At 38.8% G+C, this 115,343-nt stretch carries 99 protein-coding genes and 4 pseudogenes (1 of these 103 only partly in view); 82 read left to right on the plus strand and 21 right to left on the minus strand.

The genetic code is table 11. From position 1 onward, the window contains the following. Nucleotides 1-65 precede the first annotated feature (65 nt). The 3 genes and pseudogenes from NST02_RS04220 to NST02_RS23715 all read left to right on the plus strand — a co-directional run. Nucleotides 66-1,337 carry a murein hydrolase activator EnvC family protein gene (locus NST02_RS04220; RefSeq protein ID WP_340948143.1) on the plus strand — a complete coding sequence of 424 codons (1,272 nt, stop codon included), beginning with the start codon at nucleotides 66-68 and terminating at the stop codon, nucleotides 1,335-1,337. Nucleotides 1,338-1,656: 319 nt separating this feature from the next. After that, the gene (locus tag NST02_RS04225) at nucleotides 1,657-3,090 is read left to right on the plus strand and encodes a S41 family peptidase (protein ID WP_340948145.1); all 1,434 of its coding nucleotides are present in this window, start codon (nucleotides 1,657-1,659) and stop codon (nucleotides 3,088-3,090) included. Nucleotides 3,091-3,214: 124 nt separating this feature from the next. After that, a pseudogene (locus NST02_RS23715) lies at nucleotides 3,215-3,752 on the plus strand (transposase); the annotation flags it as partial. A 315-nt stretch (nucleotides 3,753-4,067) separates the two neighbouring features. Here the strand turns inward: NST02_RS23715 and NST02_RS04235 are convergent. Further along, nucleotides 4,068-4,659: pseudogene (locus NST02_RS04235) on the minus strand (IS5/IS1182 family transposase); the annotation flags it as partial. A gap of 313 nt (nucleotides 4,660-4,972) precedes the next feature. Between NST02_RS04235 and NST02_RS04240 the strand changes: the two are divergent. From NST02_RS04240 to NST02_RS04260, 6 genes are all read left to right on the plus strand, one after another. Then, entirely contained in the window at nucleotides 4,973-5,611 is a 639-nt protein-coding gene (locus tag NST02_RS04240) for a hypothetical protein (protein ID WP_095311804.1), read from the plus strand. 18 nt (nucleotides 5,612-5,629) lie between these two features. Continuing rightward, nucleotides 5,630-5,800 (plus strand): hypothetical protein, encoded by a 171-nt coding sequence (locus NST02_RS04245; RefSeq protein WP_170211276.1) that lies wholly within the window; start codon nucleotides 5,630-5,632, stop codon nucleotides 5,798-5,800. Between the two features lie 373 nt (nucleotides 5,801-6,173). Next, nucleotides 6,174-6,479, plus strand: a complete 306-nt coding sequence (locus NST02_RS23720) for a transposase zinc-binding domain-containing protein (protein ID WP_445678163.1) — start codon at nucleotides 6,174-6,176, stop codon at nucleotides 6,477-6,479. Next, nucleotides 6,445-6,714 (plus strand): hypothetical protein, encoded by a 270-nt coding sequence (locus NST02_RS04250; RefSeq protein ID WP_137743575.1) that lies wholly within the window; start codon nucleotides 6,445-6,447, stop codon nucleotides 6,712-6,714. Before NST02_RS23720 ends, NST02_RS04250 begins: the two co-directional genes overlap by 35 nt. A 221-nt stretch (nucleotides 6,715-6,935) precedes the next feature. Further along, complete coding sequence (locus NST02_RS04255) at nucleotides 6,936-7,154, plus strand: hypothetical protein (protein WP_095311799.1); 219 nt, start codon at nucleotides 6,936-6,938, stop codon at nucleotides 7,152-7,154. Nucleotides 7,155-7,158: 4 nt separating this feature from the next. Then, nucleotides 7,159-7,371: a hypothetical protein gene (locus NST02_RS04260; RefSeq protein ID WP_095311797.1), complete on the plus strand. Its 213-nt coding sequence runs from the start codon at nucleotides 7,159-7,161 to the stop codon at nucleotides 7,369-7,371. Between the two features lie 212 nt (nucleotides 7,372-7,583). Here NST02_RS04260 and NST02_RS04265 read toward each other — a convergent pair. Together NST02_RS04265 and NST02_RS04270 are read right to left on the minus strand one after the other, a co-directional pair. Further along, a protein-coding gene (locus tag NST02_RS04265; protein WP_340948149.1) for an IS3 family transposase occupies nucleotides 7,584-9,187 on the minus strand; the annotation gives its coding sequence in 2 pieces (ribosomal slippage) (nucleotides 7,584-8,500 and nucleotides 8,500-9,187; 1,605 coding nt in all). A gap of 74 nt (nucleotides 9,188-9,261) precedes the next feature. Next, complete coding sequence (locus tag NST02_RS04270; protein ID WP_340948150.1) at nucleotides 9,262-11,355, minus strand: transglycosylase domain-containing protein; 2,094 nt, start codon at nucleotides 11,353-11,355, stop codon at nucleotides 9,262-9,264. A gap of 483 nt (nucleotides 11,356-11,838) precedes the next feature. Here NST02_RS04270 and NST02_RS04275 point away from each other — a divergent pair, with 483 nt between their 5' ends. The 5 genes from NST02_RS04275 (at nucleotide 11,839) to NST02_RS04295 (ending at nucleotide 19,481) form a co-directional block, all read left to right on the plus strand. Then, nucleotides 11,839-13,524: a transglutaminase domain-containing protein gene (locus NST02_RS04275; protein WP_340948151.1), complete on the plus strand. Its 1,686-nt coding sequence runs from the start codon at nucleotides 11,839-11,841 to the stop codon at nucleotides 13,522-13,524. A gap of 748 nt (nucleotides 13,525-14,272) precedes the next feature. Continuing rightward, nucleotides 14,273-15,805 carry an NADH dehydrogenase subunit 5 gene (locus NST02_RS04280; protein ID WP_340948152.1) on the plus strand — a complete coding sequence of 511 codons (1,533 nt, stop codon included), beginning with the start codon at nucleotides 14,273-14,275 and terminating at the stop codon, nucleotides 15,803-15,805. After that, a complete protein-coding gene (locus NST02_RS04285) occupies nucleotides 15,805-18,477 on the plus strand; it encodes a DUF2309 domain-containing protein (RefSeq protein ID WP_340948153.1) in 2,673 nt (890 codons plus the stop codon). Before NST02_RS04280 ends, NST02_RS04285 begins: the two co-directional genes overlap by 1 nt. Nucleotide 18,478: 1 nt before the next feature. After that, on the plus strand, nucleotides 18,479-18,979 hold the full coding sequence (locus NST02_RS04290; RefSeq protein ID WP_095314680.1) for a carbonic anhydrase: 501 nt from the start codon (nucleotides 18,479-18,481) through the stop codon (nucleotides 18,977-18,979). A 133-nt stretch (nucleotides 18,980-19,112) separates the two neighbouring features. Then, nucleotides 19,113-19,481 (plus strand): DUF2294 domain-containing protein, encoded by a 369-nt coding sequence (locus NST02_RS04295; protein WP_095314681.1) that lies wholly within the window; start codon nucleotides 19,113-19,115, stop codon nucleotides 19,479-19,481. 236 nt (nucleotides 19,482-19,717) lie between these two features. On the opposite strand, the gene NST02_RS04300 is transcribed toward NST02_RS04295, so the two are convergent. After that, the gene (locus NST02_RS04300; protein ID WP_095314682.1) at nucleotides 19,718-19,942 is read right to left on the minus strand and encodes a hypothetical protein; all 225 of its coding nucleotides are present in this window, start codon (nucleotides 19,940-19,942) and stop codon (nucleotides 19,718-19,720) included. Between the two features lie 495 nt (nucleotides 19,943-20,437). On the opposite strand from NST02_RS04300, the gene cpaB reads away from it, so the two are divergent. From cpaB to NST02_RS04365, 13 genes are all read left to right on the plus strand, one after another. Continuing rightward, nucleotides 20,438-21,241, plus strand: a complete 804-nt coding sequence (gene cpaB, locus NST02_RS04305) for a Flp pilus assembly protein CpaB (RefSeq protein ID WP_137744509.1) — start codon at nucleotides 20,438-20,440, stop codon at nucleotides 21,239-21,241. Nucleotides 21,242-21,564: 323 nt separating this feature from the next. Continuing rightward, nucleotides 21,565-22,731 carry an AAA family ATPase gene (locus NST02_RS04310; RefSeq protein ID WP_095314683.1) on the plus strand — a complete coding sequence of 389 codons (1,167 nt, stop codon included), beginning with the start codon at nucleotides 21,565-21,567 and terminating at the stop codon, nucleotides 22,729-22,731. Between the two features lie 64 nt (nucleotides 22,732-22,795). Next, on the plus strand, nucleotides 22,796-24,172 hold the full coding sequence (locus NST02_RS04315) for a CpaF family protein (protein WP_095314684.1): 1,377 nt from the start codon (nucleotides 22,796-22,798) through the stop codon (nucleotides 24,170-24,172). After that, entirely contained in the window at nucleotides 24,150-25,076 is a 927-nt protein-coding gene (locus tag NST02_RS04320; RefSeq protein WP_137744508.1) for a type II secretion system F family protein, read from the plus strand. The genes NST02_RS04315 and NST02_RS04320 overlap by 23 nt, the downstream gene beginning before the upstream one ends. 4 nt (nucleotides 25,077-25,080) lie before the next feature. Next, complete coding sequence (locus tag NST02_RS04325) at nucleotides 25,081-26,016, plus strand: type II secretion system F family protein (protein ID WP_095314686.1); 936 nt, start codon at nucleotides 25,081-25,083, stop codon at nucleotides 26,014-26,016. Nucleotides 26,017-26,070: 54 nt separating this feature from the next. Beyond that, the gene (locus tag NST02_RS04330; protein WP_137744507.1) at nucleotides 26,071-26,274 is read left to right on the plus strand and encodes a hypothetical protein; all 204 of its coding nucleotides are present in this window, start codon (nucleotides 26,071-26,073) and stop codon (nucleotides 26,272-26,274) included. Between the two features lie 54 nt (nucleotides 26,275-26,328). Next, nucleotides 26,329-27,765 carry a vWA domain-containing protein gene (locus tag NST02_RS04335; RefSeq protein ID WP_137744506.1) on the plus strand — a complete coding sequence of 479 codons (1,437 nt, stop codon included), beginning with the start codon at nucleotides 26,329-26,331 and terminating at the stop codon, nucleotides 27,763-27,765. A gap of 51 nt (nucleotides 27,766-27,816) precedes the next feature. After that, entirely contained in the window at nucleotides 27,817-28,209 is a 393-nt protein-coding gene (locus tag NST02_RS04340) for a TadE/TadG family type IV pilus assembly protein (protein WP_095314689.1), read from the plus strand. Then, nucleotides 28,206-28,859, plus strand: coding sequence for a hypothetical protein (locus NST02_RS04345; protein WP_340948157.1), 654 nt, complete (start codon nucleotides 28,206-28,208; stop codon nucleotides 28,857-28,859). Before NST02_RS04340 ends, NST02_RS04345 begins: the two co-directional genes overlap by 4 nt. Nucleotides 28,860-28,901: 42 nt before the next feature. Further along, the gene (locus tag NST02_RS04350) at nucleotides 28,902-30,212 is read left to right on the plus strand and encodes a hypothetical protein (RefSeq protein ID WP_340948158.1); all 1,311 of its coding nucleotides are present in this window, start codon (nucleotides 28,902-28,904) and stop codon (nucleotides 30,210-30,212) included. A 138-nt stretch (nucleotides 30,213-30,350) separates the two neighbouring features. Then, nucleotides 30,351-31,136 carry a hypothetical protein gene (locus tag NST02_RS04355; protein WP_150914906.1) on the plus strand — a complete coding sequence of 262 codons (786 nt, stop codon included), beginning with the start codon at nucleotides 30,351-30,353 and terminating at the stop codon, nucleotides 31,134-31,136. Between the two features lie 11 nt (nucleotides 31,137-31,147). Next, the gene (locus tag NST02_RS04360) at nucleotides 31,148-31,873 is read left to right on the plus strand and encodes a hypothetical protein (protein WP_137744502.1); all 726 of its coding nucleotides are present in this window, start codon (nucleotides 31,148-31,150) and stop codon (nucleotides 31,871-31,873) included. Between the two features lie 206 nt (nucleotides 31,874-32,079). Continuing rightward, the gene (locus NST02_RS04365; protein ID WP_150914907.1) at nucleotides 32,080-33,273 is read left to right on the plus strand and encodes a PDZ domain-containing protein; all 1,194 of its coding nucleotides are present in this window, start codon (nucleotides 32,080-32,082) and stop codon (nucleotides 33,271-33,273) included. A 265-nt stretch (nucleotides 33,274-33,538) separates the two neighbouring features. Here NST02_RS04365 and NST02_RS04370 read toward each other — a convergent pair whose 3' ends face one another. Then, nucleotides 33,539-34,657, minus strand: a complete 1,119-nt coding sequence (locus NST02_RS04370; protein WP_340948160.1) for an acyltransferase — start codon at nucleotides 34,655-34,657, stop codon at nucleotides 33,539-33,541. Nucleotides 34,658-35,237: 580 nt separating this feature from the next. On the opposite strand from NST02_RS04370, the gene NST02_RS04375 reads away from it, so the two are divergent. The 5 genes from NST02_RS04375 (at nucleotide 35,238) to NST02_RS04395 (ending at nucleotide 41,339) form a co-directional block, all read left to right on the plus strand. Continuing rightward, entirely contained in the window at nucleotides 35,238-35,564 is a 327-nt protein-coding gene (locus NST02_RS04375; RefSeq protein WP_340948161.1) for a hypothetical protein, read from the plus strand. Between the two features lie 374 nt (nucleotides 35,565-35,938). After that, nucleotides 35,939-36,769, plus strand: a complete 831-nt coding sequence (locus NST02_RS04380) for a PRD domain-containing protein (protein WP_095314700.1) — start codon at nucleotides 35,939-35,941, stop codon at nucleotides 36,767-36,769. 103 nt (nucleotides 36,770-36,872) lie between these two features. Then, a complete protein-coding gene (locus NST02_RS04385) occupies nucleotides 36,873-38,288 on the plus strand; it encodes a PTS transporter subunit EIIC (RefSeq protein WP_340948162.1) in 1,416 nt (471 codons plus the stop codon). A gap of 11 nt (nucleotides 38,289-38,299) precedes the next feature. Further along, nucleotides 38,300-38,800, plus strand: coding sequence for a PTS sugar transporter subunit IIA (locus NST02_RS04390; protein WP_095314702.1), 501 nt, complete (start codon nucleotides 38,300-38,302; stop codon nucleotides 38,798-38,800). Nucleotides 38,801-40,586: 1,786 nt separating this feature from the next. Beyond that, a complete protein-coding gene (locus NST02_RS04395; protein WP_095310577.1) occupies nucleotides 40,587-41,339 on the plus strand; it encodes a ChbG/HpnK family deacetylase in 753 nt (250 codons plus the stop codon). Nucleotides 41,340-41,844: 505 nt separating this feature from the next. On the opposite strand, the gene NST02_RS04400 is transcribed toward NST02_RS04395, so the two are convergent. Continuing rightward, entirely contained in the window at nucleotides 41,845-42,555 is a 711-nt protein-coding gene (locus tag NST02_RS04400) for a DNA alkylation repair protein (protein WP_095310575.1), read from the minus strand. Between the two features lie 258 nt (nucleotides 42,556-42,813). On the opposite strand from NST02_RS04400, the gene NST02_RS04405 reads away from it, so the two are divergent. From NST02_RS04405 to NST02_RS04420, 4 genes are read left to right on the plus strand one after another with little or no spacing between them, the layout of a single operon-like run. Beyond that, on the plus strand, nucleotides 42,814-44,055 hold the full coding sequence (locus tag NST02_RS04405; protein ID WP_137744495.1) for a sigma-70 family RNA polymerase sigma factor: 1,242 nt from the start codon (nucleotides 42,814-42,816) through the stop codon (nucleotides 44,053-44,055). Between the two features lie 46 nt (nucleotides 44,056-44,101). Then, complete coding sequence (locus NST02_RS04410; RefSeq protein WP_340948168.1) at nucleotides 44,102-46,465, plus strand: molybdopterin-containing oxidoreductase family protein; 2,364 nt, start codon at nucleotides 44,102-44,104, stop codon at nucleotides 46,463-46,465. 4 nt (nucleotides 46,466-46,469) lie between these two features. Then, a complete protein-coding gene (locus tag NST02_RS04415) occupies nucleotides 46,470-47,012 on the plus strand; it encodes a 4Fe-4S dicluster domain-containing protein (protein ID WP_095310569.1) in 543 nt (180 codons plus the stop codon). A gap of 20 nt (nucleotides 47,013-47,032) precedes the next feature. Next, the gene (locus NST02_RS04420) at nucleotides 47,033-47,896 is read left to right on the plus strand and encodes a dimethyl sulfoxide reductase anchor subunit family protein (RefSeq protein ID WP_095310568.1); all 864 of its coding nucleotides are present in this window, start codon (nucleotides 47,033-47,035) and stop codon (nucleotides 47,894-47,896) included. Nucleotides 47,897-48,387: 491 nt separating this feature from the next. On the opposite strand, the gene NST02_RS04425 is transcribed toward NST02_RS04420, so the two are convergent. Both NST02_RS04425 and NST02_RS04430 read right to left on the minus strand, forming a co-directional pair. Further along, the gene (locus tag NST02_RS04425) at nucleotides 48,388-48,642 is read right to left on the minus strand and encodes a His/Gly/Thr/Pro-type tRNA ligase C-terminal domain-containing protein (protein WP_340948171.1); all 255 of its coding nucleotides are present in this window, start codon (nucleotides 48,640-48,642) and stop codon (nucleotides 48,388-48,390) included. Between the two features lie 199 nt (nucleotides 48,643-48,841). Continuing rightward, entirely contained in the window at nucleotides 48,842-49,237 is a 396-nt protein-coding gene (locus NST02_RS04430) for an aminoacyl--tRNA ligase-related protein (RefSeq protein ID WP_309145453.1), read from the minus strand. A 141-nt stretch (nucleotides 49,238-49,378) separates the two neighbouring features. On the opposite strand from NST02_RS04430, the gene NST02_RS04435 reads away from it, so the two are divergent. Together NST02_RS04435 and NST02_RS04440 are read left to right on the plus strand one after the other, a co-directional pair. After that, nucleotides 49,379-50,071: an aspartate/glutamate racemase family protein gene (locus tag NST02_RS04435; RefSeq protein ID WP_275791984.1), complete on the plus strand. Its 693-nt coding sequence runs from the start codon at nucleotides 49,379-49,381 to the stop codon at nucleotides 50,069-50,071. Nucleotides 50,072-50,161: 90 nt separating this feature from the next. Continuing rightward, a complete protein-coding gene (locus NST02_RS04440) occupies nucleotides 50,162-50,794 on the plus strand; it encodes an HAD-IA family hydrolase (RefSeq protein ID WP_275791985.1) in 633 nt (210 codons plus the stop codon). A gap of 365 nt (nucleotides 50,795-51,159) precedes the next feature. Here NST02_RS04440 and NST02_RS04445 read toward each other — a convergent pair whose 3' ends face one another. Both NST02_RS04445 and NST02_RS04450 read right to left on the minus strand, forming a co-directional pair. Beyond that, a complete protein-coding gene (locus NST02_RS04445) occupies nucleotides 51,160-52,464 on the minus strand; it encodes an MFS transporter (RefSeq protein WP_137744490.1) in 1,305 nt (434 codons plus the stop codon). Nucleotides 52,465-52,482: 18 nt separating this feature from the next. Then, nucleotides 52,483-52,908, minus strand: coding sequence for a MarR family winged helix-turn-helix transcriptional regulator (locus tag NST02_RS04450; protein ID WP_137744489.1), 426 nt, complete (start codon nucleotides 52,906-52,908; stop codon nucleotides 52,483-52,485). A gap of 457 nt (nucleotides 52,909-53,365) precedes the next feature. Between NST02_RS04450 and NST02_RS04455 the strand changes: the two genes are divergently transcribed. Continuing rightward, complete coding sequence (locus NST02_RS04455; RefSeq protein ID WP_235879550.1) at nucleotides 53,366-54,043, plus strand: N-acetylmuramoyl-L-alanine amidase family protein; 678 nt, start codon at nucleotides 53,366-53,368, stop codon at nucleotides 54,041-54,043. A 243-nt stretch (nucleotides 54,044-54,286) separates the two neighbouring features. Here the strand turns inward: NST02_RS04455 and NST02_RS04460 are convergent, their stop codons facing one another. After that, nucleotides 54,287-55,102 carry an immunoglobulin-like domain-containing protein gene (locus NST02_RS04460; RefSeq protein ID WP_137744487.1) on the minus strand — a complete coding sequence of 272 codons (816 nt, stop codon included), beginning with the start codon at nucleotides 55,100-55,102 and terminating at the stop codon, nucleotides 54,287-54,289. Nucleotides 55,103-55,135: 33 nt separating this feature from the next. Then, nucleotides 55,136-55,936 carry an immunoglobulin-like domain-containing protein gene (locus tag NST02_RS04465; RefSeq protein ID WP_340948175.1) on the minus strand — a complete coding sequence of 267 codons (801 nt, stop codon included), beginning with the start codon at nucleotides 55,934-55,936 and terminating at the stop codon, nucleotides 55,136-55,138. Nucleotides 55,937-56,868: 932 nt separating this feature from the next. On the opposite strand from NST02_RS04465, the gene NST02_RS04470 reads away from it, so the two are divergent. The 4 genes from NST02_RS04470 (at nucleotide 56,869) to NST02_RS04485 (ending at nucleotide 59,495) form a co-directional block, all read left to right on the plus strand. Next, the gene (locus tag NST02_RS04470; RefSeq protein WP_137744485.1) at nucleotides 56,869-57,186 is read left to right on the plus strand and encodes a PadR family transcriptional regulator; all 318 of its coding nucleotides are present in this window, start codon (nucleotides 56,869-56,871) and stop codon (nucleotides 57,184-57,186) included. Beyond that, entirely contained in the window at nucleotides 57,173-57,739 is a 567-nt protein-coding gene (locus tag NST02_RS04475) for a DUF2812 domain-containing protein (protein WP_095310541.1), read from the plus strand. Before NST02_RS04470 ends, NST02_RS04475 begins: the two co-directional genes overlap by 14 nt. 102 nt (nucleotides 57,740-57,841) lie before the next feature. Continuing rightward, the gene (locus NST02_RS04480; protein ID WP_095310539.1) at nucleotides 57,842-58,768 is read left to right on the plus strand and encodes a helix-turn-helix domain-containing protein; all 927 of its coding nucleotides are present in this window, start codon (nucleotides 57,842-57,844) and stop codon (nucleotides 58,766-58,768) included. Between the two features lie 505 nt (nucleotides 58,769-59,273). Beyond that, the gene (locus NST02_RS04485) at nucleotides 59,274-59,495 is read left to right on the plus strand and encodes a heavy-metal-associated domain-containing protein (RefSeq protein WP_095310537.1); all 222 of its coding nucleotides are present in this window, start codon (nucleotides 59,274-59,276) and stop codon (nucleotides 59,493-59,495) included. A 72-nt stretch (nucleotides 59,496-59,567) separates the two neighbouring features. On the opposite strand, the gene NST02_RS04490 is transcribed toward NST02_RS04485, so the two are convergent. After that, entirely contained in the window at nucleotides 59,568-59,972 is a 405-nt protein-coding gene (locus NST02_RS04490) for a MarR family winged helix-turn-helix transcriptional regulator (RefSeq protein WP_340948179.1), read from the minus strand. A gap of 356 nt (nucleotides 59,973-60,328) precedes the next feature. Between NST02_RS04490 and NST02_RS04495 the strand changes: the two genes are divergently transcribed. The 5 genes from NST02_RS04495 to NST02_RS04515 all read left to right on the plus strand — a co-directional run bounded on the left by NST02_RS04495 (nucleotide 60,329) and on the right by NST02_RS04515 (nucleotide 65,196). Next, nucleotides 60,329-60,790, plus strand: coding sequence for a flavodoxin (locus tag NST02_RS04495; protein ID WP_340948182.1), 462 nt, complete (start codon nucleotides 60,329-60,331; stop codon nucleotides 60,788-60,790). Then, nucleotides 60,787-62,697, plus strand: a complete 1,911-nt coding sequence (locus tag NST02_RS04500; RefSeq protein WP_340948184.1) for a heavy metal translocating P-type ATPase — start codon at nucleotides 60,787-60,789, stop codon at nucleotides 62,695-62,697. Before NST02_RS04495 ends, NST02_RS04500 begins: the two co-directional genes overlap by 4 nt. Before the next feature lie 62 nt (nucleotides 62,698-62,759). Further along, nucleotides 62,760-63,452 (plus strand): Crp/Fnr family transcriptional regulator, encoded by a 693-nt coding sequence (locus NST02_RS04505; protein ID WP_340948185.1) that lies wholly within the window; start codon nucleotides 62,760-62,762, stop codon nucleotides 63,450-63,452. An 832-nt stretch (nucleotides 63,453-64,284) separates the two neighbouring features. Next, complete coding sequence (locus NST02_RS04510; protein WP_137744482.1) at nucleotides 64,285-64,875, plus strand: YdhK family protein; 591 nt, start codon at nucleotides 64,285-64,287, stop codon at nucleotides 64,873-64,875. A 123-nt stretch (nucleotides 64,876-64,998) separates the two neighbouring features. Beyond that, the gene (locus tag NST02_RS04515; RefSeq protein WP_137744481.1) at nucleotides 64,999-65,196 is read left to right on the plus strand and encodes a hypothetical protein; all 198 of its coding nucleotides are present in this window, start codon (nucleotides 64,999-65,001) and stop codon (nucleotides 65,194-65,196) included. A gap of 282 nt (nucleotides 65,197-65,478) precedes the next feature. Here NST02_RS04515 and NST02_RS04520 read toward each other — a convergent pair whose 3' ends face one another. The 4 genes from NST02_RS04520 to NST02_RS04535 all read right to left on the minus strand — a co-directional run bounded on the left by NST02_RS04520 (nucleotide 65,479) and on the right by NST02_RS04535 (nucleotide 69,344). Next, a complete protein-coding gene (locus NST02_RS04520; protein WP_137744480.1) occupies nucleotides 65,479-66,156 on the minus strand; it encodes a response regulator transcription factor in 678 nt (225 codons plus the stop codon). Continuing rightward, nucleotides 66,153-67,535: an ATP-binding protein gene (locus tag NST02_RS04525; protein ID WP_445678150.1), complete on the minus strand. Its 1,383-nt coding sequence runs from the start codon at nucleotides 67,533-67,535 to the stop codon at nucleotides 66,153-66,155. Before NST02_RS04525 ends, NST02_RS04520 begins: the two co-directional genes overlap by 4 nt. Nucleotides 67,536-67,644: 109 nt before the next feature. After that, entirely contained in the window at nucleotides 67,645-68,085 is a 441-nt protein-coding gene (locus NST02_RS04530; RefSeq protein ID WP_095310519.1) for a GNAT family N-acetyltransferase, read from the minus strand. Nucleotides 68,086-68,609: 524 nt separating this feature from the next. Continuing rightward, on the minus strand, nucleotides 68,610-69,344 hold the full coding sequence (locus NST02_RS04535; protein ID WP_095310517.1) for an amino acid ABC transporter ATP-binding protein: 735 nt from the start codon (nucleotides 69,342-69,344) through the stop codon (nucleotides 68,610-68,612). Nucleotides 69,345-70,349: 1,005 nt separating this feature from the next. Here NST02_RS04535 and NST02_RS04540 point away from each other — a divergent pair. Beyond that, a pseudogene (locus NST02_RS04540) lies at nucleotides 70,350-70,778 on the plus strand (DDE-type integrase/transposase/recombinase); the annotation flags it as partial. Nucleotides 70,779-71,029: 251 nt separating this feature from the next. Here the strand turns inward: NST02_RS04540 and NST02_RS04545 are convergent. Together NST02_RS04545 and NST02_RS04550 are read right to left on the minus strand one after the other, a co-directional pair. After that, the gene (locus NST02_RS04545; protein ID WP_095310492.1) at nucleotides 71,030-71,731 is read right to left on the minus strand and encodes an amino acid ABC transporter permease; all 702 of its coding nucleotides are present in this window, start codon (nucleotides 71,729-71,731) and stop codon (nucleotides 71,030-71,032) included. Next, nucleotides 71,718-72,509, minus strand: coding sequence for an amino acid ABC transporter substrate-binding protein (locus tag NST02_RS04550; protein ID WP_340948192.1), 792 nt, complete (start codon nucleotides 72,507-72,509; stop codon nucleotides 71,718-71,720). Before NST02_RS04550 ends, NST02_RS04545 begins: the two co-directional genes overlap by 14 nt. A gap of 193 nt (nucleotides 72,510-72,702) precedes the next feature. Between NST02_RS04550 and NST02_RS04555 the strand changes: the two genes are divergently transcribed. Further along, the gene (locus tag NST02_RS04555; protein ID WP_170943592.1) at nucleotides 72,703-73,242 is read left to right on the plus strand and encodes an NADPH-dependent FMN reductase; all 540 of its coding nucleotides are present in this window, start codon (nucleotides 72,703-72,705) and stop codon (nucleotides 73,240-73,242) included. 96 nt (nucleotides 73,243-73,338) lie between these two features. Here NST02_RS04555 and NST02_RS04560 read toward each other — a convergent pair. Further along, nucleotides 73,339-73,512: pseudogene (locus NST02_RS04560) on the minus strand (transposase); the annotation flags it as partial. A gap of 424 nt (nucleotides 73,513-73,936) precedes the next feature. Next, the gene (locus tag NST02_RS04565; protein WP_340948193.1) at nucleotides 73,937-75,652 is read right to left on the minus strand and encodes a DUF2207 domain-containing protein; all 1,716 of its coding nucleotides are present in this window, start codon (nucleotides 75,650-75,652) and stop codon (nucleotides 73,937-73,939) included. A gap of 313 nt (nucleotides 75,653-75,965) precedes the next feature. Between NST02_RS04565 and NST02_RS04570 the strand changes: the two genes are divergently transcribed. The 32 genes from NST02_RS04570 to NST02_RS04725 all read left to right on the plus strand — a co-directional run. Further along, nucleotides 75,966-77,948, plus strand: a complete 1,983-nt coding sequence (locus tag NST02_RS04570) for a methyl-accepting chemotaxis protein (protein WP_340948194.1) — start codon at nucleotides 75,966-75,968, stop codon at nucleotides 77,946-77,948. Nucleotides 77,949-78,634: 686 nt separating this feature from the next. After that, a complete protein-coding gene (locus NST02_RS04575) occupies nucleotides 78,635-80,062 on the plus strand; it encodes an ATPase domain-containing protein (protein ID WP_095310481.1) in 1,428 nt (475 codons plus the stop codon). A 14-nt stretch (nucleotides 80,063-80,076) separates the two neighbouring features. Continuing rightward, complete coding sequence (locus tag NST02_RS04580; RefSeq protein WP_095310479.1) at nucleotides 80,077-80,319, plus strand: hypothetical protein; 243 nt, start codon at nucleotides 80,077-80,079, stop codon at nucleotides 80,317-80,319. Continuing rightward, a complete protein-coding gene (locus NST02_RS04585; RefSeq protein WP_340948196.1) occupies nucleotides 80,310-82,397 on the plus strand; it encodes a LuxR C-terminal-related transcriptional regulator in 2,088 nt (695 codons plus the stop codon). The genes NST02_RS04580 and NST02_RS04585 overlap by 10 nt, the downstream gene beginning before the upstream one ends. A 549-nt stretch (nucleotides 82,398-82,946) precedes the next feature. Continuing rightward, entirely contained in the window at nucleotides 82,947-83,147 is a 201-nt protein-coding gene (locus NST02_RS04590; RefSeq protein WP_150949303.1) for a hypothetical protein, read from the plus strand. Nucleotides 83,148-83,276: 129 nt separating this feature from the next. Next, nucleotides 83,277-83,465: a Spo0E family sporulation regulatory protein-aspartic acid phosphatase gene (locus NST02_RS04595; RefSeq protein ID WP_191963281.1), complete on the plus strand. Its 189-nt coding sequence runs from the start codon at nucleotides 83,277-83,279 to the stop codon at nucleotides 83,463-83,465. 135 nt (nucleotides 83,466-83,600) lie between these two features. Next, nucleotides 83,601-86,090 (plus strand): EAL domain-containing protein, encoded by a 2,490-nt coding sequence (locus NST02_RS04600; protein WP_340948199.1) that lies wholly within the window; start codon nucleotides 83,601-83,603, stop codon nucleotides 86,088-86,090. 175 nt (nucleotides 86,091-86,265) lie between these two features. Next, entirely contained in the window at nucleotides 86,266-86,487 is a 222-nt protein-coding gene (locus NST02_RS04605) for a CsbA family protein (RefSeq protein WP_306421298.1), read from the plus strand. A gap of 109 nt (nucleotides 86,488-86,596) precedes the next feature. Then, the gene (gene ahrC / locus NST02_RS04610) at nucleotides 86,597-87,073 is read left to right on the plus strand and encodes a transcriptional regulator AhrC/ArgR (RefSeq protein ID WP_340948200.1); all 477 of its coding nucleotides are present in this window, start codon (nucleotides 86,597-86,599) and stop codon (nucleotides 87,071-87,073) included. 405 nt (nucleotides 87,074-87,478) lie between these two features. Further along, entirely contained in the window at nucleotides 87,479-88,711 is a 1,233-nt protein-coding gene (arcA, locus tag NST02_RS04615) for an arginine deiminase (protein ID WP_095310467.1), read from the plus strand. Between the two features lie 78 nt (nucleotides 88,712-88,789). Continuing rightward, nucleotides 88,790-89,794 (plus strand): ornithine carbamoyltransferase, encoded by a 1,005-nt coding sequence (gene argF, locus NST02_RS04620; protein ID WP_306421296.1) that lies wholly within the window; start codon nucleotides 88,790-88,792, stop codon nucleotides 89,792-89,794. 63 nt (nucleotides 89,795-89,857) lie between these two features. Continuing rightward, nucleotides 89,858-91,207, plus strand: a complete 1,350-nt coding sequence (locus NST02_RS04625) for a M20 family metallopeptidase (protein ID WP_137744390.1) — start codon at nucleotides 89,858-89,860, stop codon at nucleotides 91,205-91,207. 62 nt (nucleotides 91,208-91,269) lie between these two features. Continuing rightward, the gene (locus NST02_RS04630) at nucleotides 91,270-92,748 is read left to right on the plus strand and encodes a YfcC family protein (protein WP_095310463.1); all 1,479 of its coding nucleotides are present in this window, start codon (nucleotides 91,270-91,272) and stop codon (nucleotides 92,746-92,748) included. 74 nt (nucleotides 92,749-92,822) lie between these two features. Next, nucleotides 92,823-93,788, plus strand: a complete 966-nt coding sequence (arcC, locus tag NST02_RS04635; protein ID WP_095310509.1) for a carbamate kinase — start codon at nucleotides 92,823-92,825, stop codon at nucleotides 93,786-93,788. A 273-nt stretch (nucleotides 93,789-94,061) separates the two neighbouring features. Next, complete coding sequence (locus NST02_RS04640) at nucleotides 94,062-94,751, plus strand: Crp/Fnr family transcriptional regulator (RefSeq protein WP_137744389.1); 690 nt, start codon at nucleotides 94,062-94,064, stop codon at nucleotides 94,749-94,751. Nucleotides 94,752-94,799: 48 nt separating this feature from the next. Beyond that, a complete protein-coding gene (locus NST02_RS04645; RefSeq protein ID WP_095310459.1) occupies nucleotides 94,800-96,548 on the plus strand; it encodes a methyl-accepting chemotaxis protein in 1,749 nt (582 codons plus the stop codon). Between the two features lie 500 nt (nucleotides 96,549-97,048). Next, nucleotides 97,049-99,028: an excinuclease ABC subunit UvrB gene (uvrB, locus tag NST02_RS04650; RefSeq protein ID WP_137744388.1), complete on the plus strand. Its 1,980-nt coding sequence runs from the start codon at nucleotides 97,049-97,051 to the stop codon at nucleotides 99,026-99,028. A 7-nt stretch (nucleotides 99,029-99,035) separates the two neighbouring features. After that, entirely contained in the window at nucleotides 99,036-101,912 is a 2,877-nt protein-coding gene (gene uvrA / locus NST02_RS04655) for an excinuclease ABC subunit UvrA (RefSeq protein ID WP_212933747.1), read from the plus strand. 106 nt (nucleotides 101,913-102,018) lie between these two features. Beyond that, nucleotides 102,019-102,195 (plus strand): hypothetical protein, encoded by a 177-nt coding sequence (locus NST02_RS04660; RefSeq protein WP_170211352.1) that lies wholly within the window; start codon nucleotides 102,019-102,021, stop codon nucleotides 102,193-102,195. Between the two features lie 333 nt (nucleotides 102,196-102,528). After that, nucleotides 102,529-102,978, plus strand: coding sequence for a PH domain-containing protein (locus NST02_RS04665; RefSeq protein ID WP_212933746.1), 450 nt, complete (start codon nucleotides 102,529-102,531; stop codon nucleotides 102,976-102,978). A gap of 314 nt (nucleotides 102,979-103,292) precedes the next feature. Beyond that, on the plus strand, nucleotides 103,293-104,177 hold the full coding sequence (locus tag NST02_RS04670) for a LysR family transcriptional regulator (protein ID WP_340948207.1): 885 nt from the start codon (nucleotides 103,293-103,295) through the stop codon (nucleotides 104,175-104,177). 284 nt (nucleotides 104,178-104,461) lie between these two features. Then, nucleotides 104,462-105,847, plus strand: a complete 1,386-nt coding sequence (locus NST02_RS04675; protein ID WP_235879540.1) for an anion permease — start codon at nucleotides 104,462-104,464, stop codon at nucleotides 105,845-105,847. A 25-nt stretch (nucleotides 105,848-105,872) separates the two neighbouring features. Continuing rightward, a complete protein-coding gene (locus NST02_RS04680) occupies nucleotides 105,873-106,049 on the plus strand; it encodes a hypothetical protein (RefSeq protein WP_170211351.1) in 177 nt (58 codons plus the stop codon). Between the two features lie 19 nt (nucleotides 106,050-106,068). Beyond that, nucleotides 106,069-106,914, plus strand: coding sequence for a fumarate hydratase (locus tag NST02_RS04685; RefSeq protein ID WP_095310446.1), 846 nt, complete (start codon nucleotides 106,069-106,071; stop codon nucleotides 106,912-106,914). A gap of 16 nt (nucleotides 106,915-106,930) precedes the next feature. Next, nucleotides 106,931-107,491, plus strand: a complete 561-nt coding sequence (locus tag NST02_RS04690) for a Fe-S-containing hydro-lyase (RefSeq protein WP_095310444.1) — start codon at nucleotides 106,931-106,933, stop codon at nucleotides 107,489-107,491. A gap of 29 nt (nucleotides 107,492-107,520) precedes the next feature. Beyond that, complete coding sequence (locus tag NST02_RS04695; protein ID WP_340948210.1) at nucleotides 107,521-109,230, plus strand: FAD-dependent oxidoreductase; 1,710 nt, start codon at nucleotides 107,521-107,523, stop codon at nucleotides 109,228-109,230. Further along, nucleotides 109,230-110,183 carry a succinate dehydrogenase/fumarate reductase iron-sulfur subunit gene (locus NST02_RS04700; protein WP_137744383.1) on the plus strand — a complete coding sequence of 318 codons (954 nt, stop codon included), beginning with the start codon at nucleotides 109,230-109,232 and terminating at the stop codon, nucleotides 110,181-110,183. The genes NST02_RS04695 and NST02_RS04700 overlap by 1 nt, the downstream gene beginning before the upstream one ends. Beyond that, entirely contained in the window at nucleotides 110,180-111,070 is an 891-nt protein-coding gene (locus NST02_RS04705; RefSeq protein ID WP_137744382.1) for a CoB--CoM heterodisulfide reductase iron-sulfur subunit B family protein, read from the plus strand. The genes NST02_RS04700 and NST02_RS04705 overlap by 4 nt, the downstream gene beginning before the upstream one ends. A gap of 62 nt (nucleotides 111,071-111,132) precedes the next feature. After that, complete coding sequence (locus NST02_RS04710) at nucleotides 111,133-111,480, plus strand: molecular chaperone GrpE (protein WP_095310436.1); 348 nt, start codon at nucleotides 111,133-111,135, stop codon at nucleotides 111,478-111,480. Nucleotides 111,481-111,656: 176 nt separating this feature from the next. Further along, a complete protein-coding gene (gene dcuS / locus NST02_RS04715; protein ID WP_137744381.1) occupies nucleotides 111,657-113,258 on the plus strand; it encodes a DcuS/MalK family sensor histidine kinase in 1,602 nt (533 codons plus the stop codon). Next, nucleotides 113,255-113,965: a response regulator gene (locus tag NST02_RS04720; RefSeq protein WP_095310434.1), complete on the plus strand. Its 711-nt coding sequence runs from the start codon at nucleotides 113,255-113,257 to the stop codon at nucleotides 113,963-113,965. Before dcuS ends, NST02_RS04720 begins: the two co-directional genes overlap by 4 nt. A gap of 443 nt (nucleotides 113,966-114,408) precedes the next feature. Next, on the plus strand, nucleotides 114,409-115,343 hold the 5' portion of the coding sequence (locus NST02_RS04725) for a DUF4097 family beta strand repeat-containing protein (RefSeq protein WP_137744380.1). It continues 172 nt past the right edge of the window; the window shows 935 of its 1,107 coding nt (coding positions 1-935); its start codon is at nucleotides 114,409-114,411; the stop codon falls past the right edge of the window.

Here is a 115,343-nt window from a genome sequence, read left to right on the forward strand (position 1 = left end):
AGGATCTCCAGGATCCGTTCTGGAGATCCTTATTATTTTACATAATGAGGGAGGAGAAATCTGAATTGAAGAAAAAGCTTTTAACCATTTCAGTTGCTTCCACCCTAGGGTTGGGTATTTTGGCAACAGGCAATCCGATAAACATAGCATCAGCAAATTCGAAAATTGACCAACTGAATGAGCAACGAAAAAACATTCACGAAAAACAATCAGAAATTAATTCAAAGCTCGATGAACAAGGCGAGAAGCTTAATGAAGTAAAAAATGAACAGGTTAATGTTGACAAAGAGATAAAGCGAATTGACCAAGCCGTTGGTGATACGGAAACAAAAATACGGGAAAAAGAGCTTCAAATTAAAGAAGCGGAAGCTAATATTGAAACGCTAGAACAAGAAATTAAAGTATTGGAAACACGCATTGCCAATCGAAATGAGTTGCTGAAGGATCGAGCTCGAACTATTCAGGAGAATGGTAGAGTCACTTATTTTGATGTTCTACTTGGAGCAAAGACGTTTAGCGATTTTATTGATCGCCTTGGGGCTGTAGCTGCCTTTGTTGAAGCGGATCAAAATATCCTCAAGGAACATAATGCGGATAAAGCTGAGCTCGAAAGCAAACAAAAAGAAGTACAGGACACCCTTTCCAAGCTGCAGAAGCTGAAGCAGGATTTGGAAGAGATGAAAAAGTCTCTTGCTGCTCAGAAGGCTGAGAAAGAGAAGGTAATGGCTTCTTTGAAACAAGAAGAAGAGCACATGCATGATGAAATGGTTGAATTAGAAGAAGAAAAAGCGATTCTTGCTGCCCAGAAAAAAGCGATGCAAAAAGCAATCGAACTTGAGAAAAAGCGAGTAGCTGAAGAAAAACGCAGAGCAGAGGAAGCGGCGAAGAAGGCTTCATCAGGTGGTGGAACAGCTGTTACAGCACCTCCGGTTTCAAGTGGGGTTTGGACAAGGCCGGCCGCTGCCGGATATTTATCATCAGGCTTTGGGAATCGTTCTCTAGGGGATCATAAAGGTGTGGATATTGCAGCGAGCGGCATTGTTCCTATTTATGCGGCTGCCGATGGAGTTGTCATCCGCTCCTATTATTCTACTAGTTATGGAAATGCTGTCTTCATCTCTCATTCTATTAATGGGCAAATTTATACTACAGTATATGCTCATATGAGAAATCGTGAAGTGAGTGAAGGCCAGGTGGTTTCAAAGGGCCAGCAAATTGGTCTAATGGGCAATACCGGTCGTTCGTATGGTCAGCATTTACATTTTGAACTGCATAGAGGCGAATGGAATCTATCAAAAACAAATGCTATCAATCCCGTTGGCATTGTTCCATTATAAAAAGTAGGAGAAACTTCATTTCTCCTGCTTTTCTTTTTGTAAAAGGCTTTGTTTTAGCCATAATTGGTTTATTACTTATAAAACCAAACTTTTCAATTATTAGGAAAGCTCCTCTGATTCGCTGAAACGATAGGTGAAAGTAAGGCAAAATCGCACCTACACATAATAAAGATCATGCAAAAAAAAAGAGGGGTGAATTCATAACTTGTCCGCTTCCGTCATATAGTGAAGAGACAAACTTATCAAAAGGCTAATCCTCGCAATGATTGATGCGAAAATGGCCTTCTATAGGGGCTTACCAATGGACAGGAGGTAGACAATGAAACATACTTGGACTGCTCTTATTATCGCTTGTTCCTTAGGAATAGGCGCTGCTGGTGCATATGCCGTTCTTGAGTGGACAAATGGGGAGGAAGCACAATCGCAAGATGAGAGCGAAAATCATATGGAAGTAGATTTAGAAAGCTTAGATAAAGTCGGAAAAGCCTACGAATTAATTTTGAACGGCTATGTGGAAGAAGTTGAAGAAGAAGAGCTGGTAGAAGGTGCTATTCAGGGGATGCTTAGCACGCTTGACGATCCTTATTCCGTCTATATGGATAAGGAGATGGTGAAGCAATTCAATGAAACGCTGGAATCGTCGTTTGAAGGAATCGGTGCTGAAGTAAGCATGGTTGACGGAAAAGTAATCATTGTCGCTCCATTCAAAGATTCACCAGCAGAGAAGGCAGGATTAAAGCCCAATGACCGCATTCTATCAGTTGATGGAGAAAGCATTGATGGTCTTGATCTGTATGAAGCTACTTTGAAGATCCGTGGGGAAAAAGGCTCCACTGTAAAGTTGGAAATCGAAAGGCAAGGGTTGCGAGAGTCTTTAGTAGTCGAGGTAAAGAGAGACGAGATTCCGCAGATTACTGTTTACGGAGACGTGAAAAAACAAGGAAATAAAAACGTCGGCTACATTGAAATTACTTCCTTCTCTGAGGAAACGGGCAATGAATTTAAACAGCAATTAACAGAAATGGAAAAGAAGGGGATCGTGGGGCTTGTTATCGACGTGCGCGGAAATCCTGGTGGTTTATTAACGAGTGTGGAGGAAATTCTTAAAGAGTTCGTAACAAAGGAGAAACCTTATGTTCAAATTCAGCAACGCTCAGGAGAAAGGCTTCGTTATTTTTCCAGTTTAGATAAAGAAAAGCCGTATCCGGTCGTGGTGTTGATTGATCAGGGAAGTGCCTCTGCTTCTGAAATATTGGCCGGTGCATTGCAGGAGGCTAACGGCTATAAGCTTATCGGGGAAAATACTTTTGGTAAAGGTACAGTCCAACAGCCTGTTCCGATGGGCGATGGCAGCAATATCAAACTGACCATATTTAAATGGCTGACACCAGAAGGAAACTGGATTCATAAAAAAGGGATTGAGCCTGATATGAAAGTGAGCCAGCCAGAGATTTATCATACCCACCCACTGCAAATTGATACAGCTTTAATGAAAGATATGAACAATGAACAAGTGCAAACTGCCCAGCAAATGTTAAACAGCCTCGGTTTTGCTCCAGGACGCGAAGATGGATACTTTGATGAAGCTACTGAAAAAGCCGTTATGGCGTTCCAAAATCAAAAGAAGCTCTCTGCCAGCGGAAGAATTGATAAACAAACAGCTTCAGCTTTAGAGGCTGCCATTGTGGAAGAGATGAAAAAAGAGCAAAATGACCTGCAATTGCAAACCGCATTGCGCTATATTGTGAGATAAGTATAAAATTTATGAACATTACAGAATTTGCCCCTATGGTATTTTTCCAATATGGAGACAAATATCTTAAGACGAATTTTCTTTGATGAAAATTAACGCTGGGAACGATTCAAAATTAAATATGGAATATGATGGGCAAAGCGTTACAATCAAATATGTGGATAAAACAGACGGCAAAGAAAAGAATGAAACGGTAAGTGTAAGTGTGGAAGAGTTTATTTCACGCTTCATTTGCCATATACCGGACGAGCAATTTAAAACCATACGATACTATGGAATGTACTCTAGAAGAACGAAGAGAGTATACAAAAAAATTCTTAGCATTTGGTAACAAAAAGTAAAACGGTGGATTGTAAAAGTGAGGAAGAAAATAGTTTTGTTAGACATGACGAGAGAAAATGATCGCGAGTGGCAGAAAGGATCCACTCGTTTGTCCGAATCGTGATTGTTACTATAAATACAAGGGAGAAGTCTGTCCTGAAGAGGGGGAAACTAAAAATAAAAGTTGCATTATGTAATACAACCAGATCCTATTTAGAGAGGGTGATCAATCATTTCGCCAGTATAACAAGAAGAAATAAAAAGAAGCCAACGTCTCCAACTCCCTCCAAATAACTGTTAAACAACCAAAGCATCAGCTTTGGTTGTTTAGTGTATCATGAGAAGGAGAATATCCCGTTAAGTGTGGTAAAGAATTTTGATTTAGTGGATGATGGAGATCCAACGACACCGCCAATGTTTTCTTGTGAGAAATGTGGTGGTCAAATGTATCCAGAGTATTATAAAGGGGTAATGGGATAGTGTACAAAATCTTGGATGTCCTTTAAAAAAAGGACCGGGCGGTATTTGGAGGGCACTAAAAATCTGACGGTTTTAGATTGATATGATTGTCTTTACAAGAAAAAAAGTTGATTTCATTATCAAAAAAAGGAATAAATCAACTTTTCCCTTATTTAATGTCTATTTCTTTTTCTATCTTACCCCAGTAATTTCAGTATTCTTTTGAGATTTACAGTAATATAGCCATGGCACCTTGTAATTTCATGCCAATTAGACTCGAGGATATAGCCACATCGTACCCGTGTCTGTGTTTTAACTCGCTATTCTTTGCTTTAATCTTGTCCTAGTTTGTGCCTACATTCTTTCTTCCTTGTCGTGCTTTTCTTATCGCCATATGCCCTGCTTTACAGACATCCATTCTTGCTTCTGCATTTTTTTCAATCAGTGTTTCCAGTTGCTTTCCATCTTTTTTTTCTCCAGTATGACAACTCTGCAGTTATGATCCGTTTTTCATTCATTGTCAAGTGCGTCTTGTATTCAAAAAAGGAGGTGTCGGCAGTCTTGTGGCCGAATTTTCCGTACTGGTCCTTTGAAAATTGGAGCTGTTTGATGTCATCTGCGACTGTTTCTTTCAATAGGTTCAGCTGTTCATTCAATTGTAGGAGAGCTTCTTCTTTCTCAATTACTTCAATGAATTTCTGGGAATAAGCAATTTCATCCTCCAGCACGTCTGTCTTTGTTTAGGCAGGAAACTTCTCTTTCATAGACTCCATCTACCTGGTAAATAGCTCCAGAAAAAATAGTTAGCTCTCGAAAGGTTTTTTGACTGCTTGAAAATATAACTATAGTTATATTATTTAATAAAATATGACTTAATAGGTAGCTTTTAGTATATATGGTTGGTGAAATAATCTTTTTTAGGAGAAACATGCTTTTTTCATAGAGGGTAATATAGAGGAGTACTGATTATGCAGGATTCCAATTTAGGAACTGTTACACCATCAATCGATCATAGTAACAGATAGATTCTTGGGATTCGATGGTTATAAAGGTATGAAGTTAGAAAACCCAAAATTTTATTAGAAAAGAGGAGAGAGAGGGAATGAAAAAATTTTTAGTAGCATTCATGGCAGTATTATTGATTTTACCAATTTTGTCGAATACCTCAGCCCAGGCAGCAAGCTATTTTAGTAAGGAGCAACAGACTAGCGAATTTACATTCGAAGATATTATGGAATTGGAACCTTACATTTCTGTTAAGGATGGTTTGTTTAAATTTGATTCAAACTCAGCTACAAAAGATGGCAATAATAAAGAATTGGTTAAACTGCAAAAAAATTATTTGGATGATTTAAATAAAGAGATAAAAAATGGTATACTAAAAGCAGAAAGTAATCTGGAAATTATTTCGTTAGAGCCTCCTGCAACTGAGGGTAGGTTTTCAATCTTGGCTTCCTGTCCAGGAAAGAATACTGCTCCGGCAATGCACTGGTGGGGGACATCCCGTTACTTTAATTATTGTAATGCAAATATTTTCGCAGCAGATATGTCGTCTGTTGCTGCCGGTTATGCAGGAGCAGGAGCAGTAGCTGGCATCTGGTTCCCTGGGGTAGCTTTTACTGGAGCTATCATTGCTGCCTATGCTGGGTTAATGTCAGCTCGTGTTACTGCTAATAATCATGGAAAAGGAGTCTATTTAGGAATAACTTATGCTGCAGTCTTTAATGTAGAGCCGCAATAATAGAAAGGAGGTGGGATTTTGGATTGGATGATGGTCTACTATATATTAAGTTTCTTACTCGTGATTATCCTTGTCCTCGCCTTCCGAAAAAGAAAACAAGAAAATGAAAAATTCCCAATAAAGCAATTTGTGGTATCTTTGATTGTTGGGATAGGAATATTTGTTATTATTTTGAGCAATCTCTTATAAAAAAAGATTGTGAGGTTGTCCCAAAAGCTAAGCTTCGGGCTCCTCTTTTTTTTATATTGTTTATGTGCCTTGTTGATTTCTACTCCAGATGAAGCTTTCAGTGGTTACAAATTATCAAATATTTTTTAAACAAAAAAGGACCGGGCGGTTTTTGCTCGGTTTTTCTCATCTAGGAAATTATAAATTCCCTCGACTTGTGGATAAGTGTTCGATAATATGTTCGTATAAACAGTAGGAGTATCGATATGAGTAAACAAGGAAGCGGAGTCATTAAGACCATTTTAAAAGACCATTTTGATGGATTTTGGAAATTGAATGAAAGGAGATTTCTGAGTCCTATCGAGAGGATATAAAAGAAACCGTTGAAAAGGTTATTCAGTGTGGGACTCGTGATTTAGGTTATGCTCGTTATGAATGTCTAGGTTGTGAAGGAAATCCGAAGCCTGTCTTTGTTTGCTTCACTTGTAAAAGCCGTTTCTGTCATAAGTGTGGTAAAAAATATACGGATGATTGGTCAGATAAACAACAGGAAATGATCTTTGACGTTCCGCATCGTCATATGGTGTTTACGATACCGAAAGAAATAAGAAACGTATTCTTTGAAGACAGAAAGAAATTGAACGAACTTAGTAAGCAAGCATACGTTGGTAACAGAGGGTGCCCTAGATCATCGAAATGAATGGGTTCCAAGTGGATATATTCCATATGAATTCTTGAGAAAGTCTTGGCAAAAGGTCGTACTAGAACTTTTAAAGAAATGGTTTCCTGAAAATCAAAGAGTCCGGAATCTCATGAATGAATGGTATCAGCGATATCCGAAAGGGTTCTATGTGGATGCAGAAAAAAGGATGAAAGATGCGAAAGTACATTGGGAGATACTTGGCAAGACCTGTGATAGCGGAGTATCGGATTGAGAGAATATGATGGAAAAGTCGTGAAGTTTTGTTTGGTATGAAGATCCAGACAGGCCAGCATGTAGATGAAACGCTGCCTGTTTACAAATTTCTTTATAAATGAATACAGCACATCCATCCCAAGCATTTTCGAATGGCTGGTCGTTTTGGGTTGTATAGTAGATGAATCTATAAAGGCAAAGAATGTCCTTCGTCTATATGCGTTTATGAGAATGAGGTAATTGTCGTTACTTTTAGAGAAGAAAAAGAAGACCTATCGCCTAAGAATGATCGAAGCATTCGATAAAGGTTCATTCATTTGTCCGCATTGCCATCGAGAAATGGATTTGGTAGAGGTTTGGCATGCAGATTACGGATTCATCTATCATTACATGGAGAACATGGAATCAATCAAAACGATGAGGAGGATAAACCTTGAGCAAAAACAAAGAGCAGGATGAATGATTGAAATGGTTAGAAGAAGAGGATCTATTTGGATTAGATGAAGAAATGGAATTCATTATTTTTAAATGTATGGATTGTGGGAAGGAAGATGAAGTTCCAGATTATGTGGTAGAGGAGTTTCATTTTGATTTAGAAGAGAATGAAGAAGTGGAAGTAGTATGTCCTTTTTGTAATGGAACGATGAGACAGGCGAGGAAAGACCCAAGTGAATAATCTACACTTGGGTCGTAATTAAGTCGCGTTAGCGATTTTGTTCTTCTGGATTTGCAAAAAGAGTGCAATTTTGGAATATAAGGAAAAAGTAATCATTTCGACTTTATAGTTATGGCCGATATGTCACCGAAGAGAAGAGTATATAAAAAAAATCGGCAAGTAGCAGCTGATCTGCACCCTGTCAAGTAGACAGTGGAAATAATAAAAATGATCTAAGCGGCTTTAGCTCTATATTCCATAGGGCTAAGGCCGTTTAATCGTTTTTGATATCTTTCATGATTATAGAATTGTATGTACTCATCTATAGCTAACGATAGTTCTTCAAATGTCGTGAACTTACGCCTATAATATTTCTCACATTTGAGTGTTCCCCAAAAAGATTCCATTGGTCCGTTATCAATACATCTACCCACTCGGGACATGCTTTGTTTCATTTTTGCTTTATCTATTTTTCGTTTAAATTTCTTGGAGGTGTATTGAAATCCACGGTCACTATGAATAAGAGGACGTTCTCCATTCAAAAGTGCTGTAGCTTTGTCAAGCGTCTTGAATACAAGGTTATTATTATTGGAATGCCCAAGGACATAGCTAACAATCGATCCATCGTATAGATCGCGAATGGCGCTTAAATAAGCTTTTTTAGTTCCATATTTAAGTTCTGTGACATCTGTAACCCATTTTTCATTAGGCTTTTCTGCTGTAAACTCGCGATTTAGGACATTTTCTGCCGCATGCTGAGGGGTAGAGGGTTTGTATGATTGTTTCTTCTTTACCCGAATAACCGAGCGTATGTTTGCGATCCCCATTAATCGATAGATTCTTTTGTGATTAATATCCTCTTCAAACTTTCGATTCATATGTAACGTCATTTGACGATAACCAAAGGTTCCATCTACTTTCTCTTGAAGAGTTTTCATTTCTTTCATAATTTCTTCATTCAGAAGTTCTCGATCTGTGGGTACGCGTTTTAACCATTTATAGTAAGCAGCCCGTGATATCCCAGCTATTTCACAAAGTAAGATAATGCTTAAATTCTCTTTTTCATGAAGCTCCTGAATAGCGATATACTTGTCCTCAAATCGGATTTGGCTTATCTTCGCCTCCTTTCGATCTCCTCTAACTTTTTTAAGAATAGGTTTTCTGCACGTAGCCGTTCATTTTCCCGTTCTAATCTTTTCATTTCCAGCTGGATCTTCTCTTCTGGGGATAGCTCGGATTCTATTTTATTTCTTCCACGTTTATCTTTTAGTGCTTCGTCTCCGCCATTTTCATACTTCTTAACCCACTGGTACACTTGTTGATAAGAGACCTGGTAGGTCTCAGCTGTTACTTGATAATCTTTTCCGTTCCCTAGACAATCGAGTACAATTTGAATCCTCTCATCCCAAGTAGTTTTTCTCCCTTTAGTCATAGATCTCGTCCTTCCTTTTGACGTATCCTTTAATTCTCTATGACTATTATTATACTGCTTAATCCACCTTTGGAGGACGGAATGACTGGATATTTCATACTTTTCGACAACTCCAATTAAAGAGTGAAGACCTGACATATAATCACTGACAGCTCCAATTAAAGAGTGAAGACCTGACATATAATCACTGACAGCTAATAGTTTTAATTCCTTCGTGTATCTTTTCCAGGTTGAACATTCCTTTAAACCTTCAACCCCATATGTATCAAATTTGTATTTCCACTTCCTAATTGTAGATTCACTCACCTTATACCTTTTACCAATCTCAACTAATGTAGCTGTGCCATCTTCCCACATTTTTAAGATTTCTAATTTTATTTCAGGTAGATAGGATCTTTTAGACATAAAAAACTCCCCATTAAATAGCCAGATTTTTATTTTTTAATCTGTCTACCTAATGGGGAGCATATCAAGCCGTGCTACTTGCCGATTTTCTCTTTTACATAGTCATAGAGCCAAATTGCGTCTTCTTTGAATTCCTCAACGGCACGTTTCCATTTAGGGCTTTCTTCTTTAATGACTTCCTTTAGCTCATCAGTCTTTTCTTTAAGTGCTTTGGTGATTTCCTTGCTCTCTTTGCTTCCGGTTTTGTCCTTTTTATTAACGCCTGCAAGTTTTGAGTTGACGGAGACAACATCGAACTCTCCCGGTTCAAAATAAGGCAATGATTGTTCCATAATCGCGCGAAAGATCGGGACAACATTTTCAGAGCTGCTATTTGATAAGTAATGCTCCCGATCAGTTTTGTCATAACCGAGCCAAACAGCTCCAACAATATTTGGGGTATAGCCAACAAACCATTGATCTTTTGAGCCATTGATGTCTTCGTACGGAAGCTGAGTAGAACCGGTCTTGCCGGCAATCTCAACGCCGGAGATTTTGGCAGCGGTACCTGTACCAGATTCTACAACATTCAATAACATTGAGTTCATTTCGCGAACGACAGATTTTGAAGTTACGCGTGTAGACTTGCCTTTATGCTCGGCGATTACGTTTCCAGTCGGGCCGACGATCTTTGTAATTAGATGTCCATCATGGCGCTTTCCTTCATTGGCAAAGGTTGAGTAAGCTTCCGCCAGCCTTAATGGAGAAATTCCTTTATGCATTCCTCCGAGAGCTATTCCTAAATATTTATCCTCATCAGTTAAAGGAATCCCAAATCGTTTTAAGGAGTCAAGCCCCTTTTCTAAGCCAATTTCATTTAATAGCCATACTGTTGATGCATTGAGCGAATTTTCAACAGCCTCATACATTGGGACGTCCCCTTTGTATACGCCATTTGGGTTAGTAGGAGTATATTTGCCGTATGTTTTCTGTTCGTCCTGCAAAATAGATGTCACGAGATAGCCTTCTTCAATGGCAGGTGTATAGACCGCTAATGGCTTCAGCGTTGAACCAGGCTGGGCTTGTAAATGCGTGGCTCGGTTAAACCCGCGGAACACATATTCTCCACGACCACCGACAAGTCCAAGTACACCACCGTTATGAGGGTCGAGCATGACAGCACCGCTTTGAACGATTTCACCGCCTCTTCCTTTTGGAAAAACAGAATCCTTCGCATATACCTTCTCAAGAGCAGTTTGTATATTTTGATCCATATTGGTATAGATTTGATAGCCTCTTGTTAAAATTTCCTCTTGCGTTAACCCGTATTTTCTGATTGCTTCATCCAAGACAGCATCGACATAAAATGGGTAATCCCGTTTAATAAAACTGCCACCACCATCTTCTAAATGAACCTCTTCTTTTTTAGCTGCTTCATATTCTCCTTCAGAAATCAACTTGTTTTCCAGCATGCGGGAAAGGACAACATTGCGTCTTTCTATTGCCCGATCTAAATGCTTGTACGGATCTCTTGCAGATGGCGATTGAAGGAGTCCCGCTAAAAGGGCCGCTTCACTAATCGATACATTTTGAATATCCTTATTAAAGTATTTTTTAGAGGCTTGACCAATTCCCCATGCACCGCTGCCAAAGTAACTTTGGTTTAAATACATTTGAAGGATTTCGTCTTTTTTATATGTTTTTTCAAGCTCAACAGCTAAAAATAACTCTTCTATTTTGCGTCGATACGTTTTTTCAGGTGATAGCAGCGCGTTTTTGGCAAGCTGCTGCGTAATTGTACTGCCACCACCAGTAATTCTCCCAGCTAAAAGGTTTTTGAAAAATACGCGCGTAATTCCTTTTATATCGAAGCCGTTATGCTCGTAAAAACGATGGTCCTCAATGGCGACAACTGCGTTGCGAACATGTTCAGGAATTTCGTCTACCTCGACTCCAGACGTTCTGTTGGTCGTGATTTCTGTTGCTATTTCTTCATTTTTATCGTAAATGACTGTTGATTGGCTTAAGCCAGCTTTTAATGATTCGACATTCGCTTGGCTTGCCAAGACGGCAAAATAAATGATTGTAAATAAAATAAAGGATAAACCTAGTAAAAGGATGATTTGCGTGATGTGCATTCTCTTCCAAAACCGTACTATATTCTCCCATAGGGGTCTTAATTTTTCCATTGAAATCTCCTCATTCTATAAAGATCTGCATTCTTATTCTTATGAAGTCATTTTAAAAATAGACGGGTATTTCTCTTCTCTTTTATTATAGCAGATGCGTGATTCTTATTTGCTGTGATGACAAGCCGCTTTGTTCGGTCATCGTCAAAATAAGCTTTAGGGAAAGCTTATAATGGTATAGACGAAAAATAAGCGCAATTGGATGCAAAAATTTTATTTTGTACGCATTTTCATATTGTCTGATTTTAAGAGAGTCTGACGAAAATGTGAATGCATGATAGTCATCGTTTATCATAAGGTAAATTTGTAGAAGAGGCGGAGCCTCCAAAGTCTGTTTTGGAGGTCATAGCACTCGTCGGTGAAATCGGGACCTTGTTCATAGGGAGAAAAGAGTTCATAAGTCTTAGAAACTATTGATTTGGAAATACGTAAAACTTATCGACTAGAAAAAGAATGCACAACGGATGTATGAAGGAGGAGAATATGAAACGGATGCGATTACGATTTGTTTTTTTCTGTTTGCTTAGTTTCGTTTTGATGACAGCATGTGCGAATACAGAAATAAGTGATTCTAAAGCAAAAGAAGAAAAGGATAAATACGAACAGCTGGTTGAACAAAGAAATGGTGAATTGGAACTGGTTCCTCTTGAATTGACTTCATATAGTGAGGAAATTGGTGCCTCGCTTAGCAATCCAAAATATCAAAAGTTTGCCGCCAATGGAAAAGTGAAGATCGAGGGGGAAATTGAACAATTCAATGAGTTAAAGTCAGACTATGCATGGATTAAAGTTCGTTCAAATGAAGAAGGTCCGGCTGGAATGGAACATGAATATTATGTTCCAATCAAGGAAGGAGCTTTTAAGGAAACGATTCACTTTTTTAATGGAGAGGGTGACTATCGTGTAACGGTTCAACTTCCAAGTACCGATCAAGAAAATTATTATTATGATACTGCAAGCTTTGAAGTGATAAACGTCAATCCAAAGATGATGAGAGATTTAACCTATACTCCTTTTGGGTATGGTGCGGAATTGACCGTTGACATGGACACAAGTTATGTGGAGGAAAGTGAGATTTTCTTATTAAAGGGTGAAGCAACGGCATTAGCAGATGGGGAAAAAATGATGCTAGTGATTAGGAAGGATTCTGAGCAATGGAAGCACGTTATCCCTGTGAAGGATGGAAAATTCGAATATGAAATGCCACTGTTTTTCGGAAAAGGACTCCATGAGTTAGAAGTGCTCGTTCCTGACAAAGAACGGGAAGATTATTATCAGGTTGGCACGAAAATCTTAGTCAATAATGAGTCCGAGCAAGTGATGAAGCCAATTGAATATTCCAATACTTATATTGAGCGAGGGGTTACGTTAGAGTACCCGACTTTTGGAGGAAAGGTGACGGAAGGACAATATCATATAAAAGGCTCAATAGATGAAAACGCCGAATTTGCTAAAGATACGACCCATATTTATGTTACAACGAAAAAGGGAGAGGATACAGCACTGGATGTCATTCCAGTTGAGAACTTCTCTTTTGACGACTCCTTTTATTTACGATTTGGATCTGGCACCTATGAGGTGACTGTAAGTGTTCCAGAGATTAAAGAGGAAAACAGCAATTATTTTCGCTATTTCGGCTTTGCGAAATTTGAGCTAGAGTCTACAGGCGAGGATAAACGCGATCTTCTTCCTTCGAGAGGTATAGAGTCGAACGACCCGCAAATCAAAAAACTGGCAGAGGAAATCATTAGTGGAAAAACGACCGAGCGTGAGAAAGCGAAAGCGGTATACGATTACGTTACAAAGACGATTTCTTATGATGTTGGCAAGATGAAAAATAAAGAATTCGAATGGGATGATAGCGCTCTTAAAACGCTTGCGGAAAAAACAGGTGTCTGTCAAGATTATTCTTATTTGGCAATTGCTTTACTTAGAGCGGTAAATATGGAAGCTAGATTTATTGAAGGGACAGCACTAGGCGGGTTTTGGCCACAAAATCATGCATGGGTAGAAGTGAAGGTTGACGGAAAATGGCTTACGATGGACCCGACATGGGGGTCTGGCTATATAGAGAAGGATCAGTTTGTGGCTGCCTATACAGATAAATATTTCGATCCGAACATGACGGAGTTTGAGAAAACCCATATCCGCAATGGGGTATCGTACTAAAAGGTTTATCGTGATCACGTGCAATCACCACGAGTCGAGAGTGTAGACAAAAAATGCAGTTATTCAGGCTGATTGAAAACATTGGTTGTATTGCCGCGCCAAGCTTTGAAAAGAGCGGCACTGGACAAGGAGAAGCATCTTGGCATGCTGACCGGGAGGACGTTAATCTATGAATTGAATATTTGCGTGGGTGTTAAAAGGATATTTAGCAACGTCTGCCTATAAAAAATTTTTATCGTAAAGTTTCGTGAGCTTGAATGATTGGCCTTCTTCCCTCCCTTTTTCAACATTTAAGTTCAATCTTATTGATGCTTTCCGGTTGACTATTTTGCAAATTTGCCCTATCTTTATATTTAACTTAATTATCGATAGATGTTTACTCGTGCTTTTTATCGTGTTGGGCGCTTTAGCATTCTTTTAATAGTTTATATTGATTTGAATGAAAAAGAACTCCAATATAAAAAAAGAGGGGTAACGTGAATCGAGAAGTAAAATAAAATGATACTGTTTGTTAACATGGAAGTTACGATAAAAGTTGATAACGAGGTAGCACTTCAAAAAACTTTATTAAAGTTAGTTAGAGTGAAGCCGACAATTTTCAGAATTCAATGGTCTAAAAAGATTATTGAATTCTGAAGTTGTCGGTTTTTTTTATTGTTTTTAGAATTTGTTTAGTGAGCCTCATTCTTTTTTGTTTTGCGCTATTATTCATAAATGTGAATTGTCAGTTGAAAAGGGAGAAATCAAAATGTTTGTTTCACTTACTATGTCTTCATTGATGATCATTTTTTTAATCATGTTGATTATTTCGGGGCTTAGTGGACTAGTGTTTTTACATCCACGGGTACCTATAAGCTTTGTTCGTGTTCACATTTGGATCGTGGCTTTGCCGCCTTTAATTTCCGTGTTGGCACTTACAAACACAAGTGCCAATGGTCAAATCGGGCCATGGTACACAGATTCCTTAGCATGGTTAATGGTTTTTTTCGTGCTTGCAATTGGTTTTATCATTCAACGTTTCTCTGTTCGTTATTTACTAGGGGATCGTGCTTATCGTAAATATTTTACCCTTTTTACCTTGACTACAGGTGCTGCTTCCATGGCCTGGTTGAGTGCTGATCTCCGTTTAATGGTTTTATTTTGGGGTGCAACTCTTACAGGTTTAACTCTCCTTATAAGATTAAACCATGAATGGAAAGTAGTGAGTGAAGCAGCAAAGGTTTCTGGGCGCTTATTTCTACTAAGCTGGCTTTCTTTAGTATTGGCAATGGTTTGGCTCTTTCAAGCTAGCGGGCAATGGCAGCTGTCATCGGCGCTTTCAATTGAAAATTTAGTTTTGCTCGGGAACTGGGAGAGAGCAGGGATTAATTTATTGATTGTGTTAGCCGTGATTATTCCAGCAGCGCAGTGGCCTTTCCACAGGTGGTTAATTGAGTCTGTTGTAGCACCGACACCTGTTTCGGCGATAATGCATGCTGGTTTAGTAAATGCAGGCGGAATTATGCTTACTAGATTTTCACCTCTTTTTAATGGAGACATTGCCTCGATTACATTACTTATACTTGCAGGTATTTCTGTTTTGATTGGCTCTGGAATTAGTTTAGTTCAGGTGGACTATAAGCGTCAGTTAGTAGGATCTACAATTGGACAAATGGGATTTATGCTCATCCAATGCGCTTTAGGGGCATATATAGCAGCCATTATCCACCTTATTTTACATGGTTTGTTTAAAGCAACGCTATTTTTACAATCCGGTTCAGCAGTGCGCCGTTTTGAGGTATCGAATCGAATTAATGAAAGAGCCTCCTATTTATGGATTCTCGCTGGCCGAGCATTAGGAATTGTTGCCGGGGTAGCTTTTTGGCTGATGGCTCCAGGAGAAGGATATCAATTGATTAGCGCTTTAATTATAGGATGGTCATTGTCTGTTTCTTGGACACAGCTTGTCGCTTTTGGGGAAGGAAGGATTGGCCGTAGTGCTGGTTTCTTATTTCTTGGAGGCGCTGCACTTGTGTATGTTATGATCCATCATCTTTTTTATGAGTTGCTGCAAACAACCGCGTTTCAGAGTGTCCAACCCCCAATGGCAGTTGTCATCATTGTCGCTTGCCTTTTACTGTTTGGTAGTGCTATAGGTGCATGGATTGCCCGTAATCAATCTTCTGTTTTCTTTGCCGTGCTCTATCTTTGGTTAGTTAAATTGGGTGAGGCAAACGCGAAATCTGTAGACAGTCATCCTAGCTACCTTGAACAATATTTACAAAAAGGAGGTAATCAGTGATGAGTGGGACATCTGTATTAATGAAGGAATCCTCGAAAACAAAGGATTCACAAAGCGATTTTCAAGAAATGAGTGCGATAATTGCTGCGGCAAGTCAGGTAATCGCTCCACTCTGGCCGATTTCAACCTTTGCAGCACGCAGTCCGTGGCTAGGTTTGGAAAAACAATCCTTTGCCGGGGTGGCGAGTTGGCTAAAAGAAACCCGTGACGTTGATATATATCCTAGTGCATTAATGATTCTTGCGGCAAAACGCAAAGGGGAAATTGATGAGAAATTTGTGCAAAGGGCTTTACAGCATTGGCTTGATTCAAATTCCTTTCCTATTCCACGGGATGAGGCAGAGCGATTTTGTCAGGCTGCGCTTAAATTGGAGCCACTGCCAACCGAGCTCTTGTCATCTTCTAAACTCAAGCAATCGGTCGCCCATCTGAGCGAATTAAATAGCGGTTCTGGTGGGAAATTTACCATGCGACCATTGAGCTCATCTATAGAGAATCAAAGTCGTGAAAGGTTAATTAACATTCTCGATCACCATATCATCAAGTGGTGCAAATTATATTTGGATGATTCTCAAGCTGGATGGACAATGCCAAATCGTGAAAAAGGGTTTTATCGTGCATGGCAGCGCCTGATCCAATACGATCCGGCACTTAGTAAAAACCAGCGTCAAAGTCTCAAGGGGTGGCCAGAAAAGCCACAAACTGCGCTAAAGGCAGCGCTGCTTGCATTAGAAATCTCAGAGTCAGAGATCCAACCTTATCTTGAGGGACATTTACTTTCCCTTCCTGGATGGGCAGGAATGATGCTTTGGCGCTCACAACAATCAAGTGCAGAACAGGAGTTGTTAACAGAGTATTTGGCAGTGCGAATTTCGATGGAATGGGCGCTTATCCATCCTTACATGCCTTTGACAAATGAACGAGTTGCATATAAGGCTTCCATTGCTTCACTGTTAGCATCATGGCTTCATTGGGGAGAGCTTCCAATGGAGGAATGGTTACAGATGTCTGATGCACAACAACAAGCATATTTATCGTTTGCATCCATTTTTGATGATCAACTTCGCAGGAAAATTTGGTTAGAAGCGTGGGAGCAAACACATGAAGAGAGATTAAGGCAGAAGATGATCTCTAGTCAATATAAGACCGGCCATAAAAAAACACCTTTGGCTCAATTGGCGTTTTGCATTGATGCCCGTTCGGAACCTTTTCGTCGCCAGCTCGAAAAAGAGGGTCCGTTTGAAACGATTGGAATTGCTGGTTTTTTCGGCTTACCGATTGCAACCAGTGGGCTTGGGCATACTCACAGTCATCCTTCCTTGCCGATTATGCTGAAGCCTCAGCATAAAATAAGGGAGCTGGCAGAAGAGCATGAGCTCCAATTATATCAACACCGAAAGCAGGCAGTTCATTCTTTAAGCTATACTTTTAAAACGATGAAGCAAAATGTCCTGGCGAGTCTGCTCTTACCCGAACTGAGTGGACCTTGGCTTAGCCTGCAAATGGCAGCGCGGAGCTTTGTCCCTAGGAGGGCAGGACGCTTCTTACGTAATCTGCGTGAGGGATGGCTCCGTAAGCCGAATACAGAGCTTTCGCTTCATCATGATGATAAGAGGGAAGTTGGGTTGCCTGTTGGATTTGCGGATCAGGAAAAAGTGAACTATGCACGCCAAACTTTAAAAATGATGGGTTTAACAAAAAATTTCGCACCATTAGTTGTCATATGTGGACATAGTAGTCAAAGTACCAATAATCCTTATGCGGCTGCCCTCGATTGTGGCGCTTGTGGTGGTGCTGCAGGTGGTTTTAATGCAAGGGTCTTTGCTGCTTTATGCAATCTTCCTGAAGTAAGAGAAAATCTTACTTATGAAGGAATAGAAATACCTGATGACACTGTTTTCGTTGCCGCTGAGCATAGGACGACGGTCGATGATTTAGAGTGGATTTATGTTCCCAAGCTTACCGAAGCTGCACAAGAAGCGTTTGCGCGCATTGAGGCTATTATGCCTGACGTCAGTCATAAGGCAAATGCAGCGCGACTTGCCCAATTGCCCCAACTCCAATCGCAGCTTAAAAAACCGAGCGCTGAGGCGAAACGATTTGCCGAAGATTGGAGTGAAATCCGGCCTGAGTGGGGCTTAGCGCGCAATGCCGCTTTTATCATTGGAAAGCGTGAACTGACTGAAGGTTGTGACTTGGAAGGGAGAGCATTCCTCCATAATTATGATTGGCAAGAGGATGCAGACGGTGCTCTACTAGCTAGCATTATTGCGGGGCCTGGAACAGTGGCTCAATGGATTAATCTGCAATACTACGCTTCGACGGTCGCACCTCATTATTATGGCAGTGGAAGCAAAGCCACCCAAACGGTGACAGCAGGCCTTGGTGTCATGCAGGGAAACGCGAGTGATTTGTTGACTGGCCTCCCTTGGCAATCAGTTATGGCGACAGATTTTGAGGCTTATCACTCTCCGCTTCGGCTATTGATTGTCATACAAGCACCGAGTGAACATATTGAACGGTTATTAAAAACCGATTCAACATTTCGACAAAAAGTAAGGAACGGATGGGTTCGGCTTGCCAGTGTTGAGCGAGAGGGGCATTGGCGAAACTGGCAGCCATACACAATTAACGAACTGTTAAATGAGCCATATAAGGAAAGGAGCGAATGATGTGAATTTAGAACAAGCTCAAAAAGCGTTATTTCTGACGGATATTGAATGTGACTGGCACTCTCTTTTACAGGAAATAACGAATATTTTGCCGGAAAACATGCTGACGATTCAATGCTATGGTCCGGTCATCTCAAATCCTTATGGAGATATAATGAGGTCGATTATCATCGCGATATATCAGGAAAAGGTTGAGGAGATTTATGTCGTAGGAACGAAAAATAGTGAAGCTTTGTCCGCCAATGTCCTTATCGAGCTTGATTCAATGAAAGAGAAAATACGAACTTTGGATTACCTTTTCCAACATAGCAGACCGGAATTTTTAAGGGGAACGGTCCATGAATGGTTAAACGAAAATAGTCACGATCGGATTGAAAAATGTGTGAATATCATTTATCATCATCCGTTAGTGCCGCAAAATGTTAAAGTTCGGGGTTTAATTATTGATCATGAGGATGGGAAACCCTCAATTGTGGAAGTCTCGCCTCAGGTAACAGTGTGAATTTGCAGTGAAAAGTGGAAATGCTAAAATGGGATGGTTCATGCAGAAGCTACTGACTGTGACAAGTTCATATACCGTTGCGAAGAGTGTTTAACTGAAATTATTTTTTCACTTTATAGGAGATGTTTTGAATATGAAGAAGACGAAAGGTTCTTATGAATCCGAGATAAGCAAGGCTATTACTCAATGGGAGAAGGACTTTCTTGGACGCGGCTCTCTATCTGTGAAAACAGATATATTACGCGATATGATTATTGTCAATTTGCAGGGTGTGTTAACACCAGCAGAATATACCGTTTGCGAAACAAAAGAAGGATTATTAACAATCAAGAAGACTCGTTCAGAACTAGTTGAATCTGGTGCTGAAGATCTTAAGAACATAATCTTAACGATAACTGGGGAAAAAGTGAAAAGCTTTCATACAGATATAAGCTCTCGTACCGGTGAAAGAGTAATGGTATTTAAATTATACAATGATCTTGAGAAAAGTTTATTTATGTGAATCGATTTTACAATGTAAAACTTGAGCAATTATGAAATTGACTAATGTAAAAGTTTTTAAATGTTACAGCACTATTATAACAATGAACAAAATTTGTTTAGACCATAGACATACTCGATTTCATCGAATTTGTTTATGGTCTTTTTCTTTTAGGCTTTGATGAATTTTTGGCTCATTTTCTTCTATCGTTTCATCAAAAAGCCTTGGTTTAAATTATTTATTTACTTTCAGCGTCATCAACTTAAGGTGATTGCCAATAGGACTTGGCGCTCTTTTTTGGATAATGCTCGGAACGGACTGATTGTAACCGTTGCGCAAGTAGCAGTCAGATGAATGGTCACAGATGCGAAAAGCACCGATTGCTTCTCGGAAAAAGCAGTGGAAATCATTAAATATACCTCATGGTTGTGAGAGTTTGTGCGGGACTTTTGACCATAATGACGAGATTTATAGAGACCCATCCCACCTCCCTCCAAGCACTTATGTGAATCTACTTCCATACCCTATTAATTTCTTCTCAGCAACTTTCCAAAAATTTTAAAAAATATAGCAAAATAACACCTAATCCCATCCATATATATCCATAGTTTTCAAGGATATGGAAAATATATATAGTATTACGGAATAATTTAGAAAAATCGTATAAAAGAACTAAAAATTTTAACATTTGTAATAAAACATAAAAAGAATTACCAAATGTCTAGTTGTAATTAAAAACAACCTATACTTTTTTCCTAAAAATCGATCCTCCTTTATGCCTTTTAGAAATTTTGAATTCGAAATTTCCGTAGGACTATTTTATCTGTAGACTTCTTTAGGATGCTGAAGAAAGTTTGACGGAAATGTGAACGGATGGTAGTAAATATATAGGCAATAAGGAAATATTTCGGAAAAAATTCAAGTGAAAAGTATCACTATACATCAGTTTATTCAAAAACTTAGGAGAGAGGTATTGGATGTTAGAGTCAAAAAGAAGAGCTATCATATTCATTTCGATTTCATTAATACTTGCAGCGATAGCTGGATTTATGTTTTTACAAAAAGTAAATGAATTGAATGCCAACTTAGGTGGAACCACAAAGGTGTTTGTTGCTAAAAGTGATATCAATTCAAGAACAATTATTACGCCTGAGATGGTGGAAACGATTGACCTTCCTAATAAGTTTGTTACAGATACCCATGTTACAGACCCGAGGGAGATAACGAATAAAGTAGCGATAGTGCCGCTATTTGAAGGAGATATGATTACAACCAATCTATTAAAGCCGTTTTCGGAGGTTGGGGATCCAAATCATCGGTTGGTCGCACTTTTTGCAAATGAAAGAGTCTCTTTTGATCAGGAACTAGAAGATCTTGATCGGGTTGATATTATTGTTTCTCAACAATTCGATGGTCAGCCAAAAACAGAAATTTATATGACCGATGTACATGTATTTCGAGTGGATAAAACAAAATCTGAGTTTAGAGGGGTAGCTTTAGAGGTTTCGAAGGAAGACGCTCCTAAATTAATACATATGCAAAATTACGCAGATAGTATAAGAGTTTTAAAGGCGAATGTGGGACAGGAAGATAAAGTTGAAGAAGTAAGTGGAGAGACTGCCGAAAAGCAGGCAGAAACGAATGAACAGCCTGCACAGGAGCAGGGAGAAACAAGTGAACAGACGAATGCAGGGAAGAAGCCTGCTGCGGAAAACAAGGTAGATAAAAAAGCAGGAAAAGAAGCCCCGCAGAAGAGTGAAAATGGAAAAACAGAAGAGTAAAGATTAATTGAGTGGATTTTAGCATGTCTTAGTTAAAGTATGAAATCGTCATGATTAAACCTTAAAAATATTTTGTCATGATCCTTTGCTTATGAAAATAAAATACAAATGTTCGTTTTTTTTACTTACTGGGCTTTGTTAAAAAATCGTGTTGAGAATTTGATGCTCCTGATGATTCTATCAAATGAGGAGTGGGCGCTCCTTATCCTAGGGTTTTATTGCTTTGTAGCGATGCATAACGAAAGGGTAAAAGTGAGATCAACAAGATGATAGAGCAAATGCCACTAGAAAAGAAAATAGATTAAATGTTGGAGGTACTGGATATGGGTACGGAAAGCAGTATTCTGCTTGTTAGCGATGATAAACAAATAAGTGAGCAGATTATTCAACAAGCATTACAAATGTATCCTAATTTAACTCAGGCTGCTCCTTCTGAGGTGAGGAAGGAAATCGATCGTTTATCTCCGGATGTCGTTTTATTAGTTAATCCAGACGATGAGTCAGGGATTGAACTAGTTCAATATATACATGGTGAGTATCCAAATATCATTATCGTTTTTATTGCAAAAGAGCAGGATTTTCTTTTGCTTCGAGATGCGTCGAGAGCGGGAGCAACAGATTTCTTTATTCTCCCCGATGAGATGGGCCAATTTAGTGACAGGATCGAAAGGATTCTTCTGATTGCAAAAGAGCAAAGTGCCACGATTGAAGGGAACTTAGTACCGCATCAAGGAGGTCTTCGGAGGGGAAGAGGCCAGATTTTTTCCTTTTACAGTGGAAAAGGTGGCAGTGGTTCAACGCTGATTTCCAGCACCTTTGCCCAAACGCTTAAATTAGAATCAACATCACAAGTTTTATATATTGATATGAACCTACAATTTGGCGGGGCTGAAATGTATCTCGGGCTTGAAAGCAATCGGTCTCTTGCCGATTTAAAACCAGTAATCAATGAGCTAAATGAAAACCATATTCGCAATGTCAGTGAAAAAGAGCCCCATTCGAAAATGGAAATATTACTAAGTCCAAGAGATGCTGAAGTGGCTGAAGGGTTAAACGATGATTTTTTTACAAAGTTGTTGAGAGCATGCAGAAGAAGCTATGACTTCGTTATCGTCGATCTCCCTTCGAATATGAACACAAATACATATGTAGCGTTAGAAGAGGCAGATAAAATTTTCTATGTTATGAACCTCGATACACCTTCCTTTAAAGTGTTTAAGCATGTGGAGGATCTATTCAATCGATTAGGAATGGATACGGATGGACGGCTGCAAATTGTCGTCAATGAGAAGGGGAGAGAAAACGAGCTTACTCCCAGTGATTTAAAAAATTTCATAGGAATTCCAGTTATTGCGGAAATAAGAAGGGATATTAAAGGGGTCCAGTCCTTTATCAACAAAGGAGAACCGTTAAGAAAGGTGCCAAAAGAGAAAAAGCTAATCCCGCTCGCAAAGGATATTCGCAAGTGGACACTGACGATTCTTAAATAAACAGGTTTTTCCGAGATGATTGCATGTAGGTTGCGATAAGAGCGAGAAAGGAGGAGGCCCTCTTATGTCATTATTTAACCGTTCAGAGAAAAAAATAGAGAATGCAAGTAAAGAAGGTCCAGTTCATTATTCTTCTTACGATAGTCATTATGTTGATGAACTGCTTGAACATTATAAAACAAGATTGCTCCGTGAAACGAATCTTGAACAGCTGACAAGTTTGACGCAAGGAGAAATGAGACTTGCGATCGAACGAATGATCAGCCAATTTATGTCAGAGGAAAAAGTGATTATTTCCAGGCGTGATAAGGAGATTCTCCTAACCCGACTAATTGATGAATCTGTTGGATTAGGCCCATTAGAACCGTTGCTTCAGGATGATGAAATTACCGAGATTCTCATTAATGGTCATAGCCAAGTATACATTGAGAAAAAAGGGCAGCTGCAGTTAACGGGAATTCAATTTCGCGATGAAGCTCATGTTAGACATATTATTGATCGGGTCGTAGCCCCGTTGGGGAGGCGCGTCGATGAAAGTTCGCCGATGGTGGATGCAAGACTTCCTGATGGGAGCCGTGTCAATGCGGTTATTCCACCTGTCAGTTTGAATGGAACGCTGATTTCAATACGGAAATTTAGAGCAGACCCTTATCAAATGAGTGATCTTCTTGACTTTGGTTCATTAAATGAAGCGATGGCACAATTTATTCAAGCAGCCGTTTTTGCCAAAATGAGCGTCCTTATTTCTGGGGGAACAGGAAGTGGGAAAACGACGTTATTAAATGCGTTAGCAAGGGCAATTCCAAGCGGAGAACGGGTTATTACAATCGAGGACTCAGCAGAGCTAAAGCTTGGTCGACCAAATGTGGTTGGCATGGAAGCAAGACCGCCGAATGTAGAGGGAACTGGTGAAATCACAATCAGACAATTGGTTCGAAACGCCCTCAGAATGCGGCCCGATCGAATTATTGTTGGAGAGGTGCGCGGTGCAGAGGCATTTGACATGCTGCAGGCGATGAATACTGGACATGAAGGCTCTCTTACGACGGTCCATGCCAATTCTCCACTCGATGCATTGAAACGTGTAGAAGGGATGGTTGTGATGGCAGGGATGGATTTGCCTTCAAAGGTTATTCGTGAATACATTGTAGGGGCGCTAGATTTAATTATACAAGGAACACGTTTGCCTGATGGACAGAGAAAGCTTATATCGATTTCAGAAGTTGTCAAGAGACCGAATGGAGAGGCGGAAATCCAAGAAATATTCCGCTTTAAACGTACGGGAATAGATTCAGATGGAAAAGTGCTAGGTTACTTTACGCCAACAGGAATCGTTCCTCACTGTTTAGAGCGATTACAAGTGTTTGGAGCGGCCATTGATGAATCCATTTTCCAAGCAGAGGAAGAGGTGAAGAATAGTGATTATATCTATTCTTTATAGTTTAGCTGTTTTATTTGCGTTATGGAGCGCCTACAATCTCTTAGGTTATCGTGCTTCTAAAAAAGAATGGGGAAACAGAGTAAGCAAGTGGTTTGGCAGTAGGAATACGAGAAAAAGTTTTATTTTGATTCTGGGTGATAAATTCGATGAAACCAAGTATGGGAAGAAAACAAATCTTCAGTTAAAACGGGCTAATATCCAATTGATGCCGTCAGAATTTTATGGAATTTTACTTTTAGGTGTCAGCGTAACAGCCTTATTGCTCAACAGTTTCTTCTCCATCAAATTTCCTATTAATCTTATTATTTCAATCGTTCTAATGGAAATGGTAAGACGGGGCTTATTTTTGATTCGAAAAAATAAATTCCAAGAGAGAATGAATGATCAATTGCCGGAAATTTGTCGAATTCTTGCCAATTCTACTCGATCCGGAATGACGTTAACACAAGGCATCGGGATTTGCGCCCAAGAATTAAATGAACCAGCAAAAGACGAATTCCGAAGATTATACGGAGAACTTCAACTCGGTGTTGATTTTAATCGGGCGTTAAAAAATTTGGAAAGGAGAATTCCATCCAGAGAGTTTAAATTATTTATTGCCTCGCTCTTGATTCAAAAGCATGCGGGTGGAAATATGCATGCGGTTCTAGATGAAATGGGGCAAACATTGGAAGAAAGAAAACTGCTTTTGCAAGAGATCAAAACGATGACTGCTGAGCAGCGATATATCGCTTATATCGTACCTGTGCTACCAATATTTTTATTGCTCATTATGAATAATTTAGTAGACGGATTTTTAGATCCGCTGTTTTCAGGAATTGGCATTATTCTTCTCGGCTTATTTGTGATAGGGACGTTATTATCTTTCTTCTTAGTAAAGAAAGTAACGGATATAAGGGTGTAATGATATGGATGGAATGATTTTAATAAGTGTGGTCATTAGTTTTTTTCTACTGGCAACCGGCCTCAAGTATTTCTATGATTACTTGACTGAAAAACAAGAATTAAAACAGCATGTTCATGAAAATGTGATGGTCAATCGCTTTGACATGAAGAGCGGGAAAACGAGAAAAGAAAAAATTTTAGAAAAGACCTTTTATTATGCCGATGATTTTTCTGCGCTAGGAAATAGAATCAACTTTTTCAGTGAATCTCATGAAGTAGAAAGATGGTTAATACAAGCAGGGTATCCATACGCTTTAACGGTTGAACGTTTTCAAGGATTAAAAATATTTATGATGCTTGTAGGCTTTGTAATGGGAGTATTGTTAATGATTATCGGCTTCCCATTCGCGCAATTTTTAATTCTTTTCTTGCCTTTGATTGGCTATTTTGCAACGATTTTTTGGCTGAAGGGAAAAGCGACAAAAAGGCAGGATGAGCTTGGTTTCTCTTTACCGGACTTCCTTGATACGGTCAGCGTCACGCTTCAAGCCGGACTTGGCTTGGATCAAGCATTAAGGGAAATTGTTCCATATTTTCAAGGACCAATAGGTGAAGAATTTTCAAGGTTTAATCAGGAAATCGATCTTGGAGTACCAAGGGAGCAAGCGTATAGGAGGATGCTGGAGCGAAATGATAATCTCGCTTTTCAGTCATTAATTAAATCATTAATTCAAGGCTCCAAGCTGGGAGTCCCGGTCGCAACAACATTCAAAATACAAGCAAACGAGATGCGGCAAATGAAGAAAGAGAAGATTAAGGAAATGGCGGCAAAGGCCTCTCCGAAAATCACCATGATTACATCATTTATTGTCATGCCGACGGTAATGATTTTGATCGGAGGCCTGCTTATTTTAAATATGTTCACCGGTGATGACAGTTTACTAAACATGTTTAAGTAAAAATTAGCAGAATAACAGAGTAAGAGAATTCACTTGAAAGGAGGTGAAAGGCAAATGTTCAAAAAGAAATGTATTGAAATGTATGTGAAGTGCAAAGGGCTTCTTCAAAATGAAAGAGGTGCACAAACACTTGAGTGGGTTGCAGTTGCTGCAGTTGTTGTCACAATTGCTGCATTACTGGGGGCTGCATTTAAAGATGGCGATGGTCTAAAGGGTCTTGTTGATAAAATTATTGAGAAGGTCCAGAACAGCCTGTAAAGATGTACTTGAAGTACATATTATTTAGTAGACACCTAAGGTGGTGGTAATTGAATGGTTCAATTGCCACTATCATTTTTTGAGGAGTGTACATTTTTTATGCAAATAAAAAGCTATGTATTAGCCATTATTCTTCTTTTGGGAATCAGTGTTCTAGCTGCTTGCAGTGAGAAAAAAGAATCAGATGCACCGGAGAATGGTGATGAAGTGCAACAAGAAAAAACGGAAGGGCAAGCTGTTAGTATACAGGAACTTATTGCTGAACTTCCTGAACCATCCACAACTGCCGAGGAATATATCAACGCTGAACCAGGGCTGTATGCTGGAAAACTATATGCTGATTTGCCAACGGAAGAACAAGAGGAAGTTGTTAGTTTATTTAGGGAGCTACCTAAAATTGGTGAAGAACCAACAGAGGAAGAAATTGAATTATATTGGCGCAAAACGCTTTCCCTTCTTCATGAGGACTACCCTAATCCTGCCGATGCCCTTGATGAAGTAAAGATTGAATCGTTCGGAAATCCAGAGCTCGAAGATGAGCGTTTTCATTTTAAAGAGCAACTGAATGTACAAATCATTCTTGATGCAAGTGGCAGTATGGGGAATGAAATGGATGGGAAAACAATGATGGATATCGCTAAAGACTCCATTACAGAATTTGCTTCTTCGCTACCTGAAGGAGCAAACATCGCACTCCGCGTTTACGGACATAAGGGAACAGAGAAAGAGAAGGATAAAGAGCTTTCCTGCAGCAGCAATGAACTTATATATGATATGCAAGCATATGAGCAAAACGCTCTTCAACAAGCATTGAGCGGGGTTAATCCTGCCGGTTGGACACCGTTGGCAGATGCGATTGAGCAAGCAAAAAATGATTTATCTCAGTATAACAGTGAAAGCAATACAAATATTATTTATTTGGTTAGCGACGGGATCGAAACCTGTAATGGGGATCCAATCGCTAAAGCAAAAGAGCTTGCGGAATCAAATATTCAGCCTATTGTTAACGTCATCGGATTTGATGTCGATTCAAAAGGACAGCAGCAACTAAAGGAAGTGGCTGAAGCAGCTAAGGGAATTTACGAGAATGCAAGAAATGCGGAAGAGTTAAAACAACAGCTCCAAAAGGCGAAGGACATCGCTGACAAGTGGAAAGAATGGAAGGAAAAATCCATCAATACAGCCAATTCGAACAAATTAGATCAATTTTTAAAGAATATCCCAGCCTACCATATTGAATGGATGGAAGCGAACCGTCGTGAAAACTTAAATTTTTCAAAGCCATTAATTAAATTGCGGGATGAAGGCCATATAAGCAGAGATGCATATCAGCAGTTGATTGAAAAAGTAGATCAAAGATTTAGTACAGGAATAGAAATCGGTGATCAAATACGTGAGGATTTACGTGCATTAGCTGAGAAAAATTTCGAGGATGCAGAAAAAGAGATTAATGAAATATATAGAAACAATGTAGAAAATACTGATCAATAGGTTTGTACTTTGTCAAAGAATGAAAAGGCGTTGATATTAAGGGGTGGAAGAATGCTCCAGTTAAGAAAGAAAATTCAGGAGGAAAAAGGGTCTGCCACATTAGAGTTTATTATGGTGATGCCCTATTACCTTTTCTTTATGCTATTACTTTGGCAGGCTGTTGCTTCAGGCATTACGATTATGCAAGCTCAATCAGCTGTAAATGAAGCAGCGAAAATATACGCTGTAACCAAAAATGAATTCGAAGCAAAAGAGGTGGCGGAGAATATAATTGGTCACAGTGATATTATGACATTTGAACAGTTTCATGTTCCCCCACATTCAGGTAAAGAGTTTACCGCAGAAGTAAAATTGAAACATGGACTTGTTTTTGTACCAAAAGAGTGGAGAAATGTTGCGTCCGTGGAACTGACTCACTCTGCTTCAGGAAGGGTAATTGAATGAAGAAATACTTGGACAATGAACGGGGCAGTGGCGTTATTTTAACGATATTCAGTTTTGCGATTGTGGGGATCATGTTAATTCTAGTGCTTAATATTGCCATGGTTTTTACAAAGAAAGAACAGGCGTCGATTGCCGCAGAGCATGCCAGTATAGCAGCAACGAGCGTTGTGTATGAAAAAATTGATAGCGTTGTGAAACATCATGTGAAAAAAGTGCTGATTGGCATTGATGAAGATGGTGTTGAAATTTTCAAATACGAGCCGCTCATTGATAAGGTGCGTGACAAAGAGTCTGCGATTAAAGCCTCCAATCCATGGCTTTCAAATAATGAGGCTTATATTAAAGCGGTCAATGATGTCTTAAGCAAGGAAATTCCAGATGATGAGGATTTGCCAGCTAAAATTTCTGCTGCAATAGATTCTGCAAAATATTCTATTCCATCCGTGATAAGAAATACGATTGCAGAGAACTCTGGTGAGGTGACCGATTTTGACTGGAACTTCTTATATGATGAAAACCGTATTGAAGTAATAGCGAAAACAAAATTTGAAGCTGTTAATCATGATGGCATTCAGTTTGGCGGAGAAAGCGATATTCCGCAGAGGGGAAAAGGTCCGGTTATTTCGTTTATTGAGGTATCTGGATGGTAAGAGTTCAATCATAGCTTTCTAAGAAAGGAGTGGATGGAGCGGATGAAAAGAAAGACAAAAGTTTGGATAAACAGAATTACTGCTGTGTTTATGGCAGTTATGGTTGTTTTTATGAGTTTCTTTCCTATTATTACATTTGCCGAAGGGAATTTTAAACCTGGAAACTTCTCTCCGGGTAACTTTACACCCGGAAATTTTACCCCTGGGAATTTTACTCCCGGTAATTTCTCGCCAGGCGAGTTTACCCCAGGTGATTTTCAACCAGGAGAATTTAGCCCAGGAGAATTTGCTCCGGGCGATTTTCAACCAGGAACCTTTAGTCCAGGTGAGTTTAATCCAGGCGATTTCGTGCCAGGTGAAGGAGCGACTCCGGGGCAATACACTCCGGGTCAAACAACGCCAGGAAATTTCACAGAGGGAACGCCTGGAACAAACCCTGACGGCCAAAACGGAAATCCCACACCATCCACAACGAATCCATCTACTATAGAAAATCCATCTTATGACACGAATGCTCCAACAACCGGTAGTGGTGAAACGGATCAGAATCAAGGGGATTCAAGCTCCGAGGGTACGAAAAAGTATCCATTTAGTGATGATCCGGCATACCAAGGGCTTAAATTTATCACGAACAGCATGATCTTTCCAGCTATAAAGGGACTCGATAAACATACTTTAATTGATATTGATTGGAATCGCTATGAGGAGAATTTAAGTAAAAGTGTAGCGAAGAGTCTCATAAAAAATCAGCTAGGAAATATGTTTGATGGGAACACATTATACGGGGGCCTTGGTAAGTTAGGATTAGATATATGGTCAGGAGTAGACAACGCTAAGCACATAAGCGGGTTTTTTAACTCTTGGACGGATATTAAATCCATTTGGAATACTGCAACAACTACAGGTGGCAGCTTTAGCGGTGCAGCTCTTGGTTCAGGTTCATTTTTCTCAAAAATAACAAAGCCTTTTGATATGGGGACAGGTATTGCAGGAAAAGCTGCCCCGTGGATGGCTGCAATTAGTACGGGTATTTCAGGAGCAGAAACGATCATGAATTTTGCCAATGGAGATACTGTAGACGGTTTTGCTAGTCTTGGCGAAACCCTCATGTCTGGGGCAGTCGTCTTATCTGCAACAGGAGTTGGAGCGCCAATTGCGGCAGGCGTTGCGATTGCTGGTGGAGTACTTTGGGCAGGAGCAAAGATTGTGAAACATAAGGATACAGTTGTTAAAGCTGTCAAAGCAGTAGGAAATGGTATTGCTAATACTGCAAAAGCAGTAGGTAATGTTGTAAAAGGCGGAGTAGATGTCGTGAAATCTGGGTTTAAGAAAATTGCAGGCTGGTTTGGGTAATAGGATGCTTACTATCTAAAAGCAGGTTTGTTATGCTTGGTTTATGAGTACAAATAGGTGGGGGATTGAGAAATCCTCCACTGAAAGAAAAATGATAAGACATTCAAAGAATAGAAGTTTTTAATGGAGGCAACAAACATGCTTAATATGGGGAATATTCCAGAACATATTCGTACATCTCTAAAAAATTTTTATAAACAAAATGAAAAGCCAGACGTCTTTCCATCAAAATTTCAAGTCAATGGTGAATATTATTATTATTTTACGTTTGCGCCTGCCAAGGAACAACTGATCATGAAAGAGGATGGTACTGTCCCGTATTTCCATGAGATAAAAAGAGAAGCTCTAATTTTTAATAACTACAATATTTCAATTGAATCTCTTATTGCTGTGGGTGGCAAGTGGGTGAAATCTGATAAAAGAAAAAATTATGAGCAATTATTAAACATATTGAAAGATCTAAAGAAAAAATTACCAACAGATTTAAATAGTTCATACAATTCATATGTAATGACAGCGGAGAGGATTTTAGAGGAGCAGTCCAATATCGAGATGACTGTGCAAAAGGCGACTGAGATTTGGGATCGAACTAATCATGAAGAGCTTGCTACAGAGCAGGATCAAATTGATATGAGACAGTGTATTGTTGATCTATCGCGAGCTGCTTATCGACAAAATGAAATTCAATTACGTACAGAAAAAGAAAGAGAGATCATTTGGAATTATGTTTCTTCGAATAAATGGTCTATTGGTTTAGGTTTATATTTAAACTTAAAAAAATATCAAAAAAACATGATGAAAAACACACCAGAAAATATTAGAGAAGCAGAAGAGACAGGAAAAATGGTACTTGGGAAAGATCTTCCTCTTGAAAAGCACGAAAATGCTGAACAAGTATGGAAACAGCTTCGAAACCCAAGGTAGGAGGATACGAAATGCTAGCATCAATTAAGGAAGCGTTAGCGATTTATAAAAGAAATTTTTGGCGCGTCCTATTAATAGGATTGACGATTATTTTACCGATTCAACTTATTTATACGATTGTCGTGAATTTTGTTTCTCTTCCGCTTGCTTTTTTTAATATCCCCCTTTGGAGTAATTTGTTTCAAGGCATTTTTATGATCATGAGTCTTTTTTTAATTTTAATCCCACTGATTAGTTTAGTAGTCCAAGAGACAAGAACGCAAAAGGTGAATACAGGAAAAATATATGTTGATATGCTGCGATATTCTTTCTTTTTATATGTAATTAGTATTCCTGTGTCTATCTTAACGACAATCGGTTTTTTTCTATTAATTATTCCTGGTCTCGTCTTGTTAATCTTTTCGATGGGAATGCCATTTGTGAAAGTGACAGAGGATGACTCTTTAAAGGGAGTTTTGAAAAAATCTATCGCGTTTGGGAAAGAGCATTTTATGAATATTTGCGGACTGCTACTTCTTTTTGCTGCGGTTGATTTTCTTGCTTCATTTTTATTAACCTATTTAGCGATTGGTTTAACGGGGCTGATGGCCATTACAAACTGGGCATTAATGGTCTTGAATATGTTTTTGCTTCCCGTCTTCGTCTTCACAGTCGCAAAGCTTTATCTTGATTGGAATGGAGAAGCAGATCTTGTCCATGAAGATGCCTATTTTCAACAGTTAAAACAATATCAATAACTTCCCTTGAAGGAACCTCCTTTAAGGGTTTTTTATTGCCTGTTTTTAATGTAGAATGCTCTCACTTTTAAAAAATCGCTGCTTTCCTCATATAACAGGTGCCTTATCTCCCTAACATTTGGTAAAATAAAAGTTGAAACTCATTTTACATTATAGTAGATGAATGGATCATTTTAATAGATTTAGAACAAAGGTAGGTGGCAGATGTGGGACTAGATTGGCTCATGGAATTTTTAAAGGGTACATTTAAACTTTTTCTCCATCCGATTTTTTATTACAGTTTCTTTTTAGCAGCCGTATTGGGTGTATCACGAGTTAAAAGAGAACGAAAAAACTTCAGTGTTAGAGCGGAGAATGCCTATTTTGAGCTGAGACAGCTCCTACCATTAGGAATCGTCATTGGACTTGGAATTTCTGTCGTCATGATTGGGGTTGGATTAGCGATTCCATTTGCAACGATTATTTTTGTGGCACTTCTTACTTTGGTATTAAGCATTGCCATGAATCCTCGACTATTATCACCTGTCTTTACGATTGGTTTTGCTTTCTTCCTCACCATTTTTGCAGGGGGAGAAAAGTGGTCAGTACCACTGTTTCAGAATGCGTTTCTCCAATTAGAGGAGAAAATTTATCCGTCTATCGCCATTCTTTTGGCGCTTCTTGTCATTGGTGAGGGCATCTTGATATTCATGAACGGCAAAAAAGGAACCTCTCCTAAGCTTACCATTAGCAAAAGAGGACAGCGTGTTGGAATACATGAAGTCAAGCGTTTGTGGATGATTCCTGTCTTTTTGATAATCCCGGGCTCATCTTTACAAGCCCAATTCGAATGGTGGCCAGTTTTTTCAATCGGATCAGAAAGCTTTTCATTGCTCCTCGTTCCATTTACAATAGGATTTCATCAACGGATCCAGGGCATTCTCCCGATAAAAGCTGTCCAAGCTGTCGGGAAAAAAGTGATAGCTTTAGGCCTTCTCTTGGTTCTCATGGCAATCGGAAGCTATTGGCTCCCAATTTTAGCGATCGTTACGGTATCGTTAGCTATCCTAGGAAGGGAATTTATTGCCTTAAGACATCGCATAACCGACGATAGTTTGCCGTTTTATTTTTCCAAACGTAACAATGGCTTGATGATATTGGGTATTCTCCCCGAATCGCCTGCAAGTAAAATGGGGCTGCAGGTCGGTGAACTTGTGCTCAAAGTGAATGGAAGTCTCGTTCACGATGAGACAGGATTCTACACGGCCTTGCAGCGAAATCGTGCCCATTGCAAACTGGAAGTACTTGATGCACAAGAGCAAATACGCTTCGTCCAACGGGCACTATACGAAGGTGACCACCACGAGCTAGGCATTCTCTTCGTCCAGGACGAGAAAAAGTGGGGAACAGAGGTAGGGTAATGTAAGTTTTTATAAACATCCGAAAATGATGGATAATTCTTTGGAATAGGATTCAAAAATTTGCCGATAGATTCACAAAACCCGGAAATATCTTTACGACCAAATGAATGAATAGAAAATATGTGAGAGATTTTAGTAGTTGGAAGTGTAGTGCAAAAGAAGTGAATAATGGAATGAATGCATGTTGACAATGTTTATCACAGAGAAGAAAAACTCTTGTAGTGATTTCTTTTTACAAGGGCTAAATTAGAAGAGGACAGCGTTTCTAAGCTGATTCGCTTATTCCTTCTTGATGCTTTACTTTCCAAAATGGCTTTTGTTTATTAGGAAGCTTTCCAAACAAGAAGTTTGCAAACGGAACGTATGAATGAACAAACCAAATAATCAAATAACAGAAAAAGATAGTAATGATATATTGTAAAGGAACCATGATATGAAATGACAAACCTGTTCCCCTAGTAGGAAGGAAATTCATGACTTGGTATAACACAAGTGGGTGAAGCAAGTAAAAACCAAATGAATATGATGCAACATTTTTAACCCTTTTTGTCGTAGTTTCATTGAATATAGCACTAAGCTTTTCAAACAAATAAAAGAAAAAGAAACTTCCTCCCACAATAAAACCGATAGACAATAACTTGTAAAAGCTTTCGGGAATTTCAATTCGTTCATTAAACATATTTTGATATCGTATCAATACAACTGGAATACTTGTGAATAAAAATAAAGCTGTCAAAATCCATAATTTGTTATTTTTAAGATTGGCCTTAATTTCATCGTAATGAAGACCAATCCAGCCTCCAAGCAAAAATGCGCCTAAAGAATTCACGAAACGGACATTATCCCAGCCATAATTTACTCTCATCATAAAGAAAAAGAACTCTAGGATAATTCCAATCACCCAAAGATATTTCTTTAGCAGATTTGACTTCTTTACAATCATGATGATGAAAGGGAGCAGTAAATAAAATTGAACGACTAAGTAAATAAAATGCAATTGATACTTGCTGCCGCCGGTTAGAATGCGCTCCCATATATCACCAATATTAAAAATTCTTGTTCCTAAATACAATTGCTCCATCTCGTATATAAGTGACCAAACAATATAAGGGATCAATATAAATATAAAACGCTTTTTCCCATACAGATAAAGTTCTTTTGGAGTAAATGGCTTATTTCTGTAGGCATAGAAAAAAACAATACCTACTAACATAATAAAAATCCCAGCTTCAACACGAACGATATTATTAAAAAAATGATAAAACTGATGTTGAAAAGAGTTCACAGCAAATAAATGTCTATATTGAGCAGTTGTATGAATAAGAACTACTGAAAGCATAGCGAATACTCTAAGATAGTAAACTGATAAAATCTCTTTTTTCAATTTTATCATCTCCTATCCACTTCATTTTTAATAGACCTTAATCTTATCAAGTATCATTATACTATAAAAAAGCCTCTAAATGTTAATATATGTAAATAGTCCTAATTTCTAAGATGTGGTGAAGTTACGCATTTGAACGGATAGGCGCTCAGCAGCTGCTAAAACCAGGCGGCTTTTTCAACTATAAAGGGGGCAGTCTAGTTTAAGAAGGATTCTATCACCTTTTATTATTAGATGGGAGAGAAGCACTATGCCCACTATTAGCAATAAAGGTGTTATAAGAAAAATATTCTGAAACTCGAGTGTTATTCGATAAAAATTGTTAATGATGGGTGTTTTCAGGAACTAATGGGGCGCTCTATTTTGTTGCAGGCTTAGGGGTATCTACCGTGAAAAAAGATTGAATTTATACAATGGGTGATAGTATGAGCGAGTTACGTTGATCCAAAAAAGGGATATACCCTTTTTTGTTTCTTGTCCTTGAAAATAATCAAGCAAGATTGATTTATACATTACATTAAGTATATACGAATCTTTTACTTAGTATGATTCGTATAATTATTTTATTAAGCGGGGTGTCATGATGGAGGCCAAAATCCAAACGTCTCAGAGTGCTGAAGTTACATATAATAAAGAAGTTAGAATGCAAAAACTCCTGAATATATTCGGTATATTCATTTTCGGTGGATTGGCATTGACTAATTTGACAAATCCGCTTCCTTCAAGTGATTACACGAAGGAGATTTTGTTTTTTATTGGTGGAAGTGCGCTTATTTATTACATCACAGTTAATATCTTTTTCTTGGGGAATTTAGGTAGAAAGGTTGCCTTTATTATTCTCATTCTTTTAAGCTGTTTTAGCCTTTTTATGGCTGTTTATCTTGCGGTAAATTCAATGCCGCACTAACAGTATTTTATTGGGAAACTATGCTGCTTTAAACAAAAAATACTGACTATCTTTCCTTCGAACAGTTATTGTTTCTATAGCAGCATCCAATTTTTAGTTTGAACCTAGAAATCGAGAATCATTCAAAACTATTATTTACACTTCCATATGTTTCTGCTATCCTTAATAATTAGAAAATTCCATTATTTAAGTGAATAAAAGTATTGCTAAGCAAAATGCATTATGCTATTATAGCCGTAAGCGTTAACAGAATGGTTGCGTTTTAAAGGATTGTTACTCTTAGAGATTGTTGCTCTTTGAGGCATTACCTATCTTTATTTGGTATGCTTCAAAGGGCTTTTTGTATTGATAATAATCTATATGGGAGTTAAGCGATGAAGGCAATTAAAAAAATTAATAACAACGTAGCAATCTGTACAGACAACAATAATAAAGAACTAATTGCTTTTGGTAGGGGAATTGGTTTTCCGCCAATGCCATATGAAATAAAGGATTTAAGTTCGATTTCTATGACATTTTATCGGATTGATAATAGATTTTATAATCTGATGGAGGAAATTCCAGAAAATATCTTTGAGGTAACGGCACTAATTGTTGATAAAGCTCGGAAGACACTCTCATCGCCTCTCAATCCAAATCTGTTAATTGGGTTAGCGGATCATATAAATTTCGCCATTATTCGTTTGAAAAAGTATAAAAAAATGCAAATGCTGTTTTCTTATGATGTTGAGCAGTTATATCCGATTGAAACGAATCTTGGCAGATATGCTGTAGAATTGGTCAAAAAAAGGCTAGGCGCCATACTACCCGAAAGTGAAGTTACGAATATTGCGATGCATTTTGTCAATGCGCAAGAAGAAAAGGAACCTGTAACAGAGGGTCCAGATACAGAGGCATTAATTTCCGAAGTTGCAGACAAGATTGAAGGCTTTTTCTCGATAAACATAGATAGAGCGAGCTTTAATTATAATAGATTTGCTATGCATATGAGGTATTATTTAAAAAGAATTAAAGAAGAAACACAATTTATGAATGACAATTCCGTAATTTTGCAAGTAATGAAAGAAAACAATGAAAAGGTGTATGATTGTGCTTTTATGATAGGTAATTTTATTGATGAAAAGCTGGAATCAAAAACAACAGATGACGAGATTTTGTATTTAATGATGCATATCAATCGGATTATAAAGAATACCAAAATATAAATAGTAGGGATTGTTACTCGTTAGGGAGGCATCACCCAAAGTTAGGTTGAGATCCAACTCATCCTGGCTTTGGGTTTTTTTATTTTATATAGGAGGAAAAAAGATGACTAAAAAAGAACAGTTTCAAAAAGTAGCAGAAGATGTGCTAAAAGCAATTGGAGGAAAAGACAATGTCAGCCACGTAACCCACTGTATGACAAGGCTCCGTTTTAATCTGAAGGATGAGAGTTTACCTGACGAGGAGGAAGTTAAAAAAATTCAAGGTGTTATTGGAGTCATGAAGACAGGTGGCCAATTTCAAGTGATTATTGGGCAAACGGTAGATAAAGTATACCAGAGCTTAGTAGAAGTGGGCGGATTTGAGAACAACGCTAAAAATAATAATGTTGAACTGGCGAAGAAAAAGATCACACTGAAGAGCATCGGAAGTGGAATTCTCGACGGGTTGGCAGGTTCTCTTACCCCACTCATACCGCTGCTGCTTGCGGCGTCGATGTTTAAATTTTTAATTGCATTGCTTGGTCCAAGTATGCTGGGGCTTATTAGTGATCAAAGCGATATATATATATTACTTGATTTTGTTGGGGATGCTGGATTCTACTTCTTCCCAATTGCTGTTGCTTATACGGCTGCAAAAAAATTCGGTGCCACTCCGGTACTTGCTATTTTCTTAGGAGGAATACTGCTACATCCAACATTGATGTCAATGGCAACTGAGGGGAATGAGTTTTCAGTTTTCGGAATCCCTACAAGTGTTCAAAGCTATTCATCGACTGTTCTCCCAAGCATTATGTCTGTATGGGTAATGAGTTATGTTGAAAGATTTTTTAATAGACATTTACCAAGTATTTTAAAAACGATTTTTGCACCTAGCTTAACCATTATTGTAATGCTACCTATTTCTCTAACCGTGTTGGGTCCTGCAGGTTCTTTTCTTGGTCATTATTTTTCAGACGGAATTTTAGGGCTTTCTGATGTAGGTGGTTTCTTAGCTATCGCTATTATCGGCGCGATTTGGCAGTTCTTAGTGTTGAGTGGAATGCATTTAGTTATGATATCTATGCTGATCCTTGTATTCACTAACAGTGGTCAAGAAGCGTTAGTTTCACCTGGTGCGACGGCAGCAAGCTTTGCTGTAGCTGGTATGGCAATTGGCGCTGCGCTGCGTATCCGCAATAAGGAGCAACGTGGATTAAGTTTTGGGTATGTTGTTGCAAACTTGGTTGGTGGTGTTACAGAGCCTGCGATGTATGGTGTTGGAATTCGTTATAAACGACCATTACTTGGTATGATTGCCGGAGGTTTTGCTGGTGGGTTTTATGCTGGACTCTTTGGTGTTACGGCTTATGCCATGATTCCAGTTGCGAATTTCCTTAATATATTAGGCTATGTTGGTGGTTCAACTGCCAATCTTGTTCATGCAGTTATATCCGTTCTTATTTCAATTGTCGTTGCTGCGGTTGTCACTTACTTCTTTGGCTTCAAAAAAGATGATCCTCTTATCCAAAAACAACAATAAGGGTGGTAAACATGAGCATATTCAAAAAATTTATTGATAAAATTCAGGATGAAAAGAAAGAAAATGGTGATATTTTCGCCCCAATGGATGGTATGGTTATTTCCCTAAAAGAAATAGAGGATGGCGTATTTTCAGAAGGAATGCTTGGAAAAGGATGTGGGATGAAACCATCGTTAGGTGAAGTATATGCACCATTCGACGGGGAAGTCATGTTAATCACACCTACAAAACATGCGATTGCTCTTAAAAACAAAGAAGGGATAGAACTGTTAATTCATGTGGGAATAGATACGGTTAAAATGAATGGAAAAGGATTCCAACCGTTAGTCAAAGAAGGAGAAAGAGTAAGATGCGGGCAGCCGATCATGACATTCTCTATCTCTGAAATTGAAGAAGCTGGTTATGCAACCACAACTGCCATTATTGTAACAAACTCTGAAAAATTTCCTAATGAATTTGTTTTAATAAAAGGTAAGAGAAAAAGGCAAGAGAACATCATGCATATTTCTTAAATATACTTAGAGTTATTGATAAATAAAAGGTAGTGTCAAAGTTCTATGAAAACTACTTAGATGTTTAGGTTCTCTCCCATTTATTAGGTGGAAAGGTCACGCAATCGATCTTGACCAACATGCCAATGGTTTGTGTGTGGAGTAACAAGGGTGAAGAGGACAGAAAGAAGGTATACCAAATCGCCCTTGGCTATTTTCATTTTAAACCATTGGTAAGTTCAGTTTGTCAAGAGTTCGCTCCGCCGATTGCTGAACAGCTCTAAAACTCAAGGGCTCTGCTAAACAAAATGTGAGGCAAACCTCTGTTGGGTAATCCATTGTTAAGCGAACTCAATGAGTTTTGTCCATCGGGCTGGCATCGTTGGCAGCCCTGATAACTCTGGATGATTTCCCTTCTAGGGATGCATGAGGACGTAGAAAGCAAAAATAATGAAAGTGTGTCCCTCATAGAGAGTTCATAAGGACAAAGAAAGCAAAAACAATGCAAAGTGTGTCCTCATAGAGTGTTCATGAGGACAAAGAAGGCTGAAAAAAAGCAAAGCGTGTCCTCATAAAGGGTTCATGAGGACAAAGAAGGCTGAAAAAAAGCAAAGTGTGTCCTCATAGAGGGTTCATGAGGACAAAGAAAGCTGAAAAAAGCAAAGTGTGTCCCCATAGAGGGCTCATGAGGACAAAGAACGTTAAAAAAAAGCAAAGTGTGTCCTCATAAAGGGTCCATGGGGACAAAGAAAGCTAAAAATAAACAAAGCGTGTCCTCATAAAGGGTTCATGGGGACAAAGAAAGCTAAACCAAAGCAAAGTGTGTCCTCATAGAGGGTCCATGAGGACAAAGAAGGCCAAAAAAAAGCAAAGTGTGTCCTCATAAAAGGTTCATGAGGACAAAGAAAGCTGAAAAAAAGCAAAGCGTGTCCTCATGGAGGGTTCATAAGGACAAAGAACGTTAAAAAAAGCAAAGTGTGTCCTCATTCGGTGATCAAAATATTAGAAGGAAATTTATTTTTACCCCTGACGGCGCCAAAGTAATTGTGATTTAGCTTTCGATGAGAGATGCTATTGGTCAAAATGGGAATATTCCAGTTAAAAGCTTGCGGGTCTTTTTAAAACTGTTTTTTCTCCTTTGAGGACAGGGCATTTAACTTCCTTTGAATAGTAAGAACAGGCATTATTTTAAATATGTGAAAATCTTCTCGCTCCTTGATCTTATCAAGCGTTTTGGCACAGTGAGGGCATTTTAAAATAGCCACTTTAGAAAAAAAACGGTTCTTATCGCTGAAAAGACAGGCACACACATACATTGAAATGGTCTTTGGCTCCATTATTGGCATATTAGTAATCAGATGGAGCACCACACTGTGGGTAGATCATCGATTTTGAGACTTTTATTTTTGCGTTTCTATGTCTTCGAACTGGTTTCAAAGGTTTGCTCCGCGAGAAGTCAAGTTTTTCGGGGGACGACAGTGACGGGAAGTTCATCCACCTGAAGCTTTCAAAAAGATTTAGTTATGGGCGTTTCTACGAGTTTATCGAACATACTCTTCCCCACAAGAAGAGGAAGCAATGTTCGAACGATTTGTTCTTGATAGTTTATAAAAGTTAATAGATAGATTATATTTGAGGGTACAACTTGTCACTTCCATCCTAAGATTTTTGGGTGTGTGGTAACCTCAATAATCCTTAGAATTCAGGGGGTGGCAATTTTTTTGCTTACAAAGCCATCTAACTAGGTCATTTATAACCTATTTTTTATAAAAGTTTTGACAATACGAAAAAAAGGAGGAGCAAAAAAATGAAAAAATTATTAGTACGAGCTGATGACTTAGGCTATTCTGAGGGTGTCAATTATGGTATTGCCAAAAGTGTAAAAGAGGGCATTATTGGAAGTGTTGGGGTGATGATGAACATGCCTGCAGTTTCTCATGGACTTATGTTATTAAAAGATACGGATGTCTGTCTTGGACAACATACCAATATTTCCGTGGGCAAACCTCTGACAGATCCTTCGCTGATACCAAGTATTACGAATGAGAAGGGAGAATTTAAGTCATCAAAGGAATATCGTCAGGCAAAAGTAGATTTTGTCGTGTTGGATGAAGTGATCCTTGAGATTGAAGCTCAATATAAAAGGTATATTGAGCTTATGGGAGAGAAGCCACATTATATTGATGGGCATGCAATTGCCAGTGATAATTTCTTTAAAGGATTGGAGATTGTTGCGCAAAAATATGGACTAAAGTATTCTCCTTTTTCCATGGAAGGGGAGGTGGAAATCAACCATAAACAAGTTCGCATTAATATGGAAACGATAGCGCCGGATATGGATTATAACCCATTTGAGTCATTAAAGAAAACGGTTGAACAGGCAGATAAGGGAGGATACTGTATGTTTGTCTGTCACCCTGGATACTTAGATGGCTTTATTTTAAGAAATTCCTCGCTTACTTTGCCAAGACCAATGGAAGTGGATATGTTGTGCGACCCACGAACACGAAAATGGCTTGAAGAATTAAATGTAGAACTGATCACTTATGATGATCTGTAAAAAATTTGTAGGTATTCTGAAGCATCCTTGAAAAAAGGAGCGTAGATTTCCTACAACCTATAGGGGTTGTTCCAAAGGTATTGCCGCTTTTCAAGAAATTCACTTTCCTCAATTTTTTTTGAGGCGGTGCAAAGTCTAACTTTTGGGACACTCCTTAACACTCTAATTTTTATTTCCCATTTGCAAAATTCTTATAAAAGGAGAAACTGTTCATCCGCATCTCATTTCACTAAACGGTCAGTTTATCACCGGAGCAATAAAAATTTAAGTTTATTATTAATTTATACCTCTATAACCATGTTGGTGAGGGTCGCTTTGAAAAATCGATACTGATAACGAGTGTTATTTCGATGGCTTAATTTTTTCTGAGTTCCAGTTTGAGGTTTTTCTTGGTTAATTGAGTTAGAGGTCAGTTCTGCAGATTTCATAGAAAGAAGTTTCTCTGTTGTTTAGCAAAGACCTTTTTAATAGGAATACTCATTTAATCATTCACTCAAGCATAGCATTAACTGTTTCTAAAATTTAAATAGTAATCTCTTGTACTCTTATCCAACTTTTCAATGGCGTATCTTAAGGTAATTCTAGGCATAGTGCTGGCGTGTTTGTTCAAGAAAGATTTCAGCTTATCCTCATCTTTTTTACCAGCTTCCCGAATCAAACTTCCAACAGCCTTGTTGATTAATTCCTCCGAATCTTTTACTAGTATCTCAGCAATTGCAAAGGTATCCTCCGTGTTACCAGTCTTGATAAAGCTTAGCGTACTTACTATCGCTGTTCTTCTTTCCCAAATATTAAGTGATCTTGCCATTTTATAGAGAGCATCTTTCGGTTTATCAAGCAAATAGGAGCCGATAACAGAAGGAGCTGCACGATCGACGAAATCCCAATTGTTGATTCGGTCGTGTCTTCGCATATAAAGCTCATACAATGCCTGTTTATGCTCTTCGGATTGTTTCTTGGCTTTTGCTTGAAAATCCATAATGCTTACTGCTCCCATTCTTACTTCGTAATAATTACTTTCTAGAAGCTGTTCGATTTCTATTAAAGGCATATCTATGAATTGTTTTGCAGTTTGGAACACGGTGCGCATTTTCAGACCAAAACATTTCGTACTTTCCTCCGAATCTTTAAAAAATTTTTTCATTTTTTCTATATCTGCTTCATTTTGATGTTGCTTTAATTCCTGAATAAAACGTTCGGCGGTATGACTTGTCATTGGCAAAAACCTCTTTTCATTTTTTATTTTCTATTGACCCTTTGATATTATCATACAGATTCATAAAATCTCCTTCAAATCTAGTGCGTATAGGGAAAAATAATTAATTTTCCCCGTCGGTTAAAATAAAGAATTCATAATTTTTTCTTTTTCTTTTATCATTATTGTGAAATGATTCACGAACAAGCTAAGCTTATGTCAAAAGTGTTTTAGAATATGGGTAAATCGATCGATTGGACCCCATGGGAAGTGTAAAACATGAGCAAAGTAGCTACTTTTTATCAATATTACTATAAAGATATATTTAATTATGTTTATAACTTATTAAATGATATCGATGCAGCTCAAGAAATTGTTCAAGAAACTTTTACTTGTCTTTGTGAGAATATTGACATGGATGCTTCAATTGACCAGAAGAAAGTAAAAGTTTGGGCATTAGAGAAAGCTCATTATTTATCGATCAAATATTTACAGAAAGTGGATGATGTGCTTTTAAATAGTATAAAGGTGACTTCAAATATTTGGAGTAGGGAGATTTTAGAGGAAAAGATCCAGACAAAAGCGCTTAGAGAATTCCTCCGAAGTATGCTGCAAGAAATTAAAATTGAGCATCAAAAAGCTATATGTTTAGTAGATCTCCAAGGATTGAGCTACAAAGAGAGCGCTTACCTGTTAGATATCACAGAAGAGGCATTTGGCTCCCTTTTAAAAAGAGCGAGGCAAGCTTTCATCAGGAAAATCTTAAAGGAGTTTAATCCAGATCTCTTAAAACTTCCCTTATCATTATATGAACAAAGAATGCTACTCACTTGGTTCGATATTTTAGATTATCCAAACAATATTGAGAAGGAAATTTCAACGAAAGTTCAAGGCTTTTTCAATGGATTTCACCAAAGCTTTGAAGACTTCAGGAGAGAAACATATCCAAGAAATTTAAATCAATATTTATTGTCATTAGTTCAATTAAATAAGAGCTCCATTGTAGCAGATTTTGGTGCTGGGACAGGAAGTTTAATAAAAGATGTTAGTCCTTTAGTTTCAGAGGTTTTCGCAATCGATCATTCGATTGAAATGCTCAAAACAGTAACAAATTTACAAAAAAATTATGGTCTCAGTAATGTAAAAACAATTTCTGCTGATGTAAGTATGGATCTATCTTTTATGAAAGGATCAGTTGATGTTGGTTTTTCCTGCATGCTCATCCATCATATTTTTAATCCGTTAAAGGCAATCAAACAGATGACCAAAACTTTAGTCGCAGGTGGAGAGTTAGTTATCGCTGATCTTACTTTTACAAATAAAAATTGGCGTTTTAAGGAAAGTCATGATTTTTGGACAGGATTTAAAGCAGAGCAGCTTCAGAAATGGCTGGAAGAAGCTGAACTTGAAATTATTAAATTGTCCGAAAATGACAACTATCATTTTTGTTTCAACGATTTGAAGGTAAAAGGAAAATATGTGAAAGTGCCGTTATTGATTGCACATTGTAGAAAAAAATAAGTTACTGTTGCTTTCAAGATTTTTAGACTCTGAGGGAGGGAGTTTCATGAAAGAAGAAATGAGGAAAAGCCAAGCTGAAATGTTGAACAAAAGAATAAAAAGGCGTTCTTTCTTAAAGGCTGCTGGAACAATCGGAGGAGCAGCCATTGTTGGAAGCGGGGGCATAGCTATTAAAGATGCGATAAAGTCGCCATCAGAGGTACTTGCTAGCGAACCGGTTAAGTATGAAGTTTTTCGATCAACTTGTTCAATGGAGTGCTTGCATTGCAATCTGACGGCTTTTATAAAAGATGGGAAAATTGTTAAAGTTGAGGCTAGTAAAGATTTTAATGTGACAGGTTGCCTTCGTGGAATGAGCCGTACGCAATGGGTGAATAATGAAAGCCGGATTAAAATGCCGATGTTAAGAACGGGGAAAAAAGGTTCAGGTGAATTCAAAGAAATCTCTTGGAACGAGGCACTAGATTTAATTGAGGAAAATATAAGAAAAACAATCAAGGAAATTGGAAATAAAGGAATATTATTGGAAAGTGCATCTGGTAATATGGACTCGATTGCAAACAGTATGGCTGGAGCACTTTTCACTCATCTTGGTGGAGCTACGCGCCCTGCAGGTTCCTTATGCTGCTCAGCAGTAACAGCAGCGATGAACCCAATTGTGGGATTTCGTTACGTTGACACTAGAGATACTATTCGAGATAGCCAATATATTATTTGTTGGGGTAATAACCCGGCTGTTACAATGCAGGCTTATTTCAAGGAATATGAAGAGGCTATGAAAAATGGAGCTCGATTAATCGTTATTGATCCAAGATTTAGTGAAACGGCTGCAAGGGCAGATGAGTGGATTCCGATCATGCCTGGTACAGATACTGCTCTTGCATTAGGAATGTTAAATATTATTATCAACGAAGATTTAATAGATCGATCATTTTTGATGAATCATACGGGGGCTGTTTATTTAGTTGACCAAAATGGGAAACTTGTTCGAGAAAATCAAGAAGATCCTGATTCCTATGTTGTTTATGATATGAAACAAAAAATGCTTGTACGTCATAATAAGAAAAATATCGCCCCGGCGCTAAGTGTAGACGAAGTTTCCATTCCAAACGGATATAGAACCGTATATGACTTAATTAAGGAAGAGGCAAAAGAATGGACTGTAGAAGCAACAGCAAAGGAAACGGATGTTCCGAAAAAAACTATTCTTCGTTTGGCCCGTGAATATGCGAAAAATAAACCATCGATGATTATTCAAAATATGTCTGGTGCCCAAAGAACTGAATTTGGAACTTATGTATCTGCCAGCCAATTCTATTTAGCGATTTTGACTGGGAATATTGGAAAACCGGGAGCAGGCGTTTGTGATGCAGGTGGTGTAACCCAATTTGTAAATATTAATCCACCGGTTCCTTCAGCAGAAGTAACAGAAGAAGTGGCTAACATTCCGGTTGCTAAACTTGGAGAGTCTATCGTTAATGGAGACCCAACGGAAATTGGATTTTGGTATATTATGACCACGAGTCCGATGACCCAGGTACCGAATACCAATATGGTAAGAAAAGCACTAGAGAAAGTTCCATTCGTTGTGGTGGCAGATAGTTTAATGACTTCAACCGCGTTATATGCTGATTTAATTTTGCCTGTAACGACCGTTTTTGAATATACAAGTTTAATGGCAGGCACTCGTAGCCACTATATTCAATTGAAGGAAAAGGCGGTTGAACCACCAGGTGAAGCAAAACCGGATTACTGGATTCTTACTGAAATTGCTAAAAGATTTGGAGTCGGAGAATTATTTGATAAGCCGATAGAAGAACATATTAAAGCATGTTTAGAAGGAACGGGAGTAACACTTGAACAATTAAAACAAGGTCCAGTTAAACCAGTATCAACACCTTATGTACCGTTTAAAGATGGTCAATTCAAAACATCAACTGGGAAAGCACATTTATTTGTAGAAGATTGGGCAGATATGGATCATAGTCCAATAGTTAAATATTATTGCTCAAAAGAAAGCATTAAAAATAAGTCCAATAAATTATTGGAGAAGTATCCAATAATGGCTATACAATACAAAATGCCGCGCAGTATCCATTCAAGTTTTAGCACACTGGAATGGCTTAATGAAGTTCATCAAAGTGAACCAGAGGTACTTATTCATCCAAAAGATGCGCAAAAGCGAAATATCAATGATGGGGACAAAGTCGTTGTATTTAATGATAGAGGTGAGCATCACGCAAAAGCAATCGTAACCACTCATATAAAGGAACATATTATTGGCTTGCAAAATGGTTGGTGGGAACAACAAGGCGGCAGCAGTAGTTATGTTACAAATGATACGGTAGAGGCGCTAGGTACAGGCACATCAATTAATAATACACTTGTTGATGTGAGAAAGGAGGGTTAAATAAATGGGTCAATACGGATTTGTGATTAATATAAATGATTGTTATGGGTGCAAAACTTGTTCTGTTGCGTGTAAATCAGAAAACTTAACAGCCAAAGGTATTACATGGAGAAAAGTAAGAGAGTTTAGAGTGGAAAATCCGAATCGAATGGATTTCATTTCGATGTCATGTAACCATTGTGACGATCCTCAGTGTATGAAAGTATGTCCTGTTTCAGCGTACACGAAGAGAGACGACGGGATTGTGCTACAAGATCATGAAAAATGTCTTGGATGCCGCTCCTGTGTAATGGCGTGCCCTTATTCAGCACCTCAATACGATCCAGTTGAACAAAAGGTAAGTAAATGCGATATGTGTGTTGAGCGAATTGATCAAGGTTTAATACCTAGATGTGTAGAATCCTGTCCAGCCCAAATCATTAAATTTGGTGAAATAAACGAGTTACGGGCTGAATATGGAAATGATATTGAAGTGGTTGAAAGCATGTACAATATGCCTAGTCATAAAATAAGTCAACCTAATGTGGTCATTATTGCTGCTAATTGAGAAGAAAAGGAGGCCTTAAGATGGGAGAATATGAATTTCCATTAGTTATCTTTACTGTGTTTAGTCAGTGGGCAGTAGGTATTATTATGGCACTTGTTTTATTAGAATGGCTGAACCCAAAATTTATGAATACAATTGGGAAACAAATATTAAATAAAACTGTATATATTGCGCTCGTCATTTCTGTCATTGGGGCAGTATCGTCCATGTTTCATTTAAACAATCCTTTTAAAAGTTATTCAAGTTTATTAGGCACAGGTCATTCTTGGCTCAGCCGTGAAATCATTGCCGTTATTTTGTTTAACCTATGCTTACTTGTATTTACTTATATTTGGTGGAAAAGAGTCGAGCAGGATAAAATACGTAAAGCTGTCGGCACATTAACTGCCTTGCTGGGGCTTGTTTTGGTCTTAGCTTCTGCCACCGTTTATTTTTCAATGCAACTCCATCCAGCATGGAACAACTGGACAACGTTTGCAAACTTTCTCTTAACAGGATTTCTGCTTGGGGCATTAACAGTATCCTACTTCTCTCTGAAAGCCAATACTAAGGAGAACGAAGGAAATGTCATGAAAATATTAGGCATGTATCTTGTATTTATCATAGCTGCTTTATTAGTGACTATTAGTAGTTCAGTCATGATGGCAAATGGTGCTGTAGAAAGTCAGGTGGCTGCAACTAATTCAATTACATCTATTCTATTTTGGGTTCGAGTATTAGGCAGCTTAATGGTACCGGCTACCCTCGTTATTTATATGATTGTTGGGAAAAAAGTAGTTCCAATCAAATATGTCCTTGCTGTTACAGGCTTTGTATTAATTGGTGAATTATCAGGGAGGATGATTTTCTATTCTTCCATTATGAGTCAATATCCATGGTTCTAAGTAGAAGGATTATTCGAGCAAATATGCAATTATAGAAACGAGAATGCAAAGTGTTAATCGGTTTCTTAAGAAACTTTCTTTTAAATGAAGAAAAAAAGAGTAGCTAAGGGAAGAGACTTCAGAGATATAATTTTATTTAAATAAGGGAAAAAATAGATAGCTAAAACCTCGCCAAATGTTTGGTGAGGTTTTAGTCTTTAGAGTATTTATCTAAGCTTTGTTAAACCATATTGTTGATAATTCATTTCGCGTGAAACCTTGGTTTCACAAGCCTTTCAGTTATGCCGAAAGGAAGAGTAAATGAGCTGGAAATCAACATATATCAAAGCCTTTAAAAGAGGAACGAATATAGATCATTTTTTGAAATCCCGTTTGTTTCATGTGCTCATCTGCTGTATTTTTTCAATTACTACTAAAGGTTGAATTCCACATTCATGGCATTTTAAAGAAGAGATTTGATACGAAATAAAAGCAGAGTTTGAAATGCAAACTCAGTTATTTTCGTTTATTTCATTCATGAATGGCTGGATAATTTCTTGTATACTCATCACAACAATATTTCCTTCTTTTCGTTTTCTTATAGCCAATGAATGGCTCTCTATTTCTTTATCTCCGATAATTAGCATATAGGGAATCTTTTGTGTTTCTGCTTCTCTAATTTTCAATCCTATCTTTTCAGATCTGTCATCGATTTCCACATGAACTCCTGTTGCTTGTAACTGTAATTTTCCTTTATTTGCGTACATTACATGTGAGTCCGCTATAGGTATTATTTTTGCTGAATAGGTGACAGCTAGTGAGGAAAATCCCCTGCATTAATGTTCATTTAAAATGGAGATAAAACGTTCTACCGACCAGAAGAGGACTCTATGAATCATAACTGGTTGTTGAAGTTTGTTATCTTCAATTCTATAACTGCAGTTAAATGTTTCAGGCATTTGAAATCTAATTGAATAGTGCCGCATTTCCAGCTTCTTCCGTGTGAATCCAATATATGAAAGTCGATCTTTTAACCATAAAAAGCACCGTCCCCTGGATAAGTTGATAATTTATTCCTTTGTCCTTTAAAACAGATTCCAGGGCTAATTCGGTTTTATCCCAGATTTCCTCAGAACCCATATGTTCTTCCGGTCTTGTAGAAAGTTCTATCTTATAGTCAAAACCAAAGTAAGAATAGAACTCCTCAATTAGTACATGAATCTTCTCAATTTCTGATTCAATTTGGTTGAAACGAACAAATAAATGTGCGCCGTCTTGAGTAAAGGAACGAACTCTTAACAGTCCGTTAAGAGAACCGTAAAGTTCGTGTCTATGGACTAATCCGAGTTCTGCAAAGCGGATAGGCTATTCTCGATAAATTCTTCGCCTGCTATTATAAATTAATATAGCGCCAGGGCAATTCATGGTTCTAATTGTGATGAAATCGATTCTATGAAGCTTTTATAGTATAATTGGCTTTAAATACCAAATGGAGGAATGGTTGTGAAGACGATTGGACTAATTGGTGGAATGAGTTGGGAATCTTCAGTTGAATATTACCGAAATATTAATGAAGAAATGAAACATAGATTAGGTGGTTTACACTCAGCAAAATGCTTACTATATAGTGTTGATTTTGAAGAAATCGAGCATTTTCAATCAACGGGTGAATGGGAAAAGGCGGGAAAATTATTAGGTGATGTTGCTCATTTATTAGAAAAAGGCGGAGCAGACTTTATCATTATTTGTACAAATACGATGCATAAAGTAATTCCATATATTGAAAAAAACATTAATATTCCGATCATACATATTGCCGATGCAACAGCAAATCAAATTAAAAAAAATAATATTCGTAAAGTTGGATTATTAGGTACTAAATACACGATGGAGCAAGATTTTTATAAATCCCGAATTGAAGCGAATGGCATTCATGTTTTAATTCCGAATCAAAATGAACGAGAAAATATAAACCATATAATTTATGATGAGTTGTGTTTAGGAACGATAACTACCTCCTCTAGAGAATATTATCAAAAAGTCATCGAAAGTTTAGCTGATAGAGGTGCAGAAGGAATTATTCTAGGTTGTACTGAAATTGGATTGCTCGTGAACCAACATGACTCGGAAGTTCCTATATTTGATACAACGATTATCCACGCTATTGAAGCAGTAAATAAGGCTTTAGAAGAATAAGATTGAACCTTTGGGTTGCAGTGGATTGAACGATGCAAAGATACAAGGGCAATCAGCAATAGGAACGGAATTAATAAGGGGGAAGTTATCATGTACAAGCATATCATTTGGGATTTCGATGGGACTCTTTTTGATACATACCCGGTAATGGCAAACATCTTTAATGAAGTATTAAAAGAGCATGATATGGAAGAGCCATTAGGGGAAATTGTAAAACAAATGAAAATATCTGTTTTATCCGCCTTCAAATACTATGAGAAGAAATATCATATTGACCGAGATTTTGTAACGATATATCAGAAAAGAAAGAAAGAGGCTGAACTAGCATTATCTCGTCCATTTGATGGAATTGAGGAGATTTGTAAATACATCCATGAAACAGGTCGAAAAAATTATTTATTTACCCATCGAGGTGAATCTTCAATTAAATTACTTAAAAAGTATCATTTAGATCAGTATTTTTCTGACTTTATTACATCGAAACAGGGATTTGAAAGAAAACCAAGTCCTGATGCCATTCATTACCTACTTGCTAAATATAATATGTTGCACTCAGAATCTATGATGATAGGCGATAGAGACATAGATTTATTATCTGCAAGAAACGCAGGTATAAGTGCTTGTTATTTTACCGAGAGTAATCATGAAAGTGATTTTGCAGATTACACAATCAATCGCTTTCAACAGTTATACTCAATTTTGTCATCGGATGAGAACAATTGAACTAATCACTACTTAACCATTGTCAGTTGTTGGAAGCGGGGGATTCCGGAGGGCCAGAGCGTACTTGTTAGCGTATTTCTTTACCAACAGCGTTTGCTCTTTTTGACCAAGTTCCCCCTGTAGATTTCTACGATTCTATATTTTTGTAAGCCAAACCTAAGCTTCGGCTAGAATATTTTTTCTGCTGAAAATGATAAAAAAGAAGGAGCAAGCGCAGCTTATTCCTGCTAATGGAAAAATGGTCGTTAAATATATTGGGTAAATACAAATACATGGAGAATCGTTTTAGTCTGGGATTTCTGATTCATTATAATTGCTGCCTATATATAGATAATGAGAATTTACTTTTGCACTTCAATTAGTATTCAACTGGTTATTTGATTTGTTGATAAATTCGGCTCCCTTTTTACCTTTTCAGGTTCAGGAAGCATGACGCACATTAGCGCTGCTCCGATTAACAAAATGATTGCCGAATAAAAAGCCATATTATAATTGCCAGTGATATTAAAGAGTAATCCTGGCAAATAAGCTCCTAGCGCTGAGCCAAGTTGATGGCTGAAGAATAACCAGCCTAACATTAACCCTAACAACTGTCGATTAAAAAACTGCGTTGCCAGCATTTGCGTAGGGGCTACAGTTGCAAAATCCACGACACCAAAAGAGATAGCGAAGATGATTAATAAGGACGGGTTATTAACGAAAAATGTTAAAAATTCCAGATTACTAATAAATATGGCCAATAGAATGAGAGTAAGTGTTCTACCAATATATAAATATGTAAGGAATTTTCTGTTACTCCATTTATCCGCAATGACACCAGATATCAATGTTCCAATAATATTGAAGGCAGCTAAAAGACTGACTGCTGTACCTATTTCAGTAGGTGTAAAACCACATAACTGAGCAAATGGGATAAGGTGAGTATCCATTAACCCTGTAGTTGTATATCCACATATAAAAAATGGGAGAAGCAGGAACCAAAAATGGCGTTTCTTTAGAATGGGCCAAAATGATGGTTTTGATTTTTCCAGAGAATGTTGATCTTCTTTTTCTTCATCGAAATGATTTCCGCCAATTGGTTTTAAATTCTTGTCTGCCGGTTTATTTCGTAAAAATAGCAAGCCGATTGGAAATACGAAGAGCATTAAGAATACTCCTAATGAAATCACTGTCATTTGCCAATCATACATCGATATTAAGAAAAGTGAAGCAGGGACAAGAATGAGCTGTCCAGCGCCAAATCCAGCCTCCATGATTCCAAAGGCAAGTCCGCGCTTCTTTGTAAACCAATTCGTAACCGCAACTGAGGCAGCGACATTAGAGGCCCCACCAACACCAAGAGAGACAATAATTCCGTAAAGGATGAATAATTGCCAAGGAGAGGTTGCCCAATTGCAAAGAAAGATGCTAATTCCTACAAGCAGCGTGCTGAAGGATAAAATAACGCGAACACCAAAGCGATCAACAAGCTTTCCGATTAAAGGTTGTGATAGTCCATATACAATAAAGCTAAGTGTTGAGATAAGAGAAATCGTCCCTCGATCCATATTAAAATCCTTTTCCCAAGGTTCAATAAAAGCACCAAAGGATAAACGAATTCCCTGCACAGCTAGTATCGTTAAGAATGTAATAAATAATATGACCCAAGCATAATGAAACTTGAACTTCATGGATGTCTCCTTCCAGATTTAATTTTCCTGGTTCAATCCCAGCTTTGTCAGCATTTTTTTGAAAACTTTTATTTCTTCCTCATCAAATCCCTCTATTACCGAATGATTCACTTCATCCATCGTATTATTTAGAGGAGTTTCCAGTTCTTTTCCTTTTTCCGTTAAATATATTAAGTTTATCCGTCTATCTTTCGGATCATGGCGCCGCTCGATCAGTCCATTTTGCACTAGCCGATCTAATATGGGGGTTATTGTTGAGCCATCCAAATGAAGTCGTTTGGCAATGTCAATGCTTTTTTGGCCCTCCTTCTCCCATAGTAAATGCAATATGGTAAATTGTACGGGCGTAATTCCAAAGTTGCTTAACCGTTCTTTTCCTTTTTGCGATACTTTGTGAAAAGTTTTCCCTAACAAAAAACAAAAGCAATCTTCAATTTTTTCCACTTGTCGAGACCTCCCAATAAAAGAATTTTCTTAATTATAATAGTAGCACACAAATTATTGGTGCACCAATAATTTGTGCAAAAGTTATTGGGCAATTTTTAAAATCATGCTCTGCTTTAAAGCGAAGTTTTTTTATCAAAATAGATTAACGTTTATCTATCTCTCATTGAATCGTCATTTTACTAAAAAAACGGTTTTTCGTGTGAAGTCTTGGTCTCGCACGTCTTTTAGTTTAGAAAAGTCTTTTGATTCCATGGAAAGAAAAGCTGCACCGGCATATAACAAAAGTTAGAAAAAGCCAAGTACATCTTTGCATCTCTGTGTTATTCTTTTAAAAAGTATCCAAAATGCTCATGGTGGAAGGGCAAAGCAATTCGAGCGTGAAATATTATTATGAATATGGGTTATATCGTGTAAGAAGAAGCAGATCAAGTTAATATGAAGAAGATGACGTTTTATGAGTCTAGGCAATGTCAGTGAAGAACTAAAATGGAAAGAAGGCAGAAATATGAAGAAAATCGTGTGGCTTTTTGGACTATTATTGTTTATCGTAATAGGCTCAGCTTGTAGCGACGATCGTTTAAAGGTGGTTATTGACCCAGGTCATGGAGGAGTAGATGCAGGGGCAACAGGTGTTAGCGGGAAATATGAAAAAGATTTTACTTTAAGTCTTTCGAAAAAAGTGGAGCAATTGTTGAAAAAGGAATCTGATATAAAAGTTTTGATGACACGAAGTGATGATACTTTCATTTCACAGGAAAGTCGGCAAAGACCGAAATACGCTAATGAGGTAAAGGCAGATCTATTTATATCTATTCATGGAAACACTTTTTCAGATTCTTCCGTATCGGGAACCGAGACATTTTATTATCATAAAAATTCTCAATCTTTTTCTGAGATTATGCAGAAACATGTGGTGGAGGCGACTGGTTTCAGAGATAGAGGAGCAATGAAAAGGGATCTATTTGTTGTTAAGGAAACGGAAATGCCGGCTGCGTTACTCGAAATAGGTTATTTAACAAACCAGGAGGATGAGGCCAAAATGTGGACGGACGACTTTCAAAATCGTGTTGCTGCTTCGATAGTTGCAGGAATTAAAGAATATCAAGAGAATCTGGAAAAAACAGAGGAATAGTTTATTTTCTCCATTTATTGAAGAAAGACTCAGAAAAAATGGCTAAAATCGCTGTAGGCAGAAATCTGCTCACCATTTTAGCCATTCGTCTTTTAAATTTTGCAAAGCCTATGTGGATAATCTTCACGAATCAACAGTTAATATTGACATAAAAAAGCCATTGAAGATAGCCGAATTCCTCTTTAGAAATTTTTCTGAAATGAATCGGATGCCGGAAAATCGTTTGTCTGCGGAAACATGTATTCATTCCACTGTAAAGGAAACTGAAATTTTTTCGTTTTCATCCAATTCCTTAATGACACGATAGGTTCCCTTTTCCAATTCATCCAGCTTGACATCTTGGGAGAAAGATTCGTTTTTCCTGATTATAACACCAATGTCAGGAACCATTTGTTCGAATTTGTATGGTTCCCATCCTTCTCCATTCCACTTTTCTAATATGATTCCATAGCCTGTACCTATCTCAACGGTACCCAAATTTTTCAAGGTTACGATCATCGTATCGCCTTGGGAATATATGCTTTTATCCAAATCAATTCTTGCATTTAGTTCATCGTAAGGAACGAAAAGACGATGGTACTCACGTTTGCGAACTTCATTATCTTTGTTTATGGCAATCTGTTCAATATAATAAGCAACATTTTCCTCGTCTGGAATTTGTATGGTAAAGAGAGGATCATCTCGATGTACAGTTTCCTCTAAAATGGTTTCAAACGCTCTCTCCTCATCGTTGAACTTTAGAAATCTCACTTCATATCTGCCACTACGGGACAAAGTATTCGGATTAATTTCAAACTTTTCCCTAGGACGATAGAGGCGGTGAATTGTTTGCTGAAAGGATTTTGGATCACGATCACCAAAAAAGGCTGAATCTAGCAAGTCTAAGTACGATTTACTTGTGTACTGAATCGCTGTATTTAATTTCGTTTTGTCGACGGCTTTTAACTGTTGCGGGATCTCATTATGAATGTTTTCACCTTTAACGTCAGGCTTGGTGATTTCGTCCGAACTGCATCCAGTTAATAATAAAAACAGCAAAAATAGATAGATGTTTTTCATTTTGTTTTTCCCTCGCTATTTAAAGAGTTCCGTTCACTCGACTGTAAAGAGTGCGGAAATTTTATCTTGCTCTGTTAGTTTTTCAATAATACGATAGGTTCCTTTTTCAAATCGACATTCGGTGTACTCAGGATAATGAAAATCATCCATTTGCACTGAAATTAATTGCCCACTCTCCATTTTATCAGCTTTATACGGCTTCCAATTTTCACCGTCCCATTTTTCAAAGGTTCTGCCAGTTCTAAATCCTAATGGGATGGTTCCTAATTCCACTAATGTTATCGTCATTGTATCTCCTGCGCTATACGTAGTTTTATTTAATTCAATTCTTGCATTTAGTTCATTGTAAGGAACAAAAAGACGATGGTATTCTTGTTTGCGCACTTCATGATCTTTGTTTAGGGCAATCTGTTCAATATAATAAACGACATTTTCCTCGTCAGGAATTTGTATGGTAAAGAGAGGGTCATCCCGATGCACAGTTTCCTCTAAAATGGTTTCAAATATATTCTCCGTATTGTTGAACTTTAGAAATCTCACTTCATATTTGCCACCACGGGACAAAGTATTTGGATTTATTTCAAACTTTTCCCCAGGGCGATAGAGGCTGTGAGATGTTTGCTGAAAGGATTCGGGATCACGGTCGGCAAAAAAGGCAGAGTCTAATAAAGCTAAGTACGATTTACTTGAATGACGGATAGCTGTGTTCATTTTGGCACGATCCATTTCTTTTAATTGCTGCGGAATATCATTAAAAACGGCCGCGTGGTTATCCTTTACAACTTCCTCCGTACCGTTCTTGACGGTTTCATTAGACGTACATCCTGTTAACAACCATAACGATAAGCATAGAGTGATGGTTTTTTCAATGGTATCACCTCCTTTACTTAATTAGTCGTTAAACTCAGAGAATGCGTTACCATTATTTTGAAAGTAGTAAATCAATGGGGAATTTAAACAAATTAATAAAATAAGTCAGCATGCAATTGAGGTTTATTGTTGAGAAGATCCTTTAGTCGAAGTGCTTTTAAAAAAGAAGCGATCTAAATCCGCATATGCTATGTATTAAACCTTGTAAGTGATGTTTTTCATAATAATTATTACAAACTCCATATTATAGACACAGAAATTCAAAGAAATTTCCATATCTTGAATACATGATAGTAATGGAACTATGCTATTTTTAAACTATTAATTGAAATAAATACTTATTTTTATAATGAAAATCAAAACTCTTCGATTAATTTCTCATTAAACAAGTAAGAATTTATTTTAATTGTAAAATAGTGCAGAACAATGGAAAAATTTAAAAGTGTTTAGGGCAGAGCTGTAAGTTTAAGAAATCTAGTTAACCACTCCCAAGCAAAGGTCTATGTTTTTTTAAAATTGATCCAAAATAATCCTCAAAGATACTGAATTATCCAAAAATTAAACGTAACAATGAACTGCTTGTAAAATGAATATTTAATCTGAATGAACAAAGAAAAAATAGCTTTATCTTTTCCTATAAAATTCTTATGGATAAAAACTTAGTTTATGTTTGAGAACAATATTCGTCATCTCTGCTTGTTCAATGAAACGGTCAATTAATGAATAAGATTATAAAAAAAGTCGATTTCTTTTACTTAGGAAATCGACTTTTTTCGTTTTAAATTTTTTCAAGTTGCTTCGATGAGTTTTAAAAATGGTGTTGACTATTCAGTTGAACTGTACTATATTATTGTTCAGTTCAACTATATAGTTCAACTGAATATAGGGGTGGGAATATGAAACATCATTTATTGCCGTTGTCCGAAACGATGCATTATATTTTATTAGCTTTACGTGAGCCGCTTCACGGGTATGCCGTTATGCAGAAAATAGAGGAATTAAGTAATGGCACTGTTATTTTAGCCGCTGGTACATTATATGGTGCGATTGAAAATTTGAGTAAACATGGTTGGATTGAACCTGTTGGAAATTCAGGCAGGAGAAAAATTTATATGATCACCGCAGAAGGAAGAACGATTTTGAAATTAGAACAAGAAAGGCTAGAGCATATTTTATCCTTGTATGAAGGAAGTGAATCAAATGAAGATGTTTAAGGTGTTTTTTGATATTGAAAAGGAAGAACTATGGTTAAACGAGCAGTTGCAAAAAGGTTATCGTTGTACAAATATAAGTAGTTTAGGAATATATACATTCAAAAAAACTGACAAGAGATATGTGATGCGACTGGATTATCAAAAGTATTTACCAAAGAAAAAGTTTCAAGAGTATAAAGGGATATATGAAGACTTCGGCTGGAATTATATTACGCATAGCTTGTTTGGCAGGATTCGCTACTGGCAAAAAGAAGACGACGGTCAAAATGAAATCTTCTCGGATCGCCAATCAAACAGCCATTATTATAAAAGATTGATGGGTTATTCATTTTGGCTATGTATGCTTATGCTAGCTGTTGCTATTCCCTACATGAATTTTTCGGAATTATATCATTCAGGTCTTTGGAGTATGCAAGGTGATTTGTTTTGGAAGGCTTTCATCTTTGAAACTCCATTTGCTTTATTGAAGCTGTCTCCCTTCTTTTTCAGTATTTTCTTTGGGATTAGTTTTTATAAAGCTAATCGAAGGTACTCAATGTTAAAAGAAAAATAACAATAGGAGTTTAAGTATGAAAAGGTTGATATTACATCGACCTTTTTTTAGTGATTTTTAGGATACAGCAATTACTTTGTCGCAAGATATATCAAAAAACGGATGAAAAACTTTGATATCTTACATTTAAAGGAGGTGCTTTCGTTGTATAACCATGAAATTATGATTAAGAATATTATTTTGTATGTGGAAGAAAATCTACATGAACCACTTGATTTGGAGAATATTGCAGCACAATCAAATTTTTCAAAGTATCACTTCCACCGAATATTCCAATCCACGATTGGCATGACGATAACTGAATATATTCGGATAAGAAGATTGGCTAATGCCTCTTCTGCCTTGATTTACACAAGTGAGCGTATACTTGATATCGCTTTATATTATCAGTTTGAATCACAAGAATCATTCACAAGAGCATTTAAAGAGATTTATAAGTTACCACCAGGCAAGTATCGAAGAATCATGCGAGACATGATTAAAATTAAGGAGGAAACAAACATGGATACAAAGGTGAAAGGTTGGTTTTTAAGTGGATCAAATCCATTTCATTACGAAATGGGGATTGACCATGAAGTTGTTCATCAGGGGAAAGCATCAGGATATTTAAAATCAAAAACAGTGTCGGATTCGACTGAATTCGCAACCATGATGCAAGCGTTTAAGGCTAATCAGTTTGTTGGAAAGCGCATTAAACTCTCTTGTTTCATCCGTACGCAAGAGGTAGATACGTACGCTGGGATGTGGATGCGAGTAGACGATACAATGGAAGATGTACTTCAATTTGATAATATGAGTAATCGCCCCATTAAAGGAACCACAAACTGGAACCATTACTCAATCATTTTAGATGTTCCAACTCAAAGTGCTGTTATTTCGTTTGGTATCATTCTGTCTGGACAAGGAACTGTATGGGCAGATCAATTCACTTTTGAAGAAGTGGATGAAAGTATTCCAACAACTAATTTAGAGGTACATGGTGAACTGCTGGACGAGCCAGTTAATTTATCGTTTGACGAAGAAATATGAATTAAAGAAGGAGCATAGAATGAATAATTCTGGTAAAAAAGCTGCAGGAGTAGTATTAAGTATTATAGTTATAATTGCAATCATGGCTGTAAAATTTGCAGGAATTAACACGCTTGTTCATTACTTAAAGTTTTGATGAAAGTATTGTTCAACTTTACGGCAATAGGCGTAATTCTTGAACAAGAAGCAACAGAGTTACACATATTGTCATGTGCAAAATATATACTCTTTTCACCATATTACTTTGTTAATTTAGAGAATTCAGATGGATATGATGAAAGTAAAATATCAAATCCTTATGAAAAAGTTAAACGATGGTTGCTAATATTTACTGATAGGCATTTTCGGTTTAAAAATTTCAGTGAATTGATTCACAGATGCTTGTCTTTTTCTAAAGGAAGCTCAGTGCGCGTAATCTTCTTAAATCCCATTCTTGATCCTCCTCAATTTATTCATTTTCAAATTCCCTTACAATCAAGATATAACGATTGAGGAGGTAAACAAAATGGAAAAAATAATTTTCCAATTAGAGCCACTAACTTGTCCATCCTGTATTAAGAAAATCGAAACGGTTCTTCAGAGAACGGCAGGTGTAGAATCTGCCAAAGTGATGTTTAATTCAAGCAAGGTAAAAGTGGAGTTGAATGAGGCTGAAGTGAGGGTCGAAAAACTAAAAGAAACATTGGAAAAGCTAGGGTATTCTGTTTTATCTATGAAAGTTTCATAATTATCATGGAAGCTTCTGCGGAAATGCAGAGGCTTCTTTTTAATCGTTTTTGCTCCAATTTCAAACACTCAATTAATCCGGTACATTCTGTTTTACTTGCAGAAATCCTATCCTTGCGATTTCCTCTAAATGAATTTCAGATAAACGCTGCAAAATTTCTTCGCCTTCTACAGTCAATTTAATTAGAACACTGCGTCCATCATCCGGATTACTTATTCTTGTGACAAGACCGAGCTGTGAACAGCGATCAATCAACCCTACACAGGCATTATGTGAAATGAACAGTCGCTCGGCAAGTTCACGTGGTGTCGCTGTGTCTCGTCCGGGGAACCCTTTAATAGCCAGTAAAAGCTGGTGTTGCTTAGGAGTGACCCCCACTTTCCGTGCTTCAGAATCACTAAAATGAAGGAATTTCTTTAATTGATATCTAAATTCAGCTAGTGATTCGTACGTTTCTTTCGTTAATTCATGTGTCATAGAAATCCACCTTTAATCTTGATAAATATATCTTAACACGATATAATTTAAATACAATAAATATATCGTATTAGGATATAAAGTGAGGGATTGAAATGGAATTTTTAAAATTCTTGGCTCCAACCACGATATCTGGCATCGTATTTTTTGTCGTCTCTATTGTCGGGATTTTTATTTTGAACAAAAAGGTTTACAAATTTAATGATTAAAGAAAGAAAGGCTTTTGCTATTTGTGCAGGAGCTTTTTTTTGGGGCCAATTTTTTGATGAAATTGATGAGGATCAATTCAATTGCAAATGAATGTGACTATGATTAACTCGTAATGATAGTGAAGTCTTTAAGTAGGAAGTGAGACTGTGAATACGATTATTATTTTTTCTAGTATGACTGGGACTACAGAGCAGATGGCTTATGCTTTAGCGGAACAATTAGAAAAGATTGGTGAACAAGTAGTTGTGAAAGGTGCCTTCGATGCTTTTGCTGAGGAGTTGCCAGCATATGAACGAATTTTGCTCGGTTGTCCAACATGGGGGGACGGAGACTTATCTGATGAATTCATCGATTTTTACGAAGAAATGTTACAGATGAATTTAACAGGAAAAAAAGCTGCTGCCTTTGGTCCAGGGGATTCATCTTATAAACATTTTGCCAGAGCTGTTGATATTTTGGAAGATGGGTTAAGAGCTTGCGGATGTGACATCATCACAAACGGCTTAAAAGTGGATAGCAGAAGCAGCGATGAGCAGGAAATACAAACTGAATGTACGTGGTTTGTTGAGCAATTGATGATAGAAAAAATGGGGTGCGCGAGGCGATGAATAAAAATAAAAATTACCTGACCAGTATCTCATTTGTTTTAATCATAAGTGGTTTGTTCGCTAGCGGTTTTGATATTGAGGGAATGAAGAAAATGGCCTTTATTTTGGCTACCTTTGTTGCCGGTATCCCTATTGCTACGAAAGCCTATCACTCTGTTAAAATGAGAGCTTTTAGTATTGAATTATTAGTCACCATTGCTGTGATTGGTGCTATTTTTATTCAAGAATATTTCGAGGCAGCGGTTGTCACGTTTTTATTCTTATTTGGGGATTTTTTGGAAGCACGTACATTGGCAAAAACGCGTTCAGCATTAAAAGAATTGGTGGACATGGCTCCCCAGGAGGCGATTGTGGTTCGGAATGGATCACAAAAGATAGTCTCAGTTGAGGACGTTGAAGTCGGAGAGCGAGTAGTGATTCAATCAGGTGCAAAGATTCCCGTAGATGGAAGGATTGTATCAGGGTACGCTTTTATAAATGAGGCTGCTATTACTGGTGAAGCAATTCCAGCATGGAAACATGAAAAGGATCATGTATTTAGTGGAACGATTGTAGACAATGGTTTTATTGAGATCATCGCTGAAAAAGTAGGAGATGATACGACTTTTTCGAGAATTATTGAATTAGTCGAAGAGGCGCAAGAATCAAAAACGAAAACGGAAAAGTTTCTTAATACGTTTTCCCATTACTATACACCGGCAGTAGTTGGTTTAGCTACCCTCGTATTTGTTATAACCAGAGATCTTCATCTTGCGATTACATTTCTTGTCATCGCTTGCCCTGGAGCATTAGTAATTGGTGCTCCTGTATCTAATGTTGCAGGGATTGGAAATGGGGCCATGCATGGTGTCTTGGTCAAAGGTGGAGAAGTAATGGAAAAGCTCTCGAAAGTGGATACATTGATGTTTGATAAAACAGGGACATTAACAAAAGGAAGACCAGAGGTTACCGATATCCGCCTTTTTCAGGAGTTCGAAGAAAATGAATTACTACGATTAGTTGCACAAGCTGAAGGGATCTCAGAGCATCATTTAGGGCAAGCCATTATCAAGGAAGCGAAGGCTCGACATTTACCTATAACGAAAGCACCTGAAGAAGGGGAAGTAGTGAAAGGACATGGGATTCGTGCCAAGGTAGATGGTCGAAGGCTTGTGATTGGCAATCGCAAATTAATGAAAAATGAAAAAGTGGAACTTCCAAATGAACTTTCTCAATATGCAGAAGAACGTGAGATAGGTGGGAATACTGCGGTCTTTGTAGCAGTAGAGGATCAGATGATCGCGGTCATATCGATTGCCGATCAAATTCGTGAGGATGCGGCAAAGGCTTTGAACGAAATGAGAAAAAATGGGGTCGAAAATATCATTATGTTGACTGGAGATAACTGCTATACGGCTGAATTAGTGGCTACTCAATTGGGAATTGACAAATTCTATGCAGAGTTACTGCCGGAGCAAAAAGTGGAGTATGTAAAAATGTTCAAACAGCAGGAACGTATCGTTGCTATGGCGGGAGATGGGATTAACGATGCACCGGCGATTGCTTCAGCAGATGTTGGTTTAGCTATGGGGCAGAGTGGCACAGATATTTCAATGGAAACAGCGGATGTCGTCTTAATGGGCGACAAGCTAATGCAATTTTCTCACGCCTACGCTTTGTCGAAGGCAACGATTCGTAATATGAAGCAAAATACCTTTTTGGCTGTAGCAACCGTATTTATCCTACTCATAGGAGTACTGATCGACTCTATTCATTTAGCATCCGGAATGTTTATCCACGAGGCAAGTGTGTTGCTTGTGATTTTGAATGGAATGAGACTTATTGGGTTTAATCAAAAATCTAAAAAGCTTGGAACAAAGGCACAAACTGCATTTAGAAAACAGTGGGGAAGTTCACTTCTTAAATGAGGGAACTAAAATAAAATTAAAACGTTAAGCAATGTGTTATTCCAAATAGGGGTTGATTCATAGTGGAACTAGAAGAAAAAATATTCATTCATCAAGCATGTGTTTCAAGGGTTCCCATTTTTAGTGGGTTAGGGGAGGCACATTTAAAGGAAATTATGGGAACAGTAAAAGCTGTTTCTTATAAGAATAAAGAGATCATTCATCATGCAGGGGATGTTTCAGACTCCCTTTACATTGTGAAGGAAGGGAAAATAAAGATTTACAGACTTTCAGAATCTGGAAAGGAGCAATTAATTCGGATCTTATATCCAGGTGACTTCACTGATGTGCAACCTTTGTTCAAGGATTCGTTTCATCATTCATTTGCGGAAGCGATGGAAGATACTGTAGTGTGTGTCATCCAAAAAACGAGCTTGCAGGAACTTTTAATAAAATACCCTGTGATTTCATTCAAAATGTTAGCAGAGCTTTCGAATAGATTGGATATGTTGGAGAGGCAGACGATGAGGTTTACGACAGAGAAGGTAGAGACGAGGCTCGCCCTTTACTTAGTTGAAAGTCTCAAGCAAGAAAAAGATGGCAATGAATTTGATTTACCGATGAGTAAAAAGGATTTAGCTTCCTATCTTGGAACAACCCCAGAAACGATTAGTCGTAAGTTAACAGAATTTGTAGAAGCAGGCTATATTGAACAGAAAGGGAATAAAAGAATCAAAATTTTAGATTTAGAACAACTGTTCGTTGTTAGCCAATAGCAATTTTAGCACCCATTAAATGAAATCTCCGTCTGAAAATTCGATCGGATATATTGAGTTTCCAGACGGAGTTTTTAAATGCGAGTTTAGGGTATACCTACTCCTGTAATGACCATAGAGGCATTAAATAGATAGCGACCGCATTACTATCTTTTATAGTAGAAGTGAAGAAAGTCGGTCTGTGGAATTTAGATCCGGACGATTATTTAACCAATTTAAGTTATACACCATCAAAGGATAAAATAGCTGTTTCGGCCCATAATATAGCTTATAGAACAAGTAGGGAGAACGTGATGATGAAGGCTCTCTTGCTAGCCGAAATTTTTTTGTCGCTTTTATTCATTTTTTTACTGCAAAACTTACCGTAACAAGACCAGTAACTGAAGACAATAATATTTTGAACTTATATGTATTAATAAAGATTTCAAATTGATTGATTGAATGGATTCCATATGTAAAATAAGAAATTTGGGAATCTATCGTTTTGATGAATTTACAATAAAAAAGAGTACTGCAATGAGTACTCTTTTTGGCTATATGTAAAACTCCGAGTTGAAAACTCGGAGGAAACAATAAGATTATGGCTTACCAACCCAAAATTTATTGTTAAATCTAGTATACGAACCTTGTCGAATTTTGTCGATGATGAATGATTGGAAGTATAGGATGATCCTACCAATGTATTTTAAATTTGGAGATACTCTTGCTTGAGAGAAACCGTCACAAAATGCTCAAAAAATTCGACTGGGGATCTCCATCATTTCTGCATACTTTCTTGTTAAAGTATGCATTGTGATAAAACTCACTATGATTTACTAAGGAGGAATTACAAATGTTTAAAAAATTAAATGGAAAATGGACTATCTTTTTATTAGCGGCTTTCATTTTTATCTTAGGAGCATGTTCCAATGGAGGTGATGACGAAGCTGTAGAAGGGGATGATGAAACTGCTCCTACAGAACAATCGACAGGTGGAGATCACAGTCATATGGAGATGTCCGGAACAGGGGAAGTGCCTGAAGGTTTGGTTGATGAAGAAAATCCAACCTATGAAGTTGGCAGCAAAGTGATCATTGAAGCGGATCATATGGAGGGAATGATGGGAGCCGAAGCAACTGTTTCCGGAGCTTACCACACAACTGTCTATGCCATTTCGTATACACCAACTACTGGTGGGGAAAGAGTAGAAAATCATAAATGGGTCATTCACGAGGAACTTGTTAATCCGGGTGATGCACCTTTGGCTCCAGGGACAGAGGTAAAAACCGATGCTGTCCACATGGCAGGTATGGAGGACGCAACAGCAACCATTGATTCAGCTGAAGAAACGACTGTCTACATGGTAGATTTCACAACTCCAAGTGGAGAAGAAGTCAAGTTTCATAAATGGGTAACTGAAGACGAATTGTCTCCTGCTGAATAAAATAAGTCGAATGTTCTTCACTCAGTAATTTTTTTCTCTAAATCCCTTTATTGCGATGTGGTTAAAGTCGAGTTATTTAAAGTGAATTGAGTGGGAATTTACCTTGAGAAAGGGAGGACAAGGTTGTTATCGGTTGAATCGAGAGTCTATAAGACCGGAAAAGAAGAGTGTAAAGAGTGGTCAATCGAGCAGCTATTAGAACGCATGAAAATCCCAGCACGACAAACGATTATCTGTCTCCTTTTAGAGGCAGATTTTATCGTTTGTGCACCACTCTTGGAATGTGTTATGTCAGGAGCAAGCAATAAGCTTTTAGTTTGAATTTTACAACCGACGATAAGTCAATCGGAGCCCCGTAGGTTCTTATATCGAAAGAAAGGCCTTGATCGTTTGTACTGTGATGAGTACGAAGGAAAGCAGCTGTGGATCATGATCGCAGAAACGATATTCGAAGATGCAATACGATTTTTTTAGGTGAAATGACCATATAGTCGTAAATCCAGAGATTTGTCCTTAGGAATGAATCTTATTCACATAAGATTAAGCTCAATTCTTAATTTGTTTGAAGTTTACAACGTCTAAAGTATGGCCAATCCCTTTTACCTAACTTTTACTGGCCCATTTATAGCCGACACCCCAGACGGTTTGCAAGTAATCATCTGGGGGGAAACCGGCCTTTCGAAGCTTGTCCCGTAAATTCCTCACATGTGAGTCGACGGTACGATCTTCCGTTGCCACCTCAAAGCCCCAAATCGTCATAATTAAATGCTCTCTTGAAAAGACTTTATTTTGGTTGCTTAGGAATAAACTCATCATTGCAAATTCTTTAGGGGTTAGCGGAATATTTTTACCATTGTACTGAACTTGGTAGGAGTCGTTGTCTAAGATGATGCCTTTAAAATATAGCTTGCTTGATATCCCTTTTTTTCTTCTTAAAACAGCTTCGATTCTTGCTGTGAGTTCATCTTCATCAAAGGGCTTTGAGATATAATCGTCTGCTCCACCTTTTAATCCTTTGACAATATCTGATTTTTCACTCATAGCAGTAAGCATAATGATCGGAATGTCCCAATGCCTTCGAATCTCTTTGCAGGCTTCCCAACCGTCCATTTCAGGCATCATCACATCTAATAAGATAAGGTCAGCGTGTTCAGACTCTAAAAAGGCGATCGCGTCTTTTGCTGATTCCTTTTTCACACATTTATAGCCAAGTGGAGTTAAATATAAAGACAGTAAATCAAGCATCATTGCCTCATCGTCAATTAATAAAATCGTCTTCATTTGCTGACCTCCTTAAACGTTAATTGAAACTTTGTGCCTACGCCTTCTTTACTTGTAACAGAGATTTCCGCATCGTGGGCATGGACAAGTTCATGGACAATGGCCAGTCCAAGCCCTGTTCCTCCAAGAGATCTCGTTCTAGATTTATCGACCCGATAAAAGCGGTTAAAAATATAAGGAAGATCTTTTTCAGGAATGCCTTTTCCATTATCGGTGATGGCTATAAGGATCGAATCTTTTTCCTTCCAAGCGTTTAAAGTAATGTCCGATTCTGTATCTGAGTATTTGACGGCATTATCCAAAAGATTAAATAAAATGAGTTCGAGTTTGATGGGATCTGCCATTAAATAGAGTTGTGTCTGGCACTGATACATGTAGTGAATTTTTTTCTCTGTAAGCGCGGGTGTCAGTTTTTGCGAAACTTTTTCTAATAATGGCTGTAGATCTAGGCGCTCTTTTTGGATCACAAAGGAATTTTGGTCCATTTTTGCTAAGTTAAACAATTCTTTTACAAGGTTTGAGAGACGATTTGTTTCGTCAGATATAATGGTTAAATATTTCTGCTGCTCTTCTTCATTCAAGTTTCTTTTTCTAACAATATCGGTATAGCCCTTTATATAGGTAAGGGGTGTCCGCAACTCATGTGAAATGCTGGAGAGAAACTCACTCCGCTGTTGCTTTAAGTAATTTAGTTCCGCGGCAAGTGCTTCGATCGAGCGTGCCAAATCGCCTAACTCATCCTTAGAGGTTTTCGGAAAGGAGACAGAGAAGTTTCCTTTGCTAATTTGATAGGTTGCTTCTTTCATCGTGAGTAAAGGTTTCGTAATTCCTTTAGAGAGAAAGACAATAATGATAACGGTGAAAATGATCGATAATACGCCGGCAAGAAAAAAGTGTTCGTTTAAACTTTTCATCATTAAATGAACCGATTCCGTGTTTTCAAACATATAGACATAGCCCATTAAATGATTATGGATATAAATAGGGCTGACTGTAGCAATATATCTTTCTCTCTTCCAATCATCTTCAATGACTTGCCCTTCCCTAGGAATTTTCTGCCCAGGAGCCGGAAGATATTTTTCAAAGTTGTCTATCGGATCAGAGAAGCGAATTACAGTGCCTTTTTCATCGGTAATGACGACATCTGTTGAGGACTCTGATTCCATCAGAATCACATGGTCGATAATGTCTTCAGCGAAGTGATTTTCAAGAACGGCCCGATGGGAATTTCCTCTTGCTTGCAGTGCCATTACCTCCTCTTCCGCCTTTGTGTCGGCTATTCCCATATGTAAAAAGAAGAGCATCGAAGTAATTAGAGAAAAGATAATAATGAAAAAAAGAATGCCTAATTTAATCGATAAATTTTTCAATCCTATCACCTAAGTTGATAATGGACAAAACGTTTGCATGCTTTTCCATCACGAAATTTGATTAGATCAATAGTGTACTGAGAAATTGTGGAGAAACAGTGCAGTTTTCCTCTACCTTTTATAAATTGAGCTCGTAATGATAAAATTGGACATCTTTTATGTAGCCATGTTTTTCATATAAGCGTTGAGCCGTGTCATTATCTGGTGCAGTGCTTAAGCTGATGCTTTTTGCCTTGGTTTCGCTGGCAAACTCTTTTACCTTTTGTAGAAGCAGTTCTCCAACGCCTTTTTTTCTAGCATTTTTTGTCACATATAGATCATTTAAAATCCATGCCCTCGCCATTGAAATGGAAGAGAAAGTGGGGTAAAGCTGGGTAAAACCGATGTAATTACCATCATTTTTCACTATAAAAATGATCGATTCTTTCTTTGAAAGCCGTTCCTTAATGTAACTTTTTGCCCCCTCGAGATCTGATGGTTGTTGGTAGAACTGTCGATATTGATCAAACAGGGTGGCTACCCCATTTATATCTGCGATAGTTGCTTGGTAAATTTCCAACTAAAAGTCCTCCTTTTTGTTATTTAGAATGAGTGTTTATTTTCCAAAGTGCTTGTTCTGCAGTTTGATGTGTTTTTCTAATCCTCTTTTAGATCTACAATCTTTGTTGTCATTTGAACAGTATCTTTTTTTAGCCTTGCGATTCCCTTAAAAACACTAAAAATGAAAAAGTAACTTATGTATTTTGATGAAGTGGTTCAGATAATAAAGGTTATTCCTTATCAATTGTCTGTGGCAGAGCTGTAAAGAAAATATACACATATAGGACCTGCCTGCAAAACGCAGATATTATACGTTAAGATGGATCTAAGAAAATCGCTTTTTCAATCATATGAAGAACACCTCATATATTGCATTTCAATGATTTTAACATAAGTTTCCTCAGTTTTGGGGAAATAAAATCGAGTATGTTTATTCCATACTCGATAAGTGGGAAGGCAGCGGGCTATTTACTTGTTGGAGCATTGCGGCTGATTTGTTCAGAGTGGAGACAAGAGACATAACTCGGAGTTCTATCGCTGTTTTTATTGTATCATTCGCAAAAATTGCCGTGTTCGCACTTGCTGAGGATTTGAAAATAAAGTGGCAGGAGCGCCTTTTTCAACAACGATTCCGTCTTCCATGAAAATGACTTCATCGGCCACTTCTTTGGCGAAGCGCATTTCGTGGGTGACAACCATCATTGTCATTCCCTCTTTTGCTAAGTCCTTCATGACTTTTAGCACTTCTCCGACTAATTCAGGGTCGAGGGCGGAAGTTGGTTCGTCAAAGAGCATGACATTAGGTTCCATTGCTAACGCTCTGGCGATGCCTACCCGCTGCTGCTGTCCTCCGGAAAGCTGATAAGGGTAGACATCCATTTTGTCGCCAAGGCCGACCTTGTTTAGGAGAGATGCTGCTTTGGTCCGTGCAGCCTTCTTCGTTTCTTTTTTGACAGTTAATGGCCCTTCCATAACATTTTCGAGAGCCGTCTTATGGGGGAAGAGATTATAGCCCTGAAAAACCATCCCGGTTTGCCTTCTGAATGCAGCGATATGCTTGTTTGCGACGCGGCCAGAAAAATCTAAAGTTTGTTCCCCGATTGAGACGACTCCTGAAGTGGGGACCTCTAATATATTCAAGCACCTTAATAGCGTCGTTTTTCCAGAACCGGAAGGGCCAATTACGACGACAACACGCCCTTTCTCGACATGAAGATTAATGCCTTTAAGGACCTCTAATTCTCCGAAATTTTTCGTCAAGCCATTGATGGAAATCATTTTTATCCTCTCCCTTATTTTGCTGTATTGTCAAAACTTTTATAAGCAATAGGTTATAAATGACCTAGTTAGAGGGCTTTGTAAGCAAAAAAATTGCCACCCCCTGAATTTTAAGGTTGGATGAGGTTACCACACGACACCAAAATCCCTAAAATAGGAAGTGACAAGTTGTACCCTCAACTTATAAACTATCTATTAACTTTTATAAACTGTTAAGAACAAATCATTCGAACATTGCTTCCTCTTCTTGTGGGGAAGAGTATGTTCGATAAACTCGTAGAAACGCCCGTAAATAAACCTTTTCAAAAGCCTCAGGTGGACGAACTTTCCGTCATTGCCGTCCCTGAAAAACTTGATTACCAACTACTTCTCACGGAGCAAACCATTGAAACCCGTTCGGAGACATAGAAACGCAAAAATAAGAGTCTCAAAATATGAGGACAAGGTTGCTTTATTCTGGCTATTCTTTGTCCCCATGAACTCTTTATGAGGACAAGGTTCGCTATTTTTCAGCGTTCTTTGTCCTTATGAACCCTTTATGAGGACAAAGTTTGTTTATTTTTGACGTTCTTTGTCCGTATGAACCTTTCATGGGGACAGACTTTGTTTATTTTCAGCGTTCTTTGTCCTCATGAACCCTCTATGAGGACACGCTTTGCTTATTTTTGGCGTTCTTTGTCCTCATGAACTCTCTATAAGGACAAGGTTCGCTTTTTTTCAGCTTTTCTTTGTCCTCATGAACCCTCTATGGGGACACACTTTGCTTTTTTTTAACGTTCTTTGTCCTTATGAACCCTCTATAAGGACAAGGTTCGCTTATTTTTAACGTTCTTTGTCCTTATGAACCCTCTATAAGGCCAAGGTTCGCTTATTTTCAGCGTTCTTTGTCCTCATGAACTCTCTATAAGGCCAAGGTTCGTTTTTTTTCAGCTTTCTTTGTCCCCATGAACCCTTTATGAGGACACACTTTGCTTTTTTTCAACGTTCTCTGTCCTCATGAACCCCTTGAAAGAGATTCCGGAGGACCTTAACTACGTAGTAGATGGAAATCCCATCTACCTTCTGGCTCCACACTTTTTCGCCTAGCCCGGTATTCGGTTTGATGTAAAGCAAGTCGTTGGATTGATGAATGAGGACCCGGTTCTGACTGATTATAGGCATTTAAAACAAATTATCGAAAGACTAAATCGGACATTCAAGGGCCATTATCGCTCTGCACAAGGCTTTGGATCATCACAAGGATCTGTTTCTTACGTCACCTTGTTTGTGGCCTATTTTAACTTTCTTTGTCCTCATGCATCCCTAGAAGGGAAAGTACCTGTTGTTCACCCAGAGTTATCAGACTTGCCAACGATGCCAGCTCGATTGACAAAACTCATTGGGTTCGCTCAACAATGGATTACCCAACAAAGGTCTGCCTCACTTTTTGTTTAGCAGATCCCTTGAGTTTTTGAGCTGTTCAGCAATCGGCGGAGCAAACTCTTGACAAACCGAACTTGCCAATCGTTTAAAATGGAAATAACCAAGGGCTATTTGGGTATGTCTTCTATTTGTCCCCTTGACCCTTGTTACCTCACACACAAACCATTGGCGTGTTTGTCAAGAGCAATTGCGTGGCCTTTCCACCTAATAAATGGAAGAGAACCTAAATATCTAAGTAGTTTTCATAGAACTTTTGACACTATCTATTTTGCTGTATATCGATCGAGTCGAGTCTCCAACCGTCCTTGTCCAATTGAGAGAATAAAGCAAATAATCCAGTAGAGAAGAGCGGCTTCGCTGTACAATAGTAAGAATTCATAATTGGTGGCAGCAATTTCCTGGGCTCTTCTAAACATTTCAGTTACTAAAATAAGAGAAGCAAGTGAAGTATCCTTTATTAAGCTAATGAATGTATTCGACAAAGGTGGGACTGAAACGCGAGCTGCTTGCGGGAGAACAACTCTTCGCATTGCTTGTGAATAGGACATGCCAATTGAGTAGGCTGCTTCCCATTGTCCTTTTGGAATGGATAATATGGCGGCACGTATGATTTCGGATGCGTAGGCACCAATATTTAAAGAGAAGCCAATTATCGCCGAAGGAAGGGGAGCGATAATCACTCCGATTGTAGGCAGTCCGTAAAAGATAATGAAAAGCTGAACTAATAAGGGTGTTCCACGAATTGCCGAGACATAGATTCTCGCCATAATTTGCAATATTTTTATTCCGGAAATTCTTGCTAACGCAGTTAAGACTGCTAAAATAAGCCCAAGCGTAAAAGTAGAAAGCGTTAAGGGGATCGTATACAAAATAGCTCCTTCCAATAATGGCAGGAGAGAGTTTTGGGCAATATCGACAAGCTTTGTTATTCTTTCTTGGTCTGCGACAATGTTATTTAAGTACATTTTCGCCAAACCATTTTTCTGATATTTTTAAGTAAGTGCCATCAGCGATCATCTCTTGCAAAGCTTTGTTTACTTCATCGATAAGCGTGTCGCTCCCTTTTCTAAACATGAAGCCGCTCTTTGATGCATCTTCGCTTGTAGCGGCAATTTTCACTTTCGCATCTGGCCGCTGCTTTAAGAAGTCAAGAACTGTTAATTTATCATTAATCGTGACATTAACTCGACCGGAGTTTAATAATTCGATTGCTTGATTAAATCCCTCAACGCCAACGATTTCAGCACCATATTGTTTCGCAATATTAGCGTAATTGCTCGTTAAAGATTGGGCTGATTTTAATCCTTCGATGTTTTCAAAACTTTGAATAAATTCATTATCCATCGGCACTACGAGAACGGCGGATGAGGTGATGTATGGATCGGAAAAGTCGTATTTTTCGAGGCGATCTTCCCTGATACCGACTTGGTTGGCGACCATATCAAAGCGCTTCGAATCCAATCCAGCAAACATGGCGTCCCATTGCGTTTCCAAAAATTCTGCTTCCACTCCAATTCTTTTTGCTGCTTCCCGTGCGATTTCTACATCAAAACCAGTTAATTCCCCTGTTTCATTATGGAAGCTGAATGGGGGGTACGTCCCTTCTGTTCCAATTCGCAGCTTGCCTCCGTCTTTTACTTCAGCCAATAAGTTGCCTTCGTCACTGTCAGCGTTATTTTGATTTCCACAACTAGCTAAAAGAAGGCATAATAATAATGAAAAAAATATACGAGCTGATTTCAAAGCTTTGTCCTCCTATTCCTTTTTCTTTATCATTTGTTTCTTCTGATTTTTTATCCACCTGAGGCAGGATAATTGACAGGAGATAGGGCAATTGGTATTTTTATCACAGGATTCAGGTATATCATGAAGTGTAAATAGGGTATTGGAGTCCATATAGGGGTATGTTAATGCCTAAATAAGGAGGAAGATTGAATTGTCAGAAAAGTTAAACATAGGGATTATTTTAGGCAGCACGCGTGATGGACGTGTAAGCCCACAAGTAGGAGAATGGGTGAAAGGTATCGCTGATCAGCGAGGAGATGCAAACTATGAAATCGTAGATATCGCCGATTACAAACTCCCTTTCCTAGGTGAAGGAGATGCACCTGGAATTGCTGCTTGGAATGAAAAGCTTGATAGCTTAGATGGCTTTGTTTTTATCGTACAAGAATATAATCACAGTATTACAGGAGCTTTAAAAAATGCTATCGACTTAGCACGTGAAGCATGGAACAATAAGGCAGCAGGGATCGTGAGCTACGGTTCCACTGGGGGAGCACGTGCAGCAGAGCATTTACGCGGAATTTTAGGAGAATTAATGGTTGCGGATGTCCGTACGCATCCAACTTTATCTCTGTTTACAGATTTTGAAAACTTTTCTGTTTTCAAGCCACAAGATATTCATGGTGAGAACATTAATTTAATGCTTGACCAAGTAACAACTTGGAGCCGTGCATTAAAAACGATTCGTTAAAAATGTGAAAAATAGGCTGAGTCAAAAGGTCGTTAGGAAACGACTTTTTGACATCAGCTTTTTCTTTTGTGTAAGTTTTAAGTATATTTGGTTATTTTATGGTGAAAAAAAGGGGAATTCCCCTTTTTTTGTTTTATACCCCATGTCTTTTTCTACAGTAGATTCTATATGACTGATGGTTTGAAAATCAGGTTTTTGATTTCCTGAAATCCATATGAAGTAGATGTTTTCACCTAATTGCTTTTCGATTTGATGAGAAGAGTAAATCTGATTCCAGTACGCTTAAAGAATATTTTAGAGTGGTAAGGCGGCCGTCCATCGCCTTTTTGTAGAGAAGTAAGTAGAGTCGGATTCATTTTCTACTGCTAAATTAACCAGTCTGGTGAGGTGTTGACCTGAAATGAGGGCTTCGATAACCATTGGTAGAACTAGTTGGCAAGTCGTAGGATAATTCTTGTATATGAGAAAATCGCCTTTTTATGGTTTAGTAGGTTATGGTGACTTAGTTATGCCAAAAGTGGGAGATTTTCTTATATCTTATGTGCATATTGTTGATTGGAACGGTGGCGACTCCTGCGGGGAAAAGCGGCTTGGTCCCGCCCGCGGAAAGCGCCGCCCGAAGTGGAAATCAACTATTTACATAAGAAGAGGTGCCCAAAAAGCTAAGCTTCTGGGACACCTTCTTATTTGCGTCTTAGAAGGCGCCAGAACCGCCACCACCACCTCCAACTCCGCCACCGCTAGACATGGATGAACTGCTGCTCGTCGTTGATTCACTCGTTGTTTTGTGGGCAGAGTGAAAGTTAGAGGATGCGAGCGGTCCGATAAGTAAGAGGGAGTGAATATTCGTACCATAAGGCTCGACGTTATGATTGGAATTAAGAATTGTGCTCGGACGTTTGAATGCTTGGATGAAATTTTCATTTGTCTCGATTATTTTTTTGTCATTTATCCCAACTCCATAAATATATGAACGCATTTGCTCATCATCAGATAAGTTTTCCCATGTTTTCATTGATATTTGCGGCAATTGCTCTTTCATTCGCTGCCATTCGTGTTTGATCATTAACCCATTCCATGTTTTTGGTCTGTATGATATGGCAAGGACAATATAAACGCCGCTTAATATTAGAAAGGCAAAAAACCAGCCAAATAATTCGTATCCAAGTGTTAAAAAGCTATAGGCCAATTGCAGAATGCCTAAAATAGCAAAAGTCCAGCGCAGTTTTCCTCTTTTTTCATACAATGGCTGAGTCTTCACTTCCATCTGAACAGCTTTTTGCCATTCTTGCATTTTCGTTTGATATTTTCCATGATTTAATTTATTTTTCGTGTACTTTTGTAAGTCTTCAAACTGGAATTCACCATGAGAGCCCACTTCATAAAAGAGGAAATTCATAAGAATTTCTTCATGCTGGTTCGCTGGCTTCACTTTTACAAGCTGGAAACTTTCCTCTGTTTTCGTTACAAAGCCTTTTCTGACTAAGTCAAGAAGGGCTGCAGAAATTGCTTCTGTTGGAATATGTCCTTTTGTAAAATAAATCATAGCAGGTAAACTTAATGTTTCTTTCGGTATGAAAAATGCTTGCTGCATTTTACGCTCGACATCGATCTTTTTTCCACGTGCGCGCAGTCCGGAGATGAGAACAAATAACACTAGAAAAAGGAGCGAAGCAATGACTACATAGAGTGAAGCGCTATGAAGTGATTCTTGCATTTTGGCTCTTGCCGCTGCTTCTTCATATAGTTCTGTTTGTGCTTTTAGAATTTCACCTTTCATCGCTTTATCGGCGGTAACATTCGCACTAGGGAAGAGAGAGGCTGGATAAGCGACGCGAATGTCACCATTTTCACCATCTGGCACTTCGCCTAATTGAAATAGAACGGGGCCTTCTTGTTGAATGACTTCTCGCTCAAATGCTTGATCGTATCCAAAGGCAATCACGTCGTCTGTTGCTGCCGGAGGATGAATCGTAATCAACATTTTTTCATACGTTGATTCATTCCGGTCATCAAAGAATGGCCAATAGAACTCCGCCACGTCTGTATAGACATTGACCCCATTCGCAATCGTATAAGTAATGGCGATCGTAATCGTTTCATTTGCACCTTTGCGATGGACTTTATACAAGTTGTCATCTTTTTCAACTTTTAAAGTTTTTCCGTTCTCTGTAGCTTTAAATTCCGTAATCTTTGTGCCATTTTTCGGGAAAATCTCCCTTGTAATGCCGTTGAAATCACCATCAAAAGAATATGTGTGGATCTCTTCAACATTGACATTTCCATTCTCTTGTAAAAATGCATCAATGTTGACAGACGTAATCGAATAATCAACAGCTAATCCTGTTTTGGGGAGAAAAAAGAATATGAACATAGCGACAAGTAAGGTTAACGATATTTTTTTCTTCATTGGAAATGCTCACCTACTTTCTTTATTATTTTACGATTTGTCGAGGAAAAAAGTTTCATGAGCAGGAATAAATACCCACCAAACAAATTTTTGAAATTGTAATCGCTTTAAATTGAGAATTAGTAAAAATGATAGAAAAGTTCATATTTTAGTAGAGTATTCCCTATATAAGTTTCCCTTTTGTGCCGATATAATTCTTAATATATGGATTGATTTTGCAAAGCTCTTTACTGGCATCTATGAAATTTGTACTATATTTGAGACGGGCAGTAAGAAATGATTCAAATTCCACAAATAGAAGGAGTAGAGACAGATGAAGAAAATTGCCGCAAAGTGGAGACTGAGCTTAAGTAGTAAACTTTATATTATTTTTTTAGTCTTTTTGATCGTTCCGACCTTTGTTGTCAGTATGATTTCTTATCAAAGTGCAGAAAGGGAGATTGGCCAAGAATTATTTGAAGGGGCTAAGAGAAGTGTATCTTTACTGAATTCCAATATTGATTATACTTTCTCTCCAAAGCTGCATGATGCACAATATTTTTCACAGCAAGTGAAGTCGGAGCTTTATGAAGACGTGAGTGATTCGTCAGAATTAATGATGAAGCTAAAGCAGTATGCAGATACCCATCCTGAGGTAATGGTAGTATATGTAGGAACTTCAGATGGAACGATGATTACGTATCCGGAACTTGATTTACCGGCTGATTTTGATCCTAGAACCCGTTCCTGGTATACAGATGCGGAAGCTAATAAAGGAAATACAGTGATTACGTCGCCTTATGTTGATGCAGCAACAGGTGGGATGGTTGTTTCAATTGCTCATACATTAGAGGATGGCTCAGGCGTATTTGGAATGGATATTGATGTTCAAACGATGCAAGAAATAGTAGAAGGAGTCGTCATAGGGAAAGAGGGATACGCCCTATTATTAGATTCAAATCAACACTATATTTTAAGCCCGCATGAGGAAGTAGGAGCACCGGCAGAAGAAGCGTTTTACAGTCAACTTTATGACGCCGAAACGGGTAGTTTTGGGTATGTGCGTGACGGTAAAAAGATGGAAATGACGTTTGTTACGAATGAAACGACTGGTTGGAAAATAGCAGGTACATTTTTTGAACAAGAAATACAAAGTGCTGCTCAGTCAATTCGAACTAATTCTTTAATTGTACAAGTGATATCTGTTATTTTAGGGCTAATAATAGTCTTCATAGTCGTGCGCTCAATAACGAAGAGATTAAAAGATTTGCAGTTGAAAGCTACTAAAATTGGCGAAGGGGATCTAACAGAAACGATTGAAGCGAAAGGGAATGATGAAATTAGCGAACTAGCTCATTCCTTTAGCGACATGCAAGAGAATTTACGTGATTTATTGAAAAAATTAGAAGAAAGCTCTGTACATTTAGCTTCTTCAGCTGATCAGTTAATGGCGAGCTCCGATCAGACAAGCCAAGCGACCGATCAGGTAGCGAAAGCGATAGTCGGAGTTGCAAGTGGAGCGGAGCAACAAACTGAATCGATTGATGCAACTGTTGAAGCGATTAATGAAATTTCTCAAGGCTCGGTACAAATTGCTCAAAGTTCTTCCGCAGTAACGGAGTTAACAAAAACAACAACCGAAAAAGCGGAAGAAGGAGGTCAATCGGTGAACAAAACGATGGAGCAAATGAGATCGATTGACGCTTCTGTGCAGGAGTCAAATGAAATTATTAAGCTCTTATCTCAACGTTCAGATGAAATTGGAACGATTTTAGAAGTGATTACAGGAATCGCTGATCAAACTAATCTCCTTGCTTTAAATGCAGCGATCGAGGCCGCAAGAGCAGGGGAAGCGGGCAAGGGATTTGCAGTTGTAGCGGATGAAGTAAGGAAACTTGCTGAGCAATCACAAGTATCGGCCCAGCAAATAGCGGAGCTTATTCAAGCCATCCAGCAGGATACTGAAACGACCGTTCAACAAATGTCCCATGTGACAGAAGATGTAAAACAGGGATTAAACGTTTCTGTTGAAGCGATTCGAAAGTTTCATGAAATTTTAGCGAGCATGAAAGATATTACTCCACAGATGGAATCAATTTCTTACACTGCTGAGGAGATGTCTGCAGGTCTTCAAGAAATTGATGTTGTTGCAAAGGAAATTGCTGATTTTGCAAAAAGCAATGCGGCAACTTCTGAGGAAGTAGCTGCTTCAACAGAAGAACAATTGGCGTCAATGGAAGAGATTTCATTATCAGCGAAGTCATTGGCTAAAATGGCAGAAGAGTTGCAAGAGCTTATTAAAAACTATAAATATTAAATCGTAAGAGCAAGGAGCTGTAGACAAAGAGGTGGTCTACAGCCTTTTTGCTATGCAAATATGAGTGAGAGAACAGATATGCGTTGTCAAAAGTCAATTGAATGCAAAGGAAAAGCATGATACTGTCTAAAAAACAAATTTACTGCAGGCGCTGCTTAATGTCTCTTGCTTAAAAGCTCGCAATCTAGTTGATTGAAGTGAAAGGAGCTTAACTCTTGGAGGGAAGTAGAGTTAAACTGGGGGAGGTGAGTGTGCCTCGTGTCTAATCCTTCTGTGATTCAACCGGAATTGCAAGGAAGCGTCATTGCTTTATCTCGAATGAGGCTTCTATTCGACCGGAAAGAAGAGACAACGGGGCAGCTTCGTGTCTAATGCCGCTCCTATTCGACCTGAAGCACGAGGAAGTGACTACCCTACCGGTTTAATCGGTCCCCCACAGGAGTGTCAGCGACAAGGAAGTTTGACGAGCATCCTCCGAAATTTTCAGTTTTATTGAGCCTTTGTTCTGAAATAGACAAGGAATTTATTTTAGTTTTACCAATTTAATCGACATGTTTACACTTTTTCACAAAAGTATTTAATAGGTCTTCTTAAGCAGGTATAATAGATTTATATCGTTCTTCATAAATCCTTTTAGGAGATGAATATTCAGAATTTTAAAAATAGGAAGCAAGGGGGAGAAATAGATGAGTCAATATACTTCAACAGGTATTCACGGACTTGACTTTCTGCTTAACGGCGGATTTCCAGCAGGTGCTTCGATTTTAATAGAAGGATTACCCGGAACTGGGAAGACCAATTTAAGTATGCAATTTCTCTATAATGGTGCTGTTCAATACGATGAGCCAGGAATATATATAACCTTTGAAGAACTACCTGGTCAATTATATAAAGAAATGAAAGCGTTTGGGTGGGATATTCCTGCGCTAGAACGTGAAAATAAACTGAGAGTCCTCTGTATATCACCACAGGTGTTGTTAGAGCAAATGGAAAGGCAAAATGGACTCTTTGAGCAAATGATTCAGGAGATGGATTGCAAGCGAATTGTGATTGATAGTATTAGCTTGTTTCAGATAGGGGACGATAGCGTTGAAATAAAAAGGAAAACACTCTATAAGCTTCGCAATATTTTAAGAAAGTTTAATTTAACGGCATTGTTAATACAGGAGCAGACAGCAGCAATTGATCCGGAAGTTTCCTATATTAATTATGTGGTTGACGGCGTTATACGTTTATCTTTAAAAGACTTTAAGGAGCATTACCGCCAGCGAACACTTGAAGTGTTAAAAATGAGAGGGCGGAAAATTGTCGAGGGTGAGCATATTTATCGGATCACTGATGAGGGAATTCAACTGTTACCTGCCTTTTCCATGGTAGAGGATAAATCGCATTTATATGAATCAAATACGGTTACAACAGGCATTGCCAAGCTTGATCAACTATTGGACGGGGGGATCCCACATGGTTCTGCTTTTATAATAGATACGAATAGTAAGGCGAACTACAAATATTTAGCAGCTTCGATCGCAGTAAATCGCCTTTTAGCAGGCGAGAGTTTAATCATTTTATTATCGAGTCTTTCGACAATTAATGATATAGAATTTTTATATGAGCTGTACGGAGTAAATTTAAAAGAATACGTGGAAAAAAAGAAGATCTTCTTTATCGAACATTATAATCGCCCTTCTCCACCAGGCTTTGAAGGGGCAATTATTGACGTGTCCAACTTAGACAATGATGAGTATCGAAAAATAATTGTCAATGGTCTTGAGCCATTTACTCATTCAACCTTAAATCCTGAGGAGAAATGGTTTGTTTATTATGATTTAAACACGATTGTTTCTCAGAGGGGGAAAGCCTTTCTCGAAACATTTTACGCGGAGGAAATATCAAGACTTAATTCAGCTGGTTTTAGTGTTCTATCATTGTCAAACTTTACAGAATTAGGTCCGCAATTATCTAGTTTTGTCGAGCGCACCTCAAATGGAGTCATCAAAACGTGGGTAGAAGGAAGCTACCAATACGTCCAACTCTTAAAATCACCATTAGGAAAAATGTCATCTCCATTGCTTGTCGAAAATATAAATAAAAAACCATTTATTAATCTAATATAGGAGGGGGGGACCAGATGTTACAGTTTAATCCCCTGAAAGTGGAGTGTACTCTATTTTTCGAAGAAAATCCTTATACATTGGAAACAGCTGAGGGACTGGCCTTGAGATTGGGAAGAAAAACAGCGGAATTGGTACTTATATTAGAGCATTTAGTAACCGATTCCATTCTTGAAAAAATAGGTGACGGTGAGCAAGCCATCTATCGTTATGTTCAACCTGATAATTTTCAAATTCCGAGGGAATTCATATGGGAGTAGAAAAGACTCTTCAAAACCTTCAAGATGGATATGCTCACTTACTTGATTTAATGGTTGTACTGGTCGATGAGAAGCGATTATTAAAAACAAAGATCTCCTACCCGAAAAAAGGCAACGAGGAATTTTTAGCGCAGCAGATGATTGCAAGCATTCCTGCTCTCACAAAAATAAAAAGTACGATCTATGTCGATGTCTTGCCAGGATTAAAGGTGCTAGCGGCACCGATAATTACGAACAGTCAGGAGCGGTTATACTTAATAGGAGGAATGCTTGTAGAGGATGAGATTTTTGATGCCTTAAAAAAATATCTTCAAGAGCACAAAGAGGGAGCGGTTTTCTTACATAATTTACAATCGGTTAAAGTTGTTTCGAATGATGAAAAAGCAAGGATTCTTGCCACCTTTCAGCAACTTTCGAGTTCAATTCAATCGCTCTATCAAAATCAGGTATATGTGGATGCTTTTCAAAATAAAATCTTAAATGCAAAATGGGCTGTTGAAAACATTACGGATGAAAGATTTAACCTGGATGTATTGATTCAGCAATTTAAGAATTTAAACCCGGATTTGAGTTTTGTGGGCATTGCAGTCCATAAAGAAGAAGAGAGGTACCTGATCCAACACTTCGCCGGTCAGAGTATGGATAGGGTTTTAGGGATTGAGGTAGCATTAGGAGAAGGTTTTTTAGGACAAGTTATCATGACAGAAGAATACTCGTATTGGACGCATATTCAAGAGGACCCGCGGCTGGTCACATATAGAAAATACGGTTTATCTCCAAGAAGTTTGTTTTGCCAGCCAATTAAAGTAGGTAATCAAACGAAGGGGCTTTTATTTGGGGGCAGTGAAAAAGAAGAGGAATTGTTTGATCCTGTTGACATTAGCATACTGGCTTCTTTTATCGGTGTTTTTATGGTCCAACAAAGATTAAAAGAAAGTTCTAATCATCATTTTTTACAATTATCCACTTTCAATGAAATTTTCAGTGTGATGACAAAAGTGAATAATGTGAAAAGAGTCCTCTATATTTTAATTGATATGGGTATGAATATTTTATCGGGTTCCTTTGCATGCGTACTTTTTAAGGAAATTCAGGTACAGAATAAACTCTCTCTTTTATCACGAGGAATGAAAAACGAGCAATTAAGTCAATACGGCCGTGACCTTGGAAAAAGGCATTTTAGCAATAAGTTAGTGGAAAAAACAGAGGGGATGTTCCATGAACTAACGAATGGGGAACTTGTATATGAAATGCCTATTACATTTCGAAGTGAATTATTCGGAGTGCTTAGTATAGGGATTCGCAGCAAGGATGAAGTTAAACCGTATATTCCTTTTCTATCGAGTCTTGGTATTGCAGGTGGAATTTCGATTTATTTATTGCAGAAGGAACTAGCTCAGCATTCTGATGAAAAATTGGTTAATCTCCTTACTAGATTGCTAGAAAAAAATGAGCGAGAGAAATACAGGCAAAGTGTTGAAGCGCGCAAGTTAGTAGCAGAGTTTGCTAAAGAAATAGGCTTGAATGCGCAGCAAATTAACGCATTGGAGAATGCATGTACACTAATTTTTTATGAACAGGAAATACTGCAAGATGCCATTTCTGATAAAGAAACGATGGAGCTCATGCAGCACTATTATCAAGCCCAAGAGTGGAAAAAGGTTGAAAAGCACTTAGTAAAGTTGCTTTTTATCATTCTCGAGCGGGTTGGTGAAAAGCTAGCTCAACCACTTCAACAGCAGATTCAGAATGATCCCCTCTACAAAACCTTTGAGGAGTGGGAGGCGCGAAACTATATGACAGAAATTGAAATTCCATTTGGTCAAGAAAATGACATGGAATTAGGAGTTGGACAAGAAGAAATCAAGTTGAAATTGAATTTATCAAATCGTGAAATGGAAGTGCTCCACCAAGTATTAAAAGGCTTAAATAATCGCGAGATTGCCCAGTCCCTGTTCATCAGTGATCATACTGTAAAGAACCATATGACCAATATTTTGCAGAAACTGGGCGTTACCGATCGTTCTCAAGCAATTGCGAAAGTATATCAAATGGGCTATACGCCTCAAAACAGCTAAGCGTTCCATTTTTCATCATGATAATAACTGCACTGACCGCTTTCAAAAGCGCTTTTCCATTTAACTGTTAGACAATATCAGGTTGATATTTTGACTGCTGTGGTTCTAAACCAGAGCAGTTTTTTCGTGTTGTTTTGCTTTCGTTTGTAGTGGCTAACTTTTTAATGAGTGGATCTGCATCTGGGGCAAGCAGCCAAAGCTAAATGCACTGTAGGCTGACCTTATTGAAAGAAAGGTTCTTTTGACCCGGCATTAGCGAAAACATCGCAGAAACGATTTGAACCTTAATGGTTCCAAAGACGCCTTCGTTTTGGTGTGACTTTAGAGTAATTTTTATATATGTATTTACGTCTAAAGGAACCTGCATAGACCACCGAGGATAAACGGCGATGAATATGAAAAAAAGGTGCTTCAAATTTATTTAGGATTCCTTGTGCTCATGATAGGATTCCATTCCTATTGGAGAAAAAGGGAGGGTAGGGGGATGGTTTATCACGAGTGTTTCAAGCAAACTACTAATAGAAGGTAGTCTTAGCCGGAGGAGATAGAATGAAAGATTCACTGCTCATGAGTTTATGCGTTTTATACATTCAGAATGGTTGGGATCCGCATGTTCTCTCCAGCAAGTATGAAGTGACTGATAAGCAAATTGGCAAGTATTTAACCCTTTTAACAGAGAAAAAGATAATTTTTAAAATAAGTGGGACATTTAGATATATTCTTCCAGAGGAGCGCTCCTACCATAGCTAGGAAAGAATAGGAACAGCATCCTAAAAATGGGGAAATAAGAGAATTGGGAATTAGAGGGGATTACGAAACGGGTCAACATCCTCCAAAATGAAGGTAACAAGAAGAGGAAGGATCAGGAGGAGGATGGATGTGGAGCGACTGAAGGAAGGAGAACGAATTTTGAAACAAATATCCGAGCACAAACGGAAATTAGTTCAAATCGCTAAAGATAAAGGGATGCACAGTGCTGAGACGCTTCGCTGCAGCCAGGAGTTGGACGAGTTGATTAATTTGTTCTACCGAAATTTACATGCAGGTTATGAGAATAGTCGCAGATAATCTTCGCTTTCCAATATTTACATGGAAAAAATAATATTGTAGTATGGTAATTTCTTGTATGATAGGAAAGAAAAGCTAGGGAAGTAGAATTAAAAGTCATCATGAATAATAGATGAACTGAAGGGGATAGCGAAGATGAGGTCGAAAAATCTGTTACCTCACAATCAAAATGATAAAAAGAAAAAAGTGGATGGCTTTTTTTCGCATCATACACAAAGATTCATGGATATGTGGAATTGGGAATATCATGTTAAATTAAATAAAGCCCGATGGAATCGACAAACTTATCATATCTTCGGCATTGAAACTGAAGATTTTGAAATAACTTGGGAAAGTGTTTTTGCATATGTACATATGCATGATAAAAAAATATACTGCGATAGTTTTCAAAAAACGATAAAGGAAAAAAGAGAACTCGATTTTGAGCATCGTATTATTCGAAAGGATGGGCAGGAACGTGTCATCTTTCTCCGTTCAAAAGTTATTCTTGGTGAGGACGGAGAAGTTGAACGTATTTTCGGAACGATTCAAGATATTACAGAAGTAAGAGGGTTAAAATTGAGATTAGAGCAAAGTGAGGAACGGTTTAAATCGGTAGTAGATCATTTGTCTGTTGGGATTTGGTCATACGATTTCTATAATAATGAGATTACATTTTGCTCTAAAGGATTATCGGAGATCTTTGGCATTTCCATTGATATGCTCAGTCCCGGGCTATTAAAAGAATTCATTTTCCAAGATGACAAAGAATTAGTTAAAAGAAATGCATCTCTTTTGGAGAAGGGGGAAGAAGTGAATCATCAATTTCGCATCCTTGACGGAAAAGGACGAATAAAATGGCTTGAAGGTCAATTTATTCCCCATCTTAATCAAGAAGGTGATCTTATCCGTATGGATGGAATTGTGAAAGACATCACCGAAAGAGTGGAATATACGGAATCATTGGCATATATGGCTGATCATGATTATTTAACGAAGCTGCCAAATCGAAGATACATTGAAAGAAAATTACAAGAGCAAGTTGTTGCTGCAAGTGAAAAAACTGAACAATTCGCTGTCTTTTATGTTGATTTGGATCGCTTCAAATATATTAACGATACATTTGGACATGAAATCGGCGACAAATTCTTAGTGACTTTTGCTGAGCGCTTACAGCTTTATTTAGGGTCAGCAGGATTTGTTGCCCGAATTGGCGGGGATGAGTTTACGATCCTGTTAAATAAGGTAACGGGATTAGAGGAAGCGATTAAGCTAGCGAATAAGATGATAGCTAAGATGGAAATGCCTTTTGAGATTGAGGGCTATGAGCTTTTCATCACAATGAGCATTGGCATTAGTCTTTATCCAAGAGACGGAGAGGATTTCCGCACACTTTTGCGAAACGCTGATGCTGCACGTTATAAAGCAAAGGAGCTTGGCAGAAATGATTGGCAGATCTTTTCTCCATCAATGAACATTGAATCCTTTAAACTATACGATCTGGAAAAAGATCTAAGAAAGTCTCTTATCAATGAAGAGTTATACATTGAATTTCAGCCGAAAGTAAACCCTAAAACTTCAAAAGTCGAAGGTGCTGAAGCGCTAATTCGTTGGAATCATCCTGAATGGGGCATCGTCTCTCCTAATGAATTCATTCCATTAGCAGAAGAGAGCGGCTTTATCTTTAAAATCGGTGACTGGGTCGTGAAAGAAGTTTGTGAAATGTTAGGAATTTGGTTGAGGAAAGGGATTCCTGTTGTGCCGATCTCTGTTAATATTTCACCTAAACGATTATTGAGAGCGGATTTTGTAAAGACGGTGAAGGAAACGATTGAAGCAGCCGGTATAGAACCGAAGTTAATTGAGTTAGAACTGACTGAGCAAACGATCATTAGGAATGTGGACGTGACGAAAAATATAATTGCCGAATTGAAAGAACTAGGTGTGAAGATAGCGCTTGATGATTTTGGTACAGGTTATTCTTCGCTTTCGTATTTAAAAGATTTGGAAATTGATACCCTGAAGATTGATAAATCTTTTATCGATGGAATAACATTACAGACGACAAATGATGCGATTGTTAAAAGTCTGATTTTTTTATCAAAAGAAATTGGTATTCATATCGTTGCAGAAGGTGTAGAAACGAAGGAACAGCTTCTCTTCCTATTACAGCAAGGGTGTCAGCAGATCCAAGGGTATATATATAGCAAGCCCGTTCCAGCAATGAAGCTTCAACAGTTGTTAAGAAGAGAGTTTATGACCCCACAACAGACAAATATGTTAGCTGATAAAATTGAAAATCGCAGAAAATATGAGCGATTTCAATTACGTACACCATTGTCTGCAGAGATGACGATTGTGAAATTTAAAAATAAGAAAGTGAAATTAGGCTATTCTAAAGCGCTCATTAAGAATGTAAGCCTCGGCGGACTCAATTATAGAGCAAATAGTAGTTTACCGGTGCAGAAAGATGTTGTGGTTCTCATAACGACACAAATTTTGGGGAAGGAAGTCAAATTTTTTGGCAGGAATGTTTGGAAATCTGAAGAAGATGGCTTCTATGAATATGGCTTTGAATTCATTATCAATGAAATAGAGCGGGATCAGCTTGAGCCAATCTTCCATAATATGCTCCTTTTAGCATGAGGGAAGTTTCAATCATATCCAGCGTTCTTCAAGGAAATCAGTTGGCTTTTTTGACAAGCTAAAGGTGGGCGTGGCCGGTGAATTTTCCACTAGCCTATTTGCCTATCACATTGAAAAAAGCTATTCTTAGTTTAGTAACTTTGTATTTAATGTGAAGAAGGTGTAGATAGTGTTAATGAAAGTAGTAATGGCACTCCTTTTACCTGGAATTCTTGTCGTGTTATTTACGAGAGTAACCTATAATCGCTACATAGGGCTGATCCTAACGGTTGCGCTTATTACGGCGTCTGTTTATAAAGGTTATACTAACTCTTTCTTGCTCATTGTCATTGATGCCTTCTCTTTAACAACGGGCTTTTGGTATGCTCAACGGATGGCGCAAAAGGTACGAAGCTAAGTGACAAGATCTGTAATAGAATCGACACTTTTTCTGTAAAAAAAGAGGAACGTTCAATGTACAATCAAATTGAAGATTGACTCGATTTTTACAGGAGAGGTGTATTCACATGTCAAAGGGCCAAAGGCATCACCTTATTAGAGAACTGGTTCGTACGCATGAAATTGAAACACAAGAGGATCTTGTTAGACTTTTATGTGAAAAGGGGATGAAGGTCACTCAAGCAACTGTTTCGAGGGACATAAAAGAGTTAAATCTAATTAAAATTCCTCTAAACACTGGGAGCTTTCGCTACAGCTTGGTTGGAGATATTAATTATAAGCCACATGAAAGGCTTGAACGTTCACTTGTTGAAGTATTTGAAAAATTAAGCATGGTCGGTCCCCTTATCGTCCTTAAAATAAGCCCAGGTAATGCCCATGTAATTGGTGCGCTACTGGATCAAATTGAATGGCCAGAGATGCTAGGAACGGTTTGTGGAAATGATACTTGCTTAATCATTTGCCGCTCTGATGAGGATGCGATCATTTTGCATGACCGTCTCCTTAAATACGTCGGCATCGAAACGGCAAACTCAAGCTTATAAAAATATAGACTCGCTTACTTAACAAGGCGGTTTCCAATTGGAGATCGTCATTTTTGTTTAGAACGATCAATTTAGCAAATGTGTTCGGACGATCATAATGAATAATCGTCCTTTTTTATTGTGCTGTTCTAATAAATAGTCAGAATATATTTATTTTATAAGCCGTGATCTGAAAATATTCTCGAAATATGCAGGAAAAAGTAGAACGATGACAGAGAAAATAATGTTGAAAGCGATTTCTTTGTAAAAATATACAAATAGTTGAGTTGTGTATAATATTTTTTGTGAAATAATTCACAACCAATGTTCAAGGATGACCACAGTTTTAACAATATAAACCTTTTATCATGAAAAGTGTAAAGGATATCCATACAAAATGTTATAGGAAATGAAGGAGGTTTTATTATGAGGCATCCGATTCACGTAACATCTGAAATTGGCGAATTAAAGACTGTTTTGCTTCATCGTCCAGGGAAAGAAGTAGAAAATTTAACTCCAGAGTTTTTGCACAAATTACTATTTGATGATATTCCTTATCTTCCTACGATTCAAAAGGAACATGATTATTTTGCAAACGCTTTAAAAAACCGTGGTGTTGAGGTTCTATATTTAGAAAATTTATTGACGGAAGTTTTAAGTTCGGAAGAGATTCGCCTCCAGTTCATTGACCAATTTTTAGCGGAGAGCAAGTCGAATGTAAATGGAGCAAGGGAAACTTTAAAGGAATATTTGCTTTCATTTCCGACCGATCAAATGGTCGACAAAATGATCGCAGGGGTCATGAAAACTGAAATTGAGGAAGGAAAGAAAACTCATTTATACGAGTTTATGGCAGACCATTATCCGTTTTATTTAGATCCGATGCCTAATCTATATTTCACACGTGATCCGGCAGCGGCGATTGGCAACGGCTTATCTATTAATCGCATGAGAGAAGGAGCACGGCGCAGAGAATCGATGTTCATGGAATACATTATTAAATATCATCCACGCTTTGCAAAGCACGATGTTCCTGTATGGCTTAACCGGGATTATGAATTCGCTATTGAAGGCGGAGATGAACTGATTCTTTCGAAGAGCACGGTTGCGATTGGGGTTAGTGCACGCACTTCTGCGCGAGCGATAGAGAAATTGGCACTCAACCTTTTTAAACGTCAAAGTGACATTACCAAAATAGTTGCCGTTGAAATTCCAAAGAGCCGGGCATTCATGCATCTTGATACGGTATTTACGATGGTGGACTACGATAAATTCACGATCCACCCAGCTATCCAAGGGCCTGACGGAAATATGCGAATCTATATTCTTGAAAAAGGCAAAGACTCAGAGCATGTAAAAATTACGGAGCGGAGTAACTTAACAGAATGTTTGAAGGAAGTGTTAGGGCTGGATGAAATTCAACTTATTCCGTGCGGTGGCGGAGATGTCATAGCTTCTGCCCGTGAGCAGTGGAATGATGGTTCGAATACTCTTGCGATTTCGCCTGGAGTCGTTGTGACGTATGACCGAAACTATGTATCGAACGAACTGTTAAGGGCAAGCGGCATAGAAGTGATAGAGGTACCGAGCTCGGAATTATCAAGAGGCCGTGGGGGTCCTCGTTGTATGAGTATGCCAATTATGAGAGAAGATATTTAATCGATCAGAATGGTATCTGTTATTCATCTTTATACATTAGTAAACGAGCAGACATTTTAGAAAAAGGTGGAGAGGATTATGTTGACTGATAAGAAGCCAAATTTAAAGGGAAGAAGCTTTTTAGCATTACGCGATTTTACTGAGGAAGAGATTAATTATTTAGTAGACTTTGCAGAAGAGCTGAAGGTGAAAAAGAAACAGGGAATTCCCCATAAATATTTGGAAGGAAAAAATATCGCCTTACTGTTTGAAAAGCCTTCGACAAGGACAAGATGTGCTTTTACGACAGCGACCATTGATTTAGGAGCCCATCCAGAATACCTCGGTAAAGGAGATATTCAATTTGGGAAAAAGGAATCTGTAGAAGACACTGCCAAAGTATTGGGAAGAATGTTTGACGGGATTGAATTTAGAGGCTTTAGCCATGAGACCGTGGAATTGCTGGCGAAATACTCCGGTGTTCCTGTTTGGAATGGTTTAACGGATTTATTCCATCCAACGCAAATACTGGCAGATTTTTTAACGGTTAAGGAGCATATCGGGCATCTTAAAGGAGTTAAGTTTGTCTATGTCGGCGATGGCCGCAATAACGTTGCCAACAGCATTTTGATCGGAGGGGCAAAGGTAGGAATGGATGTCCGCATTTGTTCACCAGCTTCCCTATTCCCAGATGAAACAATTGTGAATTATGCGAAGGAAGTGGCGAAAGAGTCCAATGGACGAGTCATCGTAACGGAGGACATCGCCCAGGCCGTTGATGGTGCTGATGTTATTTATACGGATGTGTGGGTTTCAATGGGTGAAGAAGATAAATTTGCAGAGAGAATCGAGCTATTAAAGCCTTATCAAGTAAATATGGAAATGCTGAAGCTGACTGGAAATGATAATGTCATGTTTCTTCACTGTTTGCCTGCTTTCCATGATTTAGAAACGCAGATTGGCCGTGAAATTTATGAAAAATTTGGTTTAACAGCGATGGAAGTGACAGATGAGGTTTTTCGAAGCGAGCATTCTCATGTTTTTGATGAAGCGGAAAATCGCATGCATACGATTAAGGCGGTAATGGCTGCGACATTAGGGTAATTTTCATGACCAGGGAAAGGTTTTTCCTTTCCTTGGTTAATAAACCTGAAATAAGGTGATGCCATGAATGATTTTCATGAAATTAGAGAGGAAATTGAACGATTAAAAGCGGATTATATTCATTCGTTGGACGAGTTGATCAAAATTAAAAGTGTCATAGATGAGGATGATTCCCCCTTTCCTTTTGGCAGCGGAATTAATGAAGCGCTCAGAACAGCGTTGGCGATTTGCGAGCGATTAGGCTTCCGGACCTATTATGATCCGGCTGGCTATTACGGTTATGCAGAGGTTGGAAATGGACAGGAAATGGTTGGAATTCTTGGACATCTAGATGTCGTACCGGCAGGGCGGATTGAGGAGTGGAGCTATCCTCCATTTCAAGCCACTATTCAAAACGGCAGCATGTACGGAAGAGGAACACAGGATGATAAAGGGCCGATACTGGCCACCGTCTTTGCGGTAAAGGCATTAATGAATTTGCACAAGCCTTTTCAAAAGAGAATTCGGATTATCTTTGGGACCGATGAAGAAACACTGTGGAGATGTATGCAACGTTATCGTGAACAAGAGGAATGGCCGACAATGGGCTTTACACCTGATGCCATTTTTCCACTCGTTTACGCAGAAAAAGGTCTACTTCAGTTTTTGTTAAAAGGGAGAAATCAAACTTCTTTGCGCATGAATGGCGGGGATGCCTTCAATGCGGTGCCAAGGAGTATTCATTATCGTGGCGAGAAGCAGAAAGAGCTTGAAGAAAAGCTCCGTGAATTAGGCTTTGCATACGTTCCACAAGCAGCTGGATTGACCATTTTAGGAAAGCCAGCTCATGCTCAAGTGCCTGAGGAAGGAATTAATGCAATTACGCGTTTATGCATCGCTTTATATGAAATAGATGTCCATTCCAGTGTCATTGATTTTGTCTACGAAAAGGTAAGTACAGATGTATATGCCAGCGCTATTTTTGGGGATGTTCAAGATGAAGTATCAGGGCCTCTTAAGTTTAATATTGGGAAAATTTCGCTTCAAGATGAAGAGGTTTTGTCAGTGGATATGCGCATTCCTGTAACGGCTGATAAAAGTGAATTAGTAAATCGGTTAAGAGAAGTGATTAAACCGTATCAGCTTGAATACGAAGAGGTTGATTTTCTTGATTCAATCTATGTCCCCACCGATAGCCCGCTAATTCAAACTTTAATGAAGGTTTATCAAGAATCGACAGGTGATAAGGTGTCAGAGCCGATTTCGTCGGGTGGTGCAACCTATGCAAGAGCAATCGACAATTGTGTTGCGTTTGGAGCGATATTTCCAGATCAAGAAAAAGTGGAGCACCAGCCTAATGAATATATAGAGTTAGAAAAAATGTTCAAGGCTATGGAAATTTACGCACTAGCGATCTATGAGCTAAGTAAATAAAGGAACATTCATAGCTACATCGTTCTATATGGAAAATTAAATAGGTGTTAGGAGGCTTGAACATGAAAAAATTTAAAATGCCTACTGCTTACACGATTTTATTCTTGATCATCATCGCCATTGCTGCGCTCACTTGGGTTGTTCCGGCCGGTGAATATGAAAACAAAGACCCAGGGTCCGAAAGCTTTGAACCGGTTCCAGGCACTTATTCACCAGCAGAGCAAAATCCGCAAGGCGCCTGGGAGGTACTTTATGCCCCGATAAAAGGTTTCTTTGATGCTCAAGATATTGCCTTTTTTGTCATTGTTATTGGAGGTTTTTTAGGTGTTGTAGTAAAAACAGGGGCAATTGATGCAGGCATAGGTCGAATTGTCCGAAAGCTGAAGGGAAGGGAAATTTGGCTCATCCCCGTGTTAATGACGGTCTTTGCAATTGGAGGAACAACTTATGGGATGGCGGAGGAAACGATCGCTTTCTACCCGCTTGTGATTCCGATATTAATTGCCGCTGGCTACGATTCTTTGACCGCTGTCTCCATCATCGCTTTAGGTGCCGGTGTCGGTGTGCTTGGATCGACCATGAATCCATTTGCTACCGGAATTGCATCTGGTTTTGCTGGAATTTCGATTGGCGAGGGTTTATTGCTTCGCCTGATCATTCTTATTGTAGGTCTTGCTATAACAGTCGCCTTCGTGATGAAATATGCAAATCGAGTCAAAAATGACCCGCTGAAATCCCTTGTTGCTGATATGAAAGAAGATAATGAAAAGCATTTCCTTAAAGGGCAAGCAGAAGAGGTTCTCGAGCTTACTGGGAAAAGAAAAGCCGTATTAACCATATTTGCGGTCACGTTTGTGATCATGATTCTTGGTGTTATTCCATGGGCTTATAAGTTTGATATTCCATTCTTTGAAAATATGAATAATGCTATTTTAGGAATTCCTGTTATTGGGAAATTATTAGGCTCGATCATTCCGCTGGGAGACTGGTGGTTTGGAGAACTCACTTTATTATTCTTGTTTTCTTCTATTATTATTGCCTTTGTTTATAAAATGGGAGAGGTTGAGTACATTAATACTTTTGTAGATGGAGCAAAGGATCTATTAGGTGTTGCCTTAATCATTGGCATTTCCCGCGGTATTTCCATCGTGATGAATGATGGCGGAATGACGGCTACGGTTCTCCATTGGGGAGAAGAGCTATTGGCCGATGTGGGTCCAGTTGTTTTTACTAATCTATCATTTTTATTCTATCTGCCTTTGTCATTTTTAGTTCCATCAACCTCTGGATTGGCCACTTTATCAATGCCGATTATGGCACCTTTAGCGGAGTTTTCAGGTTTAGGACGGGATGTTGTCATTACAGCATTTCAAAGTGCCTCCGGAATTGTCAACCTTGTTACTCCAACAAGTGCCGTTATTATGGGAGCGCTCGCAATAGCCCGTATCCCTTACAACGTATACCTTAAGCATGTGTGGAAGCTGCTGCTTATTCTGACCGTTGTAGTGATGGCAATTATGAGTATTTCCGTATTGATTTAAACGCCAGACTTATTTAAATGTGTCACACGGCTAAGAAGCCGTCATTTCAGAATAGTAGATGTTGGGAGGATCGTATTATGTCAAAAAGAATTGTTGTCGCTCTGGGTGGAAATGCGATTCAAACTGGGAATGGGGCAACTGCCGATGAGCAGCAGCAAGCCTGTATCCGTACAGCACGAGAATTGGTGAAGTTAATTAAAGATGGTCATAAATTAATTATTACTCACGGGAATGGCCCGCAGGTTGGAAATTTATTGCTTCAACAGAAGGCCGCTGAGTCAGAAACGACGCCTGCGCTTCCTCTTGATACATGCGGTGCCATGAGTGAAGGGATGATCGGCTACTGGCTGCAAAATGCGATGGATAAAGCCCTTTTAGAAAATGGGATTGAAAAAGATGTGGTAACAGTAGTAACAAGGACATTGGTAGAGGAAAATGATCCGGCATTTGTCCAGCCAACAAAACCAATTGGCCCTTTTTATACAGAGGAAGAGGCGAAGAGACTAGAAAAAGAACAAGGCTTTGTCTTTAAGGAGGATGCAGGCAGAGGTTGGCGCAGGGTTGTCCCTTCACCTAAGCCGACAGCAGTATTAGAGTACCGAATTATCAATCAATTAGTGGATGATGGAGACATCGTCATAGCTGGTGGAGGTGGGGGAATTCCAGTCATAAAAGGAACAGATGGAATTGAAGGAGTGGAGGCGGTCATCGATAAAGATTTTGCTTCACAAAAATTAGCAGAATTAGTTGATGCTGATATTCTCCTGATTTTAACGGCTGTTCCTAATGTGGCGATCAATTTCAATCAGCCAAACCAGCAATTTTTCAATGAGGTGACTGTGGAGGAGCTAAAAAAACATATTGCTGATGGACAGTTTGCACCAGGAAGCATGCTTCCCAAAGTAGAAGCAGCTATTGAGTTTGCTAAATCGAGATGCGGGCGAAAAACAATTATTACTTCCCTGACTCAAGCTTATGGTGCGATTACAAATGGTGCGGGGACACATATTATCGCGAAAGAAGAATTGGTTATGCACTAGATTTTCAAGCTTTAAGAGACTGCTATTTTAGTGGTCTCTTTAGGCTATTCTCCCATTTATAAATCCTCCTCCATTTCCCAGTTCGCTCTTTTTAGCTTGAGAAAGAAATGCCTTATTTGGGATGAGATAAAGAGCGGCGTTATCCGCGGAAAAATGCTGAATGGATGTTCGAAAATTGCCATACAACGGTAAGTTGAGCGCTTTCTTAACTATATATAATAGAATTGTAGAGTCGACCATACATCACTGTAACAACAATGAGGAGGGGTATAGATGAAACCAGAAAACATTGTTGAATTATTAAAGAGCTTTGAAGTGTTTTCCCATAGTTCTGAGAAAGAATTAATTCAATTAAGCTCATTTGTGTACTGGAGAACCTATAGAAAGGGACAAATGTTGTTCACCGCTGGCGATCCCCGGGAAAGAATCTATTTATTAGTGGATGGATTTGTAAAGCTGGAAAAAAACAACTCTGACGCGACTCTTTTGTATTCAGATTATATTAAGCCAAATACATTATTTCCTTATGGCGGACTTTTTTCAGATCCGGATTATCATTACTCAGCGATAGCTGTTACGGATGTGGAATTATTATATTTGCCAACCTTTTATTTTGAAGATACAGTGAAGCGAAGTAAAAAGCATCTCCTTCATGTTGTTCGTGAATTATCGTCTATTTTAAGATTACATGAAACAAGGCTGCAAAAAATGACGAACTCAAATGCAACTGAACGAGTTATTCATACGATAAGCTACTTGATGGAGGATTTGGGCAGTCAGGAAGGGGATGTGATTACTCTTAGATGTCCAATTACGACAACGGATATCTCCAATATTTCAGGAACCTCGAGAGAGACAGTTAGCCATGTGATCAATGACTTAAAAAAGAATAAGATCCTATCTTTTACTTATAAAAAAATGACCATTCATGATCAGCAATATTTTCAGTTGGAGAGCTCTTAATAGTTGGTATTGGTGAAATCTCGCTTAAGGGACGGAGATGAGTGATGAATGAAGCAAAAAGAAACGAAACTGGGCACGAAAATCACATGGTCATTAATGATTGTCATGGTTTTTATTTTAGTCATGACGGTCTTTATTTTGATTCAAAATACTTCTAAAGCAGTTGAGCAAACGATTTCAAACTATAGTATACAAACAGCAGAAAATATTGTTGGCTTCATTGATGTAAACCAATATGAAGAGTTCCTTGCAACCAAAGTGGAGAATGATGATTATTGGGAGCTACGGGAACAATTAAATGATTTAAGAGAAAAAACCGGTTCGTTTTATGTTTACACATTAGCAGTGGATGATGACAAAAATGTAATGATGTACATCGATGGTCTGCCAAGGGACTCTGATATTTCCGCATCAATTGGTGCTCCAACTACGGCAACAACTTACGAAGATATCGAACCAGTTCTTGATGGAAATGTGAGTCATACGGAAATTGTTCACGATCCGGAATATGGGGATTACTTATCAGCGTTTGCCCCTATTACCAACAGCAGCGGCAGTGTGATTGGAATATTAGGAGTGGATATTGATGCCAGAGCGGTAGGGGCTATCCAGAATACAGTTAATAAAGAAGGGTTGCCTTTATTCATCGGAGTAAACGTTTTGGCCATTGCCATGGCAGGTGGTGCTTTATTTTTGTATGTGAACCGAATGCTGAAAAGATTTCCATCACTAACAAGAACAGCAAATGTGATTGCAGAAGGTGATCTAGTTGCGGCTGATAAAATAATGAAGGAAGAGCACAGCAATAGTTCAGGAGAAATGAAAGTTTTATCAGACGCCTTCAGCGTTATGATTCGAAATATGAAAGAGATCATTTTAAATATTTCTGCTACTTCCATGAAGTTAATGGGGGCAGCAAAACATCTGAACGCAAATGTTTCTGATGTAAATGAAGCAAGTACGATGATTGCAAAATCCGTAACAGAAGTGGCTAGCGGCAATCAAACACAACTCCAGAAGACGAATGAATCGAAAGTCGCTATTGAACAAATGGCGCAAGGAATTCAAAATATCGCTGAATCGGCAAGCCATGTAGCAGAATCGTCACAAGAGATGATCAACAAAGTTAAACGTGGGGACGAAGAACTAACAACAGTTATGAATCAAATCGATAGGATTCAGGCAACTGTGTCCCAAAACTCTAATGTTACAAAGGAATTGGGGCAACAGGTTCAAGAAGTGGAACTCATTTTAAAAGTTATTTCTAATATCGCCGATGAAACCAACTTATTAGCTCTTAATGCTGCAATTGAAGCAGCAAGAGCAGGGGACCATGGCAAGGGATTTGCTGTTGTAGCAGACGAGGTAAGAAAGTTGGCCGAGCAATCCAAGCATTCTGCGGAACAAATTTCACGGCTAATTGCAAAATATCAGCACACCACGATACAGGTCGTAACAGAAATGGACAATAGCATAAATGAGGTAGAACTCGGCGTCAACGCCATCCATTCAGCCGGTGCTACCTTCAAAGGAATCTTTGAGGCGATTCAAAAAGTAAACGAAGAACTCCAAGAAGTGACAGCAACAACGGAACAAATGTCAGCAGCCTCAGAAGAGCTATCCGCTTCCATCGACGAAGTCGCCCAATTATCCCAAGCATCCGCAAGCTACTCAACCGAGGTTGCCGCCTCAACCGAAGAGCAGATGAACATTTTCAACGATATCAAAAGATCAACGGACCTTTTACAAACACTATCTGAACAGATGGACGAAGCAATTAAGAAATTCAAGATTTAATGCGAATATGAGAATGAAAGCGACCAATGGAAATGGCAATTTCGTGGTCGCTTTTATTTGTCGCTGCTGTTACTTGGGGGTTAGGATCAAAACCTCTGGGACTCTGGATCATAGCGGAGCGCAAACAAGTAGGAATCGGTGCAATCTCGTACAGATCGCGCACAATCAAAACGAGATCAGTGCAATCCTGAGAAGAATACGCGCAAACAAGGAAGAAACCGTCGCAATCCCAGCCAAAACACGCACAAAGCAAGATCCGCGTAATCGACGCGAAAGCACACGAAACCCTCCCTCGCACTTTCGTACAACTCGTCCAAACCACTTGCAATCCCCACTCAAAATTGGCAAAGTCCTCTTTCAAACTCCCAATTTTGAATGAAACTATTTCCAAAAGTAAAAAAAACGAATATCCGTTCGCATATTATTGGTTAGTTTTTGATTGTTTGTGGTAGAATGAGAATATGAGTTCATCGGATTCAAGTGGAGAAGGAGGCTTTTGTGTGAAGGATCAGTTTGAATTGGTTTCGAAATATTCACCTCAAGGGGATCAGCCAGAGGCTATACGAAAAATTGTTGAGGGAATAAAGACGGGGAAGAAGCATCAGACTTTGCTTGGAGCTACAGGAACCGGGAAGACATTTACGATTTCCAATGTCATTAAGGAAGTGAATAAGCCGACCCTTGTCATCGCTCATAATAAAACGTTGGCAGGACAGCTTTATAGTGAGTTTAAAGACTTTTTTCCCAATAATGCGGTTGAATACTTTGTCAGCTATTATGACTATTATCAGCCAGAGGCATATGTTCCTTCCACTGATACATTTATTGAGAAGGATTCAAGTATTAATGATGAAATAGATAAGCTTCGTCACTCGGCAACGTCCGCTTTGTTTGAGCGGAAAGATGTCATCATCATTGCCAGTGTTTCCTGTATTTATGGTTTAGGTTCGCCTGAAGAATATCGGGAAATGGTTCTTTCTTTAAGAACAGGAATGGAGATTGAACGCAATCAGCTTCTCAGACGATTAGTAGATATACAATATGAGCGTAACGACATCAACTTTCAACGTGGTACCTTTCGCGTAAGGGGAGATGTGGTTGAGATTTTCCCTGCTTCAAAGGATGAGCATTGCTTAAGAGTAGAGTTTTTTGGTGACGAAATTGATCGGATTCGTGAAGTGGATGCTTTAACTGGTGAAATTATGGGAGAAAGAGAGCATGTTGCTATCTTCCCAGCATCCCACTTCGTGACCCGTGAGGAAAAAATGAGAGTAGCGATTGAAAATATTGAAAAAGAGCTGGAAGAACGTTTAAAGCACTTAAGAGAAAACGATAAGCTCCTTGAGGCTCAGCGTTTGGAGCAAAGAACACGTTATGATCTTGAAATGATGAGAGAAATGGGCTTTTGTTCAGGGATTGAAAACTATTCAAGACATTTAACACTAAGACCGTCCGGTTCAACGCCATATACACTTCTCGATTATTTCCCAGAGGACTTTTTAATTGTCATTGATGAATCTCATGTGACGCTGCCACAGGTTCGGGGAATGTATAATGGTGACCAAGCACGAAAGCAAGTGCTGGTCGATCATGGATTCCGATTGCCTTCAGCGATGGACAACCGTCCATTGAGATTTGAAGAATTTGAACAACATATTAATCAAATTGTTTATATTTCGGCGACTCCTGGTCCGTATGAAATAGAGCACACGCCTGAGATGGTCGAACAAATCATTCGCCCAACAGGTCTGCTTGATCCAACGATTGATGTAAGGCCGATCGAAGGGCAGATTGATGATTTGATTGGCGAAATTCAGGAGCGGATTAAGCGCAATGAGCGCGTTCTCGTCACGACTTTAACGAAGAAGATGTCCGAGGATTTAACGGATTACTTAAAAGAAATTGGCATTAAGGTCAATTACTTGCATTCAGAGGTAAAAACTTTGGAGCGGATTGAGATTATCCGTGAGCTTCGTCTTGGGAAGTTCGATGTTTTAGTCGGAATTAACCTTCTCCGTGAAGGATTAGATATTCCTGAGGTTTCACTAGTGGCAATTTTGGATGCGGATAAAGAAGGCTTTCTCCGTTCGGAGCGCTCGCTCATCCAGACAATTGGTCGGGCAGCCCGTAATTCGAATGGTCATGTCATCATGTATGCTGACCGGATCACGAATTCGATGGAGTTGGCAATAAGTGAGACAAAACGGCGTCGTGCCATTCAAGAAGAATATAATAAAAAGCATGGTATTACGCCGACGACCATCAAGAAGGATATTCGTGAAGCGATTCGAGCGACGCTTGTTGCCGAGGAGACAGAAGAGTACACACCGGCGCAAAAGCTTGGTTCTTTAACGAAGAAAGAAAAGGAAAAAGTGCTTGAAGAGATGGAAAAGGAAATGAAGGAAGCGGCAAAGGCCCTCAATTTTGAAAGAGCGGCTGAATTGCGTGATTTAATTTTAGAGTTAAAAGCGGAGGGATAAAGAAACGATGGCAATGGAGAAATTGGTTGTAAAGGGAGCTCGGGCCCATAATTTAAAAAACATTGATGTCACGATCCCGAGAGACAAGCTTGTTGTACTGACAGGACTTTCTGGTTCAGGAAAGTCCTCTCTCGCTTTTGACACCATTTACGCTGAGGGGCAGCGTCGCTATGTCGAATCATTATCTGCCTATGCGAGACAATTTTTAGGACAAATGGATAAACCTGATGTCGATACGATTGAAGGATTGTCGCCGGCGATTTCAATTGATCAAAAAACGACGAGTCGCAATCCACGTTCTACCGTTGGAACAGTTACGGAAATCTACGATTATTTACGCTTGTTATTTGCAAGGGTGGGCAGACCGACCTGTCCAAATCATGGAATCGAAATTACCTCACAAACGATTGAGCAAATGGTTGATCGGGTGTTTGAATATCCGGAGCGGACAAAGATACAAGTTCTTGCACCAGTGGTTTCTGGTCGTAAGGGCAGCCATGTCAAGATGCTTGAGGATATTAAGAAACAGGGCTATGTCCGTGTTCGCATCGATGGAGAAATGTATGATCTTGGCGAAGAAATTTCTCTTGATAAAAATAAAAAGCATTCCATTGAAGTGGTCATTGACCGCATCGTTGTCAAAGAAGGGGTCAGCTCCCGTCTGGCAGATTCGTTGGAGTCGGCTTTAAAGCTTGGCGATGGCAAGGTGCTGATCGATGTGATTGGGGAAGAAGAACTTCTGTTCAGTGAACATCATGCCTGTCCGCATTGCGGTTTTTCAATCGGAGAGCTTGAGCCGAGAATGTTTTCTTTTAACAGTCCGTTTGGGGCTTGTCCTGATTGTGACGGCTTAGGCTCGAAGCTTGAAGTAGATAAAGAACTGATTATCCCCAACTGGGATCTTACATTAAAGCAAGGGGCGATCGCACCTTGGGAACCAGTCAGTTCACAATATTACCCTCAATTGCTTGAAGCGGTTTGCAATCATTACGGGATCGATATGAATACACCTGTAAAGAATTTACCAGGGCATGAAATTGAAAAGATTCTTTACGGTTCAGAGACAGATAAAATCTATTTCCGTTATGAGAACGATTTTGGTCAAATTCGTGAAAACTACATTCAATTTGAAGGTGTAATCGGCAATGTCGAACGCCGTTATAAAGAAACAAGCTCCGACTATATTCGTGAACAGATGGAAAAATACATGGCGGAGCAGGCTTGCCCAACTTGTAAGGGCAAACGCCTTAAGAAGGAAAGTTTAGCCGTTCTCATTGATGGGGAGAACATCGCAAATGTAACTTCTCTTTCAATAAGAGAAGCATATGACAAAATGGACGGCATTACATTAACAGAAAAAGAGAAGCAAATTGCCAACGCTATTTTCCGTGAAATTCGGGAAAGACTTGGATTTCTCATCAATGTCGGTCTCGATTATTTAACGCTTAATCGGGCAGCTGGTACTTTGTCAGGTGGTGAAGCGCAGCGAATTCGCTTGGCAACTCAAATTGGTTCCCGTTTAACTGGTGTTCTTTATATTTTAGATGAACCATCAATTGGTCTTCATCAACGGGATAATGATCGGCTCATTGGAACGCTGAAAAATATGCGTGACATTGGCAATACTCTTATCGTTGTTGAGCATGATGAAGATACGATGCTTGCTGCTGACTATTTAATTGATATTGGACCAGGTGCAGGTGTGCACGGCGGCGAAGTTGTTTCTGCTGGGACGCCAAAAGAAGTGATGGAGGATGTATATTCTCTTACAGGACAATATTTATCAGGCAAAAAATTCATTCCGCTTCCCATTGAACGAAAAAAGGATGATGGCCGTTTTCTAGAAATTAAGGGAGCGAAAGAGAACAATTTGAAAAATGTAAGCGTCAAGTTTCCGCTTGGAATGTTCATTGCGGTTACAGGTGTTTCAGGTTCAGGTAAAAGTACGCTTGTAAATGAAATCTTGCATAAAGCACTGGCGCAAAAGCTCAATCGGGCTAAAACAAGACCTGGACAATATAAAGAGATTAAAGGGATCGAGCATTTAGATAAAGTAATTGACATCGATCAATCGCCAATCGGCCGAACTCCTCGCTCAAATCCAGCAACGTATACAGGTGTATTCGATGATATTCGTGATCTGTTTGCAGCTACAAATGAAGCGAAAGTGCGCGGATATAAAAAGGGTCGTTTTAGCTTTAACGTAAAAGGCGGTCGTTGTGAAGCGTGCCGCGGTGACGGAATTATTAAAATTGAAATGCATTTTCTCCCTGATGTATACGTTCCATGCGAGGTTTGTCATGGGAAACGTTATAACAGGGAAACGTTGGAAGTGAAATATAAAGGGAAGAGCATATCCGATATTTTGGAAATGACAGTAGAAGATTCTTTGGAATTCTTCGAGAACATTCCGAAAATCCAACGGAAAATGCAAACGATATATGATGTCGGATTAGGTTATATTAAGCTGGGACAACCGGCTACAACATTGTCTGGTGGAGAGGCACAGCGGGTTAAGCTTGCTTCTGAACTTCATCGCCGCTCGACAGGCCGTTCTCTTTATATTCTTGACGAGCCGACAACAGGGCTCCATGTTGACGATATTTCGAGATTGTTAGTCGTGCTGCAGCGATTAGTTGAAAACGGGGATACGGTTCTAGTCATTGAGCATAATTTAGATGTGATCAAGACAGCAGATTATCTTGTTGACTTAGGTCCTGAAGGAGGAGATAAGGGAGGAACGATCGTTGCAACCGGAACTCCAGAAAAAATTGCAGATACTCCTGAGTCCCATACCGGAAAGTATTTAAAACCTATTCTTGAACGGGATCGTCAAAGAATGCACGAACTCATTCAGAAAAAAGAAGAAAGTGTTGTCAACTAAGTTCCAAAACTTCCTAAAGCGGCTTACAAATATATGACGGTACTGTAATCTTTGTCACTGTGTTACCTTGTCTAGTTTACTATAGTTAAACTGGGAGGTGATACGGATGAAAGTTAATTATCCAGTAAAAGAAGCGACGGATATTAAAGAAATTAAAGCAATGCTTAAGCCATTTGGCGGTAGATGTGCTAAATTCGTTGATGGCAACCTCGAATATCAAATCAAAGAAGAACAGGAAGATGAAGCTTACAAGCTATTAAAAGAAAAAGGGATCGTTCAGTAAAGGCCTGACTTTGGATAATCGAGTCAACGAAAATCGTGACTGGACCGATATATGGACTGTTTTGACCGATATATTTGCATAAAGACCGAAATATTTTGATTTAGACCGATAAAACGGAATAAAGACCGAAATATTTTATTTAAGACCGATATCCAAAAAAGAACTTAATTTTGTTTGGGGGCTGTCCACAATGGACAGCCCTTTTCTGGTTTATTGGCGTTCAATTTTGAAGTAAAAGCTTTTATTCGTAGCAATCTTCCCTGAATCGGCAATGATCGATGAAACATTTTCAATAGGCCTTCGTATAAAAAACAAAGGGGGTATAGTGAGCCAATGGTTTTTCATTCAAAAGTAGATGCTTTTTTTGTGAATTTTATGTTGATTGTCGTGCTCATTGTTGGTTTGGCTTCATTCTTTCCATTATTTTTAGAAGGTGGAACTGAGCCTTTAGTAGTTATGATATTGACTTCAACTTTTTTTATTGTGATCGGCTTTATTTTATGGTGTGTCTTTTCCGTTAAATATGTTTTCTATCAAGGCTATTTATTGGTCAAAGGCGGACCAATTAGAAGCAGAATTCCGTATGAAGAGATCACAAAGGTTTCCCCGACAAGAGAAATCCTCACGGGTTATAGAATATTGTCATCACGTGACGCAATTGAAATTTTTTATAAAAAAGCTATTTTAGGTAGTGTGAAAATTTCCCCGAAGGAGCAAAAAAAATTTATTACCGAATTAAAAAAACGCTGTCCTCATGCACAGGTGGAAAATGACACACGCTAAACTTCCTCATGTATTTTTGTTGCACCGCTTTATATAAAGAGGTTCTATTAAAGCACCTGCGAAGCATTGTTTCGCAGGTGCTTGTTTATTTTGAAAGACTTTATAAACACCTTACCTATGTGCTTAATAATGAAATGTCAAGCTGTAAATGAACATTTTGTTACAGGATTCCACTTACATTAATTACAAAACAGTATCAAAAGTTACCTATCTAATCTGCCTGTACAAAGCCAAATATAATGACAGTGAATTCGACAATTGTGTTGTGGATTCACAAATTTTTGGAACTAGAAAAGGAAACAGGAGGTTAGAAAATGGAGCTTAGACAATTAGAGTATTTTGTTGAGGTAAGTCGTTTGAAGAGCTTTACACATGCTGCAGAATCACTACATGTATCACAGCCATCCATTTCCAACTCACTTCATAAGCTAGAACGGGAATTAGGGGTAAAACTTCTTGAGAGAACAACGAAGAGCGTTTCGCTTACATTGAAGGGAGAAAAATTTCTCGCTCGTATGGTCGAGATTTTAGCCAATATGGATGAAGCGATACAAGAAATTAGTGACGCAAATGATGGAGTCGTGAATTTTGGCCTTCCACCGATGATTGGTGCACAAATGTTTCCGAATGTATTTATGGGATTTAAAGAAAAATATGCAAAGATAGAATTTGCGGTTATTGAAAAGGGATCTGTCGCAATTAGAAAGCTGATTGAAAAGGGGGAATTGGAAATGGGCTTTATTATTCTCCCAGAACAGTCCGATAAATTAGAAATGCTGCCCCTAGTTCAGGATCAGCTTGTCATATGTATGCCAAAAAATCATGAATTAAGTCGAAAAAAGAGTTTAAGCTGCAGTGATCTGGTTAATGAGAAATTCATTATGCTCTCTGAGGAATATGTACATCATGATGCCTTATTAAAGCATTGTTTTCCGTCTACGATAAAGCCGAACATTATTTTTACATCAGATAAAGTTGAAACAGTCAAGGCAATGGTTGCGAAGGGGCTCGGACTTTCTTTGCTGATGGATCTATACGTGAAGGACCGTCAAGAGATCGTTTCTGTTCCATTGCAAAATCGCATTTATATCAATATTGGACTAGCTTGGAGGAAAGGAAAAAAATTATCCAATGAATATAAAAAGGTAGCGGAGTTTATTCGTGATTATTTCAATCAAAGCAATCGAGTGGCAAAGTGATCACAATTATTTTTGTAATTGTGTTTTTAAAAAAGGAACTTTGTGAAAAATTTCACTTATAGTTTTTACCTATTAGTTTATAGAAAATCGGTATTTCACGGTCAAGAAATTATATGTGAAGATATGCACATAAGCAGGAGTTAACAGCTCTCTGCCCATTTTGAAAACAAATATTTTAGGGAGTGAAAAAAATGGGAGCGGCAGTAAGAAATTTAGCTCAGCCTCAAATTCCTTCAAAGATTCGGCAAGCAAAGGAGAAGCCAAGCAAAGAAGTTAATTTTCTCATGTTGTTTATTACGTTAGCAGTTGGAGCGATAATTTGGTTTATCGGGGCACCTGTTGGTTTGGATCCAAAGGCGTGGCAGTTGTTTGCCATTTTCGTAGCTACGATAGTCGGGCTCATCATTAAGCCGATGCCGATGGGGGGCGTGGCGATTCTCTCGATTACAGCGGTTGTTTTAACAGGAACGTTGGAGTTAGGCGATGCTTTAAGTGGCTTTCAAAATACGACGATCTGGTTGATTGTCATCGCCTTCTTTATTTCAAGAGGATTTATTAAAACAGGCTTGGGGAATCGTGTGGCCTACATGTTTGTTAAAAAATTCGGAAAGAAGACATTAGGGCTTTCTTATTCATTGTTAATCAGTGACTTAATTTTAGCACCCGCGATGCCAAGTAATACGGCCCGTGGTGGGGGAATAATCTTTCCGATTATCCGCTCTTTATCAGAAACATTTGGCTCGAAAGTGGAAGACGGGACAGAAAGGAAAATTGGTTCCTTCCTCACAAAAGTTGCTTTCCAAGGAAATATGGTGACTTCTGCTATGTTTTTAACAGCGATGGCGGCCAATCCTTTAGCAGCCTCACTCGCCGGTGATGCTGGAGTTAGAATCACATGGACCGGCTGGGCAATTGCCGCATTAGTGCCAGGGGTCGTCAGTTTGATTGTCGTCCCTTACTTTATCTACAAGGTTTATCCACCAGAGATAAAAGAGACCCCTGCAGCAGCAGAAATTGCGACGAAGAAACTGCAGGAGATGGGACCTATTCGTAAATCTGAGTGGAATATGATTGCCGTATTTTTACTCATTTTAGGCTTATGGATTTTTGGTGAAAACATTGGAATTAATGCAACAACGACAGCGTTGATTGGATTATCAGTCTTATTGCTATCATCCGTTTTATCTTGGAAGGACATTAAAAAAGAAGAGGGCGCATGGGATACATTGGTTTGGTTTGCAGCCCTTGTGATGATGGCCTCCTACTTAAATACATTAGGGATGATTCCATGGTTTAGCGACTTGATGAGTGGAGCAGTAAGTGGTCTTTCTTGGATCTTGGCATTAGGTGCATTAGCACTTATTTATTTCTATTCTCATTATTTTTTTGCTAGCAGTACGGCTCATGTCAGTGCTATGTATGCCGCCTTTTTAGCGGTTGCAATGGCTGCGGGTGCACCGCCAATGCTAACAGCTCTTATTTTAGGATTCTTTGGCAATTTATTTGGCTGTATTACGCATTATGGTTCAGGGCCGGCACCGGTTTTCTTTGGTTCCGGTTATGTAACGCAAAATAAATGGTGGTCGATCGGTTTTGCCATTTCTATTATTCATATCATTATTTGGGCTGTGATTGGTGGAGTTTGGTGGAAAATTCTTGGACTATGGTAAACCGATTGTCAGGAGGCGATCTCAGTTGAAATCACAATGCTGTCAAGCAGACGTTATGAAAAGAAGCAAAATAGATGCCTTTCATGGAGCGGATGACGAATATGAACTGCAAATACCAGTCATCATTTGCAGGAAATGTGGCCGTGAAGAACAGCTTATTTTCAGTGGTCAAAAAGTAAAAACAAATCGTAAAGCAAGCTAGAAAAAACGGAGGGGTAGAAATGAGAGAGATAACAGTAGAGCAAATTACTGAAGCAGTAAAAAGAATGAGCATTGAGGCGGCATGCGATCTTCCAGAAGATGTTGAAAAATTACTGAAAGAAGCAGTCGCAACAGAAGAATCACAGTTTGGGAAATATAGTCTTGAAAAAATAGTGAAGAATGTCGAGCTTGCGCGAGCAGAACATGCCCCGATGTGTCAGGATACAGGAATTGTCATTGTGTTTGCAGAGGTGGGTCAGGACGCTCGAATCGTTGGTGGAAGCTTAAACGACGCCATTAATGAAGGAGTAAGACAGGGTTATCAAGAGGGCTATCTACGTAAGTCTGTCGTCCGAGATCCGGTTTTAGATCGGAAAAATACTGGCGATAACACGCCAGCGGTCATTTATACAGAACTTGTACCCGGTGACAAAATCAAGATTCAAGTTCTTCCTAAGGGAGCCGGCAGTGAAAATATGGGGGCATTAAAAATGTTAAAGCCTGCCGAAGGATTAGAAGGGGTCAAGGATTTCATCATTAAAGCGGTTACCCAAGCGGGAGGAAACCCTTGTCCGCCAGTCATCGTTGGAGTTGGAATTGGGGGCACGATGGATAAGAGCACTCTTTTAGCGAAGAAGGCATTGGCCCGTCAAGCTGGTCAGCCCCATCCAAATCCAAAATATCAAGCACTAGAAGAAGAATTGCTAGTAGAGATCAATAAGCTGGGAATAGGACCTCAAGGCTTCGGTGGCAAAGTAACAGCTTTAGCTGTTCATATTGAAACCTATCCAACGCATATCGCGACCATGCCAGTATCCGTTTGTTTAAATTGCCATGCTGCAAGACATAAGGAAGCCATTCTTTAATAAAGGGGGAACGAATATGACGAATATTAAAAAAATCACCACTCCGTTAACAGACGAAGTTGTCAAAGGTTTAAAAGCAGGCGATCAAGTATCGATATCTGGCGTCATTTATACTGCGAGGGACGCTGCCCACAAGCTTTTAACTGAAGCGATTCAAGCAGGGGAAGAGCTGCCTGTTGATTTCAACAATCAAATCATTTATTATGCGGGGCCAACACCTGCCAAGCCAGGAAAGGTCATTGGTTCATGTGGACCAACGACAAGCGGTCGGATGGATGCCTACTCGCCGTTAATGATGGAACAAGGATTAAAAGGGATGATTGGGAAAGGCCCTCGCAGTAAAGAGGTCGTGGAAGCGATGATTGCTAATCATGTTGTTTATTTTGCAGCAATTGGTGGAGCGGCTGCATTGATTGCCGATTCCGTCAAGGAAGCAGAAGTTGTTGCCTTTGATGAGTTAGGCCCAGAAGCTATTCGCCGCTTAGTAGTTGAGGACTACCCTTGTATCGTAGCGATAGATTCAGAGGGTCATAACTTGTATGAATTAGGTGTTCAGCAATACAAGATCGTAGATTAAGGCAGTGCAGAAGAAGAGGGGGGACACCGATGCTAAAGTTTGATGTAGTTGTAGTGGGAGCTGGTGGTGCGGGCATGATGGCCGCACTATCAGCTAGTGAAAAAAACAATTTAAAAGTAGCCGTGCTAAGTAAAATTTTCCCGACTCGTTCCCATACTGGAGCGGCTCAAGGTGGAATTAATGCAGCAATGGGCTATAGAGACAGCACTGATTCTCCAGAGAAGCATTTCCGAGATACGGTAAAGGGAAGCGACTTCCTGGCAGATCAGGATGCGGTGGAATTTTTTACATCTGGAATGCCAGATATGATTTCAGAATTAGATTACTACGGGGTACCTTTTTCTCGAGATGAGAAAGGGCAAGTGGCGCAACGGCCTTTTGGCGGAGCGTCGAGTCCAAGAACATGTTACTCGGCCGATAAAACAGGCCATGTTATTTTGCATGCATTGTATGAGCAATGTTTGAAAAATCATGTTCAATTTTTGAATGAGTGGTTCCTATTATCATTAGTCGTTGAAGATGGGAAATTTGAAGGACTGGTAGCGATGGATATTCGCGATGGAAAAATTCATCCGATCCAAGCGAAGTCAGTTGTTATCGCCTCAGGAGGATTTGGACGAATTTATTGGAGCAGGACAACGAATGCCATCAATATGACTGGTGACGGTACAGCTGTCTGCTTTGAGGCAGGAATTCCTCTGAAGGATCCGGAGTTTATTCAGTTCCATCCAACAGGTCTTGCCCAGACGGGAGTGCTTTTATCAGAGGCTTGCCGTGGGGAAGGTGGATATTTAATCAATAAAGATGGGGAACGCTTTATGGCCCGTTATGCACCGGAGAAAATGGAGCTTGGTCCCCGCGATCTTGTTTCTAGATCAATAGAGACGGAGATTAAAGAGGGACGCGGTTTTGGTGAAGGAATGACCTCTTACGTCCTCATGGATCTTCGCCATTTAGGTGAAAAGAAAATTATGGAGCGTCTTCCTCAGGTACGTGAATTGGCATTGGAGTTCGAAGGAGTCGATCTCATTAAGGAGCCAGTGCCGATTCGTCCAAGCTGCCATTATACAATGGGTGGAATCCATGTGTCCGACTACAAGACGTGCAGTACACCGATTGAAGGGATCCATGCAGCAGGCGAGTGCTGCTCTGTGTCGATTCATGGTGCGAATCGTTTAGGCGGGAATTCTGTAGCAGATGTTGTCTTCTTTGGAAAGTATGCCGGGCTTGGCGCGAAGGAATCAGCGATGAGAAGAAGCTTCGGTCGTACAGAGAAGCTTGAGCAAGAAGCGAATGCATGGAAGACGAAATTTAAAACCATTCGCGAGAAAACAACGGGAGTCAGTATGTTCTCCATCCGCAATCGTTTAGCGGAAACGATGTGGAATTATGTTGGGATTTTTCGGACAGAGTCTGAAATGGCACAAGCATTGGCAACCGTTGATGAACTAATAGAAGAGTACAAGGACGCCTACGCTGGTGACGCTTCAGTAAAATACAATATGGCTTTTATCAATTATGTGGAAATTGGAAATATTTTAAAGCTAGCAAGAGCAGTGGCTATGGGTGCTCTTAATCGTCGGGAAAGCAGAGGCTCTCATTCAAGAGGGGATTATCCGACTCGTAATGACGAACAGTTTCTCAAGCATACGCTCATTTATAAGGACGGAGAAAATTATCGACTGGAGTATGCACCGGTAACGATTACAAATTATCAACCGGAGGAGCGGAAGTACTGATGGAAATGATGACAGTAAAGATTAAAAGATTTGATGGCCGCAACAGTTATTATCAAAAGTATGAAGTTCCTTATGAAAAGGGCAAAACCATTTTGTGGCTGTTGACAACTATTCGCGAAGAGCAGGATCCAACATTGAATTTCACTTCAGCCTGTCGCCATGCCATCTGTGGCAGCTGTGCAGTTCAAATAAATGGAAATGCCTTTCTTGCTTGTAATACGCCATTAGATGATGTACTGGACACATATAAAACGATGAATTTGACATTTGAACCGTTAAAAAACTTCGAAGTGATTAAAGATCTGGTCATCGTTTGGGAACCAAAAATGGAAAAAATGACGAAGGTGAAGCCGTGGATAATCCCGGGTGAAGAGGGAAGCAAGGAAATAGGATTTCTTCAAAGTGAAGAGGATTTTCAACAAATTGCTGCTCCAACCGATTGTATTCTCTGTGGGGTTTGTGCCTCTGAATGCAATCAGCTAGCAGTGAATCAAGATGGTTATCTTGAGCCATTCATTTTAAACAAGGCATATCGTTATATCGTTGATACTAGAGATGGTGCCCCAGAACAACATCTCAAGCCTGTTTTGGAAAATGATCTATGGAAATGTCTCCATTGTATGCAATGTGTGTCCCAATGTCCGAAGACGATTCCTTTAACTGACCAGATCGCATTTTTACGCTCTGCAACCATGGCTATGGGTGAGCTAGATAATCAAGGGGCTAAGCATGCCTATGCTTTCCATGATGACGTGAAAAATAAAGGCCGTTTAAATGAAACGATGCTCCCGATCAAAACAGATGGATTGGTGCAAACAGCTTTGACGAAAATTCCATTTGCATTGCGAATGGTGAAAAAAGGCAAGATTAACCCGCTCCATATGCCAAAGCAGATCTCTGGGATTCAAGAAGTGAGAAAACTATACGAATACGCTGAGGAGGTTAAGTCATGACGTTAACATACGCATTCTTTCCAGGCTGCACTTTAGAATCGGCTGCTGAAGAGTTAATGATATCCACGAAAAAAGTTGCAGAAGCACTTGGGATTGAATTGATTGAATTAAATGGCTGGACCTGCTGTGGAGCAAGCCATATCCAGGATATTGATAACTTCTTGTCGACCTCCATTAATGCGAGAAATATCGCATTAGCTGAGAGCCTGGGAGTCTCCAAGTTATTGACCGTTTGCAATACGTGTACGCTTATGCTGCGGACAGCGAAGTTGAAAATGGATAAAAATGAAAGGTTGAAAGAACAAGTGAATGTTGGACTAGATCGGGCAGGTTTGCAGTACAAAGGGACGGTTGAAGTGACTCATCTGCTTTGGGCTTTGCTTGAGGACTACGGACTGGAAAACTTGAAAAAGAAAGTAACGGTCCCTTTGAAAGGATTAAAGGTGGCGAATTTTTACGGCTGTCACATTGTCATGCCGCCAGATGTGATGGGTTTTGAGAACCATCGTAACCCACAATCGATGGAGATGGTGGCAGAAGCACTAGGTGCAGAATGTGTGGAATTTGATCAAAGACTCGCTTGCTGCGGCTTCCATGCTGTTTTTCCGGCACAAAAAGAAGTTATGACAATGACGGGAATCAACTGTTTATCACCGAAGGAAGCGGGTGCAGATTGTATTGTCACGCCTTGCCCTCTTTGCCAAATGCAGCTTGATGCCTATCAGCCCGATGCGCAAAAACGCTTTGACCAAGATATAACGATGCCTATCATCCATTTACCACAATTAATTGGTTTGGCACTGGGAATAAGTCCGGAAGAGCTGGCGATTAACCGCCACGTTGTCGATGCAATCCCTGCTCTTCAAAGGAAACTACAATTGGCATAATCAATGTTTTCTCCAAACTGTGGTTAAATCAGATCTTACGATTTAAAAAGAGGGGATGGAGCATGAACGATCTCTATCAAAAAAGAGCGAAATTAGTGGGGCATGTGGATAGCGGTTTGCTTTGGCTCCTAAATATGCATGACGATTGGATTCATGATCAATATGGGGAGAGCTACATCTACCATGGGATTATTTATTCGAGTACGACCCCTTTTCATGCATTATCAACATCCGTTACAGGCTACTTTCAAGATGATGATACGAAGCGTTGGCTTAAGGTCAAGGATGGTAAGGCAATCTTTGAGCCAAAGGATATTTCTCTTGCTTGGAAGGACCAGCTTGAAGAGTTTTTCACATTTACGTTTACAACAGGAAGGTATATCCGTTACAAGGAGGCTAAGCTTCTTTAACGCATGCTATTTACTTCTCGGTCTTCAACTTTGAAGGCCTTTTCCTGTTTATTTCCAATTTATACACTTTGTTAACATTCATTAAATGCTCGTTTTTCGGCCAATCATGGGTAGGGGCGTTATGTTATGCTTGCGCCATAAAATGTCGAAGTCGACAATTAAAGAGGTGGTCGCCCATGAAATGGAAGAAAGTAAAATTGAAATATATGGTTATTCTTCTTGTGGGGATTGTCGTTAGTGTATCAATTCTTATCACAGGTTATTTTATTAATGAAACGGTTTCGGAACGAATTGTAGCTAGTCAAGAAGAGAAGGCCTTTAATGTCGCAAAAATGATTGCCCAAACACCGACGATCATTGAAGCGTTAAATGGGTTAGAACGTGAAGGAAGGATTCAAGAGCTGACTGCGAAAATGCGAGAGTCTACAAATGTGGAATTCATCGTTGTAATGGACATGAACGGAAGTAGAAAGTCTCATCCAGATCCCGATAAAATTGGCGAGAAATTTGTGGGCGGAGATGAGACCGATGTTCTTATGGGAAAGGAATATTCTTCTGTTTCGGAAGGGACACTCGGCCCATCATTACGAGCTTTTACACCAATATTTGATGAAAACCATCTGCAAATTGGGGCAGTTGCGGTTGGAATTTCTCTAAATCGTATCGATTTTGTATTAAGTATACTGCGTGGAAATATATTTATGGGAATTTGTATTGGCATTATTTTTGGCGCTGTTTGTGCCATTCTTTTATCATCTTTGGTTAAAAAAGTGTTATTAGGGTTGGAGCCGTCCGAAATTGCCAGAATTCTGAAAGAAAGACAGGCTCTGATCGAATCTGTTCATGAAGGGATTATTGCAGTGGATAAAGAAGGGGATATTACTATTGCGAATCAATCAGCTGTAAGCTTACTTGGAAAGACTGGTACTGAGCAAGATTTGGTCGGTAAAAAAATTGATTGTATCTCGAGCAGCTCATTTTTAAGAAGGTCATTGGAAACGGGCAAGGAGTATCTTGATCAAGAACAGGTCGTAAACGGCAAAGAACTTATCAGCAATACGGTACCGATCATTGTAAATGGCGATATTGTCGGGGCTGTTAATATATTACGAGATAAAAGCGAGATTAAACAGCTTGCTGAACAATTAACGGGAGTGCAGCTTTACGCAGATGCCTTAAGGGCCCAATCCCATGAATTTATGAATCAACTCCATTGTGTAATGGGGTTGATTCATTTAAAGGAATATGCTGAACTGGAAAACTTCATCGAAAAAACGGTCGAAGATACACAGAATGACATTAGCAATATGACAAAAAAATTGCGGGATCCTGCTTTAGTAGGTTTTCTCCTTGGAAAGCTAAGCTATGCGCGAGAATCTGGAATAACGTTTGCATTATCGATTAATCCTGTCTTCCCTATTTGGAAAGATGCGAAGTTCTCCCATGATTTAATTACAATCATTGGCAATTTGCTTGACAATGCCATAGACGCGGCAGTGGAGAGTGCGAATAAGCAAGTGAGCTTAAAGCTTGAACTTTTTGATAAGAAATTAATAATTGAAATGCGAGATTCTGGCAAAGGGATAAAAACACCATTTCAAAAGTACATTTTTCAGAAAGGCTACTCAACGAAAGGGGAGAACCGCGGGTATGGCCTATTTTTATTGAAGCAAACAGTAGAAAAGCGCAATGGACGTATCCGTTTATCAAGTTCAAAAACAGAAGGCACTACATTTATGATAACAATACCTTTGCAATGGGAAGGTGATAAAACATGATACAAGTGTTGATTGTTGAAGATGATCCGATGGTAGCTGAGCTAAATAGGCGCTATGTGGAAAGTGTTGACGGTTTTCAAGTACTTAAAGTTGTTCAGTCTGTCGATGATGGGAAAGAAGTGTTAAAAACGGATAAGATAGATTTAATATTATTAGATGTATTTATGCCTGGGGACAATGGACTTACCCTTTTGTCATATATTAGGGAGTTAGGATTGAGTGTGGATGTTATTTTGATCACGGCCGCTTCTGATATTGAAACGATTCAAAGTGCATTAAGATTCGGCACCATTGATTATTTAATAAAGCCATTTACATTTGCTAGATTGAAAGAAGCGCTTCTTTCATATAAACAAAAGCTTGAATTTTTAGAGTTTCATCCTCATCAGATTAATCAACAGGAATTAGATGAGAGGCTGTTACAGAAAGAAAGAATGCAACCGACACATGAGCTACCGAAGGGATTGACAAAGCATACGCTTAATCTCATTTGGGCAGAATTGAAAGCAATTGGAGAAAATGAATTTTCAACGAACGATATTGCCAAAAGTACAGGCATTTCAAGAGTATCCATTAGAAAATATTTAAATTTTCTTGAAGAGATAGGCGTATTAGAGACAAGGGTGTCATATGGCACTATTGGTCGTCCAATTAGCCAGTATATTTTAAATGAACAAAACAGCATAGCGATATCTGATTATTTATAAATGAAGTATGCTTTAGCCTGCAGTCTTGCAGGTTTTTTATATTTCTTGTAAAGGAACTCTGCAAAAAACCTTAAATTCCAAGAACAGTATTTCCCTTTCAATTCCGTGAAAAATCCGACAATGAACGAATTGCCTCTGGCACCTTGAGTTAAAAAATGAAACCTTCATTCTTGTCCTAACGTAAAATAAAAGAAGGAGTTGCTAAAGCTGAAGTCGAACCAATTATTATCAGCTTGTGTGTTATTTAGTGATTCACCGCCCTAACGAAGCAAAGAAGGAATTTATATCTAAGCTCCATTCCGCTTTTTTTGCTCTGAAAGGCCATGCAGAAATATTTTTCTTCATTGGTTTTAGAGCAATAGTAGGCGTGGTCATACTTATTAGGGGTTTTGTGAAGGATATTTTGTAAAAAGCAGTTAAACATTTTTTAGGAGGGCTACGTGATGCAAGAAGAACGAAAGCGAATTTTGAACATGGTGCAAGAAGGAAAGCTAACGGTAGATGAGGCTTTGATTTTGTTGGAAGGGCTGGAGGACGCGGAAAGCACTAAGAAAAATAAAGCAGAACAGCTTTTTGGGGAATTGTCAACAGCTGTAAAGTTTGAAGAAGCGAAAAAAGATGATTCTTTTCAAAGCCAAAAGCATCAATCGACTAAGGATAAAATTTTTGAGTTTGTCGACACAGCTATTCAAAAAATCAAGGATTTTGATTTAGATTTGAATTTCGGCCAATCAGTTGATATTTCTCATATTTTTCAACAAGGGGATGTATATTTAAGAGAGATGGACGTCGATTTGGCCAATGGTTCTGTGAAGATTGTGCCATGGGAACAACAGGATGTTCGCGTTGAATGTGAGGCAAAGGTCTATCGAGTCGAGTCCCAGGATGAAGCGAGAAATACGTTTTTAAAAGACGTCATTTTTGCAATTGAAGGACAAAAACTGCGGTTTGCTTCACAGCAAAAATGGATGAAGATCCATGCCACACTCTACATTCCCAAAGCGCAGTATGAAAATATTAAAGTGAGAATGTTTAATGGTTCAATCATTAGTGAAAACTTGCAAGTAGAAAAATATAATGTAAAAACAGCGAATGGAAAAATTAATATGTCTAACATAGAGAGCAAGTATGTCGATGCAGAAACAGCAAACGGGCAAATTGAAGTTCTTAATGGTAAAATAGATGACCTAGAGGCAGAGACGATTAATGGAGCGATTAAATTGGATGGCAGCTTCAAAAAGGTAGAACTGCAATCCTTTAACGGCAATATCGATTGTACTGTTACCGAACCAAGTTGTGAACGGATCGAGGCAAAGGTGACGACAGGCGGTATCAAGTTGTTTGTACCTGAGCATGCCGCTATTGCTGGAGAGCTAAA

This window comes from Robertmurraya sp. FSL W8-0741 (genome assembly GCF_038004005.1).
Classification (GTDB): domain Bacteria; phylum Bacillota; class Bacilli; order Bacillales; family Cytobacillaceae; genus Robertmurraya; species Robertmurraya siralis.

Bases quoted from the DNA above. Each gene is read 5' to 3' on its own strand.
- NST02_RS04275 (WP_340948151.1), top strand. From the start codon at position 11,839: ATGAAACGGATGCGATTACGATTTGTTTTTTTCTGTTTGCTTAGTTTC.
- dcuS (WP_137744381.1), top strand. From the start codon at position 111,657: ATGAAATGGAAGAAAGTAAAATTGAAATATATGGTTATTCTTCTTGTG.
- NST02_RS04640 (WP_137744389.1), top strand. From the start codon at position 94,062: ATGAAACCAGAAAACATTGTTGAATTATTAAAGAGCTTTGAAGTGTTT.
- NST02_RS04340 (WP_095314689.1), top strand. From the start codon at position 27,817: ATGCTCCAGTTAAGAAAGAAAATTCAGGAGGAAAAAGGGTCTGCCACA.
- ahrC (WP_340948200.1), top strand. From the start codon at position 86,597: ATGTCAAAGGGCCAAAGGCATCACCTTATTAGAGAACTGGTTCGTACG.
- NST02_RS04390 (WP_095314702.1), top strand. From the start codon at position 38,300: ATGAGCATATTCAAAAAATTTATTGATAAAATTCAGGATGAAAAGAAA.
- NST02_RS04440 (WP_275791985.1), top strand. From the start codon at position 50,162: ATGTACAAGCATATCATTTGGGATTTCGATGGGACTCTTTTTGATACA.
- NST02_RS04520 (WP_137744480.1), bottom strand. From the start codon at position 66,156: ATGAAGACGATTTTATTAATTGACGATGAGGCAATGATGCTTGATTTA.
- NST02_RS04605 (WP_306421298.1), top strand. From the start codon at position 86,266: ATGAAAGTAGTAATGGCACTCCTTTTACCTGGAATTCTTGTCGTGTTA.
- NST02_RS04420 (WP_095310568.1), top strand. From the start codon at position 47,033: ATGGGAGAATATGAATTTCCATTAGTTATCTTTACTGTGTTTAGTCAG.
- NST02_RS04685 (WP_095310446.1), top strand. From the start codon at position 106,069: ATGAGAGAGATAACAGTAGAGCAAATTACTGAAGCAGTAAAAAGAATG.
- NST02_RS04720 (WP_095310434.1), top strand. From the start codon at position 113,255: ATGATACAAGTGTTGATTGTTGAAGATGATCCGATGGTAGCTGAGCTA.
- NST02_RS04460 (WP_137744487.1), bottom strand. From the start codon at position 55,102: ATGAAAAACATCTATCTATTTTTGCTGTTTTTATTATTAACTGGATGC.
- NST02_RS04375 (WP_340948161.1), top strand. From the start codon at position 35,238: ATGATGGAGGCCAAAATCCAAACGTCTCAGAGTGCTGAAGTTACATAT.
- NST02_RS04500 (WP_340948184.1), top strand. From the start codon at position 60,787: ATGAATAAAAATAAAAATTACCTGACCAGTATCTCATTTGTTTTAATC.
- NST02_RS04630 (WP_095310463.1), top strand. From the start codon at position 91,270: ATGAAAAAATTTAAAATGCCTACTGCTTACACGATTTTATTCTTGATC.
- arcA (WP_095310467.1), top strand. From the start codon at position 87,479: ATGAGGCATCCGATTCACGTAACATCTGAAATTGGCGAATTAAAGACT.
- NST02_RS04510 (WP_137744482.1), top strand. From the start codon at position 64,285: ATGTTTAAAAAATTAAATGGAAAATGGACTATCTTTTTATTAGCGGCT.
- NST02_RS04570 (WP_340948194.1), top strand. From the start codon at position 75,966: ATGAAGAAAATTGCCGCAAAGTGGAGACTGAGCTTAAGTAGTAAACTT.
- NST02_RS04575 (WP_095310481.1), top strand. From the start codon at position 78,635: ATGAGTCAATATACTTCAACAGGTATTCACGGACTTGACTTTCTGCTT.
- NST02_RS04625 (WP_137744390.1), top strand. From the start codon at position 89,858: ATGAATGATTTTCATGAAATTAGAGAGGAAATTGAACGATTAAAAGCG.
- NST02_RS04300 (WP_095314682.1), bottom strand. From the start codon at position 19,942: ATGGGTCTCTATAAATCTCGTCATTATGGTCAAAAGTCCCGCACAAAC.
- NST02_RS04385 (WP_340948162.1), top strand. From the start codon at position 36,873: ATGACTAAAAAAGAACAGTTTCAAAAAGTAGCAGAAGATGTGCTAAAA.
- NST02_RS04485 (WP_095310537.1), top strand. From the start codon at position 59,274: ATGGAAAAAATAATTTTCCAATTAGAGCCACTAACTTGTCCATCCTGT.
- NST02_RS04710 (WP_095310436.1), top strand. From the start codon at position 111,133: ATGAACGATCTCTATCAAAAAAGAGCGAAATTAGTGGGGCATGTGGAT.
- NST02_RS04360 (WP_137744502.1), top strand. From the start codon at position 31,148: ATGCTAGCATCAATTAAGGAAGCGTTAGCGATTTATAAAAGAAATTTT.
- NST02_RS04410 (WP_340948168.1), top strand. From the start codon at position 44,102: ATGAAAGAAGAAATGAGGAAAAGCCAAGCTGAAATGTTGAACAAAAGA.
- NST02_RS04310 (WP_095314683.1), top strand. From the start codon at position 21,565: ATGGGTACGGAAAGCAGTATTCTGCTTGTTAGCGATGATAAACAAATA.
- NST02_RS04470 (WP_137744485.1), top strand. From the start codon at position 56,869: ATGAAACATCATTTATTGCCGTTGTCCGAAACGATGCATTATATTTTA.
- NST02_RS04645 (WP_095310459.1), top strand. From the start codon at position 94,800: ATGAAGCAAAAAGAAACGAAACTGGGCACGAAAATCACATGGTCATTA.
- NST02_RS04380 (WP_095314700.1), top strand. From the start codon at position 35,939: ATGAAGGCAATTAAAAAAATTAATAACAACGTAGCAATCTGTACAGAC.
- NST02_RS04330 (WP_137744507.1), top strand. From the start codon at position 26,071: ATGTTCAAAAAGAAATGTATTGAAATGTATGTGAAGTGCAAAGGGCTT.
- NST02_RS04665 (WP_212933746.1), top strand. From the start codon at position 102,529: ATGGTTTTTCATTCAAAAGTAGATGCTTTTTTTGTGAATTTTATGTTG.
- cpaB (WP_137744509.1), top strand. From the start codon at position 20,438: ATGTTAGAGTCAAAAAGAAGAGCTATCATATTCATTTCGATTTCATTA.
- NST02_RS04270 (WP_340948150.1), bottom strand. From the start codon at position 11,355: ATGGAAAAATTAAGACCCCTATGGGAGAATATAGTACGGTTTTGGAAG.
- NST02_RS04660 (WP_170211352.1), top strand. From the start codon at position 102,019: ATGAAAGTTAATTATCCAGTAAAAGAAGCGACGGATATTAAAGAAATT.
- NST02_RS04335 (WP_137744506.1), top strand. From the start codon at position 26,329: ATGGTTCAATTGCCACTATCATTTTTTGAGGAGTGTACATTTTTTATG.
- NST02_RS04690 (WP_095310444.1), top strand. From the start codon at position 106,931: ATGACGAATATTAAAAAAATCACCACTCCGTTAACAGACGAAGTTGTC.
- NST02_RS04695 (WP_340948210.1), top strand. From the start codon at position 107,521: ATGCTAAAGTTTGATGTAGTTGTAGTGGGAGCTGGTGGTGCGGGCATG.
- NST02_RS04415 (WP_095310569.1), top strand. From the start codon at position 46,470: ATGGGTCAATACGGATTTGTGATTAATATAAATGATTGTTATGGGTGC.
- NST02_RS04395 (WP_095310577.1), top strand. From the start codon at position 40,587: ATGAAAAAATTATTAGTACGAGCTGATGACTTAGGCTATTCTGAGGGT.
- NST02_RS04240 (WP_095311804.1), top strand. From the start codon at position 4,973: ATGAAAAAATTTTTAGTAGCATTCATGGCAGTATTATTGATTTTACCA.
- NST02_RS04490 (WP_340948179.1), bottom strand. From the start codon at position 59,972: ATGACACATGAATTAACGAAAGAAACGTACGAATCACTAGCTGAATTT.
- NST02_RS04225 (WP_340948145.1), top strand. From the start codon at position 1,657: ATGAAACATACTTGGACTGCTCTTATTATCGCTTGTTCCTTAGGAATA.
- NST02_RS04545 (WP_095310492.1), bottom strand. From the start codon at position 71,731: ATGTACTTAAATAACATTGTCGCAGACCAAGAAAGAATAACAAAGCTT.
- NST02_RS04565 (WP_340948193.1), bottom strand. From the start codon at position 75,652: ATGAAGAAAAAAATATCGTTAACCTTACTTGTCGCTATGTTCATATTC.
- NST02_RS04535 (WP_095310517.1), bottom strand. From the start codon at position 69,344: ATGATTTCCATCAATGGCTTGACGAAAAATTTCGGAGAATTAGAGGTC.
- NST02_RS04425 (WP_340948171.1), bottom strand. From the start codon at position 48,642: ATGTACGCAAATAAAGGAAAATTACAGTTACAAGCAACAGGAGTTCAT.
- NST02_RS04355 (WP_150914906.1), top strand. From the start codon at position 30,351: ATGCTTAATATGGGGAATATTCCAGAACATATTCGTACATCTCTAAAA.
- NST02_RS04285 (WP_340948153.1), top strand. From the start codon at position 15,805: ATGAGTGGGACATCTGTATTAATGAAGGAATCCTCGAAAACAAAGGAT.
- NST02_RS04455 (WP_235879550.1), top strand. From the start codon at position 53,366: ATGAGTCTAGGCAATGTCAGTGAAGAACTAAAATGGAAAGAAGGCAGA.
- NST02_RS04445 (WP_137744490.1), bottom strand. From the start codon at position 52,464: ATGAAGTTCAAGTTTCATTATGCTTGGGTCATATTATTTATTACATTC.
- NST02_RS04670 (WP_340948207.1), top strand. From the start codon at position 103,293: ATGGAGCTTAGACAATTAGAGTATTTTGTTGAGGTAAGTCGTTTGAAG.
- NST02_RS04315 (WP_095314684.1), top strand. From the start codon at position 22,796: ATGTCATTATTTAACCGTTCAGAGAAAAAAATAGAGAATGCAAGTAAA.
- NST02_RS04280 (WP_340948152.1), top strand. From the start codon at position 14,273: ATGTTTGTTTCACTTACTATGTCTTCATTGATGATCATTTTTTTAATC.
- NST02_RS04325 (WP_095314686.1), top strand. From the start codon at position 25,081: ATGGATGGAATGATTTTAATAAGTGTGGTCATTAGTTTTTTTCTACTG.
- uvrA (WP_212933747.1), top strand. From the start codon at position 99,036: ATGGCAATGGAGAAATTGGTTGTAAAGGGAGCTCGGGCCCATAATTTA.
- NST02_RS04475 (WP_095310541.1), top strand. From the start codon at position 57,173: ATGAAGATGTTTAAGGTGTTTTTTGATATTGAAAAGGAAGAACTATGG.
- NST02_RS04350 (WP_340948158.1), top strand. From the start codon at position 28,902: ATGAAAAGAAAGACAAAAGTTTGGATAAACAGAATTACTGCTGTGTTT.
- NST02_RS04480 (WP_095310539.1), top strand. From the start codon at position 57,842: ATGAAAAACTTTGATATCTTACATTTAAAGGAGGTGCTTTCGTTGTAT.
- NST02_RS04600 (WP_340948199.1), top strand. From the start codon at position 83,601: ATGAGGTCGAAAAATCTGTTACCTCACAATCAAAATGATAAAAAGAAA.
- NST02_RS04580 (WP_095310479.1), top strand. From the start codon at position 80,077: ATGTTACAGTTTAATCCCCTGAAAGTGGAGTGTACTCTATTTTTCGAA.
- NST02_RS04400 (WP_095310575.1), bottom strand. From the start codon at position 42,555: ATGACAAGTCATACCGCCGAACGTTTTATTCAGGAATTAAAGCAACAT.
- NST02_RS04675 (WP_235879540.1), top strand. From the start codon at position 104,462: ATGTTGTTTATTACGTTAGCAGTTGGAGCGATAATTTGGTTTATCGGG.
- argF (WP_306421296.1), top strand. From the start codon at position 88,790: ATGTTGACTGATAAGAAGCCAAATTTAAAGGGAAGAAGCTTTTTAGCA.
- NST02_RS04590 (WP_150949303.1), top strand. From the start codon at position 82,947: ATGAAAGATTCACTGCTCATGAGTTTATGCGTTTTATACATTCAGAAT.
- NST02_RS04585 (WP_340948196.1), top strand. From the start codon at position 80,310: ATGGGAGTAGAAAAGACTCTTCAAAACCTTCAAGATGGATATGCTCAC.
- NST02_RS04345 (WP_340948157.1), top strand. From the start codon at position 28,206: ATGAAGAAATACTTGGACAATGAACGGGGCAGTGGCGTTATTTTAACG.
- NST02_RS04700 (WP_137744383.1), top strand. From the start codon at position 109,230: ATGGAAATGATGACAGTAAAGATTAAAAGATTTGATGGCCGCAACAGT.
- NST02_RS04295 (WP_095314681.1), top strand. From the start codon at position 19,113: ATGAAGAAGACGAAAGGTTCTTATGAATCCGAGATAAGCAAGGCTATT.
- NST02_RS04405 (WP_137744495.1), top strand. From the start codon at position 42,814: ATGAGCAAAGTAGCTACTTTTTATCAATATTACTATAAAGATATATTT.
- NST02_RS04705 (WP_137744382.1), top strand. From the start codon at position 110,180: ATGACGTTAACATACGCATTCTTTCCAGGCTGCACTTTAGAATCGGCT.